This is a genomic window from Pseudomonas sp. PDM18 (assembly GCF_014852585.1).
In the GTDB taxonomy this organism is placed as follows: domain Bacteria; phylum Pseudomonadota; class Gammaproteobacteria; order Pseudomonadales; family Pseudomonadaceae; genus Pseudomonas.
In genome coordinates this window covers 1-112,433 of the sequence record NZ_JACVBX010000016.1, presented here as the reverse complement: position 1 = coordinate 112,433, position 112,433 = coordinate 1, and the positions used below count along the sequence as shown (strand labels likewise).

105 protein-coding genes and 1 pseudogene (1 of these 106 running past the window's edge) are annotated in these 112,433 nt (G+C 64.7%); 43 read left to right on the top strand and 63 right to left on the bottom strand.

Going from position 1 to position 112,433, the window contains the following annotated elements:
* Both IB274_RS26220 and IB274_RS26215 read left to right on the top strand, forming a co-directional pair.
* Positions 1 to 664, top strand: the 3' portion of a protein-coding gene (locus tag IB274_RS26220) for a Na/Pi cotransporter family protein (RefSeq protein ID WP_192435717.1). Its footprint begins 1,061 nt before the window's first position; only the last 664 of its 1,725 coding nucleotides appear in the window; its start codon lies off the left edge, out of view; its stop codon occupies positions 662 to 664.
* 98 nt (positions 665 to 762) lie between these two features.
* Complete coding sequence (locus IB274_RS26215) at positions 763 to 1,797, top strand: AraC family transcriptional regulator (protein ID WP_192435716.1); 1,035 nt, start codon at positions 763 to 765, stop codon at positions 1,795 to 1,797.
* An 82-nt stretch (positions 1,798 to 1,879) separates the two neighbouring features.
* On the opposite strand, the gene IB274_RS26210 is transcribed toward IB274_RS26215, so the two are convergent.
* Positions 1,880 to 2,836, bottom strand: coding sequence for an NAD-dependent epimerase/dehydratase family protein (locus IB274_RS26210; protein WP_138213481.1), 957 nt, complete (start codon positions 2,834 to 2,836; stop codon positions 1,880 to 1,882).
* A gap of 207 nt (positions 2,837 to 3,043) precedes the next feature.
* Between IB274_RS26210 and IB274_RS26205 the strand changes: the two genes are divergently transcribed.
* A complete protein-coding gene (locus tag IB274_RS26205; RefSeq protein ID WP_192435715.1) occupies positions 3,044 to 4,417 on the top strand; it encodes a M16 family metallopeptidase in 1,374 nt (457 codons plus the stop codon).
* A gap of 25 nt (positions 4,418 to 4,442) precedes the next feature.
* Here the strand turns inward: IB274_RS26205 and IB274_RS26200 are convergent, their stop codons facing one another.
* Together IB274_RS26200 and IB274_RS26195 are read right to left on the bottom strand one after the other, a co-directional pair.
* The gene (locus IB274_RS26200; protein ID WP_081519008.1) at positions 4,443 to 4,994 is read right to left on the bottom strand and encodes a GNAT family N-acetyltransferase; all 552 of its coding nucleotides are present in this window, start codon (positions 4,992 to 4,994) and stop codon (positions 4,443 to 4,445) included.
* Positions 4,995 to 5,118: 124 nt separating this feature from the next.
* A complete protein-coding gene (locus IB274_RS26195) occupies positions 5,119 to 6,408 on the bottom strand; it encodes an MFS transporter (RefSeq protein WP_192435714.1) in 1,290 nt (429 codons plus the stop codon).
* Between the two features lie 426 nt (positions 6,409 to 6,834).
* Between IB274_RS26195 and IB274_RS26190 the strand changes: the two genes are divergently transcribed.
* On the top strand, positions 6,835 to 7,491 hold the full coding sequence (locus tag IB274_RS26190) for a S1C family serine protease (RefSeq protein WP_192435713.1): 657 nt from the start codon (positions 6,835 to 6,837) through the stop codon (positions 7,489 to 7,491).
* Here the strand turns inward: IB274_RS26190 and IB274_RS26185 are convergent.
* Entirely contained in the window at positions 7,473 to 8,702 is a 1,230-nt protein-coding gene (locus IB274_RS26185; RefSeq protein WP_192435712.1) for a nucleoside recognition domain-containing protein, read from the bottom strand. The genes IB274_RS26190 and IB274_RS26185 overlap by 19 nt on opposite strands.
* A 108-nt stretch (positions 8,703 to 8,810) precedes the next feature.
* On the bottom strand, positions 8,811 to 10,160 hold the full coding sequence (gene gltP / locus IB274_RS26180; RefSeq protein WP_192435711.1) for a glutamate/aspartate:proton symporter GltP: 1,350 nt from the start codon (positions 10,158 to 10,160) through the stop codon (positions 8,811 to 8,813).
* Positions 10,161 to 10,839: 679 nt separating this feature from the next.
* On the opposite strand from gltP, the gene IB274_RS26175 reads away from it, so the two are divergent.
* A complete protein-coding gene (locus IB274_RS26175; RefSeq protein WP_192435710.1) occupies positions 10,840 to 11,499 on the top strand; it encodes a DUF3313 domain-containing protein in 660 nt (219 codons plus the stop codon).
* Positions 11,500 to 11,721: 222 nt separating this feature from the next.
* On the opposite strand, the gene IB274_RS26170 is transcribed toward IB274_RS26175, so the two are convergent.
* From IB274_RS26170 to IB274_RS26150, 5 genes are all read right to left on the bottom strand, one after another.
* The gene (locus IB274_RS26170; protein ID WP_192435709.1) at positions 11,722 to 12,192 is read right to left on the bottom strand and encodes an inhibitor of vertebrate lysozyme family protein; all 471 of its coding nucleotides are present in this window, start codon (positions 12,190 to 12,192) and stop codon (positions 11,722 to 11,724) included.
* A gap of 38 nt (positions 12,193 to 12,230) precedes the next feature.
* Positions 12,231 to 12,392: a DUF1328 domain-containing protein gene (locus IB274_RS26165; protein WP_081519001.1), complete on the bottom strand. Its 162-nt coding sequence runs from the start codon at positions 12,390 to 12,392 to the stop codon at positions 12,231 to 12,233.
* Between the two features lie 168 nt (positions 12,393 to 12,560).
* A complete protein-coding gene (locus IB274_RS26160; protein ID WP_192435708.1) occupies positions 12,561 to 12,878 on the bottom strand; it encodes a hypothetical protein in 318 nt (105 codons plus the stop codon).
* A 279-nt stretch (positions 12,879 to 13,157) separates the two neighbouring features.
* Complete coding sequence (locus IB274_RS26155; protein ID WP_192435707.1) at positions 13,158 to 13,592, bottom strand: ferritin-like domain-containing protein; 435 nt, start codon at positions 13,590 to 13,592, stop codon at positions 13,158 to 13,160.
* A gap of 32 nt (positions 13,593 to 13,624) precedes the next feature.
* Complete coding sequence (locus tag IB274_RS26150) at positions 13,625 to 14,479, bottom strand: BON domain-containing protein (protein ID WP_192435706.1); 855 nt, start codon at positions 14,477 to 14,479, stop codon at positions 13,625 to 13,627.
* 230 nt (positions 14,480 to 14,709) lie between these two features.
* Between IB274_RS26150 and algB the strand changes: the two genes are divergently transcribed.
* Positions 14,710 to 16,056, top strand: a complete 1,347-nt coding sequence (gene algB / locus IB274_RS26145) for a sigma-54-dependent response regulator transcription factor AlgB (RefSeq protein WP_192435705.1) — start codon at positions 14,710 to 14,712, stop codon at positions 16,054 to 16,056.
* Complete coding sequence (locus IB274_RS26140; RefSeq protein ID WP_192435704.1) at positions 16,053 to 17,846, top strand: KinB sensor domain-containing domain; 1,794 nt, start codon at positions 16,053 to 16,055, stop codon at positions 17,844 to 17,846. Before algB ends, IB274_RS26140 begins: the two co-directional genes overlap by 4 nt.
* On the opposite strand, the gene IB274_RS26135 is transcribed toward IB274_RS26140, so the two are convergent.
* The 22 genes from IB274_RS26135 to rpmH form a co-directional block, all read right to left on the bottom strand.
* Positions 17,843 to 18,625 carry an N-acetylmuramoyl-L-alanine amidase gene (locus IB274_RS26135; protein WP_192435703.1) on the bottom strand — a complete coding sequence of 261 codons (783 nt, stop codon included), beginning with the start codon at positions 18,623 to 18,625 and terminating at the stop codon, positions 17,843 to 17,845. The two genes, IB274_RS26140 and IB274_RS26135, sit on opposite strands and share 4 nt — an antisense overlap.
* A gap of 22 nt (positions 18,626 to 18,647) precedes the next feature.
* Entirely contained in the window at positions 18,648 to 19,235 is a 588-nt protein-coding gene (locus IB274_RS26130; protein WP_017518835.1) for a MarC family protein, read from the bottom strand.
* Positions 19,236 to 19,353: 118 nt separating this feature from the next.
* Positions 19,354 to 20,721 (bottom strand): bifunctional UDP-N-acetylglucosamine diphosphorylase/glucosamine-1-phosphate N-acetyltransferase GlmU, encoded by a 1,368-nt coding sequence (gene glmU / locus IB274_RS26125; protein WP_192435702.1) that lies wholly within the window; start codon positions 20,719 to 20,721, stop codon positions 19,354 to 19,356.
* Positions 20,722 to 20,833: 112 nt separating this feature from the next.
* Complete coding sequence (locus IB274_RS26120; RefSeq protein ID WP_045213789.1) at positions 20,834 to 21,259, bottom strand: F0F1 ATP synthase subunit epsilon; 426 nt, start codon at positions 21,257 to 21,259, stop codon at positions 20,834 to 20,836.
* A gap of 40 nt (positions 21,260 to 21,299) precedes the next feature.
* The gene (gene atpD, locus IB274_RS26115) at positions 21,300 to 22,676 is read right to left on the bottom strand and encodes a F0F1 ATP synthase subunit beta (RefSeq protein WP_045213787.1); all 1,377 of its coding nucleotides are present in this window, start codon (positions 22,674 to 22,676) and stop codon (positions 21,300 to 21,302) included.
* Between the two features lie 30 nt (positions 22,677 to 22,706).
* A complete protein-coding gene (gene atpG, locus IB274_RS26110; protein WP_017518839.1) occupies positions 22,707 to 23,567 on the bottom strand; it encodes a F0F1 ATP synthase subunit gamma in 861 nt (286 codons plus the stop codon).
* 52 nt (positions 23,568 to 23,619) lie between these two features.
* Positions 23,620 to 25,164: a F0F1 ATP synthase subunit alpha gene (gene atpA, locus IB274_RS26105; protein ID WP_045213785.1), complete on the bottom strand. Its 1,545-nt coding sequence runs from the start codon at positions 25,162 to 25,164 to the stop codon at positions 23,620 to 23,622.
* 18 nt (positions 25,165 to 25,182) lie between these two features.
* Positions 25,183 to 25,719: a F0F1 ATP synthase subunit delta gene (locus tag IB274_RS26100; protein ID WP_017518841.1), complete on the bottom strand. Its 537-nt coding sequence runs from the start codon at positions 25,717 to 25,719 to the stop codon at positions 25,183 to 25,185.
* A 12-nt stretch (positions 25,720 to 25,731) separates the two neighbouring features.
* A complete protein-coding gene (locus IB274_RS26095; RefSeq protein ID WP_017518842.1) occupies positions 25,732 to 26,202 on the bottom strand; it encodes a F0F1 ATP synthase subunit B in 471 nt (156 codons plus the stop codon).
* Between the two features lie 52 nt (positions 26,203 to 26,254).
* Positions 26,255 to 26,512 (bottom strand): F0F1 ATP synthase subunit C, encoded by a 258-nt coding sequence (atpE, locus tag IB274_RS26090; protein WP_003457994.1) that lies wholly within the window; start codon positions 26,510 to 26,512, stop codon positions 26,255 to 26,257.
* A gap of 109 nt (positions 26,513 to 26,621) precedes the next feature.
* Positions 26,622 to 27,491 carry a F0F1 ATP synthase subunit A gene (gene atpB, locus IB274_RS26085; RefSeq protein WP_192435701.1) on the bottom strand — a complete coding sequence of 290 codons (870 nt, stop codon included), beginning with the start codon at positions 27,489 to 27,491 and terminating at the stop codon, positions 26,622 to 26,624.
* A gap of 16 nt (positions 27,492 to 27,507) precedes the next feature.
* Complete coding sequence (locus tag IB274_RS26080) at positions 27,508 to 27,915, bottom strand: F0F1 ATP synthase subunit I (RefSeq protein WP_192435700.1); 408 nt, start codon at positions 27,913 to 27,915, stop codon at positions 27,508 to 27,510.
* A gap of 153 nt (positions 27,916 to 28,068) precedes the next feature.
* Positions 28,069 to 28,941, bottom strand: a complete 873-nt coding sequence (locus tag IB274_RS26075; protein WP_192435699.1) for a ParB/RepB/Spo0J family partition protein — start codon at positions 28,939 to 28,941, stop codon at positions 28,069 to 28,071.
* A 17-nt stretch (positions 28,942 to 28,958) separates the two neighbouring features.
* The gene (locus IB274_RS26070; protein ID WP_192435698.1) at positions 28,959 to 29,747 is read right to left on the bottom strand and encodes a ParA family protein; all 789 of its coding nucleotides are present in this window, start codon (positions 29,745 to 29,747) and stop codon (positions 28,959 to 28,961) included.
* Between the two features lie 18 nt (positions 29,748 to 29,765).
* Positions 29,766 to 30,416 (bottom strand): 16S rRNA (guanine(527)-N(7))-methyltransferase RsmG, encoded by a 651-nt coding sequence (gene rsmG, locus IB274_RS26065; protein WP_192435697.1) that lies wholly within the window; start codon positions 30,414 to 30,416, stop codon positions 29,766 to 29,768.
* Complete coding sequence (gene mnmG / locus IB274_RS26060) at positions 30,416 to 32,308, bottom strand: tRNA uridine-5-carboxymethylaminomethyl(34) synthesis enzyme MnmG (protein WP_192435696.1); 1,893 nt, start codon at positions 32,306 to 32,308, stop codon at positions 30,416 to 30,418. Before mnmG ends, rsmG begins: the two co-directional genes overlap by 1 nt.
* Positions 32,309 to 32,879: 571 nt before the next feature.
* Entirely contained in the window at positions 32,880 to 34,445 is a 1,566-nt protein-coding gene (locus IB274_RS26055) for a methyltransferase domain-containing protein (protein ID WP_192435695.1), read from the bottom strand.
* Positions 34,446 to 34,543: 98 nt separating this feature from the next.
* Positions 34,544 to 35,911 (bottom strand): tRNA uridine-5-carboxymethylaminomethyl(34) synthesis GTPase MnmE, encoded by a 1,368-nt coding sequence (mnmE, locus tag IB274_RS26050; protein ID WP_192435694.1) that lies wholly within the window; start codon positions 35,909 to 35,911, stop codon positions 34,544 to 34,546.
* 107 nt (positions 35,912 to 36,018) lie between these two features.
* Positions 36,019 to 37,767 carry a membrane protein insertase YidC gene (gene yidC / locus IB274_RS26045; protein WP_192435693.1) on the bottom strand — a complete coding sequence of 583 codons (1,749 nt, stop codon included), beginning with the start codon at positions 37,765 to 37,767 and terminating at the stop codon, positions 36,019 to 36,021.
* Between the two features lie 2 nt (positions 37,768 to 37,769).
* The gene (yidD, locus tag IB274_RS26040; RefSeq protein WP_015479779.1) at positions 37,770 to 38,018 is read right to left on the bottom strand and encodes a membrane protein insertion efficiency factor YidD; all 249 of its coding nucleotides are present in this window, start codon (positions 38,016 to 38,018) and stop codon (positions 37,770 to 37,772) included.
* The gene (gene rnpA, locus IB274_RS26035) at positions 38,011 to 38,418 is read right to left on the bottom strand and encodes a ribonuclease P protein component (protein ID WP_192435692.1); all 408 of its coding nucleotides are present in this window, start codon (positions 38,416 to 38,418) and stop codon (positions 38,011 to 38,013) included. The genes yidD and rnpA overlap by 8 nt, the downstream gene beginning before the upstream one ends.
* 14 nt (positions 38,419 to 38,432) lie before the next feature.
* Complete coding sequence (gene rpmH / locus IB274_RS26030) at positions 38,433 to 38,567, bottom strand: 50S ribosomal protein L34 (protein ID WP_003100258.1); 135 nt, start codon at positions 38,565 to 38,567, stop codon at positions 38,433 to 38,435.
* A gap of 520 nt (positions 38,568 to 39,087) precedes the next feature.
* Between rpmH and dnaA the strand changes: the two genes are divergently transcribed.
* From dnaA to gyrB, 4 genes and pseudogenes are all read left to right on the top strand, one after another.
* Positions 39,088 to 40,617: a chromosomal replication initiator protein DnaA gene (gene dnaA, locus IB274_RS26025; protein WP_192435691.1), complete on the top strand. Its 1,530-nt coding sequence runs from the start codon at positions 39,088 to 39,090 to the stop codon at positions 40,615 to 40,617.
* Positions 40,618 to 40,646: 29 nt separating this feature from the next.
* Entirely contained in the window at positions 40,647 to 41,753 is a 1,107-nt protein-coding gene (gene dnaN / locus IB274_RS26020; RefSeq protein ID WP_192435690.1) for a DNA polymerase III subunit beta, read from the top strand.
* Positions 41,754 to 41,762: 9 nt separating this feature from the next.
* Positions 41,763 to 42,865, top strand: a pseudogene (gene recF / locus IB274_RS26015) (DNA replication/repair protein RecF).
* 3 nt (positions 42,866 to 42,868) lie between these two features.
* On the top strand, positions 42,869 to 45,286 hold the full coding sequence (gyrB, locus tag IB274_RS26010; RefSeq protein WP_192435688.1) for a DNA topoisomerase (ATP-hydrolyzing) subunit B: 2,418 nt from the start codon (positions 42,869 to 42,871) through the stop codon (positions 45,284 to 45,286).
* Between the two features lie 66 nt (positions 45,287 to 45,352).
* On the opposite strand, the gene IB274_RS26005 is transcribed toward gyrB, so the two are convergent.
* The 4 genes from IB274_RS26005 to glyQ all read right to left on the bottom strand — a co-directional run bounded on the left by IB274_RS26005 (position 45,353) and on the right by glyQ (position 49,771).
* Entirely contained in the window at positions 45,353 to 46,126 is a 774-nt protein-coding gene (locus IB274_RS26005) for a lysophospholipid acyltransferase family protein (RefSeq protein ID WP_192435687.1), read from the bottom strand.
* Positions 46,127 to 46,139: 13 nt separating this feature from the next.
* The gene (gene gmhB / locus IB274_RS26000; protein ID WP_192435738.1) at positions 46,140 to 46,676 is read right to left on the bottom strand and encodes a D-glycero-beta-D-manno-heptose 1,7-bisphosphate 7-phosphatase; all 537 of its coding nucleotides are present in this window, start codon (positions 46,674 to 46,676) and stop codon (positions 46,140 to 46,142) included.
* A gap of 93 nt (positions 46,677 to 46,769) precedes the next feature.
* Complete coding sequence (glyS, locus tag IB274_RS25995) at positions 46,770 to 48,824, bottom strand: glycine--tRNA ligase subunit beta (RefSeq protein WP_192435686.1); 2,055 nt, start codon at positions 48,822 to 48,824, stop codon at positions 46,770 to 46,772.
* Positions 48,824 to 49,771 carry a glycine--tRNA ligase subunit alpha gene (gene glyQ / locus IB274_RS25990; RefSeq protein WP_081518980.1) on the bottom strand — a complete coding sequence of 316 codons (948 nt, stop codon included), beginning with the start codon at positions 49,769 to 49,771 and terminating at the stop codon, positions 48,824 to 48,826. Before glyQ ends, glyS begins: the two co-directional genes overlap by 1 nt.
* Before the next feature lie 193 nt (positions 49,772 to 49,964).
* Between glyQ and IB274_RS25985 the strand changes: the two genes are divergently transcribed.
* Positions 49,965 to 50,519, top strand: a complete 555-nt coding sequence (locus IB274_RS25985) for a DNA-3-methyladenine glycosylase I (RefSeq protein ID WP_192435685.1) — start codon at positions 49,965 to 49,967, stop codon at positions 50,517 to 50,519.
* Here the strand turns inward: IB274_RS25985 and xrtQ are convergent.
* Entirely contained in the window at positions 50,516 to 51,856 is a 1,341-nt protein-coding gene (gene xrtQ / locus IB274_RS25980; RefSeq protein ID WP_192435684.1) for an exosortase Q, read from the bottom strand. The two genes, IB274_RS25985 and xrtQ, sit on opposite strands and share 4 nt — an antisense overlap.
* On the bottom strand, positions 51,853 to 53,829 hold the full coding sequence (locus IB274_RS25975; protein ID WP_192435683.1) for a VIT and vWA domain-containing protein: 1,977 nt from the start codon (positions 53,827 to 53,829) through the stop codon (positions 51,853 to 51,855). Before IB274_RS25975 ends, xrtQ begins: the two co-directional genes overlap by 4 nt.
* Positions 53,830 to 53,986: 157 nt before the next feature.
* Between IB274_RS25975 and IB274_RS25970 the strand changes: the two genes are divergently transcribed.
* The 3 genes from IB274_RS25970 (at position 53,987) to IB274_RS25960 (ending at position 56,610) form a co-directional block, all read left to right on the top strand.
* Positions 53,987 to 54,874: a lysophospholipid acyltransferase gene (locus tag IB274_RS25970; protein ID WP_192435682.1), complete on the top strand. Its 888-nt coding sequence runs from the start codon at positions 53,987 to 53,989 to the stop codon at positions 54,872 to 54,874.
* A 98-nt stretch (positions 54,875 to 54,972) separates the two neighbouring features.
* Positions 54,973 to 56,286 (top strand): Nramp family divalent metal transporter, encoded by a 1,314-nt coding sequence (locus IB274_RS25965; protein WP_192435681.1) that lies wholly within the window; start codon positions 54,973 to 54,975, stop codon positions 56,284 to 56,286.
* A 57-nt stretch (positions 56,287 to 56,343) separates the two neighbouring features.
* Positions 56,344 to 56,610: a PilZ domain-containing protein gene (locus IB274_RS25960; protein WP_081518975.1), complete on the top strand. Its 267-nt coding sequence runs from the start codon at positions 56,344 to 56,346 to the stop codon at positions 56,608 to 56,610.
* Positions 56,611 to 56,737: 127 nt separating this feature from the next.
* Here the strand turns inward: IB274_RS25960 and ehuA are convergent, their stop codons facing one another.
* The 4 genes from ehuA to ehuB all read right to left on the bottom strand — a co-directional run bounded on the left by ehuA (position 56,738) and on the right by ehuB (position 59,851).
* Entirely contained in the window at positions 56,738 to 57,583 is an 846-nt protein-coding gene (ehuA, locus tag IB274_RS25955; RefSeq protein ID WP_318652924.1) for an ectoine/hydroxyectoine ABC transporter ATP-binding protein EhuA, read from the bottom strand.
* 23 nt (positions 57,584 to 57,606) lie between these two features.
* The gene (gene ehuD / locus IB274_RS25950; protein WP_081518973.1) at positions 57,607 to 58,263 is read right to left on the bottom strand and encodes an ectoine/hydroxyectoine ABC transporter permease subunit EhuD; all 657 of its coding nucleotides are present in this window, start codon (positions 58,261 to 58,263) and stop codon (positions 57,607 to 57,609) included.
* A complete protein-coding gene (ehuC, locus tag IB274_RS25945; protein WP_192435680.1) occupies positions 58,263 to 58,919 on the bottom strand; it encodes an ectoine/hydroxyectoine ABC transporter permease subunit EhuC in 657 nt (218 codons plus the stop codon). The genes ehuD and ehuC overlap by 1 nt, the downstream gene beginning before the upstream one ends.
* A 77-nt stretch (positions 58,920 to 58,996) precedes the next feature.
* The gene (gene ehuB, locus IB274_RS25940; protein ID WP_081518971.1) at positions 58,997 to 59,851 is read right to left on the bottom strand and encodes an ectoine/hydroxyectoine ABC transporter substrate-binding protein EhuB; all 855 of its coding nucleotides are present in this window, start codon (positions 59,849 to 59,851) and stop codon (positions 58,997 to 58,999) included.
* A 431-nt stretch (positions 59,852 to 60,282) separates the two neighbouring features.
* Here ehuB and IB274_RS25935 point away from each other — a divergent pair, with 431 nt between their 5' ends.
* The 9 genes from IB274_RS25935 (at position 60,283) to IB274_RS25895 (ending at position 70,677) form a co-directional block, all read left to right on the top strand.
* Entirely contained in the window at positions 60,283 to 61,677 is a 1,395-nt protein-coding gene (locus IB274_RS25935; RefSeq protein WP_192435679.1) for a PLP-dependent aminotransferase family protein, read from the top strand.
* 236 nt (positions 61,678 to 61,913) lie between these two features.
* Positions 61,914 to 62,888 carry a hydroxyectoine utilization dehydratase EutB gene (gene eutB, locus IB274_RS25930; protein ID WP_192435678.1) on the top strand — a complete coding sequence of 325 codons (975 nt, stop codon included), beginning with the start codon at positions 61,914 to 61,916 and terminating at the stop codon, positions 62,886 to 62,888.
* Positions 62,881 to 63,873, top strand: a complete 993-nt coding sequence (locus IB274_RS25925) for a cyclodeaminase (protein WP_192435677.1) — start codon at positions 62,881 to 62,883, stop codon at positions 63,871 to 63,873. Before eutB ends, IB274_RS25925 begins: the two co-directional genes overlap by 8 nt.
* A gap of 158 nt (positions 63,874 to 64,031) precedes the next feature.
* A complete protein-coding gene (doeA, locus tag IB274_RS25920; protein ID WP_192435676.1) occupies positions 64,032 to 65,222 on the top strand; it encodes an ectoine hydrolase DoeA in 1,191 nt (396 codons plus the stop codon).
* Between the two features lie 4 nt (positions 65,223 to 65,226).
* Positions 65,227 to 66,243, top strand: a complete 1,017-nt coding sequence (gene doeB, locus IB274_RS25915) for a N(2)-acetyl-L-2,4-diaminobutanoate deacetylase DoeB (RefSeq protein WP_192435675.1) — start codon at positions 65,227 to 65,229, stop codon at positions 66,241 to 66,243.
* Between the two features lie 17 nt (positions 66,244 to 66,260).
* Entirely contained in the window at positions 66,261 to 66,749 is a 489-nt protein-coding gene (locus IB274_RS25910; protein ID WP_192435674.1) for an Lrp/AsnC family transcriptional regulator, read from the top strand.
* 292 nt (positions 66,750 to 67,041) lie between these two features.
* Positions 67,042 to 67,689 carry a 7-cyano-7-deazaguanine/7-aminomethyl-7-deazaguanine transporter gene (locus IB274_RS25905; protein ID WP_192403404.1) on the top strand — a complete coding sequence of 216 codons (648 nt, stop codon included), beginning with the start codon at positions 67,042 to 67,044 and terminating at the stop codon, positions 67,687 to 67,689.
* A 134-nt stretch (positions 67,690 to 67,823) separates the two neighbouring features.
* Entirely contained in the window at positions 67,824 to 69,281 is a 1,458-nt protein-coding gene (locus IB274_RS25900) for an NAD-dependent succinate-semialdehyde dehydrogenase (RefSeq protein WP_192435673.1), read from the top strand.
* A 16-nt stretch (positions 69,282 to 69,297) separates the two neighbouring features.
* Positions 69,298 to 70,677 carry an aspartate aminotransferase family protein gene (locus tag IB274_RS25895; RefSeq protein WP_192435672.1) on the top strand — a complete coding sequence of 460 codons (1,380 nt, stop codon included), beginning with the start codon at positions 69,298 to 69,300 and terminating at the stop codon, positions 70,675 to 70,677.
* Positions 70,678 to 70,810: 133 nt separating this feature from the next.
* On the opposite strand, the gene IB274_RS25890 is transcribed toward IB274_RS25895, so the two are convergent.
* The 6 genes from IB274_RS25890 to def form a co-directional block, all read right to left on the bottom strand.
* The gene (locus tag IB274_RS25890; protein ID WP_192435671.1) at positions 70,811 to 71,128 is read right to left on the bottom strand and encodes a tetratricopeptide repeat protein; all 318 of its coding nucleotides are present in this window, start codon (positions 71,126 to 71,128) and stop codon (positions 70,811 to 70,813) included.
* A 37-nt stretch (positions 71,129 to 71,165) separates the two neighbouring features.
* Positions 71,166 to 72,617 carry a TrkH family potassium uptake protein gene (locus IB274_RS25885; RefSeq protein ID WP_192435670.1) on the bottom strand — a complete coding sequence of 484 codons (1,452 nt, stop codon included), beginning with the start codon at positions 72,615 to 72,617 and terminating at the stop codon, positions 71,166 to 71,168.
* A 126-nt stretch (positions 72,618 to 72,743) separates the two neighbouring features.
* Entirely contained in the window at positions 72,744 to 74,117 is a 1,374-nt protein-coding gene (gene trkA / locus IB274_RS25880; RefSeq protein ID WP_017518880.1) for a Trk system potassium transporter TrkA, read from the bottom strand.
* A gap of 45 nt (positions 74,118 to 74,162) precedes the next feature.
* Positions 74,163 to 75,473, bottom strand: coding sequence for a 16S rRNA (cytosine(967)-C(5))-methyltransferase RsmB (gene rsmB, locus IB274_RS25875; protein WP_192435669.1), 1,311 nt, complete (start codon positions 75,471 to 75,473; stop codon positions 74,163 to 74,165).
* Entirely contained in the window at positions 75,470 to 76,414 is a 945-nt protein-coding gene (gene fmt, locus IB274_RS25870; protein WP_192435668.1) for a methionyl-tRNA formyltransferase, read from the bottom strand. The genes rsmB and fmt overlap by 4 nt, the downstream gene beginning before the upstream one ends.
* Before the next feature lie 54 nt (positions 76,415 to 76,468).
* The gene (gene def, locus IB274_RS25865) at positions 76,469 to 76,975 is read right to left on the bottom strand and encodes a peptide deformylase (protein ID WP_138520006.1); all 507 of its coding nucleotides are present in this window, start codon (positions 76,973 to 76,975) and stop codon (positions 76,469 to 76,471) included.
* Positions 76,976 to 77,112: 137 nt separating this feature from the next.
* Between def and IB274_RS25860 the strand changes: the two genes are divergently transcribed.
* The 3 genes from IB274_RS25860 to IB274_RS25850 all read left to right on the top strand — a co-directional run bounded on the left by IB274_RS25860 (position 77,113) and on the right by IB274_RS25850 (position 79,969).
* A complete protein-coding gene (locus IB274_RS25860; protein WP_192435667.1) occupies positions 77,113 to 78,138 on the top strand; it encodes a LysM peptidoglycan-binding domain-containing protein in 1,026 nt (341 codons plus the stop codon).
* Between the two features lie 131 nt (positions 78,139 to 78,269).
* Positions 78,270 to 79,370 carry a DNA-processing protein DprA gene (dprA, locus tag IB274_RS25855; protein ID WP_192435666.1) on the top strand — a complete coding sequence of 367 codons (1,101 nt, stop codon included), beginning with the start codon at positions 78,270 to 78,272 and terminating at the stop codon, positions 79,368 to 79,370.
* 41 nt (positions 79,371 to 79,411) lie between these two features.
* Positions 79,412 to 79,969, top strand: a complete 558-nt coding sequence (locus tag IB274_RS25850) for an L-threonylcarbamoyladenylate synthase (protein ID WP_192435665.1) — start codon at positions 79,412 to 79,414, stop codon at positions 79,967 to 79,969.
* A 97-nt stretch (positions 79,970 to 80,066) separates the two neighbouring features.
* Here the strand turns inward: IB274_RS25850 and IB274_RS25845 are convergent, their stop codons facing one another.
* The gene (locus tag IB274_RS25845; protein WP_192435664.1) at positions 80,067 to 81,044 is read right to left on the bottom strand and encodes an NADPH:quinone reductase; all 978 of its coding nucleotides are present in this window, start codon (positions 81,042 to 81,044) and stop codon (positions 80,067 to 80,069) included.
* A 182-nt stretch (positions 81,045 to 81,226) separates the two neighbouring features.
* Between IB274_RS25845 and hemF the strand changes: the two genes are divergently transcribed.
* Positions 81,227 to 82,141, top strand: a complete 915-nt coding sequence (gene hemF, locus IB274_RS25840; RefSeq protein WP_192435663.1) for an oxygen-dependent coproporphyrinogen oxidase — start codon at positions 81,227 to 81,229, stop codon at positions 82,139 to 82,141.
* A 133-nt stretch (positions 82,142 to 82,274) separates the two neighbouring features.
* Positions 82,275 to 83,096, top strand: coding sequence for a shikimate dehydrogenase (aroE, locus tag IB274_RS25835; RefSeq protein WP_192435662.1), 822 nt, complete (start codon positions 82,275 to 82,277; stop codon positions 83,094 to 83,096).
* Positions 83,097 to 83,340: 244 nt separating this feature from the next.
* Here aroE and IB274_RS25830 read toward each other — a convergent pair whose 3' ends face one another.
* From IB274_RS25830 to betC, 3 genes are read right to left on the bottom strand one after another with little or no spacing between them, the layout of a single operon-like run.
* Entirely contained in the window at positions 83,341 to 84,900 is a 1,560-nt protein-coding gene (locus tag IB274_RS25830) for a SulP family inorganic anion transporter (RefSeq protein WP_192435661.1), read from the bottom strand.
* Positions 84,901 to 84,907: 7 nt separating this feature from the next.
* Positions 84,908 to 85,846, bottom strand: a complete 939-nt coding sequence (locus IB274_RS25825; protein ID WP_192435660.1) for a choline ABC transporter substrate-binding protein — start codon at positions 85,844 to 85,846, stop codon at positions 84,908 to 84,910.
* Between the two features lie 30 nt (positions 85,847 to 85,876).
* Complete coding sequence (gene betC, locus IB274_RS25820; RefSeq protein ID WP_192435659.1) at positions 85,877 to 87,394, bottom strand: choline-sulfatase; 1,518 nt, start codon at positions 87,392 to 87,394, stop codon at positions 85,877 to 85,879.
* Between the two features lie 129 nt (positions 87,395 to 87,523).
* Between betC and IB274_RS25815 the strand changes: the two genes are divergently transcribed.
* The 5 genes from IB274_RS25815 (at position 87,524) to IB274_RS25795 (ending at position 92,964) form a co-directional block, all read left to right on the top strand.
* Entirely contained in the window at positions 87,524 to 88,420 is an 897-nt protein-coding gene (locus IB274_RS25815; protein WP_192435658.1) for a choline sulfate utilization transcriptional regulator, read from the top strand.
* Complete coding sequence (locus tag IB274_RS25810; RefSeq protein ID WP_138213418.1) at positions 88,417 to 88,749, top strand: DOPA 4,5-dioxygenase family protein; 333 nt, start codon at positions 88,417 to 88,419, stop codon at positions 88,747 to 88,749. Before IB274_RS25815 ends, IB274_RS25810 begins: the two co-directional genes overlap by 4 nt.
* Positions 88,750 to 88,852: 103 nt before the next feature.
* Positions 88,853 to 89,374 (top strand): sigma-70 family RNA polymerase sigma factor, encoded by a 522-nt coding sequence (locus IB274_RS25805; protein WP_192435657.1) that lies wholly within the window; start codon positions 88,853 to 88,855, stop codon positions 89,372 to 89,374.
* Positions 89,371 to 90,312 (top strand): FecR family protein, encoded by a 942-nt coding sequence (locus IB274_RS25800; RefSeq protein WP_192435656.1) that lies wholly within the window; start codon positions 89,371 to 89,373, stop codon positions 90,310 to 90,312. The genes IB274_RS25805 and IB274_RS25800 overlap by 4 nt, the downstream gene beginning before the upstream one ends.
* A gap of 267 nt (positions 90,313 to 90,579) precedes the next feature.
* Positions 90,580 to 92,964 (top strand): TonB-dependent receptor, encoded by a 2,385-nt coding sequence (locus IB274_RS25795; RefSeq protein WP_192435655.1) that lies wholly within the window; start codon positions 90,580 to 90,582, stop codon positions 92,962 to 92,964.
* Between the two features lie 43 nt (positions 92,965 to 93,007).
* Here the strand turns inward: IB274_RS25795 and IB274_RS25790 are convergent, their stop codons facing one another.
* A complete protein-coding gene (locus IB274_RS25790) occupies positions 93,008 to 93,325 on the bottom strand; it encodes an antibiotic biosynthesis monooxygenase family protein (RefSeq protein WP_138213414.1) in 318 nt (105 codons plus the stop codon).
* Between the two features lie 323 nt (positions 93,326 to 93,648).
* Between IB274_RS25790 and IB274_RS25785 the strand changes: the two genes are divergently transcribed.
* A complete protein-coding gene (locus tag IB274_RS25785; protein ID WP_192435654.1) occupies positions 93,649 to 94,590 on the top strand; it encodes an AraC family transcriptional regulator in 942 nt (313 codons plus the stop codon).
* A 288-nt stretch (positions 94,591 to 94,878) separates the two neighbouring features.
* On the opposite strand, the gene IB274_RS25780 is transcribed toward IB274_RS25785, so the two are convergent.
* Positions 94,879 to 95,265: a VOC family protein gene (locus IB274_RS25780; RefSeq protein ID WP_192435653.1), complete on the bottom strand. Its 387-nt coding sequence runs from the start codon at positions 95,263 to 95,265 to the stop codon at positions 94,879 to 94,881.
* 190 nt (positions 95,266 to 95,455) lie between these two features.
* Between IB274_RS25780 and IB274_RS25775 the strand changes: the two genes are divergently transcribed.
* Positions 95,456 to 96,961 (top strand): YdgA family protein, encoded by a 1,506-nt coding sequence (locus IB274_RS25775; protein ID WP_192435652.1) that lies wholly within the window; start codon positions 95,456 to 95,458, stop codon positions 96,959 to 96,961.
* A gap of 107 nt (positions 96,962 to 97,068) precedes the next feature.
* Here the strand turns inward: IB274_RS25775 and trpA are convergent, their stop codons facing one another.
* Complete coding sequence (trpA, locus tag IB274_RS25770) at positions 97,069 to 97,875, bottom strand: tryptophan synthase subunit alpha (protein WP_192435651.1); 807 nt, start codon at positions 97,873 to 97,875, stop codon at positions 97,069 to 97,071.
* The gene (gene trpB / locus IB274_RS25765; protein ID WP_192435650.1) at positions 97,872 to 99,080 is read right to left on the bottom strand and encodes a tryptophan synthase subunit beta; all 1,209 of its coding nucleotides are present in this window, start codon (positions 99,078 to 99,080) and stop codon (positions 97,872 to 97,874) included. Before trpB ends, trpA begins: the two co-directional genes overlap by 4 nt.
* Before the next feature lie 156 nt (positions 99,081 to 99,236).
* Between trpB and IB274_RS25760 the strand changes: the two genes are divergently transcribed.
* Positions 99,237 to 100,124 (top strand): LysR family transcriptional regulator, encoded by an 888-nt coding sequence (locus IB274_RS25760; RefSeq protein WP_192435649.1) that lies wholly within the window; start codon positions 99,237 to 99,239, stop codon positions 100,122 to 100,124.
* Position 100,125: 1 nt separating this feature from the next.
* Here IB274_RS25760 and IB274_RS25755 read toward each other — a convergent pair whose 3' ends face one another.
* From IB274_RS25755 to IB274_RS25745, 3 genes are all read right to left on the bottom strand, one after another.
* Positions 100,126 to 102,528 (bottom strand): TonB-dependent siderophore receptor, encoded by a 2,403-nt coding sequence (locus IB274_RS25755; protein WP_192435648.1) that lies wholly within the window; start codon positions 102,526 to 102,528, stop codon positions 100,126 to 100,128.
* Between the two features lie 97 nt (positions 102,529 to 102,625).
* Entirely contained in the window at positions 102,626 to 103,585 is a 960-nt protein-coding gene (locus IB274_RS25750; protein ID WP_192435647.1) for a FecR family protein, read from the bottom strand.
* Entirely contained in the window at positions 103,582 to 104,088 is a 507-nt protein-coding gene (locus tag IB274_RS25745) for a sigma-70 family RNA polymerase sigma factor (RefSeq protein WP_401087595.1), read from the bottom strand. The genes IB274_RS25750 and IB274_RS25745 overlap by 4 nt, the downstream gene beginning before the upstream one ends.
* Positions 104,089 to 104,254: 166 nt before the next feature.
* On the opposite strand from IB274_RS25745, the gene IB274_RS25740 reads away from it, so the two are divergent.
* The 4 genes from IB274_RS25740 to IB274_RS25725 all read left to right on the top strand — a co-directional run bounded on the left by IB274_RS25740 (position 104,255) and on the right by IB274_RS25725 (position 105,706).
* Positions 104,255 to 104,470 carry a dodecin gene (locus tag IB274_RS25740; protein ID WP_017518905.1) on the top strand — a complete coding sequence of 72 codons (216 nt, stop codon included), beginning with the start codon at positions 104,255 to 104,257 and terminating at the stop codon, positions 104,468 to 104,470.
* 134 nt (positions 104,471 to 104,604) lie between these two features.
* Complete coding sequence (locus IB274_RS25735; protein WP_192435645.1) at positions 104,605 to 104,826, top strand: DUF1161 domain-containing protein; 222 nt, start codon at positions 104,605 to 104,607, stop codon at positions 104,824 to 104,826.
* 129 nt (positions 104,827 to 104,955) lie between these two features.
* The gene (locus IB274_RS25730; RefSeq protein ID WP_192435644.1) at positions 104,956 to 105,378 is read left to right on the top strand and encodes an OsmC family protein; all 423 of its coding nucleotides are present in this window, start codon (positions 104,956 to 104,958) and stop codon (positions 105,376 to 105,378) included.
* 109 nt (positions 105,379 to 105,487) lie between these two features.
* Positions 105,488 to 105,706, top strand: a complete 219-nt coding sequence (locus tag IB274_RS25725; protein WP_412548452.1) for a DUF1161 domain-containing protein — start codon at positions 105,488 to 105,490, stop codon at positions 105,704 to 105,706.
* A gap of 144 nt (positions 105,707 to 105,850) precedes the next feature.
* On the opposite strand, the gene IB274_RS25720 is transcribed toward IB274_RS25725, so the two are convergent.
* Both IB274_RS25720 and IB274_RS25715 read right to left on the bottom strand, forming a co-directional pair.
* The gene (locus IB274_RS25720) at positions 105,851 to 106,291 is read right to left on the bottom strand and encodes a hypothetical protein (protein ID WP_192435642.1); all 441 of its coding nucleotides are present in this window, start codon (positions 106,289 to 106,291) and stop codon (positions 105,851 to 105,853) included.
* 43 nt (positions 106,292 to 106,334) lie between these two features.
* Complete coding sequence (locus tag IB274_RS25715) at positions 106,335 to 106,751, bottom strand: hypothetical protein (protein WP_192435641.1); 417 nt, start codon at positions 106,749 to 106,751, stop codon at positions 106,335 to 106,337.
* Positions 106,752 to 106,816: 65 nt separating this feature from the next.
* On the opposite strand from IB274_RS25715, the gene IB274_RS25710 reads away from it, so the two are divergent.
* Positions 106,817 to 107,908 (top strand): aminopeptidase, encoded by a 1,092-nt coding sequence (locus tag IB274_RS25710; RefSeq protein ID WP_192435640.1) that lies wholly within the window; start codon positions 106,817 to 106,819, stop codon positions 107,906 to 107,908.
* Between the two features lie 139 nt (positions 107,909 to 108,047).
* On the opposite strand, the gene IB274_RS25705 is transcribed toward IB274_RS25710, so the two are convergent.
* Both IB274_RS25705 and IB274_RS25700 read right to left on the bottom strand, forming a co-directional pair.
* The gene (locus IB274_RS25705; RefSeq protein WP_192435736.1) at positions 108,048 to 109,571 is read right to left on the bottom strand and encodes a 3-hydroxyacyl-CoA dehydrogenase; all 1,524 of its coding nucleotides are present in this window, start codon (positions 109,569 to 109,571) and stop codon (positions 108,048 to 108,050) included.
* Between the two features lie 47 nt (positions 109,572 to 109,618).
* A complete protein-coding gene (locus IB274_RS25700) occupies positions 109,619 to 111,250 on the bottom strand; it encodes an AMP-binding protein (protein ID WP_192435639.1) in 1,632 nt (543 codons plus the stop codon).
* A 210-nt stretch (positions 111,251 to 111,460) separates the two neighbouring features.
* On the opposite strand from IB274_RS25700, the gene IB274_RS25695 reads away from it, so the two are divergent.
* Positions 111,461 to 112,246 (top strand): IclR family transcriptional regulator, encoded by a 786-nt coding sequence (locus IB274_RS25695; RefSeq protein ID WP_192435638.1) that lies wholly within the window; start codon positions 111,461 to 111,463, stop codon positions 112,244 to 112,246.
* Positions 112,247 to 112,433 lie beyond the last annotated feature (187 nt).

Genomic DNA, 112,433 nt, shown 5'->3' with positions numbered 1-112,433 from the left:
GCAGGTTATCCACAGCGGCGACCCGCTGCTGGGCAAAGAGATCCGCAAGCAGGACGATGATGTCGACGCGCTCTACACCGCGATCAAGCTCTACCTGGCGCGCATGCCCCGCGAGGACCTGAGCGAAGCCGACAGCCGCCGCTGGGCGGAGATCATCGAGCTGGCGATCAACCTTGAGCAGGCCGGCGACATCATCGAGCACATGCTTGGTGCCGTGCAGGACAAGAAGACTTCGCGCAGCCGCTCCTTCTCCGACAACGGCCTGGAGGAGATCACCGTGCTGCACGGCCAACTGGTGGCCAACCTGCGTCTGTCTCTCTCGGTGTTCCTCAATGGCGACCAGGAAGGCGCCAAGCGCCTGCGCCGCGCCAAGCAGCGCTTCCGCCTGCAGGAACGGCGCTTCGCCCACTCTCATGTCGACCGCCTGCGCCAGCAGGTGGTACAGAGCATCGAGACCAGCTCGCTGCACCTCGACCTGATCAGCGACATGAAGCGCTTGAACTCGCTGTTCTGCGCCATCGCCTATGCTGTTCTGGACAACCCCGATGCCAGCAGTTCGGCAATCGGCGAACCTGTGGAAGACGACGACTTCGTCGAACGCGAAGTCGAGGCGGTACAGGATCACCAGCGGCCGGCTTCGCCCGGCTCCAGCGCGACGGGTTGATGGCCGGGGGGCTTGTGCGAATGTTCCGTCGGAACCTTCGCGAGCCCCTGCAAAGTCCTGATATCACGACGCCCAGGGTTCGGGCAGAATCCGCCGCCATGGAAGCATGCACTCAATCCCAACACCCGCCCTCGGTCAGCGCCAGTCTGACCCAGGCCATCCTGCTGGCGGCTGTGCGTCTCGGCCTGAACCGCGACGCCCTGCTCGCCGCCAGCGGCATTCAGGAATCCCAGCTGAGCGATCCGGACGCGCGCATCGACTTCGCGCTGCAAGAGCGCATGTGGCAGGTGATCCAGACCGACCTGAAGCATGACGAACCCGGCCTAGCCATGGGCCGTGCGCTATCGCCGGCATCCTTCAGTGCACTGGGCTACCTCCTGCAGTCGAGCACCACGATGGGTGACGCCCTCGAATCGGCCATGCGCTACCAGCGCCTGGTGGGCGAAGGCGGCCAGGTAACCATCGAGGCCCAGGCCGAGATCATCTGGGTCAGTTACCGCCCGCTGAACCCGGAACCCCCGGCCACCCGCGCTCGCGCGCTGGCGCTGCTGGGGTTCTGGTCGCGGCAGCTGCGCGCCCTGCTCAGCGGCCTGCAACTGGCCGGCTGTCGTTTCATGCACCACCAGCCGGAAAGCCTCGCAGAGTACGAAAAGGCCTTCGACTGCCCTCTGCAATTCGACGCAACGGACTACGCCCTAGGCCTACCCCGAGCGCTCATCGACGCTCCGCTACCGCAAGCCAACCCGTCGCTGCGCGACCTGCTGCGCCAGCACGCCGAAGGCCTCCTCGCTCGCCTGCCCAGCGCCAGCGTCAGCGGCCGGGTGGTCGCCCTGCTCGGCGAGCAGCTAACCCGCGGCGAACCCGGCCGTGCCGCCGTGGCCAGCGAACTGGGCCTGAGCGAACGCACGCTGCAGCGCCGGCTGGCGGAGGAAGGCAGCAGCTATCAGCAGCTGCTGGCCGATACCCGGCGGCAACTGGCGGAGCGCTACCTGGGGGAAGGCAACCTGCCGGCCACGGACATCGCCGCCCTGCTCGGGTATTCCGAGCCCAGCGTGTTCTTCCGTGCTTTTCGCCACTGGACGGGGCTGACGCCGGGCGAGTACCGCCAGCGGCGGCGCCAGTCGGCGAACTGATAGCCCTTCCGGGGGCTGACTCCAGAGGGTGGATCACAGGCTTTTCAACAGATTTGTCTACAGGTTTTCCACAAGGCCGGTATCAGCCGTTCGGGCCACGCGCGGCAAGATAGGCCAAGAACGCCTCGCGGCTCGAGTAGCGCGGTTCGTAACCGAATTCTTCCTTCAGCCGGCGGTTATCCAGCACCGGCCGGTAGCGCAGGTAGTCCACTTGTTCGGGCCCGAAGCGCGACAGCCCCAGCGGCTTGAGGAGCCCCAACCCCACGCGCATCAGGCTTGCCGGCATGGGCCGGTAGGGTTTGTTGAGCAGGCCGGCTATCTCGCGCATGGACAAAGCGCCGTCGCCGGCGAGGTTGTAGATGCCCTCGCTGCCGCGTTCCAGACCCTGGCGGATCACGTTCACCACGTCTTGGTCCCAGATGAACACGAAGCGGCTGCGATGTCCCAGGACCCCCACCAGTGTGGGTCGCGCAAACAACTCGGCCAGCGGGTTATGCACACGCCGGCCGAGTATGGTGCCAGGGCGAAGAATCAGCTGCTTGAGCTGTGGATAACGCTCCCGCGCGTTGGCCAGCAGTTGCTCGATTTCCTGCTTGCAGCGGGCGTGGAGCAGGTGGGGATGGCCGCGCAGCGGATGCGATTCGTCGATCCATTCGGCGTTGTCGCGGTGGAATCCATAGGCGGCGCCGGAACTGGTGACTATCAACTGTTGTACGCCGGTATCCCGCGCTGCTTCGATCAGCGCACGGGTGCCGCCAACCTCGATGGCATGGCGCTTTTGCGGCGTCATCTCCCGCGGCGGATTCACGACGGCGGCCAAATGGACGATCGCATCGGGCTTCCAGTGCTCCACGCAGGCCCGCGTATTGGCGGCCACGCTCAGGTCCAGCGTTACCGGCTCGATGTTCGGCCGCAGTCCTTGGGACTTGATGCGCTGCATGTCGGCGGCAATGAGCGTCCAGTCCAGATGCTGGACGGCAAGCTCGTTGAGCAGGCTCTGCCCGAGAATTCCCGCGGCGCCGGTAACCAGGACACGCATGTAGCCTCCAGATCGCTCCACGCGGAACGAACAACGGGTCCATCACTGAGGTTAGATGATCTGAGCGTAGTGTCGTGGTTCGACAGCGACAGTGACCTTGCAAGCCAGGGTGCGTGACCGAAGGTGCCACCCGACAAAGGTTGAACGCGGTGGGTTCGCGCCGGTCAATCCGCTATCCTCACGGCTTTGCGTCAAGGCACACGGCTCATGCGTTGGTTGTTCGTCCCCCTGCTGTCCCTGCTGCTCAGCGTCTGGTCCCATGCGGACCAGCGACAGACGGTCGAGGCCTACCAGTTGGTGAACGGCATGGGCGTGCTGTTCAAACCCACCCGCGAGAAAGGCCACGTTTCGATCCGCCTGATCGTCGGCGTCGGCTTCAGTGATTTCAGCTGCCGCGACCGACAGCTTCCGCACCTGATGGAGCACCTGTTCTTCAGCGGCCTGGACGGCGGCGACGAGGCTGATCTGGAAGCGCGCATGCAAGCGCTGGGCGGACAGTGGAACGCCTACACCAGCGAGGGCGACACCGCATTCGTCGTCGAATCCCCCGCCGCCACTCAGCGCCAGGTGCTGGACCTGCTGCTGGAAATCATCACCCGCACCCAGCTCGACCAGCGCAAGATCGATTCCGCCAAGCAGGTGCTGGTGCGCGAGGATGGCGGCCATTATTCGCACCTGCAGCGCTGGCTGGATCACCAGAACGTCAGCCGCGCCGGCCAGGAACAATTGGCCGTGGAACTGGGGCTGTCCTGCGACGAGCGCGCGCCTGTGGATAACCTCACCCAGGCCCAGCTGGAGCAGCTGCGCAAGGACTGGTACGTCCCCAGCAACATGACCCTGATCATCGTCGGAGATCTCGACCCGCGCCTGCCGGTTTACCTAGGCCGCACCTACGGCGCCCTGGTGGATCACGACACGCCCGAACGCCGCGATCTGCCGCAGATGAAGAGCGGCGCCGAGCGCCAGCGCAGCCTGACCACCGGGTTGTTCGGCGAAAGCGCGGTCCTGCACTGGATATTCCCCGAACCAGAGGATGCCGATGGCGCCACGCTGGACCTGCTGCAGGCCTACCTGAACGATGCGCTCTACACCGAGCTGCGCGTACGCCGCGAGTTGTCCTACGGCCCCTGGAGCGAACGTACCGCGTGGTCCAATCAAGGCTTCATGAGCCTCAACGCGAATGTCGAGCGCGATGAACAGAAGGAGGCGCAAACGGCCTTGAGGGATCTGGTGGAGAAAATCCGCCACGAGGGCCTCGATCCGCAGCGCTTCGCCCGCATCCAACGCGTGGCGCGTGCACAACTGGCCTGGAGCACACCGGGCAATTCGACTCTGGCGGATTACTACTGGGGCGCGCTGGCGGACTTCGACGACGGCAAGTTCCCCGACGAGGACAAGCGCCTGGCAAAGGTCAGCCTGGCCCACGCCAGCGACGTGGCGAAGCAGTTGTTCAAGGACGAGGGTTATCTGCGCATTGAGAAGCCGCTGCTGGATGACGACATGGTCTATCCATTGGCGGCGCTGGGCGCATTGTTGCTGACGCTACTGCTGGGGCTGGCGCTGTGGCGCCGACGGGGCTGAAACCCCGTCGGAACGCCTTCAGGCTTCAGAGTGCGAGGCGGCGAATGACCTGGCAGGAATCATCCGGGTCGACCTGGGCGCGGAAGCCCAGCTCGCGCGCCATGTCACGCATGTCGCGGTCCATGGATGAGTCGATCGAGTACATCTGGTGGAAACCATTGCGCTTGGCCACGTCGATCAGATGGCGCATGAGCGCAAGACCCAGGCCCAGTTGCTTGAACTCGTCGGCGACGGTCACCGCGCATTCGCACTGCTGGTTATCCACAGCCGCGTAACGGCTGATGCCGACTTCGCGCAGTTCACCATCTACATGGGTCAGGGCGATGAAGGCCATGGTGGTCTGGTAGTCGACGTCCATGAGGCGATCGAGCAGCTTGTCGTCGATCTTCACTTCGCCATGGAAGCGGAATTTGCGGGTCATGGGGGACAGGCGTTCGAGGAACAGGCGCTCGCGCTCACGATCTTCCGCGCGCAACGGGCGGATCAGCACATGGCTGCCGTCGTCGAGAGTTTCTATCCAGTGATCGGCGCCAACAGCCCCGAGGGCTGCGAGCTCGGCGGTGGTGTGGGTCATCATGACGCGTTCTCCGCTGGCGAAGAGGGATTGGGATGACCCTATCCTTCTACCGCCGGTGCCGGGCGAGCCTGACTTGGGTCAATGCCGCCCGGAACCGTACTGGGGCAGAACGTCGCAGCTGGCCTCAGGTGCTGGCAGCCAGGGCCCCGGGGCGTACGCGGGCGCCCTTGCGGAAGAGCACCAGAGTGGCGAGCAGGCCGAGGGCCGCTGCACCACTGAGCCAGATGCCGGGCGCGGCTTTATTGTCCAGGGTGTGGATAAGCCAGGTGCAGACTGCCGGGGTGAAGCCGCCGAATGTCGCGGTCGCCAGGCTGTACGCCAGGGAGAAGCCGGTGGTGCGCACGTCCGCCGGCATGACCTCGGTGAGCGCGACGACCATGGCGCCGTTGTAGCTGCCATAGAGGAAGGACAGCCACAGCTCCACTTCAAGCAGGCGCGCGAAGCTCGGCTCGGCCACCAGCCAAGACAGCATCGGGTACGCGGTGACCAGCGCCAGCACGGTGGCTGCCAGCAACAGCGGCTTGCGCCCGATACGGTCGGACACCGCGCCCATCAGCGGCAACCAGATGAAGTTGGACAGGCCCACGCACATGGTCACCAGCAGGCTGTCGAAGTCCGACAAGTGCAGCTCGTTCTTGCCGAAGGTCGGGGTATAGGCGGTGATCAGGTAGAAGGACACGGTGGTCATCACCACCATGGCGGTACCGGCCAGCACCAGGCCGAAGTTCTGGCCGATGGAGCGCAGCACCTGGCTCAGGGTCGGACGATGCTTGCGCTGCTGGAACTCGGGGGTTTCTTCCAGCGACCGGCGGATGATGAACAGCGCCGGGACGATCAGGCAGCCGACGAAGAAGGGCACGCGCCAGCCCCACTCGCCCATGTCCTGCGGGCTCAGCCAGTGGTTGAGGATCACGCCCAGCAGGCCGGCAAAGACCACCGCGACCTGTTGGCTCGCCGACTGCCAGCTGACGAAGAAGCCGCGCTTGCCGGGAGTGGCGATTTCCGCCAAGTACACCGACACGCCGCCCAGCTCCACGCCAGCGGAGAAACCCTGCAGTAGCCGGCCGAACAGCACCAGCAGTGGCGCCGCCACACCGAGCGTGGCGTAGCCTGGGACGAAGGCGATCAGCAGGGTGCCCATGGCCATCAGGCCGAGGGTGATGATCAACCCCTGGCGGCGGCCGTGGCGGTCGATATAGGCGCCGAGGAAGATGGCGCCGAGCGGGCGCATCAGGAAGCCGGCGCCGAAGGTCGCCAGCGACAGCATCAGGGAGGCGAAGGGGTCATCGCCGGGAAAGAAGGTCTTGGCAATGGCAGTGGCATAGAAGCCATACACCATGAAGTCATACATCTCGAGGAAGTTGCCACTCACCACACGGAAGACGGCTTTGGCTTTGGATTTGTTCGAGGCCATAAGAACATCACTCAGGGCTGTTACACGGGGACTTCCCTAAAGGGAAATCGCTGATCCCCATCCGCGGCAGGCAGCACTGGATGGATGATTTATTTGTAACCCTATGTGTAAAAGCGTCGGCTCTACAATCGAAAAATGGCTGAAAGGCCCATATTTACTGGAATTGAAAGCTTGGCGAAAGCTTCGATACCGCTCGTCGGAAGACAGGGTTTAACGATCAATCTCTCATTTATATAAAAACATTTAAATTATCAAATAAGTTATTTGATAATTTCTAAATCTAATACCTTGAAGAACTGCATGTAGGAAACTTTCTTCATTCAAGATAATTCCCAACCAAATATCGCAAGTAAGAATCTTATTTTTATATAAGAAATTTCCCTGATTAGCAGTTAGCTTTTCTCTCAAAACAGGGAGAGCTTTCGCATGAAAAATCTGTGGGGAATTTTGTTGCTGTTTTCCTTGGCCGGCTGCAACGGCTGGGTTTCACCAGAAAGCGATGGCCGCCTGACCGATCGCTACTTCACGGTCCTTTCCGGCCCGCCCATTCCGGGGTTCATCGTCGCCTCGGCGGTGCAATGGAATGCGGACTACGCCGTAACCGCCGCCCATACCCCTTACCTGCGCCACCAGGCCTATCGCTGCAGCACCGGCTGCGACCTGCTGTTCATCGCGCACAAGGCCGACGGAGCGCTGCCGCAATGGCGCCAGTTCCGCGCGGGCGAGTCAGTCACGGCGCTGGGCAGCAGTTCGTTGCTGATCCCGATGAGCAGCATGGGCAAAGTCTGGCCGGTGCCCTTCGTCGACAACGGCTCGGCCAGTGGTGAACGCTATGGCGTGCACGATGCGGCGATCGCCAAGGGCATGTCCGGCGGGCCACTCATCGGCAGTGATGGCCGCTTGCTGGGGATCAACATCGGTTTCCAGGCGGATTTCCGGCCACCGGCAAACCGTCCGGAGCTCGCCGGCATGTCACGCCTGAGCGTGTTCGTGCCCTACAGCGTGATCCAGCGCGAGTGGCTGCTGTTCCAGGCCCAGTCGGCGCGCAAGGACGCTCGCGCTCTTCAGGCGAAGAACCAGTAGCAGACGCCGATGGACGCCAGGACGCCGGACAGGTCGGCCAGCAGCGCGCAGCCCACGGCGTGGCGGGCGCGCTGGATACCGACAGCGCCGAAGTACACGGCGAGTACGTAGAAGGTGGTCTCGGTGCTGCCCTGCACGGTTGCGGCTACGAGGGCCGGGAAGCTATCCACGCCGTGGGATTGCATGGTCTCCAGCAGCATCGCCCGCGCGGCACTGCCGGAGAATGGCTTGACCAGCGCAGTGGGCAGCGCATCGACGAAGCGGGTGTCCCAGCCCACGCCTTCGACCACCCAGCGGATGCCGTCCAGCGCCATCTCCAGCGCGCCCGAGGCGCGCAGCACGCCCACAGCGCAAAGCATTGCGACCAGGTAGGGCAGCAGGCTCTTGGCGACGTCGAAGCCTTCTTTCGCTCCTTCGACGAAGGTTTCGTACACCGGCACCTTCTTCAGCCAGCCGACGATGAGGAACAGCATGATGATGCCGAACAGCGTCAGATTGCCCAGCAATGAGGACAGCTGCGCCAGCGCGGTGGCGGACAGCCCCGCCAGCAGCGCCATGAAGGCGCCCAGCGCCAGCGCACCGGGAATCAGATAGGCCAGCACCACCGGGTCCCACAGGCGCAGGCGCTGCATCACCGCCACGCTGAGCAGGCCCACCAGCGTGGAAGCGCTGGTGGCCAATAGAATTGGCAGGAACACCAGGGTCGGGTCCACCGCGCCCTGCTGGGCGCGGTACATGAAGATGGTCACCGGCAACAGGGTCAGCGACGACGCGTTCAGCACCAGGAAGAGGATCTGCGCGTTGCTCGCGGTGGTGCTGCTGGGGTTGAGTTCCTGCAGCGCCTTCATGGCCTTCAGGCCAATGGGCGTGGCCGCATTGTCCAGACCCAGGCCGTTGGCGGCGAAGTTGAGGGTAATCAGGCCGATGGCCGGGTGGCCGGCGGGCACTTCCGGCATCAGGCGGCGGAACAGCGGGCCTAACAGCACCGCGAGTTTCTCCACCAGCCCGGCCTTCTCGGCGATGCGCAGGAAACCCAGCCACAGAGTCAGGGTGCCGAACAGCAGCACCATGACTTCCACGGACAGCTTGGCCATGGCGAATAGGCTTTCCACCATGGCGGCAAACACGGTGGCCTCGCCACCCAGCAGCCAACGGGAAAGCGCGGTGACCGCCGCGACGATGAAAAAGCCCAGCCACAGGCCGTTGAGCATGCGATGTCCCCCTTGGAATGGCCGCGATGATAGCGGCAGGGGCACCTCGGGCGCCAGAAACGACAAGGCCCCGGATTATGCCGAGGCCTTGTGGATAACCTTTGCGGATCAACGCGTGGCGGGACTTTCCTTGCCATCCGCGCTCTCGCCTTCGAGGAAGGCTTCAACGCGGCCGTTCTGCATCGCCTGCCAGTAGCGCGCGCCTTTCTGCGCGTCGTATACGCCTTCCCACTTGGAAATCACCAGCACAGCAAGGGCGTTGCCAATCACGTTCAGTGCGGTACGCGCCATGTCCATGATGCGGTCGACACCGGCGATGAAGGCCAGGCCTTCCAGCGGAATCCCGACGCTGCCCAAGGTCGCCAGCAGCACCACGAAGGAAACGCCCGGCACGCCGGCGATGCCCTTGGAGGTGACCATCAGGGTCAGCACCAGCATCAGCTGCTGGCCGATCGACAGGTCGATGCCATAGAGCTGGGCGATGAAGATCGCCGCGATGCTCTGGTACAGGGTCGAGCCATCGAGGTTGAACGAGTAGCCTGTAGGCACCACGAAGCTGCTTACCGCCTTGGGCGCGCCGTAGGCTTCCATCTTCTCGATGATGCGCGGCAGCACGGTCTCGGAACTGGCGGTGGAATAGGCCAGGACCAGCTCGTCCTTGAAGATGCGCATCAGCTTGATGATGGAGAAGCCGAACAGTCGGGCGGCCAGGCCCAGAACCATGAAGGCGAAGAAGGCGATGGCGAAGTACACCAGCACCACCAGCTTGGCCAGCGGCAGCAGCGAGGCGAAGCCGAAGTTGGCGACCGTCACCGCGATCAGCGCGAATACGCCGATAGGGGCGTAGCGCATGATCATGTGGGTGACGCGGAACATAGCCTCGGCCACGCCCTGAAACATCTTCACCAGCGGCTCGCGGGTCGGCGCCGGCAGCGAGGACAGGCCCAGGCCGAACATCACCGAGAAGAAGATGATCGGCAGCATCTCGCCACGGGCCATGGCCGCGAAGATGTTCGACGGGATCAGGTTAAGGATGGTCTCGATGAACGCGTGGTGGTGTTCGACTTCCTTGGCAGTCTGCGCGTACTGGGAGATATCCACAGTGCCCAGGGTGCTCATGTCGATGCCGGCGCCGGGCTGGAAGATGTTCGCCAGCAGCAGGCCGACCACGATGGCGACCGTGGTGATGATTTCGAAATAGATGATGGTCTTCAGGCCGATGCGGCCTAGTTTCTTCGCATCACCCATTCCGGCAATGCCGACGATAAGCGAGGAAATCACGATCGGTACGACGATCATCTTGATCAGGCGGATGAAGATGTCGCCCGCCGGCTGGAGGATATTGCTGATCCACCAGGCCTTTTCCGCGCTGAAGTGGTTGAGCGCGGCGCCCAGTGCGATTCCGAGTACCAGGCCGATGAGGATCTGCCAGGCGAGGCTGAGCTTGGCTTTGCCCATAGTGAGTCACCCTTGATTCTTGTGGAAGTCGGGGTCGCCGAACCATCGGGATGCCGACGGCCAGCGAAAAAAGGGGCGCATGATTCCGACCCACCCCTTTCCCGTCTAATGCCGGAAACGCCTACCCCATGCACAATCGGCATAGGAAAAGGCATCTGAAACCTTGGTTCCAGGTCATGAGACCCTTGATTTTCCGCATGACACAGGTTCCTCAACGCCTGTCACGCAGCGCTCTTCAAAGCCGTCTAGGCTTGGTGCAAATCGGCCATCAATGGCCCGGATTGATCGGTCAGGAAGGTCGGACATTCAGGTCGCGGCTTCTTGTTACCGGATGTACGGTCGCCGTCCGGGGACCGTCAGGGATGGCCGAGGGCCGGCAAAGGGCCCGTCGGCTGCAAGGCTGGCGGGAATGCAGGCGCCTTGTGGATAAGTCGCCGGATTCCGCTCTTCATTGTTGCAGTGGCTGGTTCCCGGAGGTCGCTTAAATCGACTGACGGGAATCGGCGAGTGATTGTAAGACGTTTCCACAGCACTCCGAATTGACTGACATCAGTGAAGTTCGACCGGCTTCGAGCGAGCGTCCAGATACCCTGCGGCCGCCGCGACAGCCGGGTAAGCAACAGGTTGTTGAATGTGTGGTGAAAGCACAACGCGGTGACTCTCTGGAAAAGGACGCTCTATGACGCGACGCTACGTAGTACCCACCCTGCTCTTCGCTGGCGCCCTTGCGCTGGCCGGCTGCTCCAGCCAGAAACCGGACGCCTCGCAATACTCGGGCTTCCTCGGCGACTATTCGCAACTCAAACCCGCCACCTCCCCCAGTGGCCACCCGGTGCTGCGCTGGGTCGCCCCGGACCTGAAGCTGCAGAACTACAGCTCGGTACTGGTCGAGCGGCCTATCTACTACCCGCCGCCCAAGCCGAACGAGAACATCGATCAGAAGACCCTTAACGAAATCCCCGATTACCTGAAGAAGCAGGTCGAGCTGCAACTGGGCAGTCGCTACCGCATCGTCCAGCAGGCCGATCGCGATACCCTGGTGCTGCGCACCGCGATCACTGGGGTGAACATCTCTACCGAAGGCCTGAAAGCCTACGAGGTGATTCCAATTGCCCTCGTGGTGGCGGCGACGACTACGGCGATGGGCACTCGTGACCAGGACACCGAGGTCTATGTGGAATTCGAAGCACTGGATGGCGCGACCAGCAAACCGGTCGCCAAGGTGGTGCGCAAGGGCGCGGGCAAGACGCTGGAGAACACCAGCACTCACCTGAATCTGACGGACCTCAAACCGGTCCTCGATGGCTGGGCGCGCGACGCGGCCAACTTCAAACCCTGATCCGCCGCGGCCTGATGCTGGTGCAATAAATGAAGCGCTCCGGAACCGACGCGAGAATCTCGCGTCGGTTCCGAAGGCTTTGCCTGGCCCGGCCCGCTGATGCGGAGGTACTCCCTGTACCCCTGGGTCATTCAGGACCTGGTGCATCCCGAACATCCCGGCCCCCTGGCCGTGCGTACGCTTTCCGGGTACGCGTATCTCAGAAACTGTATGCCGCTAGGGTCAATACCAGTTCGGATCGCTCTTGAGCTGGTCGTCGAGGATCCGTTTCACCGAATCGTCCGGCTCACCCAGCCAGCGGAAACTGGCGTGCTTGCTCGGCGACTTGTCCGCCGGAAGATTCTCCGGAACCTTCACGTAAAGCGCGTAGGCCTTGTCCTTGTCCCAGGTAAAAGCCACGTACAGCCGATGGGCGGAGCAGTTGTGCGCTTCGCACAACTCGCCGACCAGGTACTTGTCGCCCTTCTCGTCTACCGCCTGCATCGGCGTCGCGGTGCCACTGAGGTTCATCACCCAGTCGGGCAGCCGGCTCTCATCCTTGATTACCGATTGCCAGGTGTCGCGGTACTGCGGGTCACTGGCTACCAGCTCGTTCAGGCGGTACTGCGCGTCCTTGTCCGCCTCGGCGGCCAGGGCGTGGGCCCCGGCGCCGAGCAGAACAGCCGACAGCAGCAGATTGCGGGTAAAACCCATCGCTACGCTCCTTGTTCAACTTCTGCCGGTCCGCGGCGTCAGCCCCGGCGACGGCCCATGACGAAGGACACGATGAACAGCACCAGGAAGATCACGAACAGGATCTTGGCGATGCTGGTCGCGGCGCCGGCGATGCCACCGAAGCCAAGGACCGCGGCGATGATGGCGATGATCAGGAATGTCAGTGCCCAGCTAAGCATGGGGTCTCTCCTCTTCTCGTTGTCGGTTCGGCACCCCTTCGGGTACCTGCTCCGGAGTACAAGGCAGTCTCCGGAAGGGCTGTCCGCCCGGGCGCTTCCGGGCACTGCGGACCTATCGGGCAAGCCAACGGCTTGCCAGCGATTCAGAAATCAGATCAGTAAGGAAGGTCAGAACACCCAGCCGCCCTGCGGGCGAGCCATCGGCTGGACCTGAGCCTGGGTTTGCGCCTGGGGCGCCTGCAGCACCTGCGCTTGATTACGAGCGGGGGCAGCCTGTGGATAACGCGACGCTTCGCGGTACAAATCGGGCGTGCTGGAGACGGCCGGAACGTAGCTGACCGATGCGCTGGCAGCCTGGGCCCGGGAAACCTGCATCTGCAGCTGCACCTGGTTGATCAGCAACAGCAGCAGGGCACCGGCGAAGAAGATCCGGCTCCACACATCGATACGCGCGACTTGCACTTGGCTGTTGGTTCCGCTGTTCATCCCGTTTCTCCTGCCCGTCGCCGATCTGTCTGTCGAACCTTGAGGCGATTTCCTTGGCCTTTCCGGTTCTTGTCGTCGCGGGTGGTTCTGTTGACTGTCTTGCAGTAGGAATTGCACGCCGCATGCCAGTCTGATGAATCCTATTTTTTCCTTTTAAATCAATATTTTAAATATATGAATGAGATACCTTTCTGCCGCATCCTGCACGATGGGTCGGGATAGGTCGTGCGATTTGCAATCCCGACGGCGGAGCGCCTCCCTGCGCTCTTGTGAACCCCATCACTTCAGCGAGTGCTTCAGCTCGCTCATCTGGTCGTGGCAGGCCCGTACCTTGGGCAATTCGGCGCGCAGCATCGCCTGGGTTTCCGGCGTGCCATTCTCCAGCGCGTCCTCGAAGGCATGGAGGATGCGGTCCTCGGCTTCCTCCAACTGGGCCACATAGGTGGCGCCTTCATCACTGGCAAGGGTCGCGCGGGTGTCGGCATAGACCTGGCGCAGTTTGCCCAGCAGCGTGCCGCCGGTAGCGGGGTCTTCATGATTGGCGGCAACCTTCCCGGCAAGGGCGTTGATCACGTCGGTCTTGGCCTGCGCCATGGACTGGAACAGCCGCTGCAGCCGCGCATCCTTCACTTCCTGGATGGCGTGCTGGTAGAAGCGCTGGCCGTCACGGGTTATCTCGATGAGTTCATTGAGCTGACTGGTCGTGCGAGTCATGACAAGTACTCCTGCAAAGAAAAGGGTGGAAGTCAGGCAGCCTGGCCGGCCACCTTCAGCGCAGTGGCGTCCACCTCGCGCACACCACGGGTCTTGCTGGCGGAATCGATCAATTGCTGGCGCTCGTCGGCAGTGGGCACCTGGCCACTGAGGGTCACCACGCCATCGCGAGTGGAAACACCGATGGAAAGCCCCTTCAGCGCATGGGCGGAGAGGATGCCGGCCTTGATCTGGCTGGTGATCCAGGCGTCGCTCACGGCGGCCTGGGCATCGCCGACGGACTTTTCGAATGTCTGCGTGGAGGCGGCGTCCGGGTCGACCCGCAGTCGGTTATCCACAGCGCTCACGCCTTCGGTCTGCGCGGCCAGGTGGGCGGCCTGCTGGCTGGCCTCCTCGCTGATTACCGTGCCTTCGAGGGTGACCGCGCCGGACTTGCTGGTGACCTTGATATCCAAGCCTTCGCCGCGCTTTTCCAGCAGCAGCTTGGATTTCACCCTCGCCGCCAGCGTGGCGTCATCCCACTTCTGCACCACGCCTTCGTCCTTGGTGGTGCCGGTGTTCTGTGCATCAGCTTGAGAAGCATCGACACCCAACTGGTTATCCACAGCGGTGATGCCTTCGACACTGCCGGCGATCTGCCCGGCCAGCGACTTCTGTTCTTCACTGGCCACGGCACCCGTCAGCCGCGCGCGGCCGTTTTCTACATCCACCTTGATCGCGTAGGGCTTGAGTTCGCGGTTGAGGTTGATGGCCGTCCAGATCGAACCTTCCTGGCGCGCCTCGGCCAGTTGCGCGCTCAGCCCGGCCTCGGCGGCGTGGCTGGCCAGCGGCTGCAGGGCGAGCAGCGCGGAACTCAGTGCAAGGGCGAGGATCTTCGGGTTAGGCATGGCGCGTCTCCGGCAAACGATGGTGCAACATTGGATTCGCAAGCGCCGTGCCAGTGCGATTTGTGGATAAAATTCTTGTAATTCAATGTGTTGAATCGCCTGGGCGTAACCGGCACTGTGCACCCTGCCCGAGACTTCAGAAAGATTCTTGCAACTTGCACGAAAATCCCTGGACTAAGAAAAATCGCACCCCTTACAACAACGAATCACACAACGGAGGAAATCGCTGAATGGACGCAACGCCTGAACAGCAAGGCCGGATCCTGCTGGTCGATGACGAGTCCGCCATCCTGCGCTCGTTCCGCTACTGCCTCGAGGACGAGGGCTACAGCGTGGCTACCGCCAGCAGTGCGCAGCAGGCCGAGAACCTGCTGCAGCGCCAGGTGTTCGACCTTTGCTTCCTCGACCTGCGCCTGGGGGATGACAACGGCCTGGATGTACTGGCGCAGATGCGCGTGCAGGCACCCTGGATGCGCGTGGTGATAGTCACCGCGCATTCGGCAGTGGACACCGCCGTGGACGCCATGCAGGCCGGCGCCGTCGATTACCTGGTGAAACCCTGCAGCCCCGACCAGCTGCGCCTGGCCGCCGCCAAGCAACTGGAGGTGCGCCAATTGACCGCGCGCATCGAGGCGCTCGAAGGCGAGATGCGCAAACAGGGCGATGTACTGGAATCCCACAGCCCGGCGATGGCCGCTGTGCTGGAAACCGCCCGCCAGGTCGCCGCCACCGACGCCAATATCCTCATCCTCGGCGAATCCGGCTCGGGCAAGGGCGAGTTGGCGCGGGCGATCCACAACTGGAGCAAGCGCGCAAAGAAATCCTGCGTGACGATCAACTGCCCTTCCCTGACCGCCGAACTGATGGAAAGCGAGCTGTTCGGCCACAGCCGGGGCGCCTTCACCGGAGCCACCGAAAACACCCTCGGGCGCATCAGCCAGGCGGATGGTGGCACGCTGTTCCTCGACGAGATCGGCGATTTTCCCCTCACTCTGCAGCCAAAGTTGCTGCGGTTCATCCAGGACAAGGAGTACGAGCGCGTTGGTGACCCGGTGACCCGCAATGCCGACGTCCGCATCCTAGCCGCCACCAACCGCGATCTGGCCGGCATGGTCGCCCAGGGCGCTTTCCGCGAGGACTTGCTCTACCGGCTGAACGTCATCGTGCTGAACCTGCCACCACTGCGCGAACGTGCCGAGGACATCATCGGACTGGCCGAGCGCTTCCTTGCCCGCTTCGTGAAGGATTACGGCCGCCCCGCTCGCGGCTTCACCGACGAGGCTCGCGCACTGCTGCGCCGCTACAACTGGCCGGGGAACGTGCGAGAGCTGCGCAACGTGATCGAACGTGCAAGCATCATCTGCAATTTTGATCTAATTGGCGTAGAGCAGCTTGCGATTGGCGAACAAACCACCAGCTCCGCGCCGCGCATCGGAGAAGCCATGAGCCTGGAAGAACTGGAGAAAGCCCACATCGCTGCCGTGATGGCCTCCAGCGCAACCCTCGACCAAGCCGCCAAGACCCTGGGGATCGACGCTTCCACCCTCTATCGCAAGCGCAAGCAGTACAGCCTGTGAACCTGCCGATCCCGATGACGCTGCGCACGAGACTCTTCCTGAGCATCTCGGCGCTGATCACGGTAGCGCTGCTGGGACTGCTCCTCGGGCTGTTCAGCGTGGTGCTGACCGGCCGTGAACAAGCCCAACTGATCCAGCACAACTTCGACGCCATCGAGGTCTCCCAGCGCCTGCGCCAGGCTCTGGGCGACGAACTGGTGCAGATACTCAGTGCGCGGCCGAGCCCGGAGCGCCTGGAACAGGCCCGCACGCACTTCGCCCAGGCGCTCGAGCGGGGGCGCGCGATGGCGCGCAACAGCAGTGAGCGCCAGGCCATGACGGAAATCGCCGATGCTCACCGTCTGTTCATCGAGGCCACCGATACGCCCGGCCCGGGGCGCCCGGAGTTGCTGGAGGACAGCGACCTGAGCCGCACCCTCGATGCTCTGCGCAACCGCTTGCTGGCCTTGCACCAGGGCGCGATGGACAATATCAGCGCCGATGAGCGTTCGGCCCGCGACCGCACTCTGCTGGTCAGCGGGCTGCTCGGGCTCATCGGCATCGCCATCCTGGTGGTCGGCTTCATCACCGCCCACAACATCGCCCGCCGATTCGGCGCGCCCATCGAGACGCTGGCCAAAGCCGCGGACAAGATCGGCCAGGGCGAATTCGACGTCACCCTGCCAGTTTCCGGCGTCTCCGAGATGTCCTCGCTAAGCCGCCGCTTCGGTCTGATGGCCGAAGCCCTGCGGCTTTACCGCGCGAGCAACACCGAGGCCTTGGGGTCAGGCCGCAAACGCCTGCTGGCGGTGCTCGACAGCATCGACGACGGCCTGGTGATCCTCGACCGACACGGCCGAATCGAGCACGCCAATCCGGTCGCCACGCGCCAGCTGTTTTCCCACAGCGATCCCCAGGGCCAGGAGCTGGGCACGATGCTCGACAACCCGGCGCTGACGCAGGCAGTGCAGCGCGTCCTGACCGGCAACCTGCTGGAGGAAACCCCGCAGGACCTAGTGGTGGAGGTGAGCGGCGAGAGCCGACTACTGACCTGGGGCATGTCGCCGGTCAGCCACGACGACGGGCGCAGCATCGGCGCTGTGATGGTGGTACGCGATGTCACCGAGCAGCGTGCCTTCGAGCGCGTGCGCAACGACTTCGTGCTGCGTGCTTCCCACGAGTTGCGCACGCCCATGACCGGCATGCACATGGCCTTCGGCCTGCTCGCCGAGCGGCTGAAGTTTCCCGAGGAATCCCGCGAGCGCGACCTGGTGCGCACCGTGGACGAGGAGATGCACCGTCTGGTGCGGCTGATCAACGACTTGCTGAATTTCTCCCGCTACCAGAGCGGCACCCAGAAGCTCGAACTGCAGCTCTGCGATGTCGGCGACCTGCTGCGCCAGGCGCACCAGCGCTTCATCGGGCCGGCCGAAGACAAGCGCATCGAGCTGGACCTGGAGATAGCCGAGGGGCTGCCTGCCATCAATGTCGACCGCACGCAGATCGAGCGGGTGCTGGATAACCTGATCGGCAACGCGCTGCGCCATACGCCCGACGGCGGCACCATCCGCCTGCAGGCGCGCTGCCAGGAAGAGCGCGTGGCAATTGCCGTGGAAGATAGCGGCGACGGCATCCCGCTCAGCCAGCAAGGGCGTATCTTCGAACCCTTCGTGCAGGTGGGCCGCAAGAAAGGCGGCGTAGGACTTGGCCTGGCACTATGCCGGGAAATCGTGCAACTGCATGGCGGACGCATCGCCCTGCGTTCGCAACAGGGCAAGGGCTCGCGCTTCTACCTGCTGCTGCCGGTTTAGGAGGTCGGTACCGCCAGCAATAGCGCGGCGGTTTCCAGGTCAGGTTCGCCGTCGAAGCGCTCCGGGCGGAAGCGCATCTGGAACGCCGCGATCACGTTGCGGGTTTCCTCATCCATCACCCCATCGAGCGGCACCGCGTAACCGTGGCGTGCCAGCTGTTGCTGGAACCAGCCCGGAGCGGGCAGTTGGCCGTTCAACTCGGTCAGGCGGCGAGCAAGCTCACCCGGCTTCGGCCAGGGAATCAGGCCAGCTTCGGCGAGTTTCTTCCAGGGAAACAGCGGGCCCGGATCGACCTTGCGCTGCGGGGCGATATCGCTGTGGCCAAGGATGTGTTCCGGAGTAATGCCCTGGCGCTTGGTAATGTCTTTGAGCAAGGCGATGAGCGCGTCGATCTGCGTATCGGGGTACGGATACCAGATCTTCCCGCTTGGAGTAACGCGGTAGCCGGGGTTCACCAGCTCGATGCCGATTGAGGTGGAGTTGAGCCAGGTACGTCCCTGCCATTCGCTGGCGCCGGCGTGCCAGGCACGACGGTTCTCGTCGACCAGTTGGTAAATGGTCGGCGGGTTGTCACCGATCAGGTAATGCGCGCTCACTTCGCCGTGGGTCAGCAGCGCCAGCGAGCGCGGCAGGTCGGCCGAGGTGTAGTGGACGATGACGTACTGGATGCGGCTGTCCTGGTTCTTCGACACATGCTCGCGATCGATCTGCAGGCCCTTGTCGGCGCAGCCGGCGAGCAGAGTGGTGAGCAAGGCAAAGGTCAGGACACGCAGGATCATGGCGATTCTCAGGGGCAAAGCGTCAGGCAGCGATGTGCAGGAAGCTGCGCACGTTCTGCAGGAGCATGTTCACACTGAGCATGATCAGCAGCATGCCGGCCAGGCGTTCCACGGCCATCAGCCCGCGCGGGCCGAGGAAGCGCTGGAGGAAAGCCGCCTGCATCAGGATGAAGGCAGTGGCCGCCCAGGCAAGGATCACCGCGAGATACAGCTCCCACAACGGACCAGTGTAGGTGCTGCGCAGGGTGATCAGCATCGCCAGCGCGGATGGCCCCGCCACCGCCGGCGTCGCCAGCGGCACGAACAGAGGCTCGTTGTCCGGCATGTCGCCCAGTACGCCCTGAGGCGTGGGGAAGATCAGACGCATGGCGACCACGAAGAGGATGATGCCCCCGGCGATGCCGGTCGCTTCCTTGGACAGACCCAGGCCGGTGAGGATGTGTTCGCCCAGGGTGAGGAACAGCAGCAGCAGGCCCAGGGCGAACAGCAGCTCGCGCAGTGCCACTTTCAAACGACGCTCGGCGGGGACCGACTTGAGGGCGGCGAGAAACACCGCGATGTTGCCGAACGGGTCGGTGATCAGAAAGATCAGGATGGCGACGCCAAGCATGACCGGGAAAGCTCCAGCGAGAACGGGCCACTCCGAGGTTTACGGGATGGCCTGTGAATAACGGAATCAGCGAATCGTCCTGTGGATAACAAATTACCCACAGGACGATGCCTATGTATCAGGATTTCTTGATCTTTTCCGGGCGCTTCCAGCCTTCGATCACCCGCTGCTTGGCGCGACCGACGCCGAGCGTGCCGGCCGGAACCTCGGCGGTGATGGTGGAACCCGCGCCGGTCGTGGCGCCGGTGCCGATATCCACAGGCGCCACCAGCGAATTGTTGGAGCCGATGAATACATCCTCGCCGATGGTGGTGCGCCATTTGTTCGCGCCATCGTAGTTGCAGGTAATGGTGCCGGCGCCGATGTTGCTGCGCGCACCGACTTCGCTGTCGCCCAGGTAAGTCAGGTGACCGACCTTCACGCCGTCCTGCAGGTGGGCGTTCTTCAGCTCGACAAAGTTACCCACATGCACCTTGCGCTCCAGCACGCTGCCCGGACGCAGGCGAGCGAACGGGCCGACGTCGCTGTCGGGGCCGACGTGGGCGCCTTCCAGGTGCGAGTTGGCCTTGATGATGGCGCCGCGGCGCAAGGTGCTGTCCTTGATATAGCAGTTCGGGCCGATCTGCACGTCGTCCTCGATCTCCACCTGACCTTCGAGGATCACGTTGATATCGATGCTCACGTCGCGGCCGACGCTGACTTCGCCCCGCACGTCGAAGCGCGCCGGATCGATCAGAGTCACGCCCTGGGCCATCAGGCGTCGCGCCACGCGCTGCTGGAAGAAGCGCTCCAGCTCGGAGAGCTGCAGGCGATCATTGGCGCCCTGGGTCTCCATCGCCACCTGAGGTTGGGCGGTGGCCACACGCAGGCCGTCGCCGACTGCCATGGCAATGACGTCGGTGAGGTAGTACTCGCCCTGGGCGTTGGAGTTGGAAAGACGCGACAACCAGCCCAGCAGGCGCTCACGCGGCGCAGCGAGGATACCGGTATTGCCTTCGCGGATGGCGCGCTGCTCGGCAGTGGCGTCCTTCTGCTCGACGATGGCCTGAACTTCGCCAGCGCCATCGCGAATGATGCGGCCGTAGCCGGTGGGGTCTTCCAGCTCGACGGTCAGCAGCGCCAGCTGCTCCGGCGTGGCCTGGGCCATCAGCCGCTCCAGGGTCGGTTGCTCGATCAGCGGCACATCGCCGTAGAGGATCAACACATTGTCCGCACTCAGGAACGGGGCGGCCTGCGCCACGGCGTGGCCGGTGCCCAACTGCTGTTCCTGGATCACGAAATTGAGGTCATCTGCCTGCAGGCGCTCACGCACCAGGTCGGCGCCATGGCCAATCACCACGTGGATACGCGTCGGGCTGAGGCCACGGGCGATATCGATCACGTGGGCAAGCATCGGTTTGCCAGCGACCGGATGCAGGACTTTCGGCAAGGCCGAGCGCATGCGGGTGCCCTGGCCAGCGGCAAGAATGACGATTTCGAGGGACATGAGTGAGGGACCGTCCTGGTGACCGGGGAAACCCCGGATGTGGAAAAAGAAAAAGGGTAGCCAAGGCTACCCTTTTCCTATTTGACGCTGAAGTCCCTGGGGACTTCGCGGCTCAGCCGCCGTACTTCTTGCGAACCTGCTGGACCGTGCGCAGTTGCGCTGCGGCTTCGGCCAGGCGGGCTGCGGCGGAGCTGTAGTCGAACTCTGCACCTTTACCTTGCAGAGCCTTCTCAGCTTCCTTCAGTGCGGTCTGGGCAGCCGCTTCGTCGAGGTCACCTGCGCGAATCACGGTGTCGGCGAGAACCTTGACCATGCTCGGCTGTACTTCGAGGAAGCCACCGGAGATGTAGTACACCTCCTGCTCGCCACCCTGCTTCACCAGGCGGATCGGACCCGGCTTGAGCTCGGTGATCAGCGGCGCGTGGCCCGGAGCGATACCCAGATCGCCCAGGGAGCCGTGCGCTACGACCAGCTCGACCAGACCGGAGAAGATCTCCGCTTCGGCGCTGACGATGTCGCAGTGGACAGTAATAGCCATACCCTTGCCTCACGTAAGCGCCCGTTGCCGGGCGCACGGATTACAGCTTCTTCGCTTTCTCGATGGCTTCTTCGATGCCGCCGACCATGTAGAACGCCTGCTCGGGCAGGTGATCGTAGTCGCCGTTGAGGATGCCTTTGAAGCCAGCGATGGTGTCCTTCAGGGAGACGTATTTGCCCGGCGAGCCGGTGAATACTTCAGCCACGAAGAACGGCTGGGACAGGAAGCGCTGGATCTTACGAGCACGGGCCACCAGCAGCTTGTCGGACTCGGACAGTTCGTCCATGCCGAGGATCGCGATGATGTCCTTCAGCTCCTTGTAGCGCTGCAGAACGTACTGCACGCCACGAGCGGTGTCGTAGTGATCCTGGCCGATGACCAGCGGGTCCAGCTGACGGGAAGTCGAGTCCAGCGGATCAACTGCCGGGTAGATACCCAGCGAGGCGATGTCACGGGACAGTACGACGGTGGCGTCCAGGTGGGCGAAGGTGGTCGCCGGGCTCGGGTCGGTCAGGTCGTCCGCGGGAACGTAAACGGCCTGGATCGAGGTGATCGAGCCTTTCTTGGTGGAGGTGATGCGCTCTTGCAGAACGCCCATCTCTTCGGCCAGGGTCGGCTGGTAACCTACTGCGGAAGGCATACGGCCCAGCAGTGCGGATACTTCGGTACCGGCGAGGGTGTAACGGTAGATGTTGTCGATGAACAGCAGTACGTCACGGCCTTCGTCACGGAACTTCTCGGCCATGGTCAGGCCGGTCAGTGCAACGCGCAGACGGTTGCCCGGCGGCTCGTTCATCTGGCCGTAAACCAGGGCTACCTTGTCCAGTACGCCGGAATCCTTCATCTCGTGGTAGAAGTCGTTACCCTCACGAGTACGCTCACCCACACCAGCGAACACAGAGTAACCGCTGTGCTCCATGGCGATGTTCCGGATCAGTTCCATCATGTTTACGGTCTTGCCTACACCGGCACCACCGAACAGACCGACTTTACCGCCCTTGGCGAACGGGCAGACCAGGTCGATAACCTTGATGCCGGTTTCGAGCAGGTCGTTGCCGCCAGCCTGGTCAGCGTAGGACGGAGCGTCGCGGTGAATACCCCAGCGCTCTTCTTCACCGATGGGACCGGCTTCGTCGATCGGGTTGCCCAGCACGTCCATGATGCGGCCCAGGGTCTTGGTGCCGACCGGGACGGAGATGGCTGCGCCGGTGCTTTCCACGTTCAGGCCACGCTTGAGGCCTTCGGTGGAACCCATCGCAATGGAACGAACCACGCCGTCGCCCAGCTGCTGCTGAACTTCCAGGGTGGTTTCGACGCCCTGAACTTTCAGGGCCTCGTAGATGCTCGGCACGGCATCGCGCGGGAATTCCACGTCGATCACGGCGCCGATGATTTGAACAATACGTCCGCTACTCATGTCTGGTTCCTCTGAATTTTGAACCTGTTCTTACACCGCGGCAGCGCCGCCGACGATTTCCGAGATTTCCTGGGTGATCGCCGCCTGACGTGCCTTGTTGTAGATCAGTTGCAGACCACTGATCAGATCACCGGCGTTGTCGGTAGCGTTCTTCATTGCAATCATCCGGGCCGCCTGCTCACAGGCGTTGTTCTCAACCACGGCCTGATACACCTGGGATTCCACGTAGCGCACCAGCAGACCGTCGAGGAGGGCCTTGGCGTCGGGTTCGTAGAGGTAGTCCCAGTGGTGCTTCAGCTCGGCATTGTCCTCGGCCACCAGCGGAATCAGCTGTTCCACGGTCGGCTTCTGGGTCATGGTGTTGACGAACTTGTTGGAAACCACGTACAGGCGATCGATACGACCTTCCAGGTAGGCATCCAGCATGACCTTGACGCTGCCGATCAGATCATTGATCGACGGCTCTTCGCCCAGGTGGCTGATAGCTGCAACTACGTTGCCGCCATAGCTCTTGAAGAAGGATGCACCCTTGGAGCCGATCACGCAGAGATCGATCTCCGCGCCACGATCGCGCTGCCCGCTCATGTCCTTGACGAGAGCCTTGAACAGGTTGATGTTCAGGCCGCCAGCCAGTCCACGGTCGGAGCTCACCACGATGTAGCCGACGCGTTTTACTTCACGCTCGACCATGAACGGGTGACGGTATTCCGGGTTGGCGTTGGCCAGATGGCCGATCACCTGGCGAATGCGCTCCGCGTAGGGACGGCCGGCCGCCATGCGCATTTGTGCCTTGCGCATCTTGCTCACCGCCACCTTTTCCATGGCATTGGTGATTTTTTGCGTGCTTTTGATGCTCGCAATCTTGCTGCGAATCTCTTTTGCGCCTGCCATTTCACACCTATCGGTTTAGCAGGCGGGGACCGTTAACGACCCCCGCTGCGGCTTACCAGGTTTGGGTGGCCTTGAACTTCTCGATGCCGGCCTTGATGCCTGCGTCGATTTCGTCGTTGAAGTCACCCTTCTCGTTGATCTTCGCCAGCAGAGCGGCGTTCTCACGTTGGAAGTAGGCGATCAGCGCTTGTTCGAAGGCGCCCACCTTGGCGATCTCGACGTCCTGCAGGAAGCCACGCTCGGCGGCATACAGGGACAGCGACATCTCGGCGATGGACATCGGCGCGTATTGCTTCTGCTTCATCAGCTCGGTAACGCGCTGACCATGTTCCAGCTGCTTGCGGGTCGCGTCGTCCAGGTCCGAGGCGAACTGGGCGAAGGCCGCCAGTTCACGGTACTGGGCCAGCGCGGTACGGATACCACCGGACAGCTTTTTGATGATCTTGGTCTGGGCCGCGCCACCAACACGGGATACCGAGATACCGGCGTTGACGGCCGGACGGATACCCGAGTTGAACATTGCGGATTCCAGGAAGATCTGACCGTCGGTGATGGAGATCACGTTGGTCGGAACGAACGCAGAAACGTCGCCAGCCTGGGTTTCGATGATCGGCAGGGCGGTCAGGGAACCGGTCTTGCCTTTCACTTCGCCGTTGGTGAACTTCTCTACGTACTCTTCGGAAACGCGGGAAGCGCGCTCCAGCAGACGGCTGTGGAGATAGAACACGTCGCCCGGGTAAGCTTCGCGGCCCGGCGGACGGCGCAGCAGCAGGGAGATCTGGCGGTAGGCTACGGCCTGCTTGGAGAGGTCGTCGTACACGATCAGGGCATCTTCACCGCGGTCGCGGAAGAATTCGCCCATGGTGCAACCGGAGTACGGAGCCAGGTATTGCAGAGCGGCGGATTCCGAAGCACTGGCAACCACCACGATGGTGTTGGCCAGGGCGCCGTTCTCTTCCAGCTTGCGTACGACGTTGGCGATGGTCGATTGCTTCTGACCAATGGCAACGTAGACGCAGCGGATGCCGCTGTTCTTCTGATTGATGATGGCGTCGATGGCCAGAGCGGTTTTACCGATCTGACGGTCACCGATGATCAGCTCGCGCTGGCCACGGCCAACCGGGATCATGGCGTCAACCGACTTGTAACCAGTCTGAACCGGCTGGTCTACCGACTTACGCCAGATCACGCCCGGTGCCACTTTCTCGACAGCGTCGGTCAGCTTGGCATCGATCGGGCCTTTGCCATCAATCGGGTTACCCAGAGCGTCGACAACGCGGCCCAGCAGTTCCGGACCAACCGGTACTTCCAGGATGCGGCCGGTGCACTTGGCGTTCATGCCTTCTTTGAGGTCCTGGTATTCACCCAGTACCACAGCACCGACGGAGTCTTGCTCCAGGTTCAGCGCCATACCGTAGACGCCGCCCGGGAATTCGATCATCTCGCCGTACATGACGTCGGCCAGACCGAAGATGCGCACGATGCCGTCGGAAACACTGACGATGGTGCCTTCGTTGCGCGCTTGCGAGGCGACGTCGAGTTTCTCGATGCGCCCCTTGATGATTTCACTAATTTCGGAAGGATTGAGTTGCTGCATGCCGCTGCCCCTTCAAACTCAAGATTTCAACGCTTCGGCCAGTTTCGCGATTTTGCCGCGCACCGAGCCATCGATTACCAAGTCACCGGCGCGAATTACCACGCCGCCGATCAGGCTCGCGTCTTCCGACGCATGAAGTCGCACTTCGCGACTGAGCCGGGCGCTGAGAGCCTTGGCGAGTTTGTCCTGCTGTTCCTGGTCCAGGGCGAAGGCACTGGTGACCTCGACCTCGACCAGCTTTTCCTGCTCGGCCTTGAGCTGCTCGAACATCACGAAGATGGTCGGCAGGAGGTCGAGCCGCTTGTTTTCAGCCACAGTCCGGACGAAGTTCTGGGCCGGAGCATTGAGCTTGTCGCCACACACGTCGATCAGCGCGTCAGCCTTGGCTGCCGCGGTCAGCTGGGGCTCCTTGAGCAGCTGGCGCACGGTGTCGTCCCGCGACACTGCAGCCAGCACACCCAGAGCAGCGGACCAGTCGGCCAGTTGCTGATGAGCCTGGGCGTACTCGAAAGCCGCCTTCGCGTATGGACGAGCCAATGTGGTCAGTTCTGCCATATCGCCCTCTGCTTAGATCTCGGCGGCCAGTTGATCAACCAGCTGCTTTTGCGCGTTGGCATCGATCGAAGCACCCAGGATCTTCTCGGCGCCGGAGACAGCCAGGGCACCCACTTGGGCACGCAGGGCGTCTTTGACGCTGTTGAGTTCCTGTTCGATCTGAGCCTTGGCCTGAGCGATCATGCGATCACCTTCGGCACGGGCCTGATCACGGGCTTCGTCAACGATCTGGTTAGCGCTCTTCTTCGCCTGCTCGATGATTTCGGCTGCTTGAGCCTTGGCTTCGCGCAGTTGCTGACCCGCTTTCTCGTGAGCCAGTTCCAGGTCACGAGCCGCGCGGTTGGCAGCGTCCAGGCCGTCGGCGATCTTCTTCTGACGCTCATGCAGAGCCGCGATGACCGGAGGCCATACGAACTTCATGCAGAACAGGACGAAGATGGCGAACGCGATGGCCTGGCCGATCAGAGTTGCATTAATGTTCACGCCAATACCTCGCTCGTTCGTTGTTCAGTCACAGATTCCCGCGTTGCGGAAATTACTGGGCAACCTGAGCAATGAACGGGTTAGCGAAGGTGAAGAACAGAGCGATACCAACGCCGATCATGGTCACGGCGTCGAGCAGGCCGGCGACGATGAACATTTTGACCTGCAGCATCGGAACCATTTCCGGCTGGCGAGCAGCGCCTTCCAGGAACTTGCCGCCCAGCAGGCCGAAGCCGATGGCGGTACCCAGAGCGCCCAGACCGATCAGCAGAGCAACGGCGATAGCAGTGAGTCCAACTACAGTTTCCATTTTTCCTCCCGACTTTTTTGTCGTGTTGGTTAAAGGTGAAGCAAGTTAAGGTGGTGAAGCTCTTCTTTCACCCCCTCCCTTGAGGGAAGGGGCGTACAGAATCTTTGGATCAGTGGCTGTCTTCGTGCGCCATCGACAGGTAGACGATGGTCAGCATCATGAAGATGAAGGCCTGCAGGGTGATGATCAGGATGTGGAACACGGCCCACGCCCAGTTCAGCACGACGCCCATGCCGCCCAGCCAGAGGATGCCGGAACCGAACATCACGGCGATCAGGATGAAGATCAGCTCGCCGGCGTACATGTTGCCGAACAGACGCAGTGCCAGGGATACCGGCTTGGCGATCAGGGTCACGAATTCCAGCAGGAAGTTCACGGGGATCAGGATGATCTGAACCACCATGTTGCTGCTGTGGAACGGGTGCAGGGTCAGTTCGCCGAGGAAGCCGCCGATGCCCTTGACCTTGATGCTGTAGAAGATGATCAGCGCGAAGACCGCGATCGACATGCCGAAGGTGGCGTTCGGATCGGTGGTGGCTACTGCGCGGAAGGACAGGTGCTCGTTACCGGTGACCGCCTGGGCCGCGAGCGGCAGGAAGTCCACGGGCACCAGGTCGATCAGGTTCATCAGGAAGATCCAGACGAACACGGTCAGCGCCAGCGGTGCGATGAGCGGGTTACGGCCGTGGAAGGTGTCCTTCACGCTGCCGTCGACGAACTCCACGAGAACTTCGACGAAGTTCTGCAGGCCGCCAGGTTGACCGCTGGTGGCCTTCTTGGCTGCCATGCGGAAGATAAGGATGAACACCAGGCCGAGGAATACGGACCAGCCCAGGGTATCAACGTGGAATGCCCAGAAGCCCATTTCCTTGGCTTGTTCGGCGGTGTGGGCGAACCCCCAGGAACCATCCGGCAGACGACCCAGGGTCAGGTTCTGCAAGTGGTGCTGGATGTAACCCGAAGCGCTTTCTGCTGCCATGTTTGCCTCAATCGCTCTAAGGTCTTGTAAATGTGTTTCGCATCAGCAGGGGTGCAAACCAGCTGACCGCGAGGGTCAGCAGGTAGAGGCCGAACAGCGCCAGAGGCGCCAGGGGCTTCACACCTGCAAACGTCAGTGCGAAGAGCACTGCTGTCAAAATCAGTTTTCCCGCCTCACCGGCATAAAAGGACCGGACTATCAGCTGGGCAGAACGCGCGCCGCTGTAGCGGAACGCCTTGCGAGCAAAGTACAGATTCGGCAACCACGCAATCAGGCCTCCGAGCAATGCGGAATAGCCTACGACCGATCCCCGTGCAAACCACAGGACTGCTGCACCGATAAGCAGCACCACCAGCTGGACGAGCAACAGGCGAAAAGCCGGTTGATGATGGAAGGGCAAACGATTGGGCTTGCGGGGTTCCATCTTCAGCTCACAGTCCTCTGGCGTCGGCGTCACAAATCAATAACTTGGCATACTTTGTGCCGACAAAATTGCGCGCAGAGTATAGGGGGCTGCAGGCCCCCCGTTCAACCGTCAGGTAGTGATTTCCGACGACCCCTACATGCTACGTTCGTATCAACGTATGTGGGCGAGTACGCCTTGAAGCTCGTCGAGGGAGTTGTAGCGGATCACCAACTGGCCTTTACCCTTCTGTCCATGGCGAATCTGCACCGGAGCGCCCAGGCGCTCGGCCAGGCGCTGTTCCAGACGACTGATGTCCGGGTCGGTTCTGACTGCTTTGGCAGGTTCCTCAAGGGCATTGAGCCACTGGCGCACCAGTGCTTCAGTCTGACGCACGGTGAAGCCGCGTGCGACAACATGTCGCGCACCCTCAACCTGCCTGTTTTCGGGTAATCCGAGCAAGGCACGGGCGTGGCCCATCTCCAGGTCGCCATGAGAGAGGAGCGTCTTGATCTCTTCAGGCAACGCGATCAGGCGCAGCAGGTTGGCCACGGTTACGCGGGATTTACCCACGGCGTCGGCGACCTGTTGCTGGGTGAGCTGGAATTCCTGCTGCAGGCGCTGCAGTGCGGCAGCTTCCTCGATGGGGTTGAGGTCCTCGCGCTGGATATTCTCGATCAGCGCCATGGCGATGGCGGCTTCGTCCGGTACTTCGCGGACCATGGCCGGGATCTTCTCCAGGCCGGCCTGCTGGCTGGCGCGCCAGCGGCGCTCGCCGGCGATGATTTCGTAGCGACCCTTGTCGATCGGGCGCACCACGATGGGCTGCATCACGCCCTGAACCCTGATCGACTGGGCGAGTTCTTCGAGGGCCTGCGGGTCCATGTCGCGGCGGGGCTGGTACTTGCCGCGCTGGATCAGGTCCAGCGGCAGGTGTTGCAGCTCCTTGCTGTCCACCTGAACGGCTTCTTCCTGCAGCGTAGCGGCGCTGGAGCCACTGAGCAGGGCGTCCAGCCCGCGTCCGAGACCTCGTTTCTTGGCGGCCATGCGGGTTCCTTAATCTCTTAGGCGGGGGCGGTGGTGCGGGCGGCGCGCTGACGACGCACCAGCTCACCGGCCAGCGCCAGGTAGGCGAGGGCACCGCGCGATTGCTTGTCGTAGACCAGCGCCGGCATGCCGAAGCTGGGTGCCTCGGCCAGCCGCACGTTGCGCGGGATCACGGTGGTGTAGAGCTTGTCGCCGAAGTGCTCCTGCAACTGCGCGCTGACATCGTTGGTCAGGCTGATGCGCGGGTCGTACATGGTGCGCAGCAGACCCTCGATCTTCAGCGCCGGGTTCAGTCGCTCGGCGATGCGCTGGATGCTGTTCATCAGGTCAGTCAGGCCTTCCAGTGCGTAGTACTCGCACTGCATCGGGATGATCACGCCGTCCGAGGCGGACAGGGCGTTGACCGTCAGCATCGACAGCGACGGCGGGCAGTCGATGAGGATGAAGTCGTAGTTCTCGCGGATCGGCGCCAGCGCGTGGCGCAGGCGGTGCTCCTTCATGTCCATTTCCAGCAGCACCACTTCCGCCGCGGTGAGGTCGCGGTTGGCGGGCAGCAACTGGTAGCCGCCGTGCTCGGAGAACTGCATGGCCTTGGCCAGGTCGCATTCACCGGTGAGCACGTCGTAGATGGAGTGGTCCAGGGACAACTTATCCACACCGCTGCCGGTGGTGGCATTGCCCTGTGGATCAAGATCGATCAGCAGCACGCGTCGCTTGGTGGCGACCAGCGATGCCGCGAGGTTGATACAGGTCGTGGTCTTGCCGACGCCGCCCTTCTGGTTGGCGATCGCGAATACCTTAGCCATGGTTTTCCCCACTCCCCGTCATGCAGTGCGGCGCAGTATCAGCAGATGGCGCTGGCCTTGGCAACCCGGCACCGCCAGAGCGCGTTCGGCTTCGACCCGGAAATCTTCCGGGAGTGCCGCGAGCTCGTCGCTGGGGTGTACGCCTTTCATGGCCAGCCAGTTGGTCTGGGTGTCACCCAGGTGGCGCGTCCAGTTGGTGAAGTCTTCGAGGCTGCTGAAAGCCCGCGAGACGATGCCGTTGAACGGCTGCTCGGGCTGGAAGGCTTCCACCCGGCTGTGGATAACCTGCAGGTTGTCGAGCTTGAGCTCCAGCTTCACCTGAGTGAGGAAGCGGGTCTTCTTGCCGTTGCTGTCCAGCAGGGTCAGGGATTTGCCGGGGAACAGGATGGCCAGCGGGATGCCGGGCATGCCGCCGCCGCTGCCGACGTCCAGCCAGCGCTCGCCGCCAGCAGCTTCGAACTGCGGGACGATGCTCAGGCTGTCGAGCAGGTGGCGGGAGACCATTTCATCCACATCGCGCACGGCGGTGAGGTTGTAGGCCTTGTTCCACTTGGCCAGCAAGGCCAGGTAATCCAGCAGGCGCTGCTGGACGGCTTCGTCGATATCCAGGCCGAGCGTCTGGATGCCGCGCGCGAGTTCTTCGGCGTGGCGGGCAGTGACCAGGGACATCAGGCGCTCTGCTCCAGCTGACGACCGGACGAGCGCTTCTTCAGGTGGATCAGCAACAGGGAGATCGCCGCCGGGGTCACGCCCGGGATGCGCCCGGCCTGACCGAGGGTTTCCGGTCGGGCGTTGCCCAACTTCAACTGGATCTCCTTGGACAACCCGGAGATGGACGCGTAGTCGATATCCACAGGCAGGCGGGTGTCTTCGCTGGCTCTCAGGCGCGCAATCTCTTCCTGCTGGCGATCGATGTAGCCGGCGTACTTGGTACGGATCTCGACCTGTTCTGCGACCTGCGGGTCTTCCGCGCCGGCGCCGGTCACTTCGGCCAGGCTGACGTAGTCGATTTCCGGCCGGGCGAGCAGGTTCAGCAGGTTGTACTCGTGAGCCAGAGGAGTGCCAAAGCGCGCGGCGATGGCGTCGCCCTGCGGCGTGTTGGGGCGAACCCAGGTGCTCTTCAGGCGCTGTTCCTCGCGCTCGATGCCTTCGCGCTTGGCTTCAAAGACGGCCCAGCGCTCGTCGTCGATCAGGCCCAGTTCGCGGCCTTTCTCGGTCAGGCGCAGGTCCGCGTTGTCCTCGCGCAGGATCAGCCGGTACTCGGCGCGCGAGGTGAACATGCGGTACGGCTCCTGGGTGCCGAGGGTAATCAGGTCGTCGACCAATACGCCGATGTAGGCCTCGTCGCGACGCGGGCACCAGCTTTCACGGCCTTGCGAGCGCAGCGCGGCGTTGGCGCCGGCGAGCAGCCCCTGGGCGCCGGCTTCTTCGTAGCCGGTGGTGCCGTTGATCTGGCCAGCGAAGAACAGACCACCGATGACCTTGGTCTCCAGGCTGTACTTCAGGTCGCGCGGATCGAAGTAGTCGTACTCGATGGCGTAGCCCGGGCGAACGATGTGCGCGTTCTCCATGCCGCGGATCGAGCGAACGATATCCAGTTGCACATCGAAGGGCAGCGAAGTGGAGATGCCGTTCGGGTACAGCTCGTGGGTGGTCAGGCCTTCGGGTTCGAGGAAGACCTGATGGCTGTCCTTGTCGGCGAAGCGATGGATCTTGTCTTCGATCGACGGGCAATAGCGCGGGCCGACCCCTTCGATAACACCGGAGTACATGGGCGAGCGGTCGAGGTTGGACGCGATGATCTCGTGGGTCCGCGCGTTGGTGTGGGTGATCCAGCAGCTGACTTGGCGCGGATGCATCTCCTTGGAGCCCAGGAAGGACATCACCGGGATCGGCGTATCGCCGGGCTGCTCGGTCATCACGCTGAAATCGACACTGCGACCATCGATGCGCGGCGGTGTGCCGGTCTTCAGGCGGCCTACACGCAGCGGCAGTTCACGCAGGCGGCGCGCCAGGGCGATCGAGGGCGGATCACCGGCGCGGCCACCTGAGTAGTTCTCCAGGCCAATGTGGATAAGTCCACCGAGGAAAGTGCCCGCAGTGAGGACGACGTTATCTGCATGGAATTTCAGACCCATCTGGGTCACTACGCCGCGCACCTGGTCCTGTTCGACGATTAGGTCATCACAGGCCTGCTGGAATATCCACAGGTTTGGCTGGTTCTCCAGGATCTCGCGCACGGCGGCCTTGTAGAGAACACGGTCAGCCTGGGCTCGTGTCGCACGGACGGCTGGGCCTTTACGGCTGTTCAGCACGCGGAACTGGATGCCGCCTTTATCGGTGGCCAGAGCCATGGCTCCACCCAGCGCATCGATTTCCTTTACCAGATGGCTTTTGCCGATCCCACCAATGGCGGGGTTGCAGCTCATCTGACCAAGGGTTTCCACATTGTGGGTGAGCAGCAGCGTCTTCACGCCCATGCGTGCGGCCGCTAGTGCGGCCTCTGTGCCGGCATGGCCGCCGCCGATCACGATCACGTCAAAACGGGAAGGGAAATCCACCACGCACCTCGTGCCTGTTGATCAAGGAGAAAGAAGAGAGCCGGACAGTATAGGGGCTTAGGGCTTTCGATTGAAGGCGTCTGAACAAAAAATAGCCAACTTGTGCCGTTGGCCTCTAGTAGAAAATAAAAGAGAGGAATCTTTTTAAATCTTTTTAGAGCTTGTGTTTATGTATAGTGAAGCCGTTTTCTGTGGATAACCTATTACAGGCCAGACACAGCCTTGCTTTCAGCGCCTAACAACCCTGTGCCGATGCTGTACGGTTGCAGGGGATCGTCGGTGGCTAGCTTGTGGATTAAGTGAAGTGTTATCAACAGGTGGATTTATCCACTGGTTGCTGCAGAGCCTGTTCACTTATCTATACGTTGGTTGTCCACAGGTCTTCGGGAGGGGTGTGAATTACCTGCCGCGAGCCAGAATCTATATGAAATTTGGGGGGTTGCAGCCTGTCACCATCGCTGCGAGTAAACTCAGAAACGTTTGCGGAGGGCAGGGAGAACGTTTTTGGGGGTGGATGGTACCAGGCTGTGGATAAGTATCCCTGACGTGTTGTATCCGGATGGTAACGCTGCTATTGAGGTTTCCGCAGCTCGAAGACGGCTCCCGCTGTGTCTTCCCAGTTGCTTTCCAACTCCATCAGGGCGTCGATCGAACTCGACAATAACTGCAGGAATCGGGGTCTGGCAGAAACGTATGCAGCCATGAACTCGCCTAGAGGCCGTCCCTCTTTGGATATCGCGTGCCACAAGGCATCGAAGATGAGATTGGCTTGAGCATTTACCCGTGGTACTACGGGGTAGGTGGCTATCACCTCGAATCCCGCTTCCATGAAGCAGTTCTGCCATTGCTCTATGGGGAGCGCGTACTGAATTCCGTGGAAATTCATATGCTTCTGACGCGCTTGCTCGCCGATATCTGCATAGCCGGATATCTCCAGCAAATACGGGAGGGTCTCCCATTCCTCATAACGGTTGGTAACCACACTGCAGGCGAAAGTGCCGCCTGGCTTTAGCTCGCCCAGAACAGCTTGCAGGTTGTTCTCCAGTCCCGGGAAATGCACCAGGGATCCTCGAGAGAACACATGGTCGAACTCTCCCTTTTGTCGCAGAGAGGAAAATCCATCGGCGTGAACGTTGTTGTAACGACCGTAGAGTCGAGCCTGTTCAGCCTGGTGCGGGTTGGTACACATTCCGTCTGCAGTGCTGCCGTAAGGTAGAACTAGGTTGAGGAACTTCGGATCGCTGCAGCCTAGGTCCAGCACGTTTCCCTTCAGGGATATCTGTTTGAAGGCCGCAAGCTCCCAAGCAAGCCAGTGGGCGTAGCTGGGCAGTGAAGGGTGTACGGCGATGGTCTGGGAGTAGCTGGCCAGGACTTCGTCAGCACTTGGCTTTTGAGGGAGACTGTAGGTGTTAGCGGATAATTGCGTACTCCGTTCATAGCGACGAAGCAAAGGGCCATACAACTCCTCCACTCGCTGTTTCACCTTCTCACTGAAGTGATTTTGCCAATCTCCGGCTATCCCTTTCCTTTCGTGGGCCATGGTATTTTCCAGACCCGCCTGGCGCCCTCCCGTCAGCACATCGAAGCGGTTCGCTTCAACTGCGACCTTGAGTCGATCTGTGGATATGTCGAGGCCTCCAACCGTATTGAGGGCCTCGTGCATCAGGTCCAGATCGTGGGTGAGGATATCTTCGTATCTGAAGATGCCTGTGGGTTCTTGAAGCCAGGACGCTTGTATGAGCGCGGGGCCTCTGAGCCATGTCTCTGCCAAATAGAGCAGGCCATCATCGAGGCTCAATTGCTCGAGCTGGTGCCGAAGATCGGCCAGCCCTGTGGAACTCAACGCATGGCTGTAGCGCGCGCTGAAATAGCCTGATATCAGCGTGTCGCGCAAATCCCGAAGGACCACGAAGTGCCTGGAGCCCGCGGGGCGATCGATGGAGTCGTATTGTTCCCGCGTTAGATATGCCGTCGGGTAAATGGCGCCGTCAACGATAGGGTCCAGAAGCAGTTGGCCTTCACCGACTCGAGGTCGAATTATTCGCTCAGGAGCTATCGCTTCAAGGATCTTCAAAATCCATTGGGAGCCGGCTTTCCAATGGGTGATGTGGAAAAGAGTGGAGGATGTGTGGCGCATGGCATTCCCTCGTGGGATCTGTAGGCGGCACTTAGATTCTCTTTTGCAATCGTTGTTCGGCGATGTCTCGCGTGTAAGCTGCTTCTTACGTTACTACCTTACTTGCCGATGCAGAAGCTGGAGAAGATGCGTCCCAGCAGGTCATCCGGCGTGAAGGCACCGGTGATCTCGCCCAGGGCCTGCTGGGCCTGACGCAGGTCTTCGGCCAGCAGCTCGCCTGCACCGCTCAGGGTGAGCTGTGCGCGGCCGTGCTCGAGGCTGTCTCCGGCCAATCGCAGGGCCTCCAAATGGCGACGGCGGGCGCTGAAGCTGCTCTCGGCTGTCTGCTCGAAGCCCATGCAGGCCTTGAGGTGCTCGCGCAGCAGGTCCAGACCATTGCCGGAACGTGCGGACAGGGTGACGGTGACGTGGCCGTCGGCACTTTCTTCGAGCCCGATGTTCTCTGTGGATAAATCCGCTTTGTTGCGAATCAGGGTCACATGCGCCGGGTCCGGGCGGCTGTCGAGGAATTCCGGCCACAGCGCGAAGGGATCGCTGGCTTCCGCGGCGGTCGAGTCCACCACCAACAGGACTCGATCCGCCTCGTTGATGGCCTTCAGCGCGCGTTCGACGCCAATCTTTTCCACATGGTCATCGGTGCTGCGCAGTCCGGCGGTGTCGATGATGTGCAGCGGCATGCCGTCGATGTGGATATGTTCGCGCAGCACGTCGCGGGTGGTGCCGGCGATATCGGTGACGATGGCCGCTTCACGCCCCGCCAGGGCATTCAGCAGGCTGGATTTGCCGGCGTTGGGGCGCCCGGCGATCACCACGGTCATACCGTCGCGCAGCAGTGCACCCTGGCCGGCTTCGCGCAGTACGGAAGCGAGTTCTGCGCGCACCGCGTCGAGCTGTGAAAGGACATGGCCATCGGCGAGGAAGTCGATTTCTTCTTCCGGGAAGTCGATGGCAGCCTCGACGTACATGCGCAGCCTGATCAACTGGTCAGTCAGGCCATGTACACGACGCGAGAACTCGCCCTGAAGCGAGCGGACTGCGTTTCGAGCGGCCTGGGCTGAGCTGGCCTCGATAAGGTCGGCAATGGCTTCAGCCTGGGCCAGGTCCATTTTGTCGTTTAGGAATGCGCGCTCGCTGAACTCGCCTGGGCGGGCCTGGCGTGCGCCCAGTTCGAGGCAGCGCTGCAACAGCATGTCCATCACCACGGGGCCGCCATGGCCCTGCAGCTCAAGCACATCTTCGCCGGTGAAGGAGTTCGGGCCGGAGAAGTAGAGTAGGAGGCCTTCATCGATGACTTCGCCGTCATCGGCGTGGAACGGCCCGTAGTGGGCATAGCGCGGTTGGGGTTCGCGGCCGCTCAAGGTTATGGCCATGGCGCGCGCACGAGGACCGGAGACGCGGACGATGCCCACGCCGCCACGGCCCTGGGCGGTGGCGACTGCGGCGATAGTTTCACGGGCTGCATTCATGTCGACGGTCTCGCGGTGGTTGCCGTGGCTCGCGGCAAGGCAATGTTATCCACATAGCAAAACGCCCCACGAGGGGGCGTCTTGTCGATCGGTATCGGGCTGAGATATCAGGCAGAAGCCTTCTTCGCCGCCGCTTCGATCCGACGGGTAATGTACCACTGCTGTGCGATGGACAGGCAGTTATTCACAACCCAGTACAGGACCAGACCGGCCGGGAACCACAGGAAGAAGAAGGTGAAGATGATCGGCATCAGCTTCATCACCTTGGCCTGCATGGGGTCCGGCGGAGTCGGGTTGAGCATCTGCTGAACCAGCATGGTGGCGCCCATGATGATCGGCAGGATGAAGAACGGATCCTTCACCGACAGGTCGACAATCCAGCCCAGCCAAGGGGCTTGGCGCATCTCGACACTTTCCAGCAGTACCCAGTACAACGAGAGGAAGACCGGCATCTGCACCAGGATCGGCAGGCAGCCACCCAGGGGATTGATCTTCTCCTTCTTGTACAGCTCCATCATCGCCTGGGACATCTTCTGGCGATCATCACCATGCTGTTCCTTCAGGGCTGCCAGTTTCGGCGACACGGCGCGCATGCGGGCCATGGAGCGGTAGCTGGCGGCGGACAGCGGGAAGAATGCCAGTTTGATGACGATGGTCAGGAAGATGATCGACCAGCCCCAGTTACCCACCAGGTTGTGGATATGTTGCAGCAGCCAGAAGATCGGCTGGGCAATGAACCACAGCGGGCCGTAGTCGACGGTCAGTTCCAGACCCGGGGACAGTTCCTTCAGGTACGCCTGCAGTTTCGGGCCGGCATACAGGGTCATGCTGGTTTCGCCCTTGGCACCCGGCGCAACGGTCAGGTTGGGACCGGTGTAGCCGACGATGTAGTTGCCTTGGGCGTCCTTGCGGGTCATCACGCTGTGGGTTTCGCCCTTGGCGGGAACCCAGGCGGTGACGAAGTAGTGCTGCAGCCAAGCTACCCAGCCACCCTGGACGGTTTCCTTGAACTGCTCTTTGTCCATGTCCTTCATGGACACTTTCACGTAGGGCTTTTCAGGGGTCCAGACCGCAGCGCCGAGGTAGGTCGATACGCCGGTAGCGGTGGTGGAGGACGGATCGACGCTGGCGTCACGCTTGAGCTGGGCGAACAGCGAAGCGTTCCACGGTTTGTCGCTCTGGTTGTCGATCAGGTAGCTCACGCCAACCTGATAGGCATTGGGGTTGATGCACTCGAGCTTCTTCTGTGCCTTTTCCTTCTCGGTGCAGTCGTTTTTCAGGCCGCGGTGGAAGGTGAAGCGCTTGATGTAGCTGACGCCATCCTGTGCATAAGTCAGGTCGACCACCATCTGGTCCTGGCCTTCGGCCAGTTCGTAGACGGGTTTGGCCGAGGCGTAGAGCGGGCGACCGCTGGCAGCGGCATCCGGGCCGTTGGCGCCGGTCAGGCCGCTCTGGGCCAGGTAGGTGCGCTGGTTGTCACGCTCGAAGAGCGGGAACGGTACGTCCGGGCGATCCTGGCGCAGCGGGTACTGGGTCAGGCCGAGCTTGATCACGTCGCCGCCGCGCGGGTCGATGGTCAGGTCCAGGACATCGGTCTTCACGCGGATCAGCTGTTCGCTGGTTGCAGCCGGCTTCTGCTCATTGGGCAGGCTGGCCTGGGCGTTCTGCGTGGTGGGTACGTCGGCATTGGCCGCATTGCCGGCAGGCACGGAAGTGTCCGGCAGGCCTTCAGTCTGATTGAAGGTCGCGGTCTGCGCCGGCAGTTCGGGCTGGCCGTAGTCCTTGTTCCACTGGAGAACCAGCGCGTAGGACACGATTGCCAGGGCGACGAATAGGATTGAACGTTTGATGTCCATGGTTACTCGGCCGTCGAGGAAGGGGCGGGCTTGGAAGGATCTGGCGGTACCGGATCGTAGCCACCGGGATGCCAGGGGTGGCAGCGGCCTAGGCGACGAGCGGCCAGCCAGCCACCACGCAGGAAACCATGAGTTTCAATGGCTTCTTGCGCGTAGCAGGAACAGCTGGGGTAGAAACGACAGTGCCTGCCCATCATGGGACTGATGGCGTAGCGGTAAAACTGGATCAGTAACAGCGCCAGTCTACGCATGGGAACTGTCGGCCACTCCCGGAGAATCTGTCGAAGGTTCCGGGCTGGGCCGGTTGCGCAACAGGCGCTTCCAGAGCTTGCCGAACTGCTGGTGCAGCTCTTCATTCTCCAGATCGCCGAGGCCTTTGCGCGCGATCACCACGATATCCAGGCCGGCCAGCTTTTGCTGGTGATGGCGGAAGGATTCACGGAGAAGGCGTTTGAGGCGGTTGCGCTCGACGGCGAGCTTGACGTTCTTCTTGCCGATCACCAGGCCCAGGCGGGGGTGATCGAGACCGTTTTCGCGCGCCAGCAGCAGGATGTGCTTGCCGGGAACCTTGGAGGTGGGGGAGTCGAAGACCGCTGTGAATTGCCGGGCTGTCAGAAGACGTTTTTCCCGGCTGAAATCTCGACTCACCACCTGTGTCAGACAAATCAGACGGTCAGACGCTTACGGCCCTTGGCGCGACGACGCGACAGAACCTGACGACCGTTCTTGGTGGCCATGCGAGCGCGGAAGCCGTGCACGCGAGCGCGCTTGAGGGTGCTGGGTTGGAAAGTACGTTTCATGATTCGGTACCTGGGTTTGACGACATGAGGTCGCAGTGACCCCGTTTAAAGAGACCGGCGATTCTAGTGAAATCGCGCGGTCAGGTCAATTTCCAACCAGACCCGGATACAAAATCTATAGAAAGAAGGGAAATCTCTTTTTTAAAGATTGAAGCGATGATTATGTTTATACAGGCCTATGCCTGTGCATAAGTCCACAGAGGCCATTGAATAAGCAGCCTAGCGGAAATGATAACCCTGTCGGGAAGTCGTGGGCCACTTGTGTGGAGCCGGTTGGAAAGCTGGGTATGGAACGCGGATTTTTCCACAGAGGTTTTTTCCACAGAACGATCACCAGAGTCTTCCCCTGCCCCATCAAGCTGTTATCCACAAGGTTCACGGCGTTATTAGCCGACCGCCGGTAAAATCATTAACACGTTGATTTTACTTGCATCCCCGCGCGCTTAACTGTGGATAAGTTGGTCGGGCGGGGATACAATGGCCGCCTGTTTCGCTTTGCGACTTCTTTTGGGGGATATCCGTGTCCGTGGAACTTTGGCAGCAGTGCGTGGAGCTTCTGCGCGACGAGCTGCCGTCCCAGCAATTCAACACCTGGATCCGACCTTTGCAGGTCGAGGCCGAGGGTGAGGAGCTGCGCGTCTACGCACCCAACCGCTTCGTACTCGACTGGGTCAACGAGAAGTACATGGGGCGCTTGCTCGAATTGCTGAGCGAGCGTGGCAATAGTCAGATTCCGGCGATTTCGCTGCTGATTGGTAGCCGCCGTAGCCGTACTCCGCGTCCAGCCCTGGTTCCGACGCCGCAGGTAAATGTTCAGCCGGCTCCCGTTGCTGCCGCGCCTGCGCCAGTGGTTGCACCTGCACCGGTGGCTCTCTCCATGCCCGAGCCGCAGCCTATTTCGGCTGCGCCGGTGCAGACCATCGTCGATCTCGACGAGTCCAGCCCGGGCATCGATCCGATGGCCGCTGCAATGCCGGTCGCGGCTGTGCGTACCGAGCGCAACGTGCAGGTAGAAGGTGCTCTCAAGCACACCAGCTACCTAAACCGCACCTTTACCTTCGAGAACTTCGTCGAAGGTAAATCCAACCAGCTGGCCCGCGCGGCCGCCTGGCAGGTCGCGGACAACCTCAAGCACGGCTACAACCCGCTCTTCCTTTATGGTGGCGTCGGCCTGGGTAAGACCCACCTGATGCACGCTGTGGGTAACCACCTGCTGAAGAAGAACCCCAATGCGAAGGTCGTGTACCTGCATTCGGAACGTTTCGTCGCGGATATGGTGAAAGCTCTGCAGCTGAATGCCATCAACGAGTTCAAGCGCTTCTACCGTTCAGTGGACGCGCTGCTGATCGACGATATCCAGTTCTTCGCCCGCAAGGAGCGTTCCCAGGAAGAGTTCTTCCACACCTTCAACGCCCTTCTTGAAGGCGGCCAGCAAGTCATCCTGACCAGCGACCGCTACCCGAAGGAGATTGAAGGCCTGGAAGAGCGTCTGAAGTCCCGCTTTGGCTGGGGCCTGACGGTGGCCGTCGAGCCGCCGGAGCTGGAAACCCGCGTGGCGATCCTGATGAAGAAGGCCGAGCAGGCCAAGGTCGAGCTGCCGCACGACGCCGCATTCTTCATCGCCCAGCGCATCCGCTCCAACGTGCGTGAGCTGGAAGGTGCGCTCAAGCGCGTGATCGCCCACTCCCACTTCATGGGCCGGCCGATCACTATCGAGTTGATCCGCGAGTCGCTGAAGGACCTGCTGGCCCTGCAGGACAAGCTGGTCAGCATCGACAATATCCAGCGCACCGTCGCCGAGTACTACAAGATCAAGATTGCTGACCTGCTGTCCAAGCGCCGTTCGCGCTCGGTCGCGCGTCCACGTCAGGTGGCCATGGCACTCTCCAAGGAACTGACCAACCACAGCCTGCCGGAGATCGGCGTGGCCTTCGGCGGTCGGGATCACACCACGGTGCTGCACGCCTGTCGTAAGATCGCTCAACTCAAGGAATCCGACGCGGATATCCGCGAGGACTACAAGAACCTGCTGCGTACTCTGACCACCTGACGCAGCCTCACGAGGCAAGGGACTAGACCATGCATTTCACTATTCAACGCGAAGCTCTGTTGAAACCCCTGCAACTGGTCGCTGGCGTTGTCGAGCGCCGCCAGACGCTGCCGGTTCTTTCCAACGTCCTGTTGGTTGTCGAAGGCCAGCAACTGTCGCTCACCGGCACCGACCTGGAAGTCGAACTGGTTGGCCGCGTCGCCTTGGAAGATGCCGCCGAACCGGGCGAGATCACCGTGCCGGCGCGCAAGTTGATGGATATCTGCAAGAGCCTGCCCAGCGATGCCGTGATCGACATCCGCGTCGACGAGCAGAAGCTCCTGGTGAAGGCCGGTCGCAGCCGCTTCACCCTCTCCACCCTGCCGGCCAATGACTTCCCCACCGTGGAAGAGGGCCCGGGTTCGCTGACCTTCAGCCTGGCGCAGAGCAAGCTGCGTCGCCTGATCGATCGCACCAGCTTCGCCATGGCACAGCAGGACGTACGCTACTACCTGAATGGCATGCTGCTGGAAGTGGGCGGCGGCACCCTGCGCGCTGTGGCCACCGACGGCCACCGCCTCGCCATGTGCTCGCTGAGCAACGGCGTGCCGGAAGCCCAGGATCGCCACCAGGTAATCGTGCCGCGTAAAGGCATCCTGGAACTGGCCCGCCTGCTCACCGAGCAGGACGGCGAAGTGTCCATCGTGCTCGGCCAGCACCACATTCGTGCGACCACAGGCGAGTTCACTTTCACCTCCAAGCTGGTGGATGGCAAGTTCCCGGATTACGAGCGCGTACTGCCCAAGGGTGGCGACAAGCTGGTCATCGGTGACCGCCAGGTGCTGCGCGAAGCGTTCAGCCGCACCGCGATCCTGTCCAACGAGAAGTACCGCGGCATTCGTCTGCAGCTTTCCAACGGCCTGCTGAAAATTCAGGCGAACAACCCGGAGCAGGAAGAAGCGGAAGAAGAAGTGCAGGTCGACTACAACGGCGGCAGCCTGGAAATTGGCTTCAACGTTAGCTACCTGCTGGACGTCCTCGGTGTCATGGGTACCGAGCAGGTGCGCATGATCCTCTCCGACTCCAACAGCAGTGCGCTGGTTCAGGAAGCGGACAACGACGATTCCGCCTACGTCGTCATGCCGATGCGCCTCTGACGCGTATCGATGTCCCTTACCCGCCTTTCGGTCACCGCGGTGCGCAACCTGCACCCGGTGACCCTCTCTCCCTCCCCCCGCATCAACATCCTCTACGGCGAAAACGGCAGCGGCAAGACCAGTGTGCTGGAAGCCATCTACCTGCTCGGTCTCGCCCGCTCCTTCCGCAGCATGCGCCTGCAACCTGTCATCCAGTACGAAGAACCGGCTTGCACGGTGTTCGGACAGGTACGTCTGGGCAATGGCTTCGATAGCAGCCTGGGGGTTTCACGAGATCGTCAGGGCGAGTTCCAGATTCGCATCGATGGGCAGAATGCACGGAGCGCGGCACAGCTTGCCGAGACTCTGCCGCTGCAGTTGATCAACCCGGATAGTTTCCGGCTGCTGGAAGGCGCGCCGAAGATTCGCCGGCAGTTCCTCGACTGGGGAGTGTTCCACGTGGAACAACGCTTCATGATCGCCTGGCAAAGACTCCAGAAGGCCCTGCAGCAGCGGAACTCGTGGCTCCGACATGGTAAACTGGACGGTGCTTCGCAAGCCGCGTGGGATCGCGAATTATGCGTCGCCAGCGATGAAATCGACGGGTATCGGCGGTCCTATATTCAGGCGCTCAAGCCGCAGTTTGAGCGGACTCTGGCCGAGTTGATCCAGATTGATGATCTGACGCTCAGCTACTACCGGGGATGGGATAAGGAGCGCGAGTTGAGCGAGGTGCTGTCTTCCAGTCTGCTTCGCGATCAGCAGATGGGGCACACCCAGGCGGGACCGCAACGGGCGGATCTGAGAATCCGTCTGGGGGGGCACAATGCCGCGGAGATACTTTCCCGTGGCCAACAGAAACTGGTGGTCTGCGCTTTGCGGATCGCCCAGGGGCACTTGATCAACCAGGCCAAGCGCGGGCAATGCGTCTACCTGGTGGATGACCTCCCCTCCGAATTGGATGAGAAGCACCGGTTGTCTTTGTGCCGGCTTCTCGAAGATCTGGGTTGCCAGGTATTCATCACCTGCGTCGATCCGCACTTATTGAAAGACGGCTGGCAAACGGAAACGCCGGTGTCGATGTTCCACGTGGAACATGGGCGCGTCTCTCAGGACACTACCATCGGGAGTGAAGAATGAGCGAGAACACCTACGACTCTTCCAGTATCAAGGTACTGAAGGGGCTGGATGCCGTACGTAAGCGTCCGGGCATGTATATCGGTGATACCGACGACGGCACCGGCCTGCACCACATGGTCTTCGAGGTCGTGGACAACTCGATCGACGAAGCGCTGGCAGGCTATTGCAGCGAGATCAGCATCACCATTCACACCGATGAATCCATCACCGTGCGCGACAACGGTCGCGGCATCCCGGTGGATATCCACAAGGAAGAAGGGGTCTCCGCGGCCGAGGTCATCATGACCGTCCTTCACGCCGGCGGTAAATTCGACGACAACAGCTACAAGGTCTCCGGCGGTCTGCACGGCGTGGGTGTGTCGGTGGTGAACGCCCTCTCCCACGAGCTGCGCCTGACCATTCGCCGCGAGGGCAAGGTCTGGGAACAGGTCTACCACCACGGCGTTCCGCAGTTCCCGCTGCGCCCGGTGGGTGACACCGATGGCTCTGGCACCGAGGTGCATTTCAAGCCGTCCGCGGAAACCTTCCACAACATCCACTTCAGCTGGGACATCCTGGCCAAGCGGATCCGCGAGCTGTCCTTCCTGAACTCCGGCGTCGGCATCGTCCTGCGCGACGAGCGTGCCGGCAAGGAAGAACTGTTCAAGTACGAGGGGGGCCTGCGCGCTTTCGTCGAGTACCTGAACACCAACAAGACTGCGGTGAATCAGGTCTTCCACTTCAACTGCCAGCGCGAAGAAGATGGCGTCGGCGTGGAAGTGGCCCTGCAGTGGAACGACAGCTTCAACGAGAACATCCTCTGCTTCACCAACAACATTCCCCAGCGTGACGGTGGTACTCACCTGGCAGGCTTCCGCTCCGCCCTCACCCGTCACCTGAACAACTACATCGAGCAGGAAGGGCTGGCGAAGAAGTTCAAGATCGCCACCACCGGCGACGACGCCCGTGAAGGTCTGACCGCGATCATTTCGGTGAAGGTCCCGGATCCGAAGTTCAGCTCGCAGACCAAGGACAAGCTGGTTTCCTCGGAGGTGAAAACCGCCGTGGAACAGGAGATGGGCAAGTACTTCGCTGACTTCCTGCTGGAGAACCCGAACGAAGCCAAGGCCGTGGTCGGCAAGATGATCGACGCCGCCCGTGCCCGTGAGGCCGCGCGCAAGGCTCGTGAGATGACCCGCCGCAAGGGCGCGCTGGATATTGCCGGCCTGCCGGGCAAGCTCGCCGACTGCCAGGAGAAGGACCCCGCCCTCTCCGAACTGTACATCGTGGAAGGTGACTCCGCGGGCGGTTCTGCGAAGCAGGGCCGTAACCGCAAGACCCAGGCGATCCTGCCGCTCAAGGGCAAGATCCTCAACGTCGAGAAGGCTCGCTTCGACAAGATGCTGTCCTCCCAGGAGGTCGGCACGCTGATCACCGCGCTGGGCTGCGGTATCGGTCGCGAGGAGTACAACATCGACAAGCTGCGTTACCACAACATCATCATCATGACCGATGCTGACGTCGACGGTTCGCACATCCGTACCCTGTTGTTGACGTTCTTCTTCCGTCAGCTGCCGGAGCTGGTCGAGCGCGGCTACATCTACATTGCCCAGCCACCGCTGTACAAGGTGAAGCGCGGCAAGCAGGAGCAGTACATCAAGGACGACGTGGCCATGGATGAGTACATGACCCAGTCGGCCCTTGAGGAGGCCAGTGTGCACGTCAACGAAAGCGCTCCGGGCCTGTCCGGCGAGGCGCTGGAGAAGCTGGTCAACGAGTACCGCGCCGTCATGCGTACCCTCAAGCGCCTGTCCCGTCTGTACCCTCAGGACCTGACCGAGCACTTCGTCTATCTGCCGCGCATCGAAACCGAGCAACTGGGTGACCAGACTGCCATGCAGAGCTGGCTGGACCAGTACCAGGAACGCCTGAAGAGCAGCGAAAAATCAGGCCTGGTGTACAAGGTCAGCCTGCGCGAAGACCGCGAGCGTCACCTGTGGCTGCCGGAAGTCGAGATGGTCGCTCACGGCCTGTCGAGCTACATCACCTTCAACCGCGACTTCTTCGCCAGCAACGATTACCGCGCGGTCACCGAATTGGGCAGCAAGCTGAACAGCCTGCTGGAAGAGGGGGCCTACGTGAAGAAGGGCGAGCGCAAGAAGCCGGTCAGCACCTTCAAGGAAGCCCTCGACTGGCTGATGATCGAAGGCACCAAGCGCCATAGTATCCAGCGATACAAAGGTCTGGGCGAGATGAACCCGGATCAGCTGTGGGAAACCACCATGGACCCGAACGTGCGCCGCATGCTGAAGGTAACCATTGAGGATGCCATCGCTGCCGACCAGCTGTTCAACACCCTGATGGGCGACGCCGTGGAGCCGCGCCGCGACTTCATCGAAAGCAACGCCCTGGCGGTGTCCAACCTGGACGTCTGACCTCCTGCAGGCAAAAAGAAAGGGCCCTTCGGGGCCCTTTTCTCTTGTCTGCGGGAAGGCGCTGCGTCAGGATGCCTCGGCCACCGATTGAGGCGTGGTATCGGCCGGCAGCTCACCCATGTCGCGCAGGGTCTGGATGACCCAGTTCTCGGCGCGCTGGTTGAGCTCGGTGATGGCGCGTGCGCCCTCCCCTTCGGCGTACATGGCCGGGCCGATTACCACCTGGATGGTCCCCGGGTATTTTGCCCAGCCGTTCTTCGGCCAGCAGTGGCCGGCGTTGTGGGCGATCGGCAGTACCGGCAGGTTGGCATTGACCGCCAGGGAGGCGCCGCCACGGGAGAACTTGCCGATCTGGCCGGTAGGAACGCGGGTGCCTTCGGGGAAGATCAATACCCAGGCGCCCTTCTTGAGGCACTCATCGCCCTGCTTGGCGATCTGCTTGAGGGCGACTTTGGGCTGCTCGCGGTTGATAGCGATGGGCTTGAGCAGCGCCATGGCCCAGCCGAAGAACGGTACGAACAGCAGCTCGCGTTTGAGCACCAGCGCCAGCGGCTCGAAGTAGCCGGTGAGGAAGAAGGTCTCCCAGGTACTCTGGTGTTTGGCCAGGATCACGCAGGGCTGGTCGGGGATGTTCTCCACGCCCTTGAGTTCGTAGCGCACGCCGACCACCCAGCTGGCGAGCCAGACGGCGAATTTGCACCAGACCTGGGCGATGAAGCGGTAGCGCGCGCGGTACGGCAGGAAGGGCGCAATAAGCAGGCTGAGGGTACCCCAGACGAAGGCGCTGGACGACAGCAGCAGGTAGAAGAGAACGGTTCTGATGGCCTGCACTATCGACATGGGGGATGGGTCCTCAGGAAAGAAGTTGGTCGGCTACTGCCGCCAGATCGTCAAATACCAGCGTGCCTTCGGGCAACGGCTTGGTCAGGGTTCGCTCGCCTTTGCCGGTCTTTACCAACACTGGCTGACAATCGACGGCCAGCGCGGCGTCCAGGTCACCCCGGCTGTCACCCACGAACCAGGTGCCGCGTAACTCCACGCCGTAGTGCTGGGCAATCCGTCGCAGCATACCGGGTTTCGGCTTGCGGCAGTCGCAGCTCTCGTCGGGGCCGTGAGGGCAATAGACGACCACGCCGAGTTCACCGCCCTGCTCTGCCACTAGCTCGCGCAGACGCTGATGCATGCTGTCCAGCGTGGCGAGGTCGTAATAGCCGCGAGCGATGCCCGATTGGTTGGTGGCCACGGCCACGGTCCAGCCGGCCTTGCTCAGGCGGGCGATGGCTGAGATCGCGCTGGGAATCGGAATCCACTCGTCGAGGGATTTGATGTAGGCGTCGGAGTCCTGGTTGATGACACCGTCGCGGTCGAGGATCAGTAGCTTCATGGGGATTCGGCAAGTCAGACACTTTCGATAAGTCGGAAATGAAAAAGCCGGGAGTTCGTCACGGCGAACCGTTGCGAACTCCCGGCTTTCAGGCGGGCATCAACCCAGCAGCGAGATGTCGGCGACGCCGAGGAACAACCCACGCAGCTTCGCCAGCAGCGCGTAGCGGTTGGCCTTCACGGCGTTGTCTTCCGCATTGACCAGGACTTCCTCGAAGAAGGCATCCACCGGCGCGCGCAGGGCCGCCAGACGGGCCAGGGCGGCGCGATAGTCACGAGCCTCGGCCAGCGGAGCTACTTCGCTCTCGGCAGCTGCCACGGCGCTGCCAAGGGCCTTCTCGGCGGTCTCGGTGAACAGGCTGGCGTTGACGGAAGCGGGCACGTCCCCTTCAGCCTTGGCCAGGATGTTCGACACGCGCTTGTTGGCGGCGGCCAGGGCCTCGGCTTCGGCCAGCTGACGGAAGGCCTGCACGGCTTGCACGCGCTGGTCGAAGTCCAGCGGAGCGGTCGGCTTGAGTGCACGTACGGCCTGATACACGGCTACGTTGACGCCTTCATCCTCGTAACGGGCGCGCAGGCGGTCGAAGACGAAGTCCTGCACCTGTTCGGACAGGCCCTCGGCCTTCACCTTGTCGCCGTACTGGGCCACGGCCACGCCAATGGCGTCGACCAGGTCCAGGTCCAGCTGCTTCTCGATGAGGATGCGCAGCACGCCCAGGGCAGCGCGACGCAGGGCGTACGGGTCCTTGCTGCCGGTAGGCAGCATGCCGATGCCGAAGATACCGACCAGGGTGTCCAGCTTGTCCGCCACGGCCACCGCGGCACCGGTCAGGGTGCTTGGCAGCTCGGCGCCGGCACCGCGCGGCATGTACTGCTCGTTCAGCGCCAGGGCGACGTCCTTGGCCTCGCCACCGGCGGTGGCGTAGTAGTAACCCGCGATGCCCTGCATCTCCGGGAACTCGCCGACCATCTCGGTAGCCAGGTCGCACTTGGAGAGGATGCCGGCGCGGGCAGCGTTGGTCGCATCACCATCGATACGCTCGGCGATGTAGGCGGCCAGCTTGGAAACCCGCTCGGCTTTCTCATAGACGGTGCCCAGCTGGGCCTGGAACACCACGTTCTTCAGACGGGCATTGAAAGCTTCCAGCGGTTGCTTCTGGTCCTGCTTGAAGAAGAATTCGGCGTCGGTCAGGCGCGGGCGCACGACCTTCTCGTTGCCGGAGACGATGTGCTCCGGTGCCTTGCTCTCGACGTTGGCCACGGTGATGAAGCGCGGCAGCAGCTTGCCGTTGGCGTCCAGCAGGCAGAAATACTTCTGGTTGTCCTGCATGGTGGTGATCAGGGCTTCCTGCGGCACGGCGAGGAAGCGCTCCTCGAATGAGCACACCAGCGGCACCGGCCACTCGACCAGCGCGGTCACTTCGTCCAGCAGGTCGGCCGGGACGATGGCGCTGCCCTTCTGCTCGGCGGCCAGTTCGGCAACGCGGCGGGAGATGATCTCGCGGCGCTCGGCGAAGTCGGCCAGCACGTGGGCGCTGCGCAGGTCTTCCAGGTAGTTGGCCGGAGCGGAGATGCGCACGTTGGCCGGGTTGTGGAAGCGGTGGCCACGGGATTCGCGACCGGCCTTCCTGGTCAGGATCTCGCAATCGACGACGTCGTCGCCGAACAGCATCACCAGCCACTGGGTCGGGCGCACGAACTCTTCACGGCGGGCCGCCCAGCGCATGCGCTTGGGAATCGGCAGGTCGTTCAGCGAGGCTTCGACGATACCCGGTAGCAGGCCCACGGCCGGCTGGCCGGTGATGGTCTGGCTGAACTTGAGCTTCGGGCCGCTCTTGTCGATCTGCTCCAGGTCCACGCCGCACTTCTTGGCGAAGCCCAGGGCAGCCTGGGTCGGGTTGCCGCTGGCGTCGAAGGCAGCCTGCAGCGGCGGGCCGTCGAGGTTCACGGTGCGATCCGGCTGCTGCACGGCGAGCTGGTCGATCTGCACGGCCAGGCGGCGCGGCGCGGCATAGCAGCGCGCGGCGGCGTAGGTCAGGCCGGCGGCCTTGAGGCCCTTCTCGATGCCGGCCAGGAAGGCTTCACCGAGGCTTTTCAGCGCCTTGGGTGGCAGCTCTTCGGTGCCCAGTTCGACGAGGAAATCCTTCGCGCTCATTATTCGGCCTCCTTCAGCTTGGCCAGTACTTCGTCACGCAATGCGGGGGTGGCCATCGGGAAGCCGAGGCGGGCGCGGGCCTGCAGGTAGCTCTGCGCCACGGCGCGGGCCAGGGTGCGCACGCGCAGGATGTAGCGCTGACGCTCGGTCACCGAGATGGCGCGGCGGGCGTCCAGCAGGTTGAAGGTGTGCGAGGCCTTGAGGACCATCTCGTAGGTCGGCAGCGGCAGCTGCAGTTCGATCAGGCGGTTGGCTTCGCTTTCGTAGAAGTCGAACAACTCGAACAGCTTCTCGACGTTGGCGTGTTCGAAGTTGTAGGTCGATTGCTCCACTTCATTCTGGTGGAACACGTCGCCGTAGGTAACCTTGCCGAACGGGCCGTCGGCCCACACCAGGTCGTACACCGAGTCGACGCCCTGGATGTACATGGCCAGGCGTTCCAGACCGTAGGTGATCTCACCGGTGACCGGGTAGCACTCGATGCCGCCGACCTGCTGGAAGTAGGTGAACTGGGTGACTTCCATGCCGTTCAGCCAGATTTCCCAGCCCAGGCCCCAGGCGCCGAGGGTCGGCGATTCCCAGTTGTCCTCGACGAAACGGATGTCGTGGACCAGCGGGTCGATGCCGATGGCTTGCAGCGAGCCCAGGTAGAGCTCCTGGAAGTTTTCCGGGTTGGGCTTCAAGACCACCTGGAACTGGTAGTAGTGCTGCAGGCGGTTGGGGTTCTCGCCGTAGCGGCCGTCGGTAGGACGGCGGCTCGGTTGCACGTACGCCGCGTTCCAGGTTTCCGGGCCCACGGCGCGGAGGAAGGTGGCGGTGTGGAAGGTGCCTGCGCCTACTTCCATGTCGTAGGGCTGCAGCACCACACAGCCCTGATCGGCCCAGTATTTTTGCAGGGCGAGGATCAGGTCCTGGAAGGTGGGCACGGCGGGCGTAGTCTGGCTCACGAATTTCACCTGTGCTGGATATGCGACTAAAACCCGGCAGTATACCCCAAGATGCTTGCAGCTTGGGCTTCTCAGCGTTTTTTGAGCGACCGTTCGTAGGCCCTCGAAGGGGCAAAAAACCGTATCGATAACTGTATTTTTGTACAGCTATTTGTATATAGTCAGAACCTTCCCGTTTCGCAGGCTGACTGCCATGCCCCGTTGCTTCTGGTGTAACGACGATCCGCTGTATATCGCCTACCACGATGCCGAGTGGGGCGTGCCCCAGCGCGATGCCCGCAAGCTGTTCGAGATGATCATCCTCGAAGGCGCCCAGGCCGGGCTGTCGTGGATCACCGTGCTGAGGAAGCGCGAGCGTTACCGCGAGGTGCTGTTCGGCTTCGATCCCGAGCGCCTGGCCCGCATGACGGACGAGGAAATCGAGGAGCGCATGCAGGATCCCGGCATCATCCGCAACTTCGCCAAACTCAGGGCTGCGCGGCAGAACGCCCAGGCCTGGCTGAAGCTGGAGGACCCGGTGGCATTCCTCTGGTCCTTCGTTGGCGGCCAGCCCAAGGTCAATCATTTCAGTGGACGGGGCGACGTGCCGGCGGTGACGCCCGAGGCCGAGGCCATGAGCAAGGCGTTGCGCAAGGCGGGCTTCAACTTCGTCGGCCCGACCATCTGCTACGCCTTCATGCAGGCCACCGGTATGGTGATGGACCACACCGTCGACTGCGACCGCTACGCCCAGCTGACTCGCGCCTAAAGCAGCGGGTTGGCCACTGTGACGGCCTGCCAGGGCCCGGCGGATTGGCCGGACAGTGCCGACCAGTACCAGGCCGAGGTATCGGAGAAGGACTGGCCGGCGGCGTCCTCGATGTAATCGCAGACTTGCAGCCGCAGGCCCTCGCTGGTCACCACGAAGCAGCGTTGCAGGCCTTGCGCGCCAACCCGTTGCCGAAGCTGCGTCTGCTCGATGCGATAGCCCAGTGCGCGGAAGCAATCCTCCGCCGGATGCAGCTTGCGAGTCGGCCGCAGCACCTGGCGCAGTACGATGCTGCGCTGGCCATCGGTAAAACGGCCGAGCTGGCCGGGAAAGTCCGCGGCGAAGCGCTGCTCCACCGGCGAAAGCGCCAGCGGGCGCAAGGCACGACCTTCGAATTGCACCGGCCATTCATGGGCGACGCGAGCGGCCTCTGACGCGGTGGTAGCCGGCGACAGGAAAGGCCAGAGCATCGCCAGCAGCAGAGCACCAAGCAGGCTGCCGGCGAAACGCGCAGAAGTGCCAGGCCCGGTAGCTTCCACCGCCGGCGGCGGTACAAATGCACGCCGCCCGATCACCCGGAAAATCATCCCGCAGACTCCGACGAACACCAGGAGCCCGATCGCCTCATGGGCCCAGCCGGGAAACCCGCTCGCCCCGCTCTCGCCCCACACCAGCAGCGTGTTGCGCAGGATATTGCCGCCCAGCACCAGCAGCCCCACCAGCGGCAGGCGACGCAGCAACGAACGATCCGGCAGGCGCTGCCAGGCTGCCAGCGAGCAGGCGGTGAAGTAGCCGACCCAGGCCATCTGGATACCCGAGCAGGGCGCATCGACCATCACCCACTGGCCATCCACCAGCAGCGAACTGCCCTGCCGTTCCACCGTCCAGCTGCCCAGGCGCAGCAGCCATGCGCTGACCTCGGCAGTGACCACACGCAGTGGATAACCGACGAAGAACTGCAGCGAAGACAGCAGCGGCAGCGACAGCACGCCCAGCCCCAGCCAAGCCAGCCAGGGCTGGCCGGGGGCGCGCAAGCTGAGGATCACCAGCAGCAACGCCAGCACCGAGAGCAACCCGCGCAGCAGCGGCGGCAGGATCGACTGGAAAAGCGCCCCGACGATCAGCAGCAGCGCTGCCACGCCCAGCCAGCGCAGACGCGGCTGGGCGCGCAGGCTGGAGCGGTCGCGCCAGAGCAGCAGCCCGAGGGCCGCCAGCGCGATGATCCCCAGCGGATCATCCGAACCATCACCGAGCCGCCGCGCCGCCCACAGCCAGCTCGGCCAGGCCGCCAGCGCGGCGAACAGCAGCCAGCTCCAGCCAGGCAGGCGGCGGATCATGCCGCCTTCCTCCGCCACCACCAGCCGCCGAGTGCCGCCAGCAGCAACATGGCCCAGACGCCTGGCTCCGGCGTTCCCGGTACCGTACTGCCGATGGCGTTATTGCTCACGCCCTGGGGCATCGGCAGCGGTTGATCCACCGTCTTGCTCGCCTGCGGGTCGGGGTTGCGCACCTGCTGGTCAACGGCGATGAACGAGGTGTAGGGCGTGAGCAGCTGGTATTTCAGGCCGAGGTCGAGGATCCGCGAGCTGAACTCGTAGCCGCCGTCGAGCGCCTCCTGATCCATCAGGCTGGCAAGGCGTTGGCGCGCCCACAGGTGGGCGAGCGCACCGCCGCTGTCGGTGAGGTTGCCAGCGCTGATTGGCAGCCGCACTTGAAATGGACCGTCGGCGGCGTGGGCGTCGAGACGCAGCTCCCCGCGCGGCTCGCCCTTCCACTTGCCGAACAGCACCAGCGGGCGATTGGCGAACAGGTCGGGCAATTGCAACGGCTCCACGTCGTAGACGTCGAGTCCCTCGAAGCGGGCCTGGATGCCCTTGAGCAGCGGACTGTCGATCATCTTGCGGAAGCGCTGCGCCGCCTTGCTCGCCTGCTCATCATCGGTCACCACGAAGGGCTCGCCCTGCCCCGCCCGCGCCAGGCCTTCGATCAGGCTGCGGTTCACCGCGCTGCCGATGCCGAAGGCGAACAGATTGGCCTTGCTCAGGTTCTCGCGCACCAGCTTGTAGGCGCTGCTCTCGACGGTGACGTAGCCGTCGGTGACCACCACGAAACTGCGCGAACGTTCCGGATCGGTGGGCATCGCCAGCGCCTCGCGCAGGGCCGGCATCAGCTCGGTGCCGCCGGCGCCGACCTGGCTGTCCAGCAGCTCGATGGCCTGGCGGATGTTATCCGGCGTGGCGGGGAGCGAACGCTCCGCCAGCTTGCGGTTGTCGCCGGCGAATAGCAGCAGGTTGAAGGTGTCGCTAGGGCGCAGGCGGCCGATCAGGTCGCGCAGCAGGGTCTTCGTGGTGTCCAGCGGGAAACCGTTCATGGACCCGGAGACGTCGACCACGAAGACATAATCGCGCGGCACGATGAGCCGGGCGTCCGGCGCGCGCGGCGGGGCAACCATGGCGAGGAAGAAGTTCTCCTGCTCGCCGCGCGAGAGCAGCAGGCCGCTCTGCACGGACTCGCCGCCGAGCTGGTAGTCGAGGATGAAGTCGCGGTTGCTGGCGGTGGCATCGTCAGCCATTACCCGAGCGGTGGCGTGCTGGCCGTTACGCTGGATCGTCAGGCGATGGGAGGGCGAGGTAATCTCGCCGATCTGCAGCGGCGCCAGCAGTTCGACTTGTAGATCAAACGTGGTGGCCGAAGGCTGCCCGGCTGGCAGGTACGGTGATTCAATCCACTGCTGCTTGCCGCTACCGGACTCACCGCGACCGTTGTAGCGCGGCCCGACCACGGTGGGGAAGACGAACTGGAAGCGCCCGTCGGTGGGCACCAGCAGCTCGCTGTAGCGCAGTTCCACCTGCACCACGTCGCCGGGGAGGATGTTGGCGACGTTCATCTGGAACACGTTCTCGCGCTCCTGCTCCAGCAGCGCGGCGGTCTTGCCGTCCTGCTTGGCCTGCTGGTACTCGACCTTGGCCTTCTGCTTCTCGCGGATCTGCGCCTGGATCACCCGATCACCCAGGTGCACGGTCATGCCGTGGACGGCGGCGCGGGTCGAGGCGGGAAACACGTAGCGCGCTTCCAGCGGCGTCTTGCCCTGGTTGCGGTATTCCTGGGTCACCGTCACCTCGGCGATGTTGCCCAGCACGCGGGCATCCACGCGGGTTGCCTTGAGCGGCAGGGCATCGACGGCCGGATCGGCGTTCTCGACGAAGAAGTAGGGACTCGAACTGCTGTCATCAGCAGCCAGCGCCGCCAGGCTGGCGCTCAGCGCCAACAGCAGGCCGCACAGCCGTGCAAGGAAGGTGGGGGTACGCATCGCGGTTCTCCGGGCCAGTGGATCGAATGGCCGCAGGTTGCGCGCGCGCCGTGGGCGCACTGTGTTCGCCGGGTGGAGATTGTGTGGAGCCGCGATGGCGCCCGATTTGCCGGCGCGAGCGGCTACAATGGCCGCCATCTGCTTGAAGGAGTTTTCCGTGGAGAAATTCAAGGGCGCACTGGTGGTGGGCTTCCTGCGGTTGTTCGCCATGCTGCCGTGGCGCGCGGTGGGCGCATTGGGCGCTGGTATCGGCTGGCTGATGTGGAAGCTGCCCAATCGGTCCCGCGAGATCGTGCGGATCAACCTGTCGCACTGCTTCCCCGAGCTGTCCGAGGTCGAGTTGGAGAAGCTCGTCGGCCAGAGCCTGATGGACATCGGCCGCACGCTGACCGAGAGCGCCTGCGCCTGGATGTGGTCGCCGCAGAAATCGCTGCAGTACATCCGCGAAGTCGAAGGCATGGAAGTGCTGGAAGAAGCGCTGGCCTCCGGCGACGGCCTGGTCGGCATCACCAGCCACCTGGGTAACTGGGAAGTGCTTAACCACTTCTACTGCTCCTACGCCAAGCCGATCATTTTCTACCGCCCGCCCAAGCTCAAGGCGGTGGATGACCTGCTGAAGAAGCAGCGCGTGCAGCTGGGCAACCGTGTCGCGCCTTCGACTCCTGAAGGCATCAAGAGCGTGATCAGGGAAGTGAAGAACGGTGGCTGCGTCGGCATCCCCTGTGACCCGGAACCGGATCTGGGCTCGGGCCTGTTCGTGCCCTACCTGGGCACCACCGCGCTGACCAGCAAGTTCGTGCCGTCGCTGCTCGCGCGCGGCAAGGCCCGCGGGGTGTTCTTCCACGCCGTGCGCCTGCCCGATGGCAGCGGCTACAAGGTAATCCTCGAAGCCGCCCCGGCGGACATGTACGACAAGGACATGGAAGTGTCGGTGGCCGCGCTCAGCCGCGAGCTGGCCAAGTACGTGCGCGCCTATCCGAGCCAGTACATGTGGACCATGAAGCGCTTCAAGAAGCGCCCCGAAGGCGAGGCTCGCTGGTACTGAACACGCCCCGCTCAATCGACCCGATAGGCACGGCGCCCCTGGATTGTTGATGCCCAGGGCGTCAGGCTGAACGTCCCTCGCTCCCGGAATCTCCGCCCATGCTCGGCCTGCCGACCACCGCCACCGCGCCGTTCTGTCCCTCGGAAGTCAAAGGCAGCATCCAGGTCGCGGCCGGCGCGCCGTTGTGGAAGCGCATCCTGCAGTTCGCCGGTCCAGGCCTGCTGGTCTCCATCGGCTACATGGACCCGGGCAACTGGGCCACTGCCATCGAAGCCGGCTCGGGCTTCGGCTACCAGTTGCTGTTCGTGGTGCTGCTTTCCAGTCTTGCGGGGATGGTCTTGCAATGCCTGGCGATGCGCCTGGGCATCGTCACCGGCCAGGACCTGGCGCAGCTCTCACGCAGCCGCTACAGCCTCGGCACGGCACGTCTGCAATGGCTGCTGGCGGAGTTGTCGATCGTCGCCACGGACCTCGCCGAAGTGCTCGGCTGCGCCCTGGCCTTCCACCTGCTGCTGGGCGTCGACCTGGTCACCGGGGTGATCCTCACCGCCTTCGACACGCTCATCGTGCTCGGCCTCAAGGGCCAGCGCTTCCGCCACCTGGAAGCGATCATGCTGGGGCTGATCGTCACCATCAGTGGCTGCTACCTGGTCGAGCTGATCCTCATCAAGCCCTACTGGCCCGACGTCGCCGCCGGCTTCCTGCCCAGCTGGGACGCGGTGACCCAGCGCGAGCCGCTGTACCTGGCGATCGGCATCCTCGGCGCCACGGTGATGCCACACAACCTCTACCTGCACTCCTCCATCGTGCAGACGCGGCAGGTCAGCGGAACCAATGGCAAGGCCGCGGCGATCCGCCTGACGCGCATCGACACCGTGGTCTCGCTGAGCCTCGCGCTGCTGGTCAACGCGGCGATCCTGATCCTCGCCGCCGCGGCCTTCCACGAGACCGGCCACACCGGCGTGACCGAAATCCAGGACGCCTACCGCCTGCTCGAACCGCTGGTGGGCACCGGCCTTGCGGCGATCCTCTTCGGCGTCGCCCTGCTCGCCTCCGGGCAGAGTTCCACCTTCACCGGCACCATCGCCGGGCAGGTGATCATGGACGGCTTCCTGCAGATGAAGATCCCCTGCTGGCAGCGCCGCCTGATTACCCGCGCCCTGGCGCTGATCCCGGCGCTGATCGGCGTGGTGATGCTGGGCGACAAGGCGGTGGGCAAGTTGCTGGTGTTCAGCCAGGTGGTGCTCAGCCTGCAATTGCCGTTCGCGCTCTGGCCGCTGATCCGCTTCACCAGCGATCGCGCGCTGATGGGCGAGTTCGCCAACTCCCTGCTCACCCGAGTGCTGGCCTGGGGCTTGTTCTGCGTCATCAGCGCCGCCAATCTCTGGCTGCTCGCGCAATTGCTGGCTTGACCTGACCCATAGGTTTCAGGCCCATTAGTGCGCTGACATTCAGGACGGATGCCATTCATGTCGAACCAAAGGCAGTACCCGCGTACCCCGATGAAGTGCCGGATCAAGATCAGCCATGCCAGCTTCGGTGATGTGTTCGGCCATACCCGTGATCTGTCCGACGGCGGCGTCTACGTTCGTCATGAAGTGCTCGCCGCGCTGCCGGCCGGCACCCGCGTGACCGGCCAGGTGCAGGACATGCCCTTCGATGCGCCGATCCTGGAGATGGAGGTGATGCGCACCGACGCCGAGGGCGCGGGCTTCCGCTTCGTCGGCAACGCCTGATCTCCGCTGCACTGCGAACTGCTTTTCTGTAGGAGCGAGCTTGCTCGCGAACCCGAGCCCCGCAGCGGAGTTTGTTCGCGAGCAAGGGCTAGGCGCCCCCCTCGGTCCTACGAAGAGCCCCAGCCGATCAATTCGCCTCGTTCACAGCACTCAGGAAGGCCCGCGTCCGCTCATGCTGCGGGTGGCCGAAGAACTGCTGCGGGCTGCCCTGCTCCAGGATGCTGCCCTGGTGGAAGAAGCACACGCGGTCGGCGAACTCGCGGGCGAAGCCCATCTGGTGGGTGACCATGAGCATGGTCAGGTTGTGCTCGGCACCGAGCTTGCGCACCACGTTGAGCACCTCGCCGCACAGCTCCGGGTCCAGCGCCGACGTCACCTCGTCGAACAGCATCACCTTGGGCCGCATCGCCAGCGCACGGGCAATCGCCACGCGCTGCTGCTGGCCGCCGGAAAGCTGCGACGGGTAGTGGTCGAGCTTGTTGCCCAGGCCGACCATCTCCAGTAGCTCCACCGCCCGCTCGCGGGCCTCGTCACGGCGCATGCCGAGCACCTGTACCGGCGCTTCCATCACGTTGCGCAGCGCGCTCATGTGTGGGAACAGGTTGAAGCTCTGGAACACCATGCCGATCTTGCTGCGCACTTTGCGTACGTGACTTTCCGGCGCGCGTACCAGCGCCGCGTTGCGCTTGAGGTGGGTCAGGGGTTCGCCATCGACTTCGATCAGGCCGCTGTCGATGGTCTCCAGGGTCATCAGCGCGCGCAGCAGGGTGGATTTGCCCGAGCCGCTGGGGCCGATGATGGCGACCTTCTCGTGGGCCTTCACCTCCAGATTGAGGTCCTTGAGCACGCTGAAGCTGCCATAGCTCTTGCACACGTTGCGGAAGCTGACCATCGGCTGGGCCGTCTCGGCGCGTGCGGCCGGGGCATCCTGGCTCGAAGCGCGAGGGGCGGCTTGAAGGGAGTGAACGGACATCGGAGTACCTCCAGAAGAGTCGGTCATGGCAGCGCCGTGCGTTTTTCCACCTGGCGCACGACGCCCGCCAGGCCGATGGAGATCAGCAGGAAGAACACCCCGACCAGGGTGATCGGTTCCAGGTAGCGGAAGCTGTCGGAGCCGATGTTCTTCGCCTGCTGCATGATTTCCACCACGGTGATCGCCGAGAGCACCGGGGTGTCCTTGAACATGGCGATCAGGTAGTTGCCCAGCGCCGGCAGCACCGGGCGGATCGCCTGGGGCAGGATCACTTCGCGGTAGGCCTTGAACGGCGAGAAGTTCAGCGCGGTGACCGCCTCCCACTGCCCGCGCGGCACCGCTTCCAGGCCGGCGCGGTACACCTCGGCGGTATAACAGGCGTAGTGCAGGGCGATGCCGAGGGTGCCGGCCACCAGGGCGGTCATGCTCAGCCCGTAGGTCGGCAGCACGTAGAACAGGAAGTACACCTGGATCAGCAAGGGCGTGCTGCGGATGAATTCGATCAGCCAGGCCGCCGGCCACGACAGCCAGATGTGCCGGCTGCGCCGGGCGATGGCGAAGAGCAGGCCGAACACCACGGCCAGGGCGAAGCCCACCAGGGTGATGGCGATGGTCCGCAGCGAGGCGTGCAGCAGCTGCGGGAGAATCTGCCAGGCGAAGTCCCAGTCGAAGAATTTCATTACAGGCCTCCGCGGATTCGGCCGTGCCCCAGCCAGCGTTCGAGGCGGCGCATGAGGAAGACGATGACCTGGGCCATTACGAAGTACAGCACCAGGGTGAGCAGGAAGATCTTCATGGTCTCGAAGGTCGCCTGGTCCAGCTGGCGGGCGCGGAAGGTCAGGTCCGAGAGGGTGATCAGCGACACCAGTGAGGTGTTCTTCAGCAGCTCGATCAGCAGGTTGGTGCCCGGCGGGATAGCGCAGAGCAGGGCCTGCGGCAGGATGATCCGGCGAAAGCGCGTGAAGGGCGTCATGTTCAGCGCCAGCGAGGCTTCGTACTGCCCCTTGGGCACCGAGCCGATGGCGCCGCGCATCACTTCCGCGCCGTAGGCGCCGATGTGCAGTCCCAGGCCGATGATCGCCACGCTGTAGGCGCTCATTTCCAGGTTAAACGGCGGCAGCGGCAGTACGAAGTACAGCCAGAACAGCTGCACCAGCAACGAGGTGCCGCGGAACAGCTCGATGTAGGCGATGGACACCCAGCGCACCGCCGGCCACGGCGAGAGCCGGCCGAGTGCGGCGATGATGGCGGCGGCGACCGCCAGCAGGGAGCCGAAGACGGTCACCTGGACGGTGATCCAGGCGCCCTCCAGCAGCAGAGGAAGCAATTCACCCATGGTACGTATCCCGTTGCGACAGGTTCGACCAAACGGCCGGGCAGGCGCGCCCTATGCCAGCGACGCGCCCCGCACGGTCACTGTTTGCAGAGTTCGGCGGCGGTCTTGTCGGTGACGTTGGACTTGTCGAAGCCGAACGGCTTGACCGTCGCCAGGTGCTCGGCGCCGCCCAGCCACTGCTTGAGCTGGGCGTTGACGGCATCGCGCAGGTCCTTGTCATCCGGGCGGAAGGCAAGGGCGCCGTAACCGATGTGCGACGGGTCGTCCTTGAAGTCGGTGATGGCTTCCACCGAGTCGCCGCCTTTCGCCGCGAGGCCCTTCATGGTCAGCGCGGTGCCGACGCTGGCGTCGGCGCGGCCGGCGCGCACGGCCTGCAGCTGCGCGGTGGTGTCGGGCACCTGGACGATCTGCTCTTCCGCCACACCTTCCGCGCGGGCGTAACCCAGCTCGGCGGTGCCGGACATGATCGCCAGCTTCACGTCCGGGTTGTTCTTCACGTCGGCGTAGCTGTGCAGGTTCTTCGGGTTGCCCTTCTTCACCAGCAGCGAATCGGGAATCTGGTAGTGCGGGTCGGTGAAGATCACCTGCTGGCAGCGCGGCGGGGTGATGTACATGCCGGCGGCGATGACGTCGAAACGCCCGGCACGCAGGCCGGGGATCAGCGCGCCCCATTCGGTCAGCACCGGTTCGATCTTCTTCACACCCATTTTCGTGAAGATCTGCGTGGCGATTTCCGGGGATTCACCGGTGACCTTGCCGGAGGTCTCGGTGTAGGCGAACGGCGCTTCGTTGGCGTAGCCGATGCGCACGGTGCCGGTGCTCTTGATGCGTTCCAGGGTGGTTTCGGCGTAGCTGCCGGCGCTGGCTACAGCGCAGGCCAGCAGGGTGCAGGCAAGACTCAGGCGGCGCAGGAAAACAGGGGCGGTACTCATCTTCGGATCTCCTGATCTTCTCTTGCCGAACGCGGTTGGCGCGCGGCGATGGATGGCAGGTAGCAATGTCGTACGACTGTTGTTCTTGTAGGTCGGGCCCTGGGTGGGGCCTTCCGAAGTTCTTGCGCCGCTGTCGATGGCGACGGCGACAAGCTCGACGCCAGACTAAGCCGGGGGACCTTGCGGCTGTTCCTGATCGACAACCCCGCGGCGGGAAAAAGCCACCGTCGCGACGAACGCAGCCGAGGGTTTTTTCTGCGCGGGCCTGACAATGCGGCCCGATGTGCTGCCCGATGTACTGACAGGTGCGCGGCTATATGTCCTGCGCCCGAGCATACAAAAGGGGCGGAACGGTCGACATTGCACTAGGACAATTGCCGCCGGTGTGCGCGTCCGTCACTCTGGCCCCCTGACCAGACGGAGCGCTGAAGATGGAAGCCTGGCGTCGCGCCCTGGCCGACCTGCGGGTCGGCGAATCCAAGTACAAGACCCTGGTGCAGGCCATTGCCGGCGACATCGAGCAAGGTCGCCTGAGCGACGGGCAGCGCCTGCCGCCGCAGCGCCACGTCGCGGATGGCCTGGGCATCAGCGTGCAAACCGTGACCAACGCCTACAAGGAACTGGAGCGCCAGGGCCTGGTGCGATGCGAGGTCGGCCGCGGCAGCTTCGTCACGCGGCGGATGACCGAGGGCATGGCCCACTACATGGTCGACCACCCCGAGCGCGCGCTGGTGGATTTCTCCATCGCCAGCATCGTCCACACCCGCGAGCACGACCGCCTGTGGCAGGACAGCTGCCGTGAGCTGGCGCAGGAAACCGACCAGCCGTGGATGCGGGCCTGCCGCCCGGTCGCCGGCTTCGATACGCACCGCGACGCCGGGGTGAAATGGCTGGCGCAACTGGGCCTCAAGCGCGAGCGCGACGACGTGCTGATCACCAACGGCGCGGCCCACGGCATCTTCCTTGCCCTCGCCTCTCTCGCCGGGCCGGACGACGTGGTGCTCTGCGAGCAGCTCACCGACCACGGTGTGATCGGCAATTCCCAGGTGCTCGGCTTCACCCTCAAGGGCGTGGAGATCGACAAGGAAGGCATCGATCCCGAGCATTTCGAGGACCTCTGCGCCAACGAGCGCATCACCGCGCTGGTGTGCACGCCCAACCTGAACAATCCGACCTCCTGCCTGATGCCCGATACGCGCCGCCGCGAGATCGCCGCTATCGCCCAGCGCTATGGCGTGTATGTGATCGAGGACGACGTCTACGGCCCGCTGCTCGGCGAGCGCCGCCCGCCGCCGCTCAGCCATTACCTACCGGACCTGTCGTTCTACTGCACCAGCTTCACCAAGAGCGTGCTTACCGGCCTGCGCATCGGCTACCTGGCCATGCCGCGACGGCTGGCGCTGCGTACCGAGAGCATCCTGCGGGTGAACAGCTGGATGGGCACGCCGCTGCTGGCGGAAGTGGCGGCACGCTGGATCCACAACGGCAACGCCGCCGCGTTGATCGGCCTGCAGCGCCGTGTGCTGGAGAAGCGCCAGGGGCTGGTGCGCGAATACCTCGGCGACCACCTGCGCGGTTGCGATCCGCATTCGCTGAGTGCCTGGATCGGCATCCCCGAACACTGGGAACTGGACAGCCTGGTGCGCGAGCTGCGTCATCGACACATTGCCGTGACGCCGCCCGATCCGTTCATGGTGCGCGGCACGCCCCGGCCGCGCGCGGTGCGGCTGTGCATGGGCGCCGAATGCAGCGACGAACGTATGGCCAGCGCCCTGGAAGACATGCGCGAACTTTTCGGGCAGTACCCGAAGATCCACGATTTCTAAGCCCTACGCCGGGCCCGCACTTGTGGCCGTAGGGCGCATAACGCGCCAGCGTTATCCGCCGTGACGAGCGCGGCGGATAACCTGTTCCAGGTTATGCGCCCTACCGCCTGCAGCCCTGCAGGAGCAAGCTCGCTCCTACGAAAAATCACCTCCGCGAACTACATCGTCCTAGTACATTCATCGCGACAATTTCTCGCCCCTACACTCGGCCCCACTGCATTCCCCCGGAGGCCGAGATGGAGCCGATTTCCCCCGTCGAGCTGTACCGAGCACGCCAGCGCATCCAGGGCCTGGTGCGGCAGACGCCGCTGGAGCATTCGCCCAGCCTGTCGCGCCTGCTCGGCGCGCCGGTGTACCTAAAGCTCGAATCGCAGCAGATCACCGGCAGCTTCAAGCTGCGCGGCGCGAGCAATGCGATTGCCCAGCTCGATGACGAGCAGAAGGCCAGGGGCGTCGTCGCCGCCTCCACCGGCAACCACGGCCGGGCGCTGGCCCATGCCGCGCGGGTGCTTGGCGTGCACGCCACCATCTGTCTGTCCCAATTGGTGCCGGCGAACAAGGTCCAGGCGATCCGCGAGCTGGGCGCCGAGGTGCGCATCGTCGGCCACAGCCAGGACGACGCCCAGGCCGAAGCCGAGCGGATTGCCCGCGAGCAGGGCGCGACGCTGCTGCCGCCCTTCGACCACCCGCAAATCATCGCCGGCCAGGGCACCCTCGGTCTGGAAATCCTCGAACAGCTGCCGGACGTGCGCCAGGTGCTGGTGCCGCTCTCCGGTGGCGGGCTGTTCGGCGGCGTGGCGCTGGCGCTCAAGCACGTCGACCCGACTATCCGCGTCCACGGCATCAGCATGCGCCGTGGCGCCGCCATGGCCGCCAGCCTCGCCGCCGGACGCCCGGTGGAAGTGGAGGAACTGCCGACCCTGGCCGACTCCCTCGGCGGCGGCATCGGCCTGGACAACCGCTACACCTTCGCCCTTGTCCGCGACTACTGCGACCAGTTGCACCTGCTCGACGAGCTCTCCATCGCCGCCGGCATCCGCCACGCCTACCGCGAGGAACGGCAGGTGGTGGAAGGCGCCGCCGCCGTCGGCATCGCCGCCCTGCTGGACGGCCTGATCACCCCGGTCGGCCCGGTGGTGGTGATCGTCAGCGGCCGCAACATCGCCATCGAACAACACCAGCAGATCCTCGAGGAATCCGCCCATGGCTGACGTCACCCTGCTCAGCGAAGCCGACTTGCGCGCCTGCGTGGCGATAGACCGGGAGAGCCTCGACGCTGTCGAACAGGCCTTCCGCCTGCTCGCCACGGCGCCGGTGGCAATGCCGCCGATCCTTCGCCTGGACGTGCCCGAGCACAACGGCGAAGTCGACGTGAAGACCGCCTACCTGCCCGGCCTGTCGCGCTTCGCCATCAAGGTCAGTCCTGGTTTCTTCGACAACCCCAAGCTCGGCCTGCCCAGTCTCAACGGCATGATGATGCTGCTCTCCTCGCGCACCGGCCTGCTCGACGCGCTGTTGCTGGACAACGGCTACCTCACCGCCGTGCGCACCGCGTGCGCCGGCGCGGTGGCAGCCAAGTGGCTGGCCCGCGAGGAGTCGCGCCAGGTCGCGCTGATCGGCGCCGGCGAACAGGCGCGGCTGCAGCTCAAGGCGCTGTGCCTGGTGCGGCCCATCGAGGGTGCCAGCGTCTGGGCGCGGGACATCGACAAGGCGCGGCACTGCGCGCAGGAGCTGAGCACCAGCCTGGGCATTGAGGTCAGCGCCTGCGCCAGCATCGACGAAGCGCTGGAAGGCGCCGATATCGCCATCACCAGCACGCCCAGTCGCGAGCCGCTGATCCAGAAAAAACACCTGCGCCCCGGCCTGCACATCACCGCCATGGGCTCGGATGCCGAGCACAAGAACGAGATCGCCGCCGACGCCCTGGCGGCGGTGGACTGCTATGTCGCCGACCGCCTCAGCCAGACCTGTGTGTTGGGTGAGCTGCACCATGCGCTGGAGGCTGGCTGCGTGCGGCCGGACGCCGATTTCGCCGAGCTGGGCCAGGTCATCGCCGGGCAGCGCGCAGGCCGCCGCCGTGCCGAAGACGTCACCCTTTGCGACCTCACCGGCACCGGCGCGCAGGACACCGCCATTGCCGGACTGGCTTTCCAGCGGGCGCAGCGGATGGGGAAAGGATTCCAATTCCACAGCTGACCACTCGGCTCCGATTCATGCAGGAAAACCTGTAGGAGCGAGGGGGCGCCTAGCCCTTGCTCGCGAACAGATTTTCCGGTGGCGCCAGCGCTGGGCGGGTTCGCGAGCAAGCTCGCTCCTACAAAAGCAAAAAACAAAAACCGAGAGAGGATTTCCGCATGTCCGAAATCGTCGTCAACCTCCCCTTCAGCCGGGAGGAATACGCCCAGCGGATCGCCAAAGTCCGCGCCAGCATGCAACAGCGCGGCATCGAGCTGCTGCTGGTCACCGATCCGTCGAACATGGCCTGGCTCACCGGCTACGACGGCTGGTCCTTCTACGTACACCAGTGCGTGCTGCTGGCGCTGGAGGGCGAGCCGGTCTGGTTCGGTCGCGGCCAGGACGCCAACGGCGCGCGGCGCACGGTGTTCATGCAGGCGGACAACATCGTCGGCTACCCCGACCATTACGTGCAGTCCAGCGAGCGCCATCCGATGGACTACCTGTCCCGCGAGGTCATCGCCGCGCGCGGTTGGTCCGACCGGGCCATCGGCGTGGAGATGGACAACTACTACTTCAGCGCCGCCGCCTTCCGCTCGCTGCAGGCCAACCTGCCGAGCGCGAAATTCGTCGACGCCACGGCCCTGGTGAACTGGCAGCGCGCGGTGAAATCGCTGCGCGAGATCGAGTACATGCGCGTTGCCGCGCGCATCGTCGAACGGATGCACGCGTACATCGTCGAGTGCATCGAGCCGGGCATGCGCAAGAATGAACTGGTGGCGGACATCTATAGCGCCGGCATCCTCGGCGTGGACGGCCACGGCGGCGACTACCCGGCCATCGTCCCGCTGCTGCCCACCGGCGCCGACGCCAGCGCGCCGCACCTGACCTGGGACGACACGCCCTTCGAACGCGGCGCCGGCACCTTCTTCGAGATTGCCGGCTGCTACAAGCGCTACCACTGCCCGCTGTCGCGCACGGTGTTCCTGGGCAAGCCGCCCCAGCATTTCCTCGACGCGGAGAAGGCCGTGGTCGAAGGCATCGCCGCCGGACTGGATGCCGCCAAACCCGGCAACACCACCGGGGACATCGCCCGCGCCTTCTTCGGCGTGCTGGAGAAGTTCGGCATCCACAAGGACAGCCGCTGCGGCTACCCCATCGGTATCAGCTACCCGCCGGACTGGGGCGAGCGCACCATGAGCCTGCGCCCGAGCGACAACAGCGTGCTCGAAGCGGGCATGACCTTCCACTTCATGCCCGGCCTGTGGATGGACGACTGGGGCCTGGAAATCACCGAAAGCATCCTCATCACCGAGCGCGGCGTGGAAACCTTCTGCGACTACCCGCGCCAGCTGTTCGTGAAGGAGTGAGGCGATGACCCATGCACTCGACAAGCCGCTGCGCGAGAACCCCATCGCTGCCAGCGTCGACTTCCGGCGCGACGGCGTGCAGCACGGCCACCTCAAGCTGCCCTACTCGCGGGACGATTCAGCCTGGGGTGCGGTGATGATCCCGATCTGCGTGGTGAAGAACGGCGACGGCCCCACCGCGCTGCTCACCGGCGGCAACCATGGCGACGAATACGAAGGCCCGGTGGCGCTCAGCCGCCTGGCCCAGGAACTGCGCGCCGAGGACGTACGCGGCCGGGTGATCATCGTGCCGTTCATGAACACCCCGGCGTTCCTCGCCGGCAAGCGCACCTCGCCGATCGACGCCGGCAACCTCAACCGCAGCTTCCCCGGTCGCCCGGACGGCACGGTGACGCAGAAGATCGCCGACTACTTCCAGCGCAACCTGCTGCCGCTGGCGGACGTGGTGCTGGATATCCATTCCGGCGGCCGCACCCTCGACTTCCTGCCCTTCGCCGCCTGCCACGTGCTGCCGGACAAGGCCCAGCAGCAGGCCAGCGAGGCGCTGATGCGCGCCTTCGCCGCGCCCTATTCCATGCGCATGCTGGAGCTGGATGCGGTGGGCATGTACGACAGCGCCGCCGAGGAGCAAGGCAAGCTGTTCGTCACCACTGAACTGGGTGGCGGCGGCAGCAGCAGCGCGCGCACCGTGGCCATCGCCCGGCGTGGCGTGCGCAATGTACTGGTGCAGGCCGGCATCCTGCGCGGCGAAGTCGAACCGGCGAAGTCGGTGATGCTCGACATGCCCGATGGCGATTGCTTCGTCGCCAGTGAGCACGGCGGCCTGCTGGAGATGTGCCGTGACCTGGGCGAACGCGTCGAACGCGGCGAGGTGCTGGCGCGGGTGCACGATGTGTTGCGCACCGGCGCCGCGCCGGTGGAGTACCGCGCCAAGCGCAGCGGCATCCTCGCCGCGCGGCATTTTCCCGGCCTGGTGCAGAGCGGCGACACCCTCGCGGTGGTCGCCGAGGTGCTCGGCTAACTGTGCCGGAGGCAGCCATGATCAAGCTCGACCGCTATGACCTGAAGATCCTGCGCATCCTCGCCGGCGACGGGCGCATCACCAAGTCGAGCCTGGCCGAGGCGATCAACCTCTCGGTCAGTCCGGCCTGGGAGCGTGTGCGCAAGCTGGAGGAGGCCGGGCTGATCAAAGGCTACCGCGCGCAGATCGACTGGCCGGCGTTGTTCAAGCAGCAGCAGGTGCTGGTGGAAATCACCCTGGCGCGGCATACCGCGCAGGACATGAAGCGCTTCGAGCAGCGCCTGCAGCAGGCGCCGGAGGTGGGCTTCTGCTACGCCACCGGCGGCGGCGTGGACTACATCGCGATGATCCAGGCGCGCGACATCGACCACTACCAGCGCTTCATCGACCAACTGCTGCTGGAGGACGTCGGCATCGAGCGCTACTTCACCTACATCGTCACCAAGGTGATCAAGACACTGGATGCAGCGATTCCCGCCGAGGCGCAGGAGCAGAGCCTTTCGTAGAGCGAATAACCTGGAACAGGTTATCCGCCGTTATCTATCCGGCGGAAACTCATGCGGCTCTTCGTAGGACCGAGGGGGACGCCCAGTCCTTGCTCGCGAACAGATTTCCCGGCGGCGTCGGTGCCGCGCGGGTTCGCGAGCAAGCTCGCTCCTACATGAACGCCCGTCGGCGGTTGAACAAAATTTGCCCAACAAATCCTGACTTCCAGGTCCGGATCGTATACAATGCGCGCCGCTCGGCATGGTGCCGGGCATGGGTTCCCTCACCCCATCGACGAAAAAGGCCCAAAGCATGTCGGCATCCCTTCCGGCGGCAAGGCGCGGCGCACTCGCCGGCCTGGTCGCGTTCCACATCCTGATCATCATCGCCAGCAACTACCTGGTGCAGCTGCCAATGACCCTCTTTGGCTGGCACACCACCTGGGGCGCGTTCAGCTTCCCGTTCATCTTCCTGGCCACTGACCTCACCGTCCGCCTGCTCGGCAAGCGCCCGGCGCGGCTGGTCATCGCGCGGGTGATGATTCCGGCGCTGCTGGCGTCCTACGTGATCTCGGTGATCTTCCAGGAAGGCGCCTTCAGAGGGCTCGCCTCCCTGGGCGAATTCAACACCTTCGTGGCGCGGATTTCCCTGGCCAGCTTCCTGGCCTACGTGTTCGGCCAGATCCTCGATATCCAGGTCTTCGACCGCTTGCGGCGCATGCGCCAGTGGTGGATCGCCCCGGTGGTCTCGACCCTGTTCGGCAACCTGCTGGACACCTTCACCTTCTTCTCCATCGCTTTCTGGCACAGCGACAACGCCTTCATGGCCGAGCACTGGGTGGAGATCGCCTGGGTCGACTACGGCGTGAAGCTGGCGGTCATGCTGATGCTCTTCGTGCCGCTCTACGGCATGCTGCTCAGCGCCATCACCCGTAACCTGCGTCGCGCCGCCACGGCCTGACGCCACCCGAAAAAGCCCAACAGCGGCGGCAGAACTGCGAAAAGATTTGCCGCCGCCATCCCCCGCTTAGGAAAAAACCGCGCGCCTCCGGCCCCTAACATGGTCTCCATGCCAACCGTCCGGGAGCCGCCGCCATGTCCTTCGCACATCCCCTGCTGTTCAAGTCGCTCTGCTATGTGAATGGCCACTGGCTGCACAGCGCGAGCGGCACCAGCATCGCCGTCGACAACCCCGCCACCCGCGAAGCCATCGGCCATGTGCCGCTGCTCGACCGCGAGCAGATCGTCGCCGCGGTGGACGCCGCCGCTGCCGCCTTCCCCGCCTGGCGAGCCCGCACGCTGGACGAACGCGGCGAGCTGCTGCGCCGCTGGGCCGAGCTGATTCGCCAGCATCGCGAAGACCTCGCGCAGATTCTCAGCCTGGAACAGGGCAAGCCGCTGGCCGAAGCCCTTGGCGAGATCGACTACGCCGCCAGCTTCATCCCCTGGTTCGCCGAGGAAGCGCGGCGGTTGAACGGCCGCAACATTCCCAGCCACATCCCCAACGCACACCTGGGCACGGTGGTCGAGCCGGTCGGCGTCGCCGCCCTGCTGACGCCGTGGAATTTCCCCTCGGCGATGATCACCCGCAAGGCAGCTGCCGCCCTGGCCGCGGGTTGCACCGTGGTGGTCAAGCCGGCCCACGAGACGCCCTACTCCGCCTTCGCCCTGGCGCAACTGGCGGAAGAAGCCGGCTTCCCCGCCGGCGTGTTCAACGTGGTGCTGGGCGAGCCGCAGATGGCCATGGAAACCCTGGTCGGCGATGGCCGCGTACGCGCCGTGAGCTTCACCGGCTCGACCCGCGTGGGCAAATTGGTCCTGCAGGCTGCCGCCCAGGACGTGAAGAAAGTCGCCCTGGAACTGGGCGGCAACGCGCCCTTCATCGTGCTGGCCGACGCCGATCTGGAGCAGGCGGTGCAGTTCGCCATCGACGCCAAGTTCCAGACCTCCGGGCAGGACTGCTGCGCGGCCAACCGCATCCTGGTCGCCCGCGACCTCTACGAACCCTTCCTGCAGCGCTTCGCCCGTGCCGTGCGCGAACTGCGCGTCGGTCCGGCCAGCGACTCGCGCAGCCAGATCGGCCCGCTGATGCACCAGGGCGCCTTCGACGTCACCTGCGAGCGCGTGCAGGACGCCATCGCCCAGGGGGCGCGCCTGCTCGCCGGCGGCGAACCGCATGCGCTGGGCGGCTGGTTTCATCAGCCGACCGTGCTGGCCGATGTCACGCCGCAGATGCGCATCTGGCGCGAGGAAAACTTCGCCCCCATCGCCGGCGTCAGCGCGTACGACGACCTGGACGAAGCCGTCCGGCAGGCCAACGACACCGAGTACGGCCTGGCCGCCTACCTTTGTGGGCAACGCCTGGATCACATCTGGCCGCTGATGCGGCGCCTGGAGTTCGCCATGGTGGCGGTCAACGGCGCCAGGTTCACCGGCCACCCCATTCCCTTCGGCGGCATGAAGGCTTCGGGCCTTGGCCGCGAAGGCGGCAGCGAGGGCTTCGAGCCCTTCGTCGAAACCAAGTACTTCGCCCTGCACCACGGCGCCATCTGACCGGGAGACCACCGCCATGACCGACTACGCCAAGCTGTTCGAGGAAGACCGCGCACACTTCATGCACCCGTCGACCCACGCCCATGACCACGCCAGCGGCGCGCTGCCGGGGCGCATCATCACCGGCGCTTCCGGCGTGCGCATCCGCGATCACCAGGGCCGCGAGCTGCTCGATGCCTTCGCCGGCCTGTACTGCGTGAACATCGGCTACGGCCGCACTGAGGTCGCCGACGCGATCCATGCGCAGGCCACGCAGCTGGCCTACTACCACACCTATGTGGGCCACTCCTCCGAGGCGATCATCGAGCTGTCCGCGCGGATCATCCGCGACTGGGCGCCGGCGGGCATGAAGAAGGTCTACTACGGCCTCTCCGGCTCCGACGCCAACGAAACCCAGGTCAAGCTGGTGCGCTACTACAACAACGTGCTGGGCCGGCCGCAGAAGAAAAAGTTCATCTCGCGGCAGCGCGGCTACCACGGCTCGGGCATCGTCACCGGCAGCCTCACGGGCCTTGCGAGCTTCCACCAGCACTTCGACCTGCCGGTGGAGGGCGTCAAGCACACCCTCTGCCCGCACTTCTACAAGGCCCCGGCCGGCATGGACGAAGCCAGTTTCGTGCGTCACTGCGCCCAGGAACTGGAGAACCTGATCCTCGCCGAAGGGCCGGACACGGTCGCGGCCTTCATCGGCGAACCGGTGATGGGCACCGGCGGCATCATCGTCCCGCCCAAGGGCTACTGGGAGGCGATCCAGGCGGTGCTGGCGAAATACGACGTGCTGCTCATAGCCGACGAGGTGGTCTGCGCTTTCGGCCGCGTCGGCGACAAGATGGGCAGCCAGCGCTACGGCATGCGCCCGGACCTGATCACCACCGCCAAGGGCCTGACCAGCGCCTACGCGCCGCTGTCGGCAGTGATAGTCGGCGAGAAGGTGTGGGATGTGATTGACAGCGCGTCCAGCCGCGAAGGCGCCATGGGACACGGCTGGACCTACTCCGGCCACCCCATCTGCGCGGCAGCGGCGCTGGCCAACCTGGACATCCTCGAACGGGAAAACATCACCGCCAATGCGGCGCAAGTCGGAGGCTACCTCAACCAGCAACTGCGCCAGACCTTCGAGGGCCACCCGCTGGTGGGCGAGGTGCGCGGCGACGGCATGCTGGCGGCACTGGAATTCATGGCTGACCGCGAGGCGCGCAGGCCTTTCGACCCGTCCCTGAAGGTCGGCCCGAAGGTCTCGGCGGCTTGCCTGGAGCGCGGCATGATCGCCCGCGCCATGCCCCACGGCGACATCCTCGGCTTCGCCCCGCCGCTGGTGCTGACCCGCGCCGAGGCGGACGAGATCGTCGGCATCGCCAAGGCGGCGGTGGATGCGGTGGCCAGCGAGGTTCTCTAACGTACGGACCGTTTTCTTGTAGGAGCGAGCTTGCTCGCGAACGGATTTCCCCGCGGCTCCGGTGCCAGGCGGTTCGCGAGCAAGCGCGCTCCTACAGGGCCTTCCGTCCCCGAGCGCGATTCAAAAAGGGCGCTTACGCGCCCTTTGCCTTGTCCAACTTGCGCAGGAATACCGTCATCTCTTTCTCTGCCTGCTTGTCGCCGTGGGCCAGGGCGGCGGCCAGGCCATCGGTCCAGGCGGTACGGGCGCCGTCCAGGTCGCCCTGAGCCTGCAGCGCCTTGCCCAGCAGCTTCCAGGCGGCGGAGTACTTCGGGTCCTGCGCCACGCAGCGGCGCAGGTGCTCTGCGGCCCTGGCGGCGTCGCCGGCGTCCAGGTAGCCCTTGCCCAGGCCGAAGCGCAGCAGCGAGTTGTCCACGCCCTTGGCGAGCATCTTTTCCAGCGAGTCGATCATGGCGAGCCTCCGTCAGCAGGCCGCCATTGTGCCTCATTCAAGTGCGCCAGAAGGCGGGCGTCAGCAGGATCAGCAGGGAGAACACCTCCAGTCGGCCCAGCACCATCGCGAGGCTCAGCACCAGCTTGGCGCTGGCCGGCAGGCTGCCGTAATGCACTGCGGCCTCGCCCAGCGCCGGGCCAAGATTGTTCAGGCAGGATGCGAGGGTCGAGAACGCGGTGAGCTGATCCACGCCCAGCGCCAGCAGCACCAGCATGAGACTGACGAAGGTGAGCAGGTAGATCGAGAAGAATGCCCACACCGATTCCACCACGCGATCGGGCACGGTGCGCCTCCCGAGCTTCACCAGGAATACCCCGTTGGGATGCAGCAGGCGCAGGAACTCGCGCATGCCCTGGCGATAGACCAGCAGCATGCGCATCACCTTCATGCCGCCGCCGGTGGAACCGGCACAGGCACCGATGAAGGTGCTGTAGAGCAGCAGGTAGGGCAGCAAGGTTGGCCAGGTGCTGAAGTCCGCGAGGCCGAAGCCGGTGGTGGTCGCCACCGAGACCACCATGAACGCTGCGTAGCGGATCGATTGCAGCGGCGTGTCGTAGTGATGCTTGAGCACCAGCGTTGTCGCGCTGATCAGGAACAGTACCAGCAGGATGCCGAGGTAGGCCCGACACTCGGTGTCCTTCAGGTAGTGACGCAGGCTGCGTCGGCGCCAGGCGAGGAAGTGCAGGCTGAAGTTGATCCCGGAAATCACCAGGAAGGTCATGCAGATCAGCTCGATCAGCGGGCTGTCGAAGTAGCCGATGCTGGCGTCGTGGGTGGAAAAGCCGCCGATGGCGATGGTCGAGAAGCTGTGGCCGATCGCGTCGAACAGGCTCATCCCCGCCGCCCAGTAGGCCAGCGCGCAGGCCAGGGTCAGGCCGCAGTAGAGGAACCACAGGGTCTTGGCGGTATCGGCGATGCGCGGCGAGAGCTTGTGCTCCTTCAGCGGGCCGGGCATTTCCGCGCGGTACAGCTGCATGCCGCCGATGCCCAGCATCGGCATCACCGCCACCGCCAGCACCACGATGCCCATCCCGCCCAGCCATTGCAGCTGCTGGCGGTAGTAGAGGATCGCGTGGGGCAGCGCATCGAGCTCGGTGAGCACGGTGGCGCCCGTGGTGCTAAGGCCGGAGAAGGACTCGAACAGCGAATCGACCACGCCCATGTGCGGCGCGCTCGACAAGGCGAACGGCAGGGCGCCGAAGGAGCCCAGGACGATCCAGAACAGCGCTGTCACCAGGTAGCCGTCGCGGATGCGCAGGTCGTCCTTGTGCTGGCGGAACGGCCACCAGATGGCCAGACCGGTCAGCAGGGTAACCAGGAACGACAGGGTAAATGCGCGCCAGGTCGACTCGATGTAGTACAGGTCGATCAGCAGCGGCGGCAGGTGCGTGGTGCTGAACAGCATCAGCAGCACGCCAAGGATGCGGGCGATGGAGGCGTAGCGCATGACTGTGGTGATACAGGCAGGAACAGGTCGCGCAGGGTGCCAAGACACACTCCGAAGTGCAGTAGGAGCTGTCTGAAATGAAGGGCGGAAAAAACCGCCGGGCCGCTTTGCAGCGACCCGGAAGAATCAGAAGAAGGTCAGGCCGGCCTGGAACAGCCGCTCGACATCGCGGATGCGCTTCTTGTCCACCACGAAGAGGATCACGTGGTCGCCGGACTCGATCTTCGTCTCGCCGTGGGCGATCAGCACGTCGTCGTCGCGGATCACCGCGCCGATGGTGGTGCCGGGCGGCAGTTGGACTTCGTTGATCTTGCGGCCGATCACCTTGCTCGACTTGGCGTCGCCGTGGGCGACCACCTCGATGGCTTCGGCGGCGCCGCGGCGCAGGGAATGCACGCTCTCGATGTCGCCGCGACGCACGTGGGTCAGCAGGGTGCCGATGGTGGCCAACTGCGGGCTGATGGCGATGTCGATCTCGCCGCCCTGCACCAGGTCGACGTAGGCGGGGTTGTTGATCAGCGTCATCACCTTGCGCGCGCCCAGGCGCTTGGCCAGCAGCGAGGACATGATGTTCGCCTCGTCGTCGTTGGTCAGGGCAAGGAACAGGTCGGTATCGCCGATGTTCTCTTCCAGCAGCAGGTCGCGGTCCGAGGCGCTACCCTGCAGGACGATGGAGCTGTCCAGGCTGTCGGAGAGGTGCCGGCAGCGCGCCGGGTTCATCTCGATGATCTTCACCTGGTAGCGGCTCTCGATGGCCTCGGCCAGGCGCTCGCCGATGTTGCCGCCGCCGGCGATGATGATCCGCTTGTAGCTGTCCTCGAGCCGGCGCATCTCGCCCATAACGGCACGGATGTGGGCCTTGGCGGCAATGAAGAAGACCTCGTCGTCGGCCTCGATCACCGTGTCGCCCTGAGGAATGATCGGCCGGTTGCGCCGGTAGATCGCCGCCACGCGGGTATCGGCGTTGGGCATGTGCTCGCGCAGTTGGCGCAGCTCCTGGCCCACCAGCGGGCCGCCGTAGTAGGCGCGGATGCCCACAAGCTGGGCCTTGCCCTCGGCGAAGTCGATTACCTGCAGGGCGCCGGGGTATTCCACCAGGCGCTTGATGTAGTTGGTCACCACCTGCTCGGGGCTGATCAGCACGTCGACCGGGATCGCCTCGTTGTCGAACAGCCCGGCGCGGGTCAGGTACGCCGCCTCGCGCACGCGGGCGATGCGGGTAGGGGTGTTGAACAGGGTGTAGGCGACCTGGCAGGCCACCATGTTCACCTCGTCGCTGTTGGTCACCGCCACCAGCATGTCGGCGTCGTCGGCACCTGCCTGGCGCAGCACGGTGGGGAACGAGGCCTTGCCGTGGACGGTGCGGATGTCCAGGCGGTCGTTGAGGTCGCGCAGACGCTCGCCGTCGGTATCGACGACGGTGATGTCATTGGCTTCGCTGGCGAGGTGCTCGGCCAGAGTGCCGCCGACCTGGCCGGCACCGAGGATGATGATCTTCATGGAGCGGCGTGCTTTCCGTTTCGATCCGTAGGGAGTCGGCGCCTGTTACTTCGCCGAAATCTTGATGAGCTTGGCATAGTAGAAGCCGTCATGCCCTGCTTCCTGGGGGAACAGCTGGCGGCCATGGGGCTGCTTGAGGCCCCACGGTCCGGGCAGGTCCAGTTCGCGGGCACCTGGGGTGCGACCGAGGAACGCAGCGATCTGGTCGCTGTTCTCCTGCGGCATTACCGAGCAGGTCGCATAGACCAGCACGCCGCCGACTTCTAGGGTCGCCCACAACGCGTCGAGCAGTTCGCCCTGCAGCTGGGCCAGCGCCTCGATGTCCTCGGCGGTGCGGGTCAGCTTGATGTCCGGATGACGGCGGATCACCCCGGTGGCGGAGCACGGTGCGTCCAGCAGGATGCGCTGGAAGGCCTTGCCATCCCACCACTTGGCGGTGTCACGGGCGTCGGCGGCGAACAGTTCGGCCGAAAGCTGCAGGCGGGCGAGGTTCTCGCGTACGCGCACCAGGCGGCTCTCTTCCAGGTCCACGGCAACCACGCCGGCCAGCGCCGGCTCCGCTTCCATCAGGTGGCAGGTCTTGCCGCCGGGGGCGCAACAGGCGTCCAGCACACGCTGGTTCGGCGCCAGCTCCAACAAGTCGGCAGCCAGTTGCGCGGCCTCGTCCTGCACGCTGACGCGGCCTTCGGCGAAGCCCGGCAGTTCGTGCACATCGCACGGCTGCAAAAGATTGATGCCGTCGCGGCCGAACTCGCAGGCGGTTGCTTCGAAGCCGATGCGGTTCAGCTCTTCCAGATAGGCATCGCGGCTGCCATGGCGGCGGTTCACCCGCAGGGTCATTGGCGGGTGCGCGTTGTTGGCGGCGCAGATTGCTTCGAACTGTTCCGGCCAGGACTTCTTCAGTGCCTTCTGCAGCCAGCGCGGGTGCGCCAGGCGCGCGGCCGGGTCCTTGTCGACTTCTGCCAGCAGGATTTCGCTCTCGCGCTGGGCGCGGCGCAGCACGGCATTGAGCAGGCCCTTGGCCCAGGGCTTCTTCAGCTTGTCCGCGCAGCCGACGGTTTCGCCGATGGCTGCGTGCGGCGGAATACGGGTGTAAAGCAGTTGGTACAGGCCGACCAGCAGCAGGGCTTCGACGTCACGGTCGCCGGCCTTGAATGGCTTCTGCAGCAGCCGCGCGGCCAGAGTGGACAGGCGCGGCTGCCAGCGGGCGGCGCCGAAGGCCAGCTCCTGCACCAGGCCACGGTCGCGCGGCTCGACGTTTTCCAGCTGGGTTGGTAGCGAGCTGCCCAGCGAGGCGCGACCGGCGAGCACGGCGGCCAGCGCGCGGGCGGCCGCCAGACGGGGATTGGTACTCATGCGCCCAGCACCTGTCCTGGCGCGAACTGCTCGCGGCGGCTGTTGAACAGGTCGGCGAAGGCCAGCGGCTTGCCGCCGGGCAGTTGCAGGCGGGTCAGCAGCAGCGCGCCTTCACCGCAGGCGACCAGAAGGCCGTCGCGGCTGGCGTCGAGAATCTTGCCTGGCTCGCCCTTGCCTTCTGCCGGTTTGGCGCCAAGCACTTTCAGCGCGGCTTCGCCGAGGGTGGTGTGGCAGACCGGCCAGGGCGTGAAGGCGCGGATGCGGCGCTCCAGTTCGTCGGCCGGGCGCGACCAGTCGATGCGCGCCTCTTCCTTGTTCAGCTTGTGTGCGTAGGTGGCCAGCGCGTCGTCCTGCACCTCGCCCTTGAGCGTGCCGGCGGCGAGGCCGGCGATGGCCCCGACCACGGCTTTCGGGCCGAGCTCGGCGAGACGGTCATGCAGGCTGCCGCCGGTGTCATCGGCGGAAATCGGCGTGGCGACCTTGAGCAGCATCGGCCCGGTGTCCAGCCCTGCTTCCATCTGCATCACGGTGACGCCGCTCTGCGCGTCGCCAGCTTCCACCGCGCGCTGGATCGGCGCGGCGCCGCGCCAGCGCGGCAGCAGCGAGGCATGGCTGTTGATGCAGCCCAGGCGCGGAATATCCAGCACCGCCTGCGGCAGGATCAGCCCGTAGGCTACCACCACCATCAGGTCCGGCTTGAGCGCGGCCAGCTCGGCCTGGGCGGCGGGGTCGCGCAGGGTCGGCGGCTGCAGCACCGACAGGCCGTTCTCCAGGGCGAGCTGCTTGACCGGGCTGGGCATCAGCTTCTGGCCTCGGCCGGCCGGGCGGTCCGGCTGGGTGTAGGCGGCGACGATCTCGTGAGGAGTATCGAGCAGGGCCTTGAGGTGTTCGGCGGCGAATTCCGGGGTGCCGGCGAAGACGATGCGCAGTGCTTGGCTCATTGGGGGCTCACAAAAAACAAAAGGCTTGCCGGGGCAAGCCTTTGGGGGATGGGGTCACGCCTGTTGCCGGTGCTGCTTTTCCAGCTTCTTGCGGATGCGGTCGCGCTTGAGGTTGGACAGGTAGTCGACGAACAGCTTGCCGTTGAGGTGGTCGCACTCGTGCTGGATGCACACTGCGAGCAGGCCCTCGGCAACTTCCTCGAAGGGGTTGCCGTCGCGGTCCTGGGCCTTGATCCGCACTTTCTGCGGACGGTCTACATTTTCGTAGAAGCCCGGCACCGACAGGCAGCCTTCCTGGTACTGGTCCATTTCCTCGGTGAGGAATTCGAACTCCGGGTTGATGTAGACCCGGGGTTCGGACTTGTCCTCGGACAAGTCCATCACCACGACGCGCTTGTGCACGTTGATCTGCGTTGCCGCAAGACCGATGCCCGGCGCCTCGTACATGGTCTCGAACATGTCGTCGATCAGCGTGCGCAGGGCGTCATCGAAGACCGTGACCGGCTTGGCGATGGTCCGCAGGCGCGGATCGGGGAATTCGAGAATGTTCAGAATGGCCATATACGTTTGTGATGCACTTGTGGAATAAAGTCAAAATCGGCTGCTAATATGCTGAGCAGCATCGAAAAACGCTGGAAAGCGCGGTAGGGGCGGCTTCCAGGCGTTTCATGTGTACACATAATAAAGGGATTCACCGCATGAGGAAAACACTACTCGCCCTGCTGCTGCTCGCCGCAGGCGGGGTGGCGCAGGCTGCCGTGCAGCTCAAGGAAGGCCATCCGGATCGCTATACCGTAGTGAAGGGCGACACCCTCTGGGACATCTCCGGCAAATTCCTCAGCAAGCCGTGGAAGTGGCCGGAAATCTGGCAGGTGAATCCGCAGATTCAGAACCCGCACCTGATCTATCCAGGTGATGTGCTGAGTCTCACGTACGTTGACGGCCAGCCGCGCCTGACGCTCAACCGCGGGGAGTCGCGCGGGACCATCAAGCTGTCGCCGCGAGTGCGCAGCAGCCCCGTCGCCGAGGCGATCCCGACCATCCCACTGGAGAAGATCAACGCCTTCCTGCTGTCCAACCGCATCGTCGACAGCGACACCGAGTTTTCCAGCGCCCCCCATGTGGTTGCGGGTGACGAGGAAAGTGTGATCACCGGCGCTGGCGACCGTGCCTACGCCCGTGGCAGCTCGCTGTCGGAGGAGAGCAACTACGGCGTCTTCCGGCAGGCCAAGGTCTATACCGACCCGGAGACCAATGAACTGCTGGGTATTGATGCCACGGATGTCGGCAGTGCCAACGTCACGGCGAAGGAAGGCGATATCGCTACCCTGCGCTTGACCCGCACCACCCAGGAAGTCCGCCCTGGCGACCGCCTGTTCCCGACCGAGGAACGCGCGATCACTTCGACCTTCATGCCCAGCGAGCCGTCCACCCCGATCAAGGGCACCATCATCGACGTGCCGCGCGGCGTGACCCAGATCGGCAAGTATGACGTTGTGACCATCGACAAGGGCTCCCGCGATGGTTTGGCCGAAGGCAATGTACTGGCGATCTACAAGCTGGGCGAAACCGTGCGCGACCGTGTCACCGACGAGATGGTGAAGATCCCGGACGAGCGCTCGGGCCTGGTGATGATCTTCCGCACCTATAACCGCCTGAGCTACGGTCTGGTGCTGACCGCCACCCGTTCGCTGGAGGTCAACGACCGCGTGCTCAACCCCTGATCGACGCGTGAGTCGAAGAAAACCCCGCTCCGGCGGGGTTTTTTGTGGGCGCGATCCGGAAGGGTCCGACAGCGGGGGCGTCTGCCTGCGCGGCATAGTCCGGACGACTTCCCCACGGCAAGGACTGCGCCATGCCCCATGACCCGACTCTTTCCCCGTCCGAACTCGAGGCGCGGCTGCGCCTGCATGCCCTGCCCGAGCTGGGCCCCAGGCGCTTTCGCCGGCTGCTGGAGGCCTTTGGCTCGGCGTCCGCCGCCTTGAGCGCGCCGGCGGCCGCCTGGCGCTCCCTGGGGTTGCCAGCCGTCTGCGCGGAGCCGCGTCGCGATGCTTCCATCCGCGAACAGGCAGCTCAGGCGCTGCATTGGCTGGAGGCGCCCGAGCATCATCTGGTCACGTGGGACGCCCCCTATTACCCCGCTCTGCTCGCTGAGCTGAATGATGCGCCGCCACTGCTGTTCCTGGCCGGCGATCCGTGCCTGCTGGAGCGGCCGCAATTGGCGATGGTCGGTAGCCGCCGGGCCAGCAAGCCGGGGTTGGATACCGCACGGGCCTTCGCCCGCAGCCTAGCCGGCGGTGGCTTCGTGATCACCAGCGGGCTGGCGCTGGGCATCGACGGCGCGGCCCATGAGGGGGCGCTGGAGGCCGGCGGTAAGACCGTTGCCGTACTGGGCACCGGCCTGGAGCATCTCTACCCGCGTCGCCACCTCGGACTGGCGAAACGCATCGTCGAGCACGGCGGCGCGGTGATCTCGGAATTGCCGCTGAACTGCGCGCCTCAGGCATCGAATTTCCCACGGCGCAACCGGATCATCAGCGGCCTGTCACTGGGCACTCTGGTGGTGGAAGCCAGCCCGTCGAGCGGGTCGCTGATCACGGCGCGGCTGGCCGCCGAGCAGGGTCGCGAGGTCTACGCGATTCCCGGTTCGATCCACCACCCCGGTGCGCGCGGCTGCCACGAACTGATCCGCCAGGGCGCGATGCTGGTGGAGACGGTCGAGCACATCCTCGAAGGCCTGCAGGGATGGACGCACGGCGCGCCTGCGGTAGATGTCGCGCCAGTGTTGCCGCCTCACCCGCTGGTCGATCTGCTGCGCGCCGCGCCGCAAAGCAGTGAGCAACTGGCGTTGCGCAGTGGCCTGGAGCTGCCGCAGTTGCTGGCGGAACTCACCGAACTGGAGCTGGACGGGCGAGTGGCCTGCGAGGCGGGCGTCTGGGTGCATCGTGCCCGCTGAGCACGTAAACTGCCGCGCATCGCAGAACCGAGGAATTCACGATGTACAGCAACTGGCGAACCCAGCGCATGGCAAAGGTCGTGCGCGACGGCGGAGTGATCGCTTACCCGACCGAAGCCGTCTGGGGCCTGGGCTGCGACCCGTGGAGCGCCGACGCCGTGTACCGACTGCTGGCGATCAAGGCACGCCCGGTGGAAAAGGGCATGATCGTGGTGGCCGGCGATATCCGCCAGTTCGACTTCCTCCTCGAAGATCTGCCCGAAGCCTGGCAGGACACGCTCGCCAGCAGCTGGCCCGGCCCGAACACCTGGCTGGTGCCGCACCAGGGACGCCTGCCCGAGTGGGTGACCGGCGAGCACGATACTGTGGCGCTGCGTGTCACCGACCACCCGTTGGTGCGCGAACTGTGCCGCTTCACCGGCCCGCTGATTTCTACCTCCGCCAACCCTGCCGGCCGGCCCGCTGCGCGCAGCCGCCTGCGTGTAGAGCAGTATTTCCGTGGCGAGCTGGATGGCGTGCTCGGTGGCGCCCTGGGCGGGCGCCGTAATCCGAGCCTGATCCGCGATCTGCGTACCGGCGAGACAGTACGCCCGTCGTAAGCGTGATAACGCGGTGACATTCGGTTCGCGAGCAAGCTCGCTCCTACGAAGAGCTGGTCTGTAGGAGCGAGCTTGCTCGCGAACGCCCTTCACCCCATCAGGGCAACAGAATCGTCGACCCGGTGGTGCGCCGCGCCGCCAGTTCGGTCTGCGCCTTGGCCGCTTCGGCCAGGGCGAAGCGCTGGTTGATCTCCACCTTCACCTTACCGCTGGTGATCATGCCGAACAGGTCGTCGGCCATGGCCTGCAGGCGCTCCGGCGTGCTGGCGTAGCCGAACAGCGTCGGACGGGTGACGTAGAGCGAGCCCTTCTGCGACAGGATGCCCAGGTTCACCCCGTCCACCGGGCCGGAGGCGTTGCCGAAGCTCACCACCAGGCCGCGCTGGGCGGTGCAGTCCAGCGAGGTCAGCCAGGTGTCCTTGCCCACCGAGTCGTAGACCACCGGGCATTTCTTGCCATCGGTCAGCGCGAGCACGCGCTCGACCACGTTCTCGTGGCTGTAGTCGATGGTTTCCCAGGCGCCGTGGGCTTTCGCCAGCTCCGCCTTGGCAGTGGAGCTCACGGTGCCGATCAGGTGCGCGCCGATGGCTTTCGCCCACTGGCAGGCGATCAGCCCGACGCCGCCTGCGGCCGCGTGCCAGAGAATGGTCTGGCCCGGCTGCACGTTGTAGGTCTGGCGCAGCAGGTACTGCACGGTGAGGCCCTTGAGCATGACCGCGGCGGCCTGCTCGAAGGTGACCGCATCCGGCAGCTTCACCACGCTGGCTGCCGGCAGCACGTGCTGCTCGCTGTACGCGCCCAGCGGGCCGGTGGCGTAGCCGACGCGATCGCCGACCTTCACGTTGGTTACCGCGCTGCCCACCGCTTCCACCTCGCCAGCGCCTTCGGTGCCGACACCGGATGGCATGCTCGGCGCGGGGTACAGGCCGCTGCGGTAGTAGGTGTCGATGAAGTTCAGGCCGATGGCGCGGTTACGCACCCGCACCTCGTTCGGGCCGGGCTCGGCCGGGGTGTAGTCGACGATTTCGAGGACTTCGGGGCCGCCGGTCTTGGCGAATTGAACACGCTTGGCCATGTCGCTCTCCTGAGGGCGCGAGGCTCCGCCTCGCCGGGGAAAAGACTTTCATCCAAACCGCACGCATGACGGGCGTCAAGACCAGCTTTGTCGGCGTCGATGGTATGCTTGCCCCCGTTTTGGCACCCAAACTCCGCTCCGGCCCGCGCCACGCGTGGCTTTCCCGCTCCAAGGTGATTCTCGTGACCGACCGCATCGAGGCCGTGAAGGCCTACCTGCTCGACCTGCAAGACCGCATCTGCGCCGCACTCGAAGCCGAGGACGGCAGCGCTCGTTTCGTCGAGGACGCCTGGCAGCGCCCGGCGGGTGGCGGCGGTCGGACGCGGGTGATCGGTGATGGCGCGCTGATCGAGAAGGGCGGCGTGAACTTCTCTCACGTGTTCGGCGCCGGCCTGCCGCCGAGTGCCAGTGCGCATCGTCCGGAGTTGGCCGGTCGCGGCTTCCAGGCGCTGGGCGTTTCCCTGGTGATCCACCCGACCAACCCCCACGTGCCGACCTCCCACGCCAACGTGCGCTTCTTCATCGCCGAGAAGGAAGGCGAGGAAGCGGTCTGGTGGTTCGGCGGCGGCTTCGACCTGACGCCCTACTACGCCCATGAGGAAGACTGTGTGCTCTGGCACCAGGTCGCCCGCGACGCCTGCGCGCCCTTCGGCGAGGACGTCTACCCGCGCTACAAGGAGTGGTGCGACCGCTACTTCCACATCAAGCACCGCAACGAACCGCGCGGCGTCGGCGGCCTGTTCTTCGACGACCTGAACCAGTGGGATTTCGACACCAGCTTCGCCTTCCTGCGCGCCATCGGCGATGCCTTCATCGATGCCTACCTGCCCATCGTGCGCAAGCGCAAGGACACCCCATACACCGAGCAGCAGCGCGAGTTCCAGGCCTACCGCCGCGGCCGCTACGTCGAGTTCAACCTGGTCTACGACCGCGGCACGCTGTTCGGCCTGCAGTCGGGCGGGCGCACCGAGTCGATCCTCATGTCGCTGCCGCCACAAGTGCGCTGGGGCTACGACTGGAAACCCGAGCCGGGCAGCGAGGAGGCGCGCCTGACCGAGTACTTCCTCACTGATCGGGACTGGCTGGCGCAGGCCTGAGTCGAACTCTCGCGAACCTGTAGGAGCGCCCCATGGGCGCGATCGCGGGCATGGCCCGCTCCTACAGGGTGGGTATGCTGGTAGAAAACCGGCAATCCCGAGCCTTTCCACCATTTTTGTCTCAGGATTCTGAATGGACCGCTACTGCGTCTTCGGCAACCCCATCGGCCACAGCAAGTCGCCGCAGATTCACCGTCTGTTCGCCGAGCAGACCGGCCAGGCGCTGAGCTATGACGCGCGCTTGGCGCCGCTGGACGACTTCGCCGGGAATGCCTGCGAGTTCTTCGCGCAGGGCCTGGGTGGCAACGTCACCGTGCCGTTCAAGGAAGACGCCTACCGCCTGGCCACCGAGCTGAGCGAGCGCGCGCGCCGGGCCGGTGCGGTGAACACCCTGAAGAAGCTTGACGGCGGTGGCCTGCTGGGCGACAACACCGACGGCGCCGGGCTGACCCGCGACCTCACGGTGAACCACGGCGTCGTCCTGCGCGGTGCACGCATCCTGGTGCTGGGCGCCGGTGGTGCAGTGCGTGGAATCCTCGAACCCTTCCTCGGCCAGCAGCCGGCGTGCATCGTCATCGCCAACCGCACGGCCTCGAAGGCCGAGCAGCTGGCGCAGGAGTTCAACGATCTGGGCGCGGTGAGCGGCGGTGGTTTCGATCTGCGCGCCGAGCCGTTCGACCTGATCGTCAACGGCACTTCGGCCTCCCTGGCCGGCGAGTTGCCGCCCATCGATCCGGCGCTGATCCAGCCGGGGCACACCGTCTGCTACGACATGATGTACGGCAAGGACGTCACCGCCTTCAACCGCTGGGCCGCCGAACACGGCGCGGCTCGCTGCATCGACGGACTGGGCATGCTGGTCGAGCAGGCGGCGGAAGCCTTCCTGCTGTGGCGTGGCGTGCGCCCGGATTCGGCGCCGGTGCTGGAGGAGTTGCGCCGTCAGCTCAAGGGCTGATCGGGGCTCCCCCTGGGTTACTCCTGCGCTCGGATCGGCCCTCACCCTAACCCTCTCCCAGGGGGAGAGGGGACCGTTCGGTGCCGGATGAAACCACAGCGTCAGCCGGCACGATTTGCTCCCTCTCCCTGAGGGAGAGGGCTGGGGTGAGGGGGACAGCGCCAGCACGGAATCATCCGGTGAAGGACGGTCGCTCCTGTAACGGGGCACCCCAACCCCAAAGGTGCGAAGCAAAAGCGCACACCTACTCCTCGACCAGCAACACCCCGCCCTTCCCCATCTGTCTTTCCAGCTCCGCGCGCACCCGTGGCCGCGCATTGCGCAGTACCAGGCTGCGGCCTTCGCTGGCGAGGCGGCGGGCTTCCTGCTGAAGCATCTGCGCGCCGGCAAAATCGATGAAGTTCACGTGGTGGGCGTCCAGCACCAGGCGTTCGCCGCGGCTGTGCTGCATCAGCTTCTGCAGGTAGTCGCAGGCACCGAAGAAGATCGAGCCCTCGATACGCAGCACTTCCTCGTCCTCCTTTTCCCACTGCTGCACGCGCGGTTGCGAGGTGCGCTTGAGGTAGAAGAACAGCGAGGCCAGCACGCCGGCGTAGATGGCGTTCTGCAGCGGCAGCAGCAAGGTGGCGGCGAGGGTCAGCAGCATTACCAGGGACTCCGCTCGGCTGCCTTTCCACAGCGCGCGCAGGGCCGGGCGGTCGATCAGGTTCCAGCAGATCAGCAGGATGCCGGCAGCCATGGCCGGCAGCGGGATATGAGTAATCAACCCTGCGCCGGCCACTGCCAGCAACGCGACCCACATTGCCGAGAAAACCCCGGCCAGCGGCGTACGCGCGCCGGCATCCTGGTTCAACCCGGAGCGGGTAAAGGAGCCGGCAGACAGCGTGCCCGACAGCCATGGCCCGATCAGGTTGGACAGCCCCTGGGCGCGCACTTCCTGGTTGGCGTCCAGCGGCTGGTGCGAGCGTGCGGCCAGGGCGCGCGCGATGGACAGGCTGGTGACCAGCCCGAGCATGCCGCAGGCGACGGCGGCGGGGAGCAACTGGGCGATGGCAGTCAGGTCGAACGACAGCGCGCTGAACGGCGGTAACGCGCTACGGAAGGCGGCCACCCTGGCGACCTCGGCAAAGGTCGCCGGCATCGCCCAGACCAGGGCGCTGGCGCCGAACAGGCCGACCAGCAATGCCGGCCCGCGCCGCCACAGGCGTTTGACGATCAGGCTCAGCGCCAGGCTGAACAGCCCCACCAGCAATGACGGCCAGTGGAATTGCGGCAGCTTCCACCAGAGCGCGGCGGCGCTGGTCAGCGCCGTGCCCTGGCCTTCTGCGGCGATGCCGAGAAGGTAAGGCAACTGGCCGATCACGATCACCAGCGCGGCGCCGCAGGTGAAGCCGAGCAGCACCGAATGCGAGACGAAGTTCACCAGCACGCCGAAGCGCAGCATGCCCAGCAGCCACTGGAACAAGCCGGCGAGGAAGGTCAGCAGCAGCGCGTACTGGATGAACTGCGCGCTGCCCGGCGGCGCCAGCGGGGCGATGGCAGTGAACAGCACCACCGAGATCGCCGCCGTCGGCCCGCCGACCATGTGCTTCGACGAGCCCCACAGGCAGGCGATCAGCACCGGCAGCATCGCCGCGTAGAGCCCGTACTCCGCCGGCAACCCGGCGATCAGCGCGTAGGCCATCGACTGCGGCAGCGCGAGCACCGCGCCGGAGAGGCCGACGCCCAGGTCACGGCGCAAGTCGCGCCCGCTGACCTGGGGCAGCCAGGCGAGGAACGGCAGCAGGCGGATCAGGCGCTCCATCGACGGCCTACAGCTTGGCCTTCACGGCAGCCAGCGCGTCGCCGCCGTCGCGGGTCTTAACGCCTTGCAGCCAGGTGTCGAGGCTCTGCGGGTTGGCCTTGATCCAGGCCTTCACCGCGTCGGGGTTCTTCACGTTCTTCTCCAGCACGTCGGCCATGATGGCGTTCTCCATCTTCAGGTCGAAGGACAGGTTGGCCAGCAGCTTGCCGCTGTTCGGGCACTGCTCGGTGTAGCCGTTGCGGGTCACGGTGAACACGCTGCCGGTGCTGCCGAAGTACTTCTCGCCGCCGGTGAGGTACTTCATGTCGTATTTCACGTTCATGGGGTGCGGTGTCCAGCCGAGGAATACCACCCAGCGCTCGCGCTTCACCGCGCGGCCGACCTCGGCGAGCATCGCCTGCTCGCTGGACTCCACCAGCTTCCAGTCGCCCAGACCAAACTCGTTGCCCGTGATCATCTTCTGGATCGACTGGTTGGCCGGCGCGCCGGAACCGATGCCGTAGACCTTCCGGTTGAACTGGTCGGCGTGCTTGTCCAGGTCGTCGAAGGTCTTCACCCCGGAGTTCCACACGTAGGTGGGCACGGCGAGGGTGAACTCGGTGCCCTGCAGATTCTTCGCCAGTTGGGTGACCTGTTTGCTGGCGATGAACTGGTCATGAAAGCCCTGCTGCGCGGGCATCCAGTTGCCGAGGAAGGCGTCGACCTGGCCGTCGCGCAGGCCGCCGTAGGTGATGGGCACCGACAGGGTGTCGATCTTCACCTTGTAGCCCAGGCCTTCGAGGAGGAAAGCGGCGATGCCGTTGGTGACGGCGATGTCGGTCCAGCCCGGATCGGCCAGCTTCACCGTACTGCAGGCTTCATCTTCGGCCCGGGCCAGTGGGCCGACCAGCGCCAGTGCGCTGGCCAGCAATAGTGCGGATGCTTGTCGTACGGTGCGCTTGGTCATGCTCCCTTCCCCTTCGGCGTGTTGTGGTTGTTATTTCGGTTGCGGATAGCGGGCGCGGCGCTCCAGATCGTCGAGGTCGATATGGTTGCGCATGTACTGCTGGCTGGCGTCGACCATGGGCTGGTGATCCCAGCTTTTCAGCGTGCCCTGGGTCAGTGCGTCGGCCACCAGTCGGCGGCGGCGTTGGCTGGCCAGTACCTGCCGGGTGATGGCTGGCACATCCCAACGCGCGCGGGCTTCGCCCAGCAGGTCGCGTACCAGGTTCGCGTGGGCCGGCGAATCCATGAGGTTTTGCAGCTCGCGCGGATCGTTGGCGACGTCGAACAGCAGGCACGGGTCCTGCTCGGAGTAGATGAACTTGAAGTCGCCGCGACGGATCATCATCAGCGGGCTGACGGTGCCTTCGGCGGTGTATTCGCCGATCACTTCGTCATGCCCGCCGGCGCCTTGCAAGTGCGGCAGCAGTGAGCGGCCGTCGAGATCGACGCCGGGCTCGACCTGCCCGCCAGCCAGTTCAACGAGCGTCGGCAGCAGGTCGACAGTGGACACCGACTGGCTGACCCGATGCGGGGCGAAACGCTTGGGCGCGTGCACCAGCAGCGGCACACGGGCGGCCATCTCGAACCAGTGCATCTTGTACCAGAGGCCGCGCTCGCCAAGCATGTCGCCGTGGTCGCCGGAGAACACGATCAGGGTGTCTTCGCTCAGGCCGCAATCCTCCAGGGTGCGCAGCAGCGCGCCGATCTGCGCATCCACATAGCTGCACGCGCCGAAGTAGGCGCGGCGGGCGGCGCGCACCTTCTCTTCGGGCATCTCCTGGCCCCACAGGTCGATCACCTTGAGCAGGCGCTGGGAGTGCGGGTCCTGCTCGGCCTGGGCGATCTTCACCGAGGGCAGCGGGATGTCCTCGTCGCGGTACAGGTCCCAGTACTCGCGCCCGATGGTGTAGGGGTCGTGCGGGTGGGTCATGGACACGGTGAGGCAGAACGGCTGCTCGGGGTGCTCGCGCACGTGGTCGTAGAGGTACTGGCGCGCCTTGAACACCACCTCCTCGTCGAAGTCGAGCTGGTTGGTGCGCACGCATGGGCCGGCCTGCAGCACTGATGACATGTTGTGGTACCAGCTCGGGCGCACGTCCGGCTCGTCCCAGTTCACCGCCCAGCCGTAGTCGGCGGGGTAGATATCGCTGGTCAGGCGCTCCTCGTAGCCGTGCAGCTGGTCCGGGCCGCAGAAGTGCATCTTGCCCGACAGCGCGGTGCGGTAGCCCAGGCGCCGCAGGTAGTGCGCGTAGGTGGGCACGTCGGCGGCAAAGTCGGCGGCGTTGTCCCAGGCGCCGATCTTCGTCGGCAGCTGGCCGCTCACCAGGGTGAAGCGCGAAGGTGCGCAGAGCGGGCTGTTGCAGTAGGCCGAGTCGAACACCACGCCCTCGCTGGCCAGGCGCGAGAGGTTGGGCAGCTTGATCGGCGAGTTTTCGTTGTGGAAAGGCAGGAGCGGCGCGGCCATCTGGTCGGCCATGATGAAGAGGATGTTCGGGCGCTGGCGCTTCATGGCGTTGGGCTTATCCTGTTGGCGCTGTTATGGGATGCTGTGCGGTATGAGTCTGTTGGCTGATGGATAGGGGGTAAAGCGCATGGCGCGGCATGCTTCGGATAACGTTTGCTTATGCGAGAGCAAGCCATGAGCGTGCCGCTGGAACTTCTGCGCGTGTTCGAATCCGCCTCGCGCCTGCTCAGCTTCACCGCCGCTGCCGGCGAACTGGGCACCACCCAGCCGGCGGTCAGCCAGCAGATCAAGCGTCTGGAAAAGCTCCTCGCCGTGCGCCTGTTCGACCGCATCCACCGGGGCATCGTCCTCACCGAGAGTGGACAGGTGCTGCAGCAGCACGTTCAGGCCGGTTTGGAGAGCATCGACGCCGGTATCGCTGCGGTCACCGCGAAACATCCCCACGAGGTCCTGCAGGTCGCCACCGACTTCGCCTTCGCTGCCTACTGGCTGATGCCGCGCCTGCCGCGCTTCCGCCAGGCCCATCCGGAGCTGGACGTCGGCCTGATCAGCAGCGACCGCAGCCCGATTGCCCTGCGCAGCGACATCGACGTGGCCATCGCCTTCGGCGACGGGCGCTTCAAGCACGGCGAGGCGCTGCGCCTGTTCAGCGAGGAAGTCTTCCCGGTGTGCAGCCCGCGCCTGCTGGAAGGGCGCGAGGTGCCGCTGTCGCCCCAGGCGCTCACCGACCTGCCGCTGCTGCACCTCAAGCCCGAAGCCTCCAGCCGCTGGTTCGACTGGGGCGGTGTGTACCGCGCGCTGGGCATCGACGGCGCGCCGGCGCCGGCCGGGCTGCGCTTCGACAACTACACCCTGCTGGTGCAGGCGGCCATTGCCGGGCAGGGCGTGGCCATCGGCTGGCGGCATCTGGTCGACGAACTGCTGGAGCAGGGGTTACTGTGCCGGCCCCTTGCCGGATCGCTGGAGTCGCGCTTCGGCTATTACGCCGTGTTGCCCGAGCGCAAACGGCGGATGCGCCTGGTGCAGCGATTCGTCGACTGGCTGCAGGCGGAACTGGAGCAGGACCGATGAGCGAGATTCAGGACTTCCACGCCCACGTCTATTTCGACGCTGGCAGCATCGAGCGCGCCCGCGCGTTATGCGAGGAGGCGGCGCGCCGCTTCGGTGCGAAGATGGGCCGCGTACACGAGCGGCCGGTCGGCCCGCACCCCGACTGGAGCTGCCAGCTGGCCTTCGACAACGCCACCTTCGCCACCCTGGTGCCGTGGCTGGCGCTGAACCGCGACGGCCTGGTGATCCTGGTCCACCCCAACACCGGCAATGATCTGCGCGATCACCGCGACTACGCCATGTGGCTGGGAGAAGTGCGACCGCTGGACCTTTCGCAGTTCACGAGCTGACACTTTTTTGCATTCGATAATAATTCTCGATTCGGTGTATGCTGCCCACCCTTCGTATCGGTCTGACAGACGTTGGCCGGTTTTCCAGGGTATTTCGGCCATCATGCGGCGCTTCGCTTCTTCCTCCCTGCTGCAGAGCTTCCAGGCGCACTACGCGGACCTGATGCGCTTCCTCGCCCGCAGGCTGGGGGACAACCAGCGTGCCGCCGACGTTGCCCAGGACACCTGGCTGCGCCTGGCCGACCACCCCGCCGAAGCCGAGGTGCAAGACCCGCGTGCCTACCTGTTCCGCGTGGCCGGCAACATCGCCATCGACAACCTGCGCCGCGAGGGCCGGCTGGCCGAGCTGCATGTCGATGAAGCTGCCGCCAACGACCTGAGCGATCCCGCCTCCGGTTTGGAGCACCGCCTGCTCGCCCATGAGGCGCTGGAGCATCTGGACGCCGCCCTCGACCAGTTGCCGGCGAACGCCCGCGAGGCGTTGCTGATGAACCGCGTCGATGGCCTCACCCACGCGCAGATCGCCCAGCGCCTGGGCGTGTCCGAGAGCATGGTGGGCAAGTACATCGTCCAGGCCATGCGCCACTGCCGCGACTGGGCGCAGCGCCAGGAGGGCACGCCGTGAGCCGCCTGGAACTGTCTCTCGCCGACGAAGCCATCGAGCGCCTGGTGCAATTGCACTCGGGCAGCGCCGGTTCGGCCGAGCGCATGGACTTCCTGCGCTGGCGCGGGCAGAGCGCGGAGCACGAACTTGCGGCCCGCGAGGCCGAAGCGCTGTGGGGCGCATTGCCGGAAACCCGCAGTGCTCAGCGTTATCGCCAACGAGCGCGTCGTCCCCGTCGTCTGCTGGCGCTGGCGGCTGCGGCGTGCGTTGCCGCCATTGCGGTGACTATCGCCCTGCCCGAGCCGTTGGCCGGGCTGTATGCCGACTATGCCACCCGCACCGGCGAGCGGCGGATGCTCGAGCTGGCCGACGGCAGCCGTGTTTGGCTGAACAGCGACAGCGCGCTGTCCGTGGACTTCAGCCCGCAGCAGCGGCGCCTGCGCCTGCATGGCGGCGAGGCGTTGTTCGAAGTGGCCAAGGATGCGGCACGACCCTTCATTGTCGAGGCCAAGGGCGGCGAAGTACGCGCCGTGGGCACGCGCTTCGATGTGGACAGCCGTGGGCCGCAGGTGCGTGTCGACGTGACCGAGGGCGTGGTGCAGGTGAATAGCGCCGGCAGTGCGCCGGTGCGCTTGGCCGCCGGTGAGCGCCTGAGCTACCGCGACAGCGCTGCTCCGGAGCCGGCCCAGCCGTTGGACCTGTCCAGCGCCAGCGCCTGGCAGCGCGGCAAGCTGATCTTCAACCAGCGCCCGCTGGGCGAAGTGCTCGACGAATTGGAACGCTACGTCCCCGGCCGCATCGTGCTGACCGACAGCGCACTGCGCCAGCACAAGGTCAGCGGCGTGTTCGACCTGCAGGACCCCGGCGCCCTGCTCAATACCCTGGAGCGCCTGCAGCCGGTGACCGTTACCCATCTGCCCTGGCTGGTGCTGATCCGCCCCGCGCCCAAGGCTGGATAGCTCTTCGTAGGATGGGTATCGCTTCGCTCCACGCCATCCTACGGTGCGCCGGAAAATTCAGCCGCACCCTGTAGGAGCGCTGGTGGTGGGCTATTCGCGAGCAAGCTCGCTCCTACAGGAGGAGTCCCGCAGTGGGGCTTGCAAACAAGAAAATGAAAATTTTTTGCATTTAGCACTGCAAGGTTTGCCTGGCCGTTTCGTCGTAGGCAGGAACGCGAAAAATTCTCAATACGCGACCCTGCCCACACAAGAACGGATTTCACCCGCATGCATTACCGTCCTTCCCCGCTGCACCGCGCGATCCTCCTCGCTTCCCTGCTCGGCGCCGCCGCGCCCATCGTCCATGCCGCCGGCAGCGCCAGCGTCGAGCTGCACATCGCCCCGCGCAGCTTGGACAGCGCGCTGACCCAGTTCGCCGACCAGGCCGGGCTGCACCTGCTGTTCAATTCCGAGGACATCCAGGGCCTGCAGAGTGAAGGGCTGGACGGCACCTACAGCACCGAGGAGGCGCTCAACCAGCTGCTCTCCGGCAGCGGCGTGAGCTGGCGCTTCACCGACGAGCGCACCGTGCTGCTCAAGCGTGAGAAGGATGACTCCGCCGCCCTGAGTCTGGCGCCGATGCAGATCAGCGTGGCGGCGCGCACGCCCACGGACATCAGCTCGATCCCCGGCACCGTCTGGGTCGTCGACCAGACCCAGCTGCGCGAACAGCTGGATACCGGCGTCAGCCTCAAGGAAGCCGTGGGCAAGCTGGTCCCCGGCCTCGACCTGGCGCCCGAAGGCCGCACCAACTACGGCCAGAACATGCGCGGGCGCAACGTGCTGGTGATGATCGACGGCGTCAGCCAGAACAGCTCGCGCGGCCTGTCGCGCCAGTTCGACAGCATCTCGCCGTTCAACGTCGAGCGCATCGAAGTGCTCTCGGGCGCCAGCGCCATCTACGGCGGCGGCGCCACCGGCGGCATCATCAACATCATCACCAAGAAGGGCGCGGCTGGCGATGCGCGCTTCGAGACGCAGTTGGGCGCCACTAGCGGCTTCAACAACAGCGATGACCTCTCGACTCGCGCCGCACAGTCCATCAGCGGCGGCAACGACCGTGTGGTCGGCCGTGTGGGCGTGTCGGCGGAGAAGAACGAAGCGTTCTATGACGGCGGCGGCAACCAGATCTTCATCGACAACACCCAGACCGATCTGCAGTACAACCGCACCGTCGACGTGATGGGCAACCTCACCGCGCAGTTCACCGACGAACAGAGCCTTGACCTGCTGGCGCAGTACTACGATTCGGGCAACGACGGCAGCACCGGCATCTACTTTCCCAACCTGAAGTACCAGGGCCCGTCGAACCTGGAAGACGCCGAAATCCGCAGCGGCCTGGACACCGACCTGGAGCCGCGCTCGCGGCGCGTGCTGCTCAACGCCAACTACCACCACAGCAACCTGCTGGAGCAGGACTTCTACCTGCAGGCGTACTACCGCAAGGAAGACGACAACTTCTATCCCTTCCCCTACTACAACACCGGCAAGCCCACCGGTTCCAAGGGCGTGTACTTCGCCGGCTCGCAGCAGAACTTCGAGGTCAGCGGCCTCAAGGGCCTGTTCAGCAAGCAGTGGGATGCGCTGAAGTTCACCTACGGCGTGGACTTCGACCACGAGCGCTTCAACGCCGAGCAGAAGGTCTTCGACCAGCGCCTGTCCTCCGAGAGCGGCGGCCTGGACCTGGAAACCGCCAGCAGCGCGCCGCGCTACCCCAGCTACATCGTCGATGGCCTGTCGGTCTACGGCCAGCTGGACTGGAAGGCCACCGATAACCTGACCCTTTCCGGCGGCGCCCGTCACCAGAAGATGGACGTCGAAGTGGACGACTTCAAAGGCGTTCCCGGCGGCAGCAACGACTACCAGGTCAATCTGTTCAACCTCGGCGCGATCTACGACTTCAGGAACGGCCACCAGGTCTGGACCAACTACAGCGAAGGCTTCGACCTGCCCGACCCGGCCAAGTACTACGGCAAGGCCGGCCTGTCGGTGGATGACAACCCGCTGGCCGGCATCAAGAGCCGCCAGGTCGAGACCGGCTGGCGCTACAGCGACATGCAGTGGCAGGCGCAGGCGGCGGTCTACTACATCTGGTCGGACAAGATCATCACCACCGATGCGGCGACCCTGACCATCGACGTGGAAGACCAGAAGAGCCGCGATTTTGGCTTCGAGGGCGCGGTCACCCGCTACTTCGAGAATGGCTGGCAGGGCGGCACCACGCTGCACCTGGTGCGCTCGGAAGAGGAAGACGCCGACGGTGACTGGATCAAGCGCGATGCGCGCTATGCGTCGCTGTCCAAGTCCACCGCGTTCGTCGGCTGGGGCGATGGCGAGCGCAGCGCTCGCCTGCAGGCCCAGCATGCGTTCAACCTGAAGGACGACGCGGACCATGAGATCGACGGCTACACCACCTTCGACCTGATGGGCGAGCAGAAGACCGGCTTCGGCACCTTCAGTGCCGGTATCCAGAACCTGCTGGACAAGCAGTACAGCACCGTCTGGGGCCAGCGTGCCGCGCTGTTCTATTCGCCGACCTACGGGCCGGCCTACCTATACGACTACCAGGGTCGCGGCCGTACCTTCACCCTGGGCTGGAGCCTGGAATACTGAGGGCTGAAGGTTCAGGCCTCAAAAGCTCTCTACCTGAAAAGACTCAGGCCACCTTTCCGGTGGCCTGATCGAGGGTTTCCACTATGCCGCCGCTCAGGCTTCGGCAGTGGCATAAAAGCACTTCGCCGAGCAGCTGCAACGAGGGCGTGGCAAAGTAGTCCAGCAGCGCCTCCTCGTCCTTCCAGCTGCCCTGCAGCAGCCACGGCTGGCCGTTCTCACGGGCCACCAGCTGGCAGCGCAGGCATCCCGGCGCGCGGCGTGCGCCGTCGACCAGGTTATCGATCAGGGCGCCCAGCTCCGCCTCGTGCCCGAGCCGGGGGTGGATCTGCAGTTCGTGTTCGATGGGTGTTTGCCAGTGCATGTCCTGTCCTCCGCATTACAGGAAGAAGCCCGAGGTGGCTCCTCGGACGACTGACAGGAAGCTTACGGCGCGGCCAGGGCCGGGCGTTATCCGGATGCTGTCGCCTTCTTGCCTGATCCTGCGGAGTCTTCGCGGAAGTCTAAAACCGCGTGTTTCCCGCCCATTTCCGCCTTTCGCACCGCCACGGTGCGCGACCCGAAGGCGGGGGTGGCTTGTCCATTCCTGCCGATTGCTTGCCTGATCCTCCAGCGGCTGCCTTACTGTCACACGCGCGCATGCGCCGTAGGCGTAAGCTTCGTGCGCCGCCACTGGAGGTCCTGTGAATGTCCCAGTCCGTTCCCGCCTTTGATCCCATCGCCGCCGGCCGCCAGGAGCTGGCCGACATCATCCAGCGCCACTGCCAGGGTGAAGGTCTCTTCGAAACCGCCATCGATTCGCTGCTGGTCGCCCGCGGCGACTGCCCCAACGAAGGCCGCATGCCGACGCTCTACCGCCCGGCCCTGTGCGTGATCGCCCAGGGCTGCAAGGAAGTGCGCCTGGGCAGCGAGGTCTATCGCTACGACGAGCTCAACCTGCTGGTGGTGTCGGTGACGCTGCCGGTTTCCGGCCAGGTCATCGAGGCTTCGCCGGAGAGGCCCTACCTCTCCATCCGCCTGGACATCGACCCCGGTGAGCTGACCCGGCTGATCGCCGAGGCCGGCCTTGCCGGCACCGCGCCGCGCCCGGCCAGCCGCGGCATCTATCTGCAGCGCCTCGATTGCACGGTGCTCGACGCCCTGCTGCGCCTGATGCGGCTGCTGGATACTCCGCGCGACATCGGGATGCTGGCGCCGCTGTTCGTCCGCGAAATCCTCTATCGCCTGCTGCGCGGCCCGCAGGGCCACCTGCTGCACGATCTGGCGATGACCGACAGCCAGACCCACCGCGTCACCCGCGCCATCGAGTGGCTCAACCGCAACTACGACAAGTCCCTGCGCATCGAGGACCTGGCCCGTGAGGTGAACCTCAGCGTGTCCACGCTGCACCACCGCTTCAAGGAAGTGACCGCCCTGAGTCCGCTGCAGTACCAGAAGCAGCTGCGCCTGCAGGAAGCACGGCGGTTGATGCTGTCCGAAGGGTTGGAAGTGGCGGTGGCCGGGCACCGCGTCGGCTACGAGAGCCCGTCGCAGTTCAGCCGCGAATACAGCCGCCTGTTCGGCGCGCCGCCGCTGCGCGACCTGGCGAGCCTGCGCGGGGCGCTGGGCAGCGAGGCGGTGCCGGCCTGAGGTTGTTCCGCTCTTGTAGGAACGGGGCTTCTGCGCGAACGGCCTGTGGCGATGCCCGCGGAGGGATTCGCGGACAAGGCCCGCTCCTACGGGGGCGTTGGCTTGGCATCGGAGCTATGCATTTCCCCTCACCCCAGCCCTCTCCCTCAGGAGAGGGGGCCGTTCGGCGTGCCTGTGAACAGCAGAACCAGCCGGCGAGCACCGAGTTTTCAAAGCGCTCGGGACAGTCCCCTCTCCCCCTGGGAGAGGGTTAGGGTGAGGGCATGCCCAGGCACCTGAAGCCGGGCATCAGCGCTCGTAAAGCTCCAGCGGCAGCTCATCCGGGTCGGCGAAGAAGGTGAAGCGCTTGCCGGTCAGTTCGTCGTCGCGGATCGGCTCGCAGGCCACGCCATGGCTCTGCAGATGGGCCACGGCGCTCTCCAGGTCGTCCACGGCGAATGCCAGGTGGCGCAGCCCCTGCGCCTCGGGATAGGAAGGCCGCGCCGGCGCGCCGGGGAAGGAAAACAGCTCCAGCCGCGCATCGCCCAGTTCCAGGTCGAGCTTCCAGGAGTCGCGGGCGGTGCGGTAGGTCTCGGCAACCACCTTCAGGCCCAGCACCTGGGTGTAGAAGTGCTTGGAGCGCGGGTAGTCCGAGCAGATCAGGGCGACGTGATGGAGGCTGTGCAGCAGGGCCATGGGCGGTTATTTCCGGAGAGTCGGAGCGCTCTATCCTGACAGCCATGCACCGATGGTCAATGCTGGCGCTGTGAAGTCGGTCGCCAACGGTGCTGGAGTGATGGCAGTGCGCCTGCTAGCATCCCGCCGCCCACTCCCATAAACGGTCGACAGGATGTCCCCCGTTCGGCCGCACCTGAAAGGACTCAGCATGAAAAAGACCGCCCTGGCCATCGCCATTCCCGTTGCCGTCGTCGGCGCCGCCATTGCCGGTGCCTGGTACACCGGCACCCGCGTCGAGCAGGAGGTGAACCGCGGTATCACCGAAGCCAATGAACTGTTCAAACAGGAAGCACCTGGTCTTGGCGCCTACCTGACCCTGGTGGACATCCAGCGCGGCCTGTTCTCCAGCACCGCGCGCTACAACCTGACCTTCACCGGCAAAGAAGGCGAGCAGCCGCAGACCCTGGTATTCACCGATCGGCTGGAACACGGCCCCTTCCCCGCCTCGCGCCTGGCGGCCGGCAAGCTGGCGCCGGTCATGGCGCAGAGCCATTTCGCCCTCGAGCAGAACGAGCTCACCGCACCGTTGTTCACCGCTGCCGGCGGCAAGGCGCCGCTGTTCGGCGACCTGACCATCCACTACGACCAGAAGCAGGAAGGCAACGTCGAAACCGCGCCCCTGGAGTTCGCCAAGGATAGCGACAAGCTGCGCCTGTCGCCGATCAAGCTGGCGTTCAGTGTCTCCGGTAACAAGAAGGACGTGAGCGCCGTGGGCAACCTTGCCGAGGTCGACCTGGACTTCACCGACGAGAACACCGGCCAGCTGGCGCATGTGCAGCTGCGTGACCTTGGCCTGCAGGGCGACAAGAAGGAAAACGCCAACGGCTTCGCCCTCGGCCCCAGCTCCGCCACCATCAAGAGCCTGAACATCAAGTCGCCGGGCGCGCCGGAAGTCGAACTGCGCGAAGCCGTGGTCGAGGAAGTGCTCAAGCAGGGCGGCAAGGGCCTGGACCAGAGCGTCTCCTACCGCATCGGCAAGGTTGTGGTGCAAGGCCAGGAAATCGGCGGCGCAAAGCTCGACCTGAGCCTGCGCAACCTCGATGAAGGCGTGCTCAAGACCTTTAAAGAAACCTACAGCAAGATGGCGCTGGACAGCCTGGAAAGCACCGAGCTGACCACGCAACAGGAAGAGGAACTCAAGCGCCTCGGCCTGGCCCTGCTGGAGGGCTCGCCGGTGCTGTCGCTGGACGAGCTGTCGCTCCAGACCAGCCATGGCGTGGCCAAGGCTTCCCTGTCGGTCGACCTGCGCAAGCCCGACGCCGCGGCTGCCACGCCTGACGAGATGGCCCGCAGCATCCTGGCCGCGCTCAAGGCCGACCTGAAGGTGGACAAGGCAGTGATCGGCGACATCGTCGCCCTGCAGGGTTCGCTGGGTGGCGAGGCGGCTGGCAGCGTCGACCCGGTGGCGCTCAAGCAGCAGTCCGATGCCATGACCGACCTGTTCAGCGGCATGGCCCTGAACTCGCAGTGGGCGGTGCTCGACGGCAACGCGCTGTCCAGCTCGCTGGCGTACGCCAACGACCAGGTGAAGTTCAACGGCAAGGACATGAGCGTGCCGGAATTCATGGCCTTCGCCATGGGCTCTGCGCAGGGCCTGGGCCTGGGCGGCGGCGCCGAAGGCGAAGAGGCGCCCCAGGAAGAAAGCGTGGAATAACCCGCGCCCGAAACGAAAAAGCCCGGCATTCGCCGGGCTTTCTTCTTGGTGCAGACCTTGTAGGAGCAAGCTCGCTCCTACAGAAAAGCGATCTGGCGGCGCCGCGATCAGCGGGCGTTACGCACGCCTTCGGCCAACTGGCGGCACAGGCCCAGCACGCTTTGCACTGCGTCGGCGGAGCTGGTGGCTTCGGCGATCTTGTCGATCAGCGCCGAACCCACCACCACGCCATCGGCCAGGCGGGCGATGTTCGCCGCGTGTTCCGGGGTGCGGATGCCGAAGCCGATGGACACCGGCAGGTCGGTATGACGGCGCAGGCGCGCCACGGCTTCCTCGACGTGGTCCAGGGTCGCCGCGCCGGCGCCGGTCACCCCGGCCACCGAAACGTAGTAGACGAAGCCCGAGCTGCCGTTCAGTACGGTCGGCAGTCGCTGGTCGTCGGTGGTCGGCGTGGTCAGGCGGATGAAGTCCAGGCCGGCGGCCTGGGCCGGCTCGCAGAGGTCTTCGTTGTGCTCCGGCGGCAGGTCCACGACGATCAGGCCGTCGACGCCGGCTTCTTTCGCGTCGGCGATGAACTTGTCCACGCCGTAGTAGTGGATGGGGTTGAAGTAGCCCATCAGCACCAGCGGCGTGGTGCTGTTGTCCTGGCGGAATTCGCGAACCATCTTCAGGGTCTTGGCGAGGTTCTGGCCGTTGCCCAGGGCGCGGATGTTGGCCAGCTGGATCGCCGGGCCGTCAGCCATCGGGTCGGTGAACGGCATGCCCAGCTCGATCACGTCGGCGCCGGCTTCGGGCAGGCCCTTGAGGATGTCCAGCGAGGTCGAGTAGCCAGGGTCGCCAGCGGTGATGAAGGTCACCAGGGCGGCGCGGTTCTGCTCTTTGAGTTCGGCGAAGCGGGTCTGCAGGCGGCTCATGCTTGCGGCTCCTGTTGCATGTGGTGCATGACGGTCTGCATGTCCTTGTCGCCACGACCGGACAGGTTCACCACCATGATGTGGTCCTTGGGCAGGTTCGGCGCGCGCTTGAAGACTTCCGCCAGCGCGTGGGAGGACTCCAGCGCGGGGATGATGCCTTCCAGGCGGCAGCACTGGTGGAAGGCTTCCAGCGCCTCGTGGTCAGTGATCGAGGTGTACTCGACACGACCGATGTCATGCAGCCACGCGTGTTCCGGGCCGATACCGGGGTAGTCCAGGCCGGCGGAGATGGAGTGCGCGTCGATGATCTGGCCGTCCTCGTCCTGCAGCAGGAAGGTGCGGTTGCCGTGCAGCACGCCCGGTACGCCGCCGTTCAGGCTGGCCGCGTGCTTGCCGGTCTCGATACCGTGGCCGGCGGCTTCGACGCCGATGATTTTCACGCTGGCATCATCGAGGAAGGGGTGGAACAGGCCCATGGCGTTGGAGCCGCCGCCGATGCAGGCGACCAGCGAATCGGGCAGGCGCCCTTCCTTGGCGGCCAGCTGCTCGCGGGTTTCCTTGCCGATCACGGCCTGGAAGTCGCGGACCATCGCCGGGTACGGGTGCGGGCCGGCCACGGTGCCGATCAGGTAGAAGGTGTTGTGCACGTTGGTCACCCAGTCGCGCAGCGCTTCGTTCATCGCGTCCTTCAGGGTGCCGGTGCCGGCGGTGACCGGAATCACCTCGGCGCCCAGCAGCTTCATGCGGAACACGTTGGCCTGCTGGCGATCGATGTCGGTGGTGCCCATGAAGATCACGCATTCCATGCCGAAGCGCGCGGCCACGGTGGCGGTCGCCACGCCGTGCATGCCGGCGCCGGTCTCGGCGATGATGCGTTTCTTGCCCATGCGCTTGGCCAGCAGGATCTGGCCGATGCAGTTGTTGATCTTGTGCGCGCCGGTGTGGTTCAGCTCTTCGCGCTTGAGGTAGATCTTCGCGCCGCCGCAGTGCTCGGTCAGGCGCTCGGCGAAGTACAGCGGGCTCGGACGGCCGACGTAGTCGCTCTGGAAGTAGGCGAGCTCCTTCTGGAACTCCGGATCTTCCTTGGCCTTCTCGTACTCGCGGGCCAGGTCATGGATCAGCGGCATCAGGGTCTCGGCGACGTACTGCCCGCCGAAGTGGCCGAACAGGCCCTTGGCGTCTGGACCGGTGCGCAGTGTGGACATGGGAAGGCTCCTTTATCTGTCGAAAGGTAGGTGCCGGCTGGGGCGATCGCGGACAGAGTCCGCTCCTACGAATGGCATCAGGATACGGCTGTGTGATGACGGGGAAAAGCGATAAGATCGCCATGACCTGTCAGAAAAACTCACGAATTGACCGCCATGAGCCGAGACCTTCCGCCGCTCAACGCCCTGCGCGCCTTCGAAGCCGCTGCCCGCCTGCACGGCGTGAGTGCAGCGGCTGATGAGCTGAGCGTCACCCACGGGGCGATCAGCCGGCAGATTCGCCTGCTGGAGGAAGAGCTGGGCGTGACCCTGTTCGTCAAGGAAGGGCGCGGCGTAAAACTCACCGATGCCGGCGTTCGCCTGAGCGAGGTGGCCAGCGATTCCTTCGAGCGTCTGCGCAGCGTCTGCACCGAGCTGCGCCGTCAGGCCGGTGGCGACGCGCCGTTCGTTCTCGGTTGCCCCGGCAGCTTGCTTGCCCGCTGGTTCATCCCGCGCCTGGATCGCCTGAACCGCGACCTGCCGGACCTGCGCCTGCAACTCTCCGCCAGCGACGGCGACCTCGATCCGCGCCGTGGCGGCCTCGACGCCACCCTGTGCTTCGCCGCGCCGCCGTGGCCGGCGGACATGCGCGTGCTGGAGTTGGCGGTGGAAAGTATCGGCCCGGTGCTCAGCCCGCGCTCCCCGCGCTTCGAGCAGCTGCGCGCGGCGCCCGCCGAGGCGCTGCTGGGCGAATCGCTGCTGCACACCGTGTCGCGCCCGCAGGCCTGGCCGGAATGGGCCGCGCGCCACGCTCTCGACCCGGCGCGGCTGAAGCTCGGGCAGGGTTTCGAGCACCTCTACTACCTGCTGGAGGCCGCCGTGGCCGGTCTTGGCGTGGCCATCGCGCCGCAGCAACTGGTGGCCGACGACCTCGCCGCCAGCCGTCTTGCCGCACCCTGGGGCTTCGTCGAAACCACGGCGCGCCTGGCGCTGTGGGTGCCCGAGCGCCGCGCCGACCCGCGCGCCGAGCGCCTGGCGCAGTGGTTGCGCCAGGAACTGGGTTGATTCACAGCTCCGGTGTGTATTTGACGCTGAACATCAGGTTGCGCGGATCGCCGAAGTTGTTAGCGCCATCGGCGGCGGCGAAGCCGGGCAGGTAGTAGCGCTTGTCGAACAGGTTGTTGGCGTTCACCGCCAGATCGATTTCCTGGCTCAGGCGATAGCCCAGGCGTGCGCTCCAGACGGTGAAGCCGGGCACGTCGAACTCGCGGTCGAAGCTCACGGTATGGCTCTGGGTGACGAAGCCGAGGCCGGTGCTGACGCGGTTCAGTTCGCCCGGCAGTTGGTAGTCGGCCCACATGCGCAGCATGTGCTTGGGCGTCCACTGGCTGAACACGCGGCCCTTGTTCTCCGGGTCGTCGAGGAACTTGGTGGTGTTGTAGGTGTAGCCGGCGAACAGTTGCAGGTCGCGCACGACTTGGCCGCTGACCTCGGCTTCGATGCCCTGGCTGCGCACCTTGCCCGAGGCGTTCGAGCAGTACCAGCCGTCGCAGGCGTAGCCGGAGGCCTCGTCGATCACGGCGCGGTTCTTCTGGTCGTAGCGGAATACCGCCAGCGAGGTGTTGACCCGGCCGTCGAGCAGCTCGCCCTTCAGGCCCACTTCGTAGTTGCTGCCGATCACCGGCTCGAGCATTTTCTGCTGCGCATCGCGGGCGCTCTGCGGTTCGAACACGTCGGTGTAGCTGGCGTAGGCCGACCATTCGGGCGTCAGCTCGTAGATCAGGCCGAAGTAGGGGGTGACCTCGCCGGTCTCGGTCATGCTGTCCTGGTAGTCATCGTCCGGCAGCTTGTAGGCGTAGTCGTACCAGCTCACCCGCCCACCGAGCACTGCCGTCAGCGGCTCGGCCAGCTTCACCCGCCAGCTGCTGTACAGGCCCTTCTGGCGCACGTCGTAGGCGGCGTTGGTGGAGTTGCCGCCAGGCGAGGCGAGGATGTTTTCCAGGGTCGGTTTCGGGCGGTGGTGATCGATGTCGAAGATGTTGCCGCCGGGGACGAAGCGCCGCGCATAGAAGTCGTCCGAGGTGTACTTGGAGTAGTTGCCGCCCAGGACCAGCTCCTGCTCCAGGGAGAAGGCCTCGAAGTGGCCGTTGAGGTACATGTCCAGGCCGATCTTGGTGGACTCGAAGTTGGTCAGCCAGTCGGCGAAGTTCAGCCCGCTGCCATCGGGCTGCACTTCCCCGTGCATGCGCTGGTGGGTCGAGTCGTTGTGCTCGCGCATGCGCACGGCGGCGGCCTTGAAGCTCCAGTTGTCGTCGAAGCGATGGGTCAGGTCGGCGTAGACGGTGGTCTGCTCGATGTCGTTGCGATTCCAGGTGGCGCCGGAATAGGTCGAGCGCGAGAAACCGATGTCGCTGCCGTCGGGGTAGCGCGGCAGGCCGCGGACCATCGGCCGGGAGTTGAGGTCGGTGTTGCTGAAGCCGATGCCGACGGTGGTGTCCGGGCTCAGGTCGAAGTCCAGCGCACCATACAGCGAGGTGGTCTTGCTCCACACATAGTCGGTGAAGGAGTGAGTGTCGTTCTGGTCGGCGACCATCCGCCCGCGGAGCGTGCCGGCCTCGTTCAGCGGGCCGCCGACATCGGCCTGCAGGCCGTAGTGATCCCACGAACCGGCCTTGCCGGTGAAGGTGGCGACCGGCGTGTGCTGGCCGCGCTTGCGCACCAGGTTGATGGCACCACCGGGGCTGCCGGCGCCTTGCAGCAGGCCGGAGGCACCACGGAGGATTTCCACGCGGTCGAAGAACACCAGGTCCTGGTCCGCCCAGTTGCCCAGCACGTAGAAGTTGCGCGGGATCGGCACGCCGTCGTACTGCCAGTCGTCGATCTGGAAGCCGCGCGAGGAGATCACCATGCCCGGGCCGATGCCGGTGGCGCCGACCAGGCCGGTGCTGTGGTTCACCGCATCGCGCAGGTCGGTGATGTTCTGGTCGTCGAGCTGCTTGCGGGTGATCACGCTGACCGACTGGGGAATGTCCTTGAGCTTCTGTTCGCCCTTGCCGATGGTGGTGGCGCGCGCGGCGTAGGAGCCGCTGCCCTCGCTGGTGGCGTCCAGGCCCTGAGCGGTGACGGTGGTGCTGTCCAGTTCCACGGCGCCGTCGACCGGCGCGGCTTCGACGCTGTAGGCGCCGCTGGCAGTGACCTTCAGGCGCAGGTTGCTGCCAGCCAGGGCCTGTTCCAGCGCCTGCGCGACGCTCAAGTCGCCCTGCACGGCGGGCGCGCGCTGGTCGCGTACCAGCGACGGGTCCAGCGAGATCACCTCGCCGCTCTGCCGGGCGATGGCGTTCAGCGTGGTGGCGAGGCTCGCAGCGGGCAGTTCGAAATGCAGCAACGGGGGTTCGGCGGCGAACAACGAGGGAGCGTTGGCCACCAGCACGAAGGCGGTGGCGAAGGCGCGGGGCCAGGGTGAGGACACATCAATCTCCTGAGAATTATTCGTATTCAGGAGCTAGGTGCGATGAAGTGGAAAATCCGGACAGGCGCTGCCGAAATATTTTTCTCACGTAGAGACATCAAGGCTCCCGCAGGCTGATCAGGGTCAGCCAGGGACCGAAGCGGCGCACCTGCAGCGGCAGGGTTTCGCCCAGCGCGGCCAGTGCGCGGTGAGGCTCGTCCAGCGGGAAGACACCCTGCACGCGGAGAGTGCGGGCGCGTGGTTCGACGCGGACGTAGCCCGGCAGGTAGGGACGCAGCGACTCGATCACCGCTTCCAGCGGCTCGTCGGTGACGCTCAGCCGGCCGTTCAGCCAGTCAGCGCGGGCGGACTGTTCGCGCAACGGGTGGATGCCGTCCGCGGCCAGCAGCGCCGCCTCCCCTTCGCCAAGCTCGCGCGATTCGCTGTGCCCGGCCAGGCTGGCGCGGACGCTGTGCTCCAGCACCACCACGCGCGTGGCGTGCTGCTCCTGGCTGACCAGGAAGCGCGTGCCCAGCGCGCGCACTTCGCCCTGGGCGCTGCGCACGATCAGCGGGCGCTCCGCGTCCGGGGCCACCTGGATCACCAGCTCGCCGTGGCGCAGCAGGATCAGGCGCTGGCGCGGGTCGAAGGCGAGGTCCACCGAGCTGCCGGCATTCAGGCTCAGGCGGCTGCCGTCTTCAAGGGTGAAGTTGCGCCGCTCGCCGGTGCCGGTGCGCAGGTCGGCGAGCAGGTCGCGCACCGGCGTGCTGCTGGCGGTCAGCCACAGGCCGCCGCCGAGCACGCCGAGCACGCCGAGGCCGGCCAGGCCGCGCAGCAACTGGCGCCGCGAGCCATGTTGGTGCATTAGCAGATCGGCCGCGCCGGGCATGCGCCGCAGGTTGTCATAGGGCGCCCCGAGGCCGCGCTGCAGGCGCGCCCAGGCATCGGCGTGGGCCGGGTCGCTGTTCAGCCAGGCCTGCAGCTGGCGCTGCAGCCGCGCATCGGCGTGGCCCGAGCGCAGCCGCACCATCCAGTCGATGGCCTGTTCTGCGGCCGTATCCAGCTGCACTTCGCTCATGGCACCAGCTCGTTGAGGTAGATCTGCCGCAGCGCCTGCTTCATGTAGCGGCCCACGGTGCGTTCGCTGACGCCCAGGCGCCGACCGATCTCGGCATAGCCCAGGCCGTCGAGCTGGCTGAACAGGAAGGCGCGGCGCACCACCTGCGGCAGGCCGTCCAAGGTGCGGTCCACCAGCAGCAGGGCTTCCAGCAGGAGGGCGCGGTCTTCCGGCGAGGGCTCCAGGGCTTCGGGCTGGAGGGCCAGGTAGTCCAGATAGGCGCGTTCCAGGCGTCGCCGCCGGTGACGGTCGTAGATCAATCGGCGGGCGATGGTGGAGAGGTAGGCGCGCGGCTGTTCGATGCTCTGCGGATCGACCCTGGCGGAGAGGATCTGGCAGAACGTCTCGGCGGCCGCGTCCTCGCTATCGGCGCGGTTATCCAGGTAGCGCTGCACGTGCTGCAGCAGCCAGCGGTGGTGATCGCTGAAGAAGAACCCCAGCTTGCTGGAGAGTGAACCGGCCACGCGGACCATCCCTGGAAGATTAAATAAGAATGCTTCGCATTATACATTTTCGGAAAAAGACGGCAATTCGCCGCTACCGGCAATTTGCTGCACTTCTGCCCATCGACTAGGGTCCAACTGGGACACTCACTCACCGCGCGCCGTGCGGCGCACCTGGGAGCAAGCGATGTCGAATCACCACACCTACAAGAAGATCGAGCTGGTCGGCTCCTCGCGCACCAGCATCGAGGATGCGATCAACAACGCGCTGGCCGAAGCGGCCAAGAGCATCGACTTTCTGGAGTGGTTCGAGGTGGTGGACACCCGCGGGCATATCGAGAACGGCGCGGTGGGGCACTACCAGGTGACCATCAAGGTCGGCTTCCGCATCGCCAACAGCTAGCTCGCACGCGGCTCGATCCTGTTTGTAACGCATTGCTGCCATGTTGGTGGGGTGCGTGATCGTGCGTACCGGGGTAGCCCGGTTTTTCCGGCCCGTTCGGGCCTTTTCCTGTGAAAGACGAGGGAGCGTTACCGATGAAGAAGTTCCTGATCGCTGTGGGGGTCTTCGCCCTGGTTGGCAACGTCTTTGCCGCCGGCAAGCCGTGCGAAGAGCTGAAGTCGGAAATCGATGCGAAGCTCAAGGCCAAGGGCGTTGCTTCGTACAGCCTGGAGGTCGTCGACAAGGGCAGCTCGGGCGGCAAGCAAGTCGTCGGCACCTGCGAAGGCGGCACCAAGGAAATCGTTTACTCCAAGTAAGCGCCTGGATGTGAAACGAGGCCGGGCTCCGCGAGGGGCCCGGCCTTTTTCATGGTCTGCAAAAAGCTGAACCCACTGGTGCGGGCCGGCCTCGAAAGTCCTGACTGCAACCCACGCGGAGGACGCGACATGAAGAAATCGGCATCGGCCCACTGGCAGGGCGGTCTGAAGGACGGCAAGGGCACGATCTCCACCGAGAGCGGTGCGCTCAAGTCCCAGCCTTACGGCTTCAACACCCGCTTCGAGGACGCGCCGGGGACCAACCCGGAAGAACTGATCGGTGCGGCTCACGCTGGCTGCTTTTCCATGGCGCTGTCGATGATGCTCGGCGAGGCCGGCCTGACCGCCGAGAGTATCGATACGAAGGCCGAGGTCAGCCTGGAAAAGCTCACCGACGGCTTCACCATCACCGCTGTGCACCTGACGTTGAAGGCGAAGGTGCCGGGCACCGACGCGCAGACCTTCCAGGCTATCGCCGACAAGGCCAAGGCCGGCTGTCCGGTCTCGCGGGTGCTCACCGCGCGCATCACCCTCGACGCCAGCCTCGAATGAGCCTGCGGGGCACTCTGTCCGGCGGTTGCGGTCCACCGTTAGGATAGGGTGCCCCGCCGTGGGGCTATGACGAGGGACTGTGATGACGACGAAGAAGTGGGCCCTGGCGATGGGCGTGGCGGTACTGCTGGCGAGCGGCGCGAGCTGGGGGGCGGTGAAGCCCTGCGAGGAGCTCAAGGCCGAGATCGAGACCAAGATCCAGGCCGCCGGGGTGACCTCCTACACCCTGGAGATCGTGGACAAGTCCGAGGTGAAGGACTCGAACATGGTGGTCGGCACCTGCGACAACGGACAGCGGCGGATCATCTACCAGAAGAACGACAGCTGAGCGCGGAGTCTGACCGCAGGAGCACGCCTTGCACGCTCCTAGAGTCCCAGAACGTAGGGCGCATAACCCGGCACGGGTTAGCCGCCAGCTCGGCGGATAACGCCCCAGGCGTTATGCGCCCTCCCAGCGCCTGGAAGTCTTCCGTCAGAACGGCCCGCAGCGCACCGCTCCCTGGAAATCCGTCTTCGCCACCAGCTTGCCGTCGGCGTCCGTCAGCAGCGCCAGGGCGCTGCGCAGTTGCGGGCGCAGCTCCAGCCGGTAGCGCTGGCCGGCGGCGAAGTCGTCGTAGGTCACCTTGACCCGGCAGGTCAGCTCCGAAGGGTCGGTCATCTGGCCCATGCCGCCGCCGCTGGAGACTTCGTACTGAAAGCGCACCAGCAGCTCATGGCGGCCCGGCGTCACCTGGTAGTAGCGGCCGTCGTTCACCGACTGGCCGTCCAGGCGCTCGGCCATCAGCGTCTTGCCCGGCGTGGTGTAGAGGTCGACCCAGGCCATCTGTGGGTCGTGGGCCGGCAGCGGGCTGGCACAGCCGGCGAGCAGGGCGATGCCCAAGGGAAGGAGGCCGGGGAGATGACGCGGGCGCATGGAGGTTTACCGTGGGATGGGCTCATCCCACAGCATACCGCGCTCAGGCCTTGGCGCAGCCCCGTTCGCGGCCGCGGGCGATTTCGCCGCCCTGGGCGTCGTAAAGCTTGGCCCAGGGGCGGAAGCCGATGCTGCCGGTCTCCAGGCGGTAGCGCTGGCCTGCGCTGAATTCCTTGTACTGCACCGTCATTTCGCAATCGCGCCACAGCGATTCGGCGACCGGGCCGATGTCCACTGGTTCGACCTGGAACTGGAAGCGCACGCGCAGCTCGTGAGAGCCGGGGTCGACCTCGAAGTACCGCGTGCTCGACCATTCCTTGCTGTCCACTTCGATGGCGGCCAGGTCGCTCTGGCTGTTGGTGTTCAGGTCCACCCAGGCACGGTTCGGATCGGGCTGGGGCATCAGCAGCGAACAGCCGCTCAGGGCGAGCAGGCCGGCAGGAATGAGAAGGGCGCGCATCGGGTTGGCTCCTGGGTCGATGGGGGCGGCAGCGGGCGGACCAGGCCCTGTGCTATGTTCCGCGCATGCCCTTCCGCCTTCTTATCCCGACACTCGACAGCCGCCTGTGCCGCTGGGTTCCCTGCCTGGCCATCTGGGCGCTGAGCGGTTGTTCCACCGTGGGGTATTACGGCCAGCTGGCGGACGGCCAGTTGCGCCTGCTCGCCGCCCGCGAACCGGTGGCCGAAGTGGTCGCCGACCCGACCCGCGACCCCGCCTTGCGCCAGCGTCTTGAGCTGTCCCAGGAAGCCCGCGCCTTCGCCAGCGCCGAACTGGGCCTGCCGGACAACCAGAGCTACCGCCTGTATGCCGACATCCACCGGCCCAACGTGGTGTGGAACGTGTTCGCCACGCCGGAGCTGTCGCTGCAGCCGCTGACCCACTGCTTCCCCATCGCCGGCTGCGTGGCTTACCGCGGCTACTACGGCGACCAGGGGGCGCAGGCGGAGGCCAAACGCCTCAAGGAACAGGGGCTGGACGTCTATGTCGGCGGCGTGGAGGCCTATTCGACCCTCGGCTGGTTCGACGACCCGATCCTCAGCGGCATGTTGCGCTGGGGCGACCAGCGCCTGGCCGAGACGATCTTCCACGAACTGGCGCACCAGAAGTTCTACCTGCCCGGCGATACGACGTTCAACGAGTCCTACGCCTCCTTCGTCGAGGCCGAGGGCGGTCGCCGCTGGCGTGAGGCGCGCCGTCTGCCGGACGAAGCGCCGTTACTGGCCGAGCAACGCAAGCGTTTTACCGAGCTGGTGCTCGATACCCGCGAGCGCCTGCAGACCCTCTACGCCAGCCCGCGCAGCGACGCCGAGAAACGCGCCGGCAAGCAGGCCGAGTTCGAGCGCCTGCGCCGCGACTACGCGCGGATGCGCGATGAGGACTGGGGCGGCAAGGCGCCCTTCGACGCCTGGGTCAAGGGCCCGCTGAACAATGCCAAGCTGCTGCCCTTCGGCCTCTACGACCAGTGGGTGCCGGCCTTCGCCGCGCTGTTCGCCCAGGTCGGTGGCAACTGGCCGGCGTTCTACGCGCGGGTGGAAAAGCTCGGGGCGTTGCCGCCGGCGGAGCGCAAGGCGGCGCTGAAAAAGTTGAAGGCTGGGGAGTTCGTCAGCTTCCGGTGAGCACTTCGCCGGGGTGGGTTCGCGAGCAAGCTCTCTCCTACGAAAAGCTGCATCGCGCTGGCCTCTTGGAGCGAGGGAGCGCTTAGTTATTGCTCGCGAATCGCCCAGCGCCGGCGCCCGTCCTACAGGTTGAAGAACGTCACTCCGCCCGATCCGGGCTATGCAGCGGCAAATCCAGCTGCACGCGGCGGCGCAGCCACGGGCTGGGCCGGTAGCGAGCCTCGCCGTAGCAGGCCTGCAGGCCCTGGAGGATGGTGAGGATGCGCGCCGCGCCGTAGTGTTCGCCGAAGGCCAGCGGGCCCAGGGGATAACCCAGCGCCAGTTGCACCGCGCGGTCCAGCGTCACCGGTGTGGCGATGCCGCGCTGGGCGATCTCGCCGCCGAGGTTGACGATGCCGGCGACCACCCGCTGGCTGATGAAGCCGGGCGAATCGTTGATCACTTCCACCGGCACGCCGTCGCTGCCCAGCGCCTGGCGCGCCTGGGTTTCGAGCTTGGGGTCGAGCGCCGGCTGGCGCATCAGCACGCGGCGGCGGTCCAGTTCGGTGAAGGTCTCCAGCGCCAGGCTGCGCTCCGGCGGCAGGCCGAGGGCGTCGATGCGCGTGCTGGCATCCACGCCCAGCGGGGTGACCAGGCAGATGGCGCGGGACGACGGTGCTTCGCCGGTCTCCAGCACCACGCCGCCCAGGGTAAGGATCGCCGCCACACGGTGGCGCAGCTCCGGGTCCTGGCTGTCGAGCCAGTACGGGCGATTGAGCAACACGGTTTCGTGCTGTTCCTCTGGCTCGCGCACGGCCTGGCCGTCGCGGTAGCGGTAGAAGCCCTCGCCGCTCTTGCGCCCCAGCAAGCCGCCAGCGACGCGCTGCGCGGCCAGCGGCGACGGGGTATAGCGCGGGTCCTGGTAGAACTGCTGGTAGAGCGACTCCATCACCGCGTGGGACACGTCCAGGCCGGTCAGGTCGAGCAGCTCGAAGGGCCCCATGCGAAAGCCCACGCCGTCGCGCAGGATGCGGTCGATCTGCGCCGGGCTGGCGATGCCTTCGCCGAGGATGCGCAGGGCTTCGGTGCTGAAGGCGCGGCCGGCGTGATTGACGATGAAGCCGGGGCTGTCCGGCGACACTGCTGGGTAGTGCCCGGCCTGCTCCGCCAACCGGCTCAGGCGGCGCACCACCGACTCGCTGGTGCGCTGGCCGCGCACCACCTCGACGATGCGCATCAGCGTCACCGGGTTGAAGAAGTGGAAGCCGGCGACCCGCTGCGGGTGCTGGCAGCGCGCGGCGATGTGGGTGACCGAGAGCGACGAGGTATTGCTCGCCAGCACGGCATCCGGCGCCACGCGTTTTTCCAGCTCGGCGAGCAGCGCCTGTTTGGCGCCGAGGTCCTCGATGATGGCCTCGATCAGCAGGTCACAGTCGGCCAGCTCGTCGAGGCTGTGGGTAGGCAGCAGGCGCTGCATCGTCGCTTCGAGGCCGTCCGCGGCGAGCTTGCCTTTGGCCACCGCGCGCTCCAGCAGCTCGCGGTTGAAGGCCAGGGCCTGCTCCACGGTCTGCGGGTTGCTATCGTACAGGCGCACCGGTAGGCCGGCCGTGGCGAACAGCTGGGCGATGCCGCGGCCCATGGCCCCGGCGCCGATCACGCCGATACGGTGGAAGGACTCGGTCATGCTGCGGGTCTCGTCGTGCACACCTGCTTCAACCATAGACGTTGTGCTCACACGGTGGTCCTTTTGGCCAGTTCCAGTTCGCGCAGCTGACGGCGCAACAGCTTGCCGACGCTGGTCTTGGGCAGCTCGTCGAGCACCTCGACAAAGCTCGGCACCTTGTAGCCGGTGAGGTGCTCGCGGCAGTGGGCGATGATCTGCGCCGGTGCCAGCGTCTCGTCCTTGAGGCTGACGAACAGCTTCACCGATTCGCCCTTGCGTTCGTCCGGCACACCGATGGCCACGCACTCGCGCACGCCGGGGTGGCGCATCACCGCGTCTTCCACTTCGTTGGGGAACACGTTGAAGCCGGAGACCAGGATCATGTCCTTCTTGCGGTCGACGATCTTCAGCATGCCGTCGGCATCCAGCTCGGCGATGTCGCCGGTCTTCAGCCAGCCGTGGGCAGTCAGCACCTGGGCGCTTTCTTCGGGGCGCTGCCAGTAGCCCTGCATCACCTGCGGGCCGCGCAGCCACAGCTCGCCCGGCTGGTCGGGGCCGGTGTCGTTGCCCTCCTCGTCCACGGTGCGCAGCTCGGTATCCACCAGCGCCTGGCCGACGTAGCCCTCGCGGTACGGGCTCAGCAGCGTGCCTGTGGAGACCACCGGCGAGGCCTCGGTGAGCCCGAAACCTTCGCGCACCGGTGCGCCGGTCAGCGCTTCCCAGCGCCGGCCGACTTCGCGGTTCAGCGGCGCGCCGCCGGACGTCACCCACTTCAGGTGGCTGAAGTCGATGCTGGGGAAATCCGGGTGGTTCATCAGGCCGACGAACAGGGTGTTGATCCCGCTCATCAGGGTGAAGGGATAGCGGTGCATCGCGCCAATGATCTCGTCGAGGTTGCGGCCGTCGCGGATGAACACCGTGTGCAGGCCCATGCCCACCGAGGACAGGCAGTTCGTGGCGAAGGCCATGATGTGGTAGAGCGGCAGCGGCGCGATGCGCACGTCGGTGGCTGGCTCCAGCAGGCCGGGGCGCAGGAACAGCTCCAGGGTCTGGATGACATTGGCAATCAGGCTGCGGTGGCTGAGCATCGCGCCCTTGGAGACGCCCGTGGTGCCGCCGGTGTACTGCAGCAGCGCGAGGCGATCCAGGCCCGGCTCGGTGTCCACTGGCGGCGCTTCGGCGCCCAGGCGCAGGGCCTGCTGGAAGCGCGTGCAGTCGGCCTCGTCGCTGTCGAACTGCGGGCGCTCGATGTCGTCGATGGACGTCAGCAACACCTGTCGCACTTCGCTGTGCGCCTGCACGCCGCGCAATAGCGGCAGCAGTCGGTCGAGCAGCAGCACGGCGCTGGCGCCGGAGTCGGCCAGCTGGTGGCGCAGTTCGCTGGCGGTGTATTGCGGGTTGGTGTTCACCAGCACCACGCCAGCCTTCAGCGCGCCGAACGTGGCGATGGGGTACTGCAGGGAATTGGGCAGCATCAGTGCCAGGCGGTCGCCCGGTTGCAGCCCGGCGTGGTGGCGCAGGTAGCGGGCAAAGGCATCGGCCTGGCGCTCCAGTTCGGCGAAGCTCAGATGGCTGTCGCCGCAGGAGAACGCCAGGCGCTGGGGGAATTCGAGACAGGCATCGCGCAGCAAGTCGTGGAGGTTCTGGTAGGCGTGACGGGCGAGCTCGCGGGCCACGTGACCGGAGGGTTGAGCAGACATCGACTTCTCCGTTTCTTTTTCGAGCCTGTAGTGGCTCTGGATTCGAATTGTTGTTCTGCACAGCGAAACATCGTGTCGAAATCGATGGTATGCGATAGGCTAGCCCGGCGCAACGAGCACACGCGGACCGCTGCGTGGCGACTGGGCGATCTGCTATCGTTCGCCCGCGCCGCGCGTGGCGCCGTAACTGCAATCCCCCGCCGAGGCCCCATGAGCGACGACGTCGAAGACAGCAGCAACCCCAAGGACCGCAAGTACGTCGAGGCGCTCGCCCGCGGACTGGATGTGCTGCGCGCCTTCACCCACGGCTCGGTGGTGCTCGGCAACCAGGAAATCTCGCGGATCACCGGCCTGCCCAAGGCGACCGTGTCGCGCATGACCTACACCCTCACCCAGCTCGGCTACCTCTGCTACTCGCAGCAGCACGAGAAGTACCAGCTGGATTCCGGCGTGCTGGCGCTGGGTTACGCCTACGTTTCCAACCTGCGCGTCCGCCAACTGGCCAAGCCGTACATGGATGCCTTTGCCCGTCGCACCAACACCACGGTAGGCCTGACCTGCCGCGACTGGCTGTCGATGATCTACGTGGAAAACTGCCGTCCGCCGGAAGCCACTTCCCTGCGCATGGACGCCGGCGTGCGCCTGCCATTGGCGACCACAGCCGCCGGCCGCGCGTACCTTGCTGCGACCCCGGAGCAGGAGCGCGAGCACCTGCTGTCGGCCCTGCAGGAGCGCCACGAAGGCGATTGGTCGGTCATGCGTGCCTCGCTGGAAGCGTCCTTCGAGGAGTTCCGCCAGCATGGCTTCTGCCTGTCTCTCGGCGACTGGGACCGCAACGTGCGGGCGGCCGGCGTCCCGCTGCGCCTGGCCGATGGCGGGCTGATGGCGCTGACCTGCGGCGCGCCGTCGTTCCAGCTCAGCGAGGAAACGCTGCGCGGGTCGCTGGCGCATGAGCTGGAGATTCTGGCGCGGGATATCGAGAGCCTCGGGGCCTGATCGTCCTCGAGCTTTTGTAGGAGCAACTGTCTTCACACGGCACCTGTCCTCCAACCGGTGCCGTCTCTCACCATCGCGTTGATCCGCACGATCAGTACGCGCATGCATGCCACTAATACGACCTTCGGGCACCGCCCCTTGTCCCGTAGTTTTTGGTAGCGATCAGCAAACTCCTGCTGATAATGAA

Excerpts from the sequence above, each read along its gene's own strand:
- IB274_RS26215 (WP_192435716.1), top strand. The coding sequence starts at position 763 with ATGGAAGCATGCACTCAATCCCAACACCCGCCCTCGGTCAGCGCCAGT.
- IB274_RS26210 (WP_138213481.1), bottom strand. The coding sequence starts at position 2,836 with ATGCGTGTCCTGGTTACCGGCGCCGCGGGAATTCTCGGGCAGAGCCTG.
- IB274_RS26205 (WP_192435715.1), top strand. The coding sequence starts at position 3,044 with ATGCGTTGGTTGTTCGTCCCCCTGCTGTCCCTGCTGCTCAGCGTCTGG.
- IB274_RS26200 (WP_081519008.1), bottom strand. The coding sequence starts at position 4,994 with ATGATGACCCACACCACCGCCGAGCTCGCAGCCCTCGGGGCTGTTGGC.
- IB274_RS26195 (WP_192435714.1), bottom strand. The coding sequence starts at position 6,408 with ATGGCCTCGAACAAATCCAAAGCCAAAGCCGTCTTCCGTGTGGTGAGT.
- IB274_RS26190 (WP_192435713.1), top strand. The coding sequence starts at position 6,835 with ATGAAAAATCTGTGGGGAATTTTGTTGCTGTTTTCCTTGGCCGGCTGC.
- IB274_RS26185 (WP_192435712.1), bottom strand. The coding sequence starts at position 8,702 with ATGCTCAACGGCCTGTGGCTGGGCTTTTTCATCGTCGCGGCGGTCACC.
- gltP (WP_192435711.1), bottom strand. The coding sequence starts at position 10,160 with ATGGGCAAAGCCAAGCTCAGCCTCGCCTGGCAGATCCTCATCGGCCTG.
- IB274_RS26175 (WP_192435710.1), top strand. The coding sequence starts at position 10,840 with ATGACGCGACGCTACGTAGTACCCACCCTGCTCTTCGCTGGCGCCCTT.
- IB274_RS26170 (WP_192435709.1), bottom strand. The coding sequence starts at position 12,192 with ATGGGTTTTACCCGCAATCTGCTGCTGTCGGCTGTTCTGCTCGGCGCC.
- IB274_RS26165 (WP_081519001.1), bottom strand. The coding sequence starts at position 12,392 with ATGCTTAGCTGGGCACTGACATTCCTGATCATCGCCATCATCGCCGCG.
- IB274_RS26160 (WP_192435708.1), bottom strand. The coding sequence starts at position 12,878 with ATGAACAGCGGAACCAACAGCCAAGTGCAAGTCGCGCGTATCGATGTG.
- IB274_RS26155 (WP_192435707.1), bottom strand. The coding sequence starts at position 13,592 with ATGACTCGCACGACCAGTCAGCTCAATGAACTCATCGAGATAACCCGT.
- IB274_RS26150 (WP_192435706.1), bottom strand. The coding sequence starts at position 14,479 with ATGCCTAACCCGAAGATCCTCGCCCTTGCACTGAGTTCCGCGCTGCTC.
- algB (WP_192435705.1), top strand. The coding sequence starts at position 14,710 with ATGGACGCAACGCCTGAACAGCAAGGCCGGATCCTGCTGGTCGATGAC.
- IB274_RS26135 (WP_192435703.1), bottom strand. The coding sequence starts at position 18,625 with ATGATCCTGCGTGTCCTGACCTTTGCCTTGCTCACCACTCTGCTCGCC.
- IB274_RS26130 (WP_017518835.1), bottom strand. The coding sequence starts at position 19,235 with ATGCTTGGCGTCGCCATCCTGATCTTTCTGATCACCGACCCGTTCGGC.
- glmU (WP_192435702.1), bottom strand. The coding sequence starts at position 20,721 with ATGTCCCTCGAAATCGTCATTCTTGCCGCTGGCCAGGGCACCCGCATG.
- IB274_RS26120 (WP_045213789.1), bottom strand. The coding sequence starts at position 21,259 with ATGGCTATTACTGTCCACTGCGACATCGTCAGCGCCGAAGCGGAGATC.
- atpD (WP_045213787.1), bottom strand. The coding sequence starts at position 22,676 with ATGAGTAGCGGACGTATTGTTCAAATCATCGGCGCCGTGATCGACGTG.
- atpG (WP_017518839.1), bottom strand. The coding sequence starts at position 23,567 with ATGGCAGGCGCAAAAGAGATTCGCAGCAAGATTGCGAGCATCAAAAGC.
- atpA (WP_045213785.1), bottom strand. The coding sequence starts at position 25,164 with ATGCAGCAACTCAATCCTTCCGAAATTAGTGAAATCATCAAGGGGCGC.
- IB274_RS26100 (WP_017518841.1), bottom strand. The coding sequence starts at position 25,719 with ATGGCAGAACTGACCACATTGGCTCGTCCATACGCGAAGGCGGCTTTC.
- atpE (WP_003457994.1), bottom strand. The coding sequence starts at position 26,512 with ATGGAAACTGTAGTTGGACTCACTGCTATCGCCGTTGCTCTGCTGATC.
- atpB (WP_192435701.1), bottom strand. The coding sequence starts at position 27,491 with ATGGCAGCAGAAAGCGCTTCGGGTTACATCCAGCACCACTTGCAGAAC.
- IB274_RS26080 (WP_192435700.1), bottom strand. The coding sequence starts at position 27,915 with ATGGAACCCCGCAAGCCCAATCGTTTGCCCTTCCATCATCAACCGGCT.
- IB274_RS26075 (WP_192435699.1), bottom strand. The coding sequence starts at position 28,941 with ATGGCCGCCAAGAAACGAGGTCTCGGACGCGGGCTGGACGCCCTGCTC.
- IB274_RS26070 (WP_192435698.1), bottom strand. The coding sequence starts at position 29,747 with ATGGCTAAGGTATTCGCGATCGCCAACCAGAAGGGCGGCGTCGGCAAG.
- rsmG (WP_192435697.1), bottom strand. The coding sequence starts at position 30,416 with ATGTCCCTGGTCACTGCCCGCCACGCCGAAGAACTCGCGCGCGGCATC.
- IB274_RS26055 (WP_192435695.1), bottom strand. The coding sequence starts at position 34,445 with ATGCGCCACACATCCTCCACTCTTTTCCACATCACCCATTGGAAAGCC.
- mnmE (WP_192435694.1), bottom strand. The coding sequence starts at position 35,911 with ATGAATGCAGCCCGTGAAACTATCGCCGCAGTCGCCACCGCCCAGGGC.
- yidC (WP_192435693.1), bottom strand. The coding sequence starts at position 37,767 with ATGGACATCAAACGTTCAATCCTATTCGTCGCCCTGGCAATCGTGTCC.
- yidD (WP_015479779.1), bottom strand. The coding sequence starts at position 38,018 with ATGCGTAGACTGGCGCTGTTACTGATCCAGTTTTACCGCTACGCCATC.
- rpmH (WP_003100258.1), bottom strand. The coding sequence starts at position 38,567 with ATGAAACGTACTTTCCAACCCAGCACCCTCAAGCGCGCTCGCGTGCAC.
- dnaN (WP_192435690.1), top strand. The coding sequence starts at position 40,647 with ATGCATTTCACTATTCAACGCGAAGCTCTGTTGAAACCCCTGCAACTG.
- gyrB (WP_192435688.1), top strand. The coding sequence starts at position 42,869 with ATGAGCGAGAACACCTACGACTCTTCCAGTATCAAGGTACTGAAGGGG.
- IB274_RS26005 (WP_192435687.1), bottom strand. The coding sequence starts at position 46,126 with ATGTCGATAGTGCAGGCCATCAGAACCGTTCTCTTCTACCTGCTGCTG.
- glyS (WP_192435686.1), bottom strand. The coding sequence starts at position 48,824 with ATGAGCGCGAAGGATTTCCTCGTCGAACTGGGCACCGAAGAGCTGCCA.
- IB274_RS25985 (WP_192435685.1), top strand. The coding sequence starts at position 49,965 with ATGCCCCGTTGCTTCTGGTGTAACGACGATCCGCTGTATATCGCCTAC.
- xrtQ (WP_192435684.1), bottom strand. The coding sequence starts at position 51,856 with ATGATCCGCCGCCTGCCTGGCTGGAGCTGGCTGCTGTTCGCCGCGCTG.
- IB274_RS25975 (WP_192435683.1), bottom strand. The coding sequence starts at position 53,829 with ATGCGTACCCCCACCTTCCTTGCACGGCTGTGCGGCCTGCTGTTGGCG.
- IB274_RS25965 (WP_192435681.1), top strand. The coding sequence starts at position 54,973 with ATGCTCGGCCTGCCGACCACCGCCACCGCGCCGTTCTGTCCCTCGGAA.
- IB274_RS25960 (WP_081518975.1), top strand. The coding sequence starts at position 56,344 with ATGTCGAACCAAAGGCAGTACCCGCGTACCCCGATGAAGTGCCGGATC.
- ehuA (WP_318652924.1), bottom strand. The coding sequence starts at position 57,583 with ATGTCCGTTCACTCCCTTCAAGCCGCCCCTCGCGCTTCGAGCCAGGAT.
- ehuD (WP_081518973.1), bottom strand. The coding sequence starts at position 58,263 with ATGAAATTCTTCGACTGGGACTTCGCCTGGCAGATTCTCCCGCAGCTG.
- ehuC (WP_192435680.1), bottom strand. The coding sequence starts at position 58,919 with ATGGGTGAATTGCTTCCTCTGCTGCTGGAGGGCGCCTGGATCACCGTC.
- ehuB (WP_081518971.1), bottom strand. The coding sequence starts at position 59,851 with ATGAGTACCGCCCCTGTTTTCCTGCGCCGCCTGAGTCTTGCCTGCACC.
- IB274_RS25935 (WP_192435679.1), top strand. The coding sequence starts at position 60,283 with ATGGAAGCCTGGCGTCGCGCCCTGGCCGACCTGCGGGTCGGCGAATCC.
- eutB (WP_192435678.1), top strand. The coding sequence starts at position 61,914 with ATGGAGCCGATTTCCCCCGTCGAGCTGTACCGAGCACGCCAGCGCATC.
- IB274_RS25925 (WP_192435677.1), top strand. The coding sequence starts at position 62,881 with ATGGCTGACGTCACCCTGCTCAGCGAAGCCGACTTGCGCGCCTGCGTG.
- doeA (WP_192435676.1), top strand. The coding sequence starts at position 64,032 with ATGTCCGAAATCGTCGTCAACCTCCCCTTCAGCCGGGAGGAATACGCC.
- doeB (WP_192435675.1), top strand. The coding sequence starts at position 65,227 with ATGACCCATGCACTCGACAAGCCGCTGCGCGAGAACCCCATCGCTGCC.
- IB274_RS25910 (WP_192435674.1), top strand. The coding sequence starts at position 66,261 with ATGATCAAGCTCGACCGCTATGACCTGAAGATCCTGCGCATCCTCGCC.
- IB274_RS25905 (WP_192403404.1), top strand. The coding sequence starts at position 67,042 with ATGTCGGCATCCCTTCCGGCGGCAAGGCGCGGCGCACTCGCCGGCCTG.
- IB274_RS25900 (WP_192435673.1), top strand. The coding sequence starts at position 67,824 with ATGTCCTTCGCACATCCCCTGCTGTTCAAGTCGCTCTGCTATGTGAAT.
- IB274_RS25895 (WP_192435672.1), top strand. The coding sequence starts at position 69,298 with ATGACCGACTACGCCAAGCTGTTCGAGGAAGACCGCGCACACTTCATG.
- IB274_RS25890 (WP_192435671.1), bottom strand. The coding sequence starts at position 71,128 with ATGATCGACTCGCTGGAAAAGATGCTCGCCAAGGGCGTGGACAACTCG.
- IB274_RS25885 (WP_192435670.1), bottom strand. The coding sequence starts at position 72,617 with ATGCGCTACGCCTCCATCGCCCGCATCCTTGGCGTGCTGCTGATGCTG.
- trkA (WP_017518880.1), bottom strand. The coding sequence starts at position 74,117 with ATGAAGATCATCATCCTCGGTGCCGGCCAGGTCGGCGGCACTCTGGCC.
- rsmB (WP_192435669.1), bottom strand. The coding sequence starts at position 75,473 with ATGAGTACCAATCCCCGTCTGGCGGCCGCCCGCGCGCTGGCCGCCGTG.
- fmt (WP_192435668.1), bottom strand. The coding sequence starts at position 76,414 with ATGAGCCAAGCACTGCGCATCGTCTTCGCCGGCACCCCGGAATTCGCC.
- def (WP_138520006.1), bottom strand. The coding sequence starts at position 76,975 with ATGGCCATTCTGAACATTCTCGAATTCCCCGATCCGCGCCTGCGGACC.
- IB274_RS25860 (WP_192435667.1), top strand. The coding sequence starts at position 77,113 with ATGAGGAAAACACTACTCGCCCTGCTGCTGCTCGCCGCAGGCGGGGTG.
- dprA (WP_192435666.1), top strand. The coding sequence starts at position 78,270 with ATGCCCCATGACCCGACTCTTTCCCCGTCCGAACTCGAGGCGCGGCTG.
- IB274_RS25850 (WP_192435665.1), top strand. The coding sequence starts at position 79,412 with ATGTACAGCAACTGGCGAACCCAGCGCATGGCAAAGGTCGTGCGCGAC.
- IB274_RS25845 (WP_192435664.1), bottom strand. The coding sequence starts at position 81,044 with ATGGCCAAGCGTGTTCAATTCGCCAAGACCGGCGGCCCCGAAGTCCTC.
- aroE (WP_192435662.1), top strand. The coding sequence starts at position 82,275 with ATGGACCGCTACTGCGTCTTCGGCAACCCCATCGGCCACAGCAAGTCG.
- IB274_RS25830 (WP_192435661.1), bottom strand. The coding sequence starts at position 84,900 with ATGGAGCGCCTGATCCGCCTGCTGCCGTTCCTCGCCTGGCTGCCCCAG.
- IB274_RS25825 (WP_192435660.1), bottom strand. The coding sequence starts at position 85,846 with ATGACCAAGCGCACCGTACGACAAGCATCCGCACTATTGCTGGCCAGC.
- betC (WP_192435659.1), bottom strand. The coding sequence starts at position 87,394 with ATGAAGCGCCAGCGCCCGAACATCCTCTTCATCATGGCCGACCAGATG.
- IB274_RS25815 (WP_192435658.1), top strand. The coding sequence starts at position 87,524 with ATGAGCGTGCCGCTGGAACTTCTGCGCGTGTTCGAATCCGCCTCGCGC.
- IB274_RS25810 (WP_138213418.1), top strand. The coding sequence starts at position 88,417 with ATGAGCGAGATTCAGGACTTCCACGCCCACGTCTATTTCGACGCTGGC.
- IB274_RS25805 (WP_192435657.1), top strand. The coding sequence starts at position 88,853 with ATGCGGCGCTTCGCTTCTTCCTCCCTGCTGCAGAGCTTCCAGGCGCAC.
- IB274_RS25795 (WP_192435655.1), top strand. The coding sequence starts at position 90,580 with ATGCATTACCGTCCTTCCCCGCTGCACCGCGCGATCCTCCTCGCTTCC.
- IB274_RS25790 (WP_138213414.1), bottom strand. The coding sequence starts at position 93,325 with ATGCACTGGCAAACACCCATCGAACACGAACTGCAGATCCACCCCCGG.
- IB274_RS25785 (WP_192435654.1), top strand. The coding sequence starts at position 93,649 with ATGTCCCAGTCCGTTCCCGCCTTTGATCCCATCGCCGCCGGCCGCCAG.
- IB274_RS25780 (WP_192435653.1), bottom strand. The coding sequence starts at position 95,265 with ATGGCCCTGCTGCACAGCCTCCATCACGTCGCCCTGATCTGCTCGGAC.
- IB274_RS25775 (WP_192435652.1), top strand. The coding sequence starts at position 95,456 with ATGAAAAAGACCGCCCTGGCCATCGCCATTCCCGTTGCCGTCGTCGGC.
- trpA (WP_192435651.1), bottom strand. The coding sequence starts at position 97,875 with ATGAGCCGCCTGCAGACCCGCTTCGCCGAACTCAAAGAGCAGAACCGC.
- trpB (WP_192435650.1), bottom strand. The coding sequence starts at position 99,080 with ATGTCCACACTGCGCACCGGTCCAGACGCCAAGGGCCTGTTCGGCCAC.
- IB274_RS25760 (WP_192435649.1), top strand. The coding sequence starts at position 99,237 with ATGAGCCGAGACCTTCCGCCGCTCAACGCCCTGCGCGCCTTCGAAGCC.
- IB274_RS25750 (WP_192435647.1), bottom strand. The coding sequence starts at position 103,585 with ATGAGCGAAGTGCAGCTGGATACGGCCGCAGAACAGGCCATCGACTGG.
- IB274_RS25740 (WP_017518905.1), top strand. The coding sequence starts at position 104,255 with ATGTCGAATCACCACACCTACAAGAAGATCGAGCTGGTCGGCTCCTCG.
- IB274_RS25735 (WP_192435645.1), top strand. The coding sequence starts at position 104,605 with ATGAAGAAGTTCCTGATCGCTGTGGGGGTCTTCGCCCTGGTTGGCAAC.
- IB274_RS25730 (WP_192435644.1), top strand. The coding sequence starts at position 104,956 with ATGAAGAAATCGGCATCGGCCCACTGGCAGGGCGGTCTGAAGGACGGC.
- IB274_RS25725 (WP_412548452.1), top strand. The coding sequence starts at position 105,488 with ATGGGCGTGGCGGTACTGCTGGCGAGCGGCGCGAGCTGGGGGGCGGTG.
- IB274_RS25720 (WP_192435642.1), bottom strand. The coding sequence starts at position 106,291 with ATGCGCCCGCGTCATCTCCCCGGCCTCCTTCCCTTGGGCATCGCCCTG.
- IB274_RS25715 (WP_192435641.1), bottom strand. The coding sequence starts at position 106,751 with ATGCGCGCCCTTCTCATTCCTGCCGGCCTGCTCGCCCTGAGCGGCTGT.
- IB274_RS25710 (WP_192435640.1), top strand. The coding sequence starts at position 106,817 with ATGCCCTTCCGCCTTCTTATCCCGACACTCGACAGCCGCCTGTGCCGC.
- IB274_RS25705 (WP_192435736.1), bottom strand. The coding sequence starts at position 109,571 with ATGACCGAGTCCTTCCACCGTATCGGCGTGATCGGCGCCGGGGCCATG.
- IB274_RS25700 (WP_192435639.1), bottom strand. The coding sequence starts at position 111,250 with ATGTCTGCTCAACCCTCCGGTCACGTGGCCCGCGAGCTCGCCCGTCAC.
- IB274_RS25695 (WP_192435638.1), top strand. The coding sequence starts at position 111,461 with ATGAGCGACGACGTCGAAGACAGCAGCAACCCCAAGGACCGCAAGTAC.